We start from the raw sequence: 113147 nt of genomic DNA, 5'->3' as shown, positions 1-113147 counted from the left end.
CGCTCAACGGTGTTTCCCAGGGGATTGCGGGTGGCGCCATAAGAACCAAGGCAGATAAGTTGTCTGGGCGGGTCACAGCCCAAGCCAATGACACTGATGCGCCATAGCTTTGCCCCGCGACAATCGGTTTTTCAGCCCCCAGTTGCGCCGCGGCTTTTTGTAGAACTTCTGCTTGTTCCTCAATAGTTTCGCCGTTGGGGTTGAAGCTGTCGGAATAGCCCAGTCCGGGCCGGTCGAAGACGATCACCCGATAGCGATCGGACAAGATCGGTGCCAAAGCAAAGGTCATGTCGCGGGTATTGCCGTTCGAACCATGGATCAGGACCACATCAGGGCCTTCGCCCATCACCACGGCGTGGATGCGGATACCGTCGACGTCAACGAACTGGCCCTCGGCAGGAAATGCGATCTCGGCTTCAGCGGTCTGGTGGTAAGACCGCCATAGAGCAAAGCCCCACATCAGCACCAACACCACAAGCAAAAGGACCGCGACACGCATCAGCTTGATCCGGACCTCAGATCGGTTTTCTCGACACCGATCCGTGTGATGTCATACGGGGTGGTTTCGTAGATCTCACTGATCCAGTTGCCATAAAGCAAATGCGCATGGCTGCGCCATCGGTTTTGAGGCGCCCGGGTCGGGTCATCGTCAGGGTAATAGTTCATGGGCACGTTGATCGGCGTGCCATTGGCAACATCGCGGTCGTATTCCTGTTTCAGCGTGTCGCTGTCATATTCGAAATGATTGAATATATAGAGCGCACGATGGGCCGGGTCCTCAACCAGACAAGGCCCAACCTCGTCACTGCCCAAGAGTGTTGTCAGACCTTCCGCTGCGTCGATCTCGGCTTGTTTCATTTCGGTCCAGCGGCTTACGGGAATGACGCAATCATCAGAAAACCCACGCAGAAACGGTGAAGCAGGCACAAGGTTCTGATGTCGGAAACACCCAAAGGCCTTGGCGTCCAGAATGTGTTTTTTCACACCGTGGAAATAGTTGATCATTGCCATTCCACCCCAGCAAACACCGAAAGTGGAGTGTACGTTGGTTTGGGTCCAATCGAAAACTTCGCCCAGCTCTTGCCAATAGGTGACCGCATCAAACTCCAGATGCTCAATCGGCGCGCCGGTGATGATCAAGCCATCAAACTTCTGATCCTTGACCTCTTGGAACGGCTTGTAGAATTCGGCCATATGGGCTGCGGCTGTGTTCTTGGTCTTGTGTTCCGTCATGCGGATCAGAGACAGCTCGATCTGCAGGGGCGTGGCCCCGATCAGACGCGCGAATTGGTTCTCGGTCTGAATTTTCTTGGGCATCAGGTTCAGAAGCCCAATCCGCAAGGGGCGGATATCCTGACGGGTGGCCTGATCTTCGTCCATGACCATAACACCCTCTTGGCTGAGGACGTCAAAGGCAGGCAGGTCGGACGGGATCTTGATCGGCATGAGGGTGGCGTTCCAAAAGTATAAACAAGGCCTGATACTTAGGTCGGGTTGGCGCGAGCCTCAAGGGTGCGTTCGATCAACTCATCGAAATCGCCCGAGTCACGGACCTTGCCAATGTCATCGGCGGTAACCGTAATGCCCCAGTTGTCGGCCATCGCCTGATAGCGCGGCTGACGATGAGCCAACGCACGGGCATAGGTCCAGCGCACGAAGGCATCCGGGTCGACCTCGGACGCGGCACAGTTTTCCTGCTTGAGGTATTCCTCCCACATTTGGTCCAAAAATTCGGCCTGGTAGGACATCGGCTTAGGAGCCTTGTCGAACCGGCGGATCAGTTCTTCGGTGTGGGCGTCATCACCCTGGATCCAGATCATCAGCGTATGGCGCGACAGTTCCGACAGGATCTGATCGTTTGGATCGTCCGGGTTAACCCATTCACAGATCGACCCGCCCGTATCGCAGATAAAATTGGGATAGTGATACAGTCGTTCAGCGCGGTCGATGAAATACTCTGTATCCAACAAGGCATGGATCTCGGCCAGTCGGAATTGCTCTTGCCGGCGGCGGTACTCCGATATCTCTAGCCCGCCCAGATCGGGGTTGCCCGGTTTACCAAGATAGGCCGAAACCGGCGTCAGGTTTTCGAACGAGATATTCGAGCCGATATAGATGGAATCCGACAGCAGAAGTTCACGTAGGAACGGCACTTTCATTGCCTGTGCCTTGGCGTTGTCGGTGATGTATTCGCCCATATAGCGCGTGCCGATGCGGTAATCGATCGAATAGTGAAACCAGTCGCCCGCGTCGCGCAACACGTTCGAGACATAGGTTTTACCAAGCCCCGACATGCCAAAGAACAGCACTTTCTTTCGCGCCGCCTCGCGCCAGTCCTTTGCCGAGTTATAGATCATCTTCCGCAGCCTCTTGTTTTGACCTAGCTAAATCGGGCCGGGCGCGGCGTCAATCTTGTCGGTTGGCACGGCTGAGAAGGATCAGACCGAGGGCCAGAATGGCAAAGCCAAGATAGGCGTTGGGCGACAGCGCCTCATCGCGCAAGGTTGCGCCCAGGACAATCGCCACTGGCGGGATGATCAGGGTGACCAGCATCAGATTGCCGCTGCCCGCTTTGGCCAGCACGCGGTAATAGAGCAGATAGGCGCCCGCGGTGGCGATGATTGAGTAATACCCAATCGCAAGCAGCGCTTGCCAGGGCAACGCAAAGGTCGGTACACCATCTATAGCCAGCGTGATCGGTGCCATCATCAGGGTGGCACTAGTCAACATGCCCGCCGCAGCCACCTGAGGTGGCAGGTCGGTCAGGTGTTTTCGGGCCCACACGGCGGCGCAGGCATAAGAGACGGTGCCCGCAAGTATCGCCAGTTGGGCCAGGCTTGCTGGGTTCAGGCTGGTGAAATTCTGTATCCCTATTGCAATTGACACCCCCAGAAACCCAAGCGTGACACCCAGCAGCCGGAGCGGGGTCAGGCGTTCGTCTTTGAAAAACACCGCCGCCAGCAAAACACCAAATATCGCGGTGGCTGCGTTCAGGATCGAGGTCAGCCCGGTCTCAACATAAAGCTGACCCCAGGCCATCAGGGAAAAGGGTAGCACATTGTTCAGAAATCCCATGACCAGAAAGGCAAAGTAGTGCCGGGCGCTCAGCCTCAACGGGATACGCCGCCAGGCGATGACTGCCCAGAGGATCACACTGGCCCAAACAACACGGTGAAAGACAGATGTGACGACAGGTACCGTATCCAGCGCCACCCGGATCGACAAAAAGGATGCGCCCCAAATCGCACCCAAAAGGATGAGTTCGAACCAGGTTCTTACTGTCAGTGATTTTTGCGAAGCCATGGGCGTGTGTGTCATGGGCAGATCAGATTTGCGACCCGGATCATGTGCAAAAAACCCCGCCGGTTGGGCGGGGTTTTGTTGATGTTATGCCATCTGGTTGAGGTGCTCAGAGCGTAGCTTGAATAGTGTTGAGCACCCTTCGGCACAGGTTCAGAAGCTGAAGCCTACGCGGATCCCAAAGCTTACGGCGTCGTTGCCGCTGAAATCTGCGCGCGCAACGTCTGGTGTGCCGGTTTCTGCGAACGCGTCACCCAGATCTGTGTACCGCAAGCCACCGCTGATCCGCATGTTTTCATGGGTGTATTGCAACCCAACACCAATGCTTCTGAAGCCATTGGTCGGAGCAAGCGGCGATACCAGATCGTCGTCATCCGCTTCTTCATAGCCGAGGTTGACCGAAGCCGCCCAGTTTTCGTTGAAGCGATGCGCCAGGCCCAGGTTGAAGGTGAACGAGTTGTTGAGGTCAATCAACTCGACGCTGGGAAGCGGCCCAACGGCGGTTGTGCTCAACTGTGTCTGACTGTGGTCGGCCCACCGTACGCTGCCGAAAAGAAGCGTGTCTTGGGCAACGCCAGTCTGAAAGTCCAGATTGACCGATTGTGGTGTCTCAACCTCTTGCGTTCCGGTCAGGGTGACCGGGAACAAAGGCGAGCTTTCCGTGGTGTCGAAGTCAAAAGAGATCTTCGACTGATAGGTCAGGGCAACCCGCAGTGCGATATCGGGGATCTCATAGGCGGCACCCAGAACCCAGCCAAAACCTCCCTCGCGATCAAGGTCGATCCCGTAACCCGAGAATGGACCATAAGCCAGGCCTTGCAGCTGGATATTACCCTCAACCTGTTGGTAGCGCACGCCACCGTGCACACTCCAGTTGGGGTCAAACTTGTAGCGCAACAAGGCTGTATAGCTGTCAGATTCGGCAAACGCCTCGGTCCCGCCCAAAAGCAGCGATCCTGGCTGCGTTGGGTTGCCCGACGGCGTGGGATAGCTGATATCCGACCCAAAGGGCTGATCATAGATCAGTGCGGCCGAGAATTGGTCATTGAATTGGTACTTTACCCCCGCACCAACTTGGTTGAAGTCCTGCGCAACGTTCCCTGTGGGCGTTCCGAATGGGTTTTGGTTGGTCAGGTCGGTCCCTTCGACATCCGGGTTGGTCCTCGATACAGAAAACTCTGCATAGTTCCCTTCTTCGAAGATCAGGGTTATCGGTTGGCCGCTGCGATCCAGACCACCTGCCTGCGCTGTTGTCGCTCCGACACACACGGCGCAAGCGCTAAACAGCGCTTTCCTCATATTATTCTCCCTTACACTGTCCAATGCCGGAAAACTGCTCTTGTCTGAGGTCACCCGGCGGTGTTACCGGGCTGTTACTCCCTTATACGTTAAAGTTCCGTCAACTGGTGACCCCGCGTTACTTTGAGGTCTTGACGTTACGGACTGTTGCAGATTCGTTACGATTCTCGGACCGAACATTCAGGTAGATACCCGCAAATATCACAATGGCACCCAACAGGGTCCAGAGGTCGATCGGCTCGTGATACAAGAGCATCCCAACGATCGCGATCGTTGGAAGACGAGCGAAATCAAAAGGGATGACGACCGTTGCGGGCGCAATGGCCAGCGCATTTGTGATGCAGAAATGCGCGAGCAAACCGGCAAATCCAACCAACAAAAGGAAAGGTACGGTACTGGCATTGGGCAGGGTGATCTCACCATCAATGCCCGACGCGACAAGACCCAATATGGCCTGCATCACGGTCAGCCAGAACATAATGCAACCGATGCTGGCAAAGCGGGTCAGCGACTTGGTCGTGATTGTTGTCAGCGCAAAGAATACGGCCGACAGAGCTGCGGTGACCAGTCCAAGACTGATCGGCGCTGTACCGGGTCGCGTAACCATCAGAATTCCGGCAAATCCGATAAGTGCCGCAACAACTTTGAGAGGCGTAAGGCGCTCTTTCAGCAAAAGCGGCGACAATAGGATGACCCAAATGGGCTGCGTAAACTCCAACGCGAAGACCTGGGCCAGTGGGATGACACCAATGGCATAGAACCAAAGGTTCTGCCCGGTGAAATGCAGCACGTTGCGCAGCCCGTGTTGACCAAGCTTTTGGGTGGAAACCTGATGCCACTTTCCGGTGAACGTAAGAACCAGGCAAACAACGCAAACGCCAACAAGGCTGCGATAGAACATGATCTCGAACGTGTCGTGCGTAGCGCTCAATTCGCGCCCAGCCACCGCCATCGACGTAAACGAGGCAATCGCCCCGATCATCCAAAGCCCGGCTTTGGCGATGCTATTCATTTTGCTGAGGTCGTGGCGACCAAGTCCAGCTTGAGTTTCTCTAACAACTCAGCGCCGCTGGCAGCTGCGATTTCGTGGCGACCCCAAGGTTGGAAGTTGTTGAACAGAGGAGGAATATCGGGGCTGCTTGACAGAATAAATTCGTCCAAGCTGGTGCTGTGATCTTCGAAGAAAGATGATGCTTTGATGCGACAGTCGACGGACTTAAGTTTCTCGATCAAAGTATTATGTAGCGCGTCGCTATGAGTTGAAACGAAAACGAAATCTGCTTGTTTCTCGGGCAAGGTTGTCCGGGCATTTTCGAGTATTTCGACCTCATGCGCCTGAATATCCGAATGCAAGATGTCCAAACGATCACACCAGGATTCGTTCGTGAAAGCATCAACAGAGAATTGTTCGTTAGAGACAAAGAACTGAATGAAACTTCCGTCGAAACAAATTTGCTTAAAATTACGTGTTCCAGCCTCGATGTTCTGTTCCTCGGGTTCGACGTTCTCCACAATGGGATCAGTAGGTGTTTCATCTTCGCCCTTGACCAGTCTGTAGCCAAAAGTCTGAGCGATATTCGATGACATTCTGCTCATGATGTGTTCCTCTCAAGAATAGATTGGTAAATCATGGTGCTGCATCAAGCGGTCCTGACGTACCAATGATCCCATCTCGAGATATTTTCCAACACGCGTGTATACCCTTTGCTGCTCAACAGCTCGAATATCTCATCGCCCATTTTTGTGAAATTATGCTCGCAGGTGATGATCTGAATGTCGTGATTCGAGAAATCGAAATTGCTCAGGATTTCATATTCACTGCCTTCAGTGTCGATCGACAGATAATCAATTTGGCGCGGAGCATTATGCCGTTCAAGCAAGTCGTTCAGCGAAACGGATTTGACTTTCAGAACTTGTCCAGATTGCCGGACTTCGGCGTGCTGGTCGCTGCGGGTGAACTCGTTGACTGTCGAAAACTCTCCGTCTTCGACCATGTTGAAATCTAGCAGATCGCCTGTGGTTTTCCAAACGCAGTCAAAGTCTAACGCGGCGGTTCGGTTCTGCTTTAATGCTGCGTGCCACATTGGTGCCGGTTCAGACAGGATCCCTGTCCAGCCAAAGTTCTTTTCAAGAAGATATGTATTGCTCAGACCTAATCCGTCAGTCGCGCCAAATTCCACAAAGTAGCCGCCGGTCTTGAATTTTGTTTGAAGCAAAACAAAAATGTCTTGCTTCAACTGAGCGCGCGATGGCTGTTTGCAGCCCGAAGCTTGCAAAGCGAGATCAAGGAGTTCGGGCACTTCCTCGGAGCGTTTTTCGCTTGCCGTCAGTTCCCGTCGGGTCTGATCGAGTTCAGCTCTAAGCGCAGAAAGCTCGGTTCTAAGTGCAGTTTGTCTATCGGTGAGTTTCCCAATTTTCGTAAGGGAATCGTTCAACTCACCGCGCAACCGGCTAAGTTGTTCTCTGGCGGCATTGGTACGTTTCGACCGAATGATTTCGTGGCCAAATAGTTCGATGCCTTTTTTTATTTGATCGTTCTGCACGCCCAATACCCTCCTTATTTGGTCTCATTCCCACTCGATCGTGCCCGGAGGTTTCGAGGTGATGTCATAGGTGCATCGGTTGATGCCTTTCACCTCGTTGATGATGCGGGTTGCGGTTTCACCGAGGAACTCGTGGCTGAACGGGTAATAATCTGCGGTCATGCCGTCCACCGATGTCACGGCGCGAAGGGCGCAGGCATAGTCATAGGTGCGCCCATCGCCCATAACACCAACTGTGCGGACGGGCAGGATGGCGACAAAGGCTTGCCAGATTTCGTCGTACAGGCCGTGTTTACGGATCTGGTCGATATAGATCGCATCTGCCTCGCGCAGGATCTCCAGCTTGTCGCGGGTGATCTCGCCGGGGCAGCGGATGGCAAGGCCCGGGCCGGGGAAGGGGTGGCGGCCTATGAAGCTGTCGGGCAGGCCCAATTCGCGGCCCAACGCGCGGACCTCGTCCTTGAACAGCTCGCGCAGCGGTTCGACCAGTTTCAGACCCATCTTTTCCGGCAGGCCGCCGACATTGTGGTGCGATTTGATCGTGACCGAGGGTCCGCCCGAGAACGACACGGATTCGATCACATCGGGGTAGAGCGTGCCTTGCGCCAGAAACTCAGCGCCCTCGATCTGATCGGCGTATTTCTGGAACACGTCGATGAACAGCTTGCCGATGATTTTGCGCTTGGTCTCGGGATCGCTTTGGCCTTCAAGCTCGCCCAGAAAAAGCTCGGTCTCGTCCGCATGGATCACTTGCAGGTTCATGTGATCGCGGAACATGCCGACGACTTCAGCAGCCTCGTTCTTGCGCAAAAGCCCGTGGTCGACGAACACGCAGGTCAACTGGTCGCCAATGGCTTCGTGGATCAGCGCGGCCGCGACCGAGCTGTCGACACCGCCCGACAGAGCACAGATGACCTTTTTGTCGCCAACCTGGGTGCGGATCGCCTCGACCATCTGTTCGCGATAGGCGCCCATGGTCCAGTCGCCTGTGAACCCGGCCAGGCGCACGAAGTTTTCATAGAGCCGCGCGCCATTGGGGGTGTGGTGAACCTCGGGGTGGAACTGCACGGCGTAAAAATGCCGGTCAGTGTCGGCTGTAATGGCATAGGGCGCGTTGGGCGAGGTTCCAAAAACCTCAAACCCCGGTGCCAGCTGGCTGACATGGTCGCCATGGCTCATCCAGACCTGCTCGTCGCCGTCTGCGAACCAACCCTCCAGAATATCAAGCGGCTGGCCGGGCGTGACAAAAGCGCGCCCGAATTCTGCGGTGCCGCCACCGCCAGATATCTTGCCACCTTCGACCTTGCCACCCAGTTGCTGCATCATCACCTGTTGGCCATAGCAAATGCCCAGAATGGGCACGCCATAGTCAAAAATCTCTTGCGGTGCACGAGGCGAGCCCTCGCGCGTGACGCTGTCCGGGCCGCCCGAAAAGATGACAGCTTTGGGGGCCATTTGGCGCACAAAATCCATCGTGACATTCTGATAAGGGTGGATTTCGCAATAGACATTCAACTCGCGCAGGCGGCGTGCAATCAGTTGCGTTACCTGGCTGCCAAAGTCGATGATGAGAAGGCGGTCGTGGGTGTCCTGGGTCATGTCTGGCTATTAGGTTGCAAGACTGCGCAGTGCAAGCAGAATGAGCGGCAACTCGCTTTCTATTGGCAGATGCATCATATCGGAGGGTCATATGCCTGAAATTGAACTGAGAAAAGCCGTCCAAGGAGATGCCGCACCTATTCGCGCCTGTATCCAATCGGCCTATGCGGAGGCCCTGCGGGATTTGCCGGATTTGCCGGATGTTTCGGGTGGGGTCGAAGAGGAAATCGCCGCACATGACGTTTATGTTGCAGCGCATGGACAGGACGTCTTGGGTGTAGTCGTTTTCGAACGGGTCGATGACGCAATCATGGTGTTTAATCTGGCGGTCAGTCCGTGGGCACAAGGGCAGGGGTTGGCGAAACGGCTGCTGAAGGTGGCGAAAGATCAGGCTGTTCATGAGGGATTGACGCGTATGGTTCTGAAAACGCATGTCAAAATGACCGCCACACGGGCCATGTATCAGCATATGGGATGGGTGGAAACGGGCGCTGACGGGAACACGGTAACATTGGAAAAGGTCTTGGGCTGAGCTTTGTCACTCAGCGTCATATGTCGCTTTTTCCCCAATAGCGCCGCAATACACCGGCAGAGCGTGTAAGGTGTCCTGTACCACCACGTTCAAATCGTAGCATTCAGAAGCATAAAGGCGGGATATTCGCATGGCTGAAGCAAACACCCGACGCAGAACCAGAGGCGGCGGTGGCGCGGCACGGCGGGCCGAGCGCACTGCAGTCAAGATCGAGACTGCGAAATACATCGAACGCAATATTCCCAATTTCGAGGTTCTCAACGACGAAGCGCTTGAGATCATCGAGGCAAATGCCGAAACGGTACTGGCCGAGATCGGGGTCAATTTCGTTGATAACCCGGCCGCACTTGAACGTTGGCGCGATGTGGGGGCCGAGATTGAAGGCGAGCGTGTGCGCATTCCGCGCGGACTGGCACGTGAGTTGATCAAGACAGCGCCCAGCAGCTTTACGCAACATGCCCGAAACCCAGAGAAATCCGTTGTTGTCGGTGGCCGCAACCTGGTTCTGGCACCGGTATACGGCCCTCCCTTTGTGCGCGATGCCCAGGGTGGTCGGCGCTATGCGACGATGGAAGATTTCAACAAATTCGTGAAGCTGGCCTATATGTCCAAATGGCTGCACCATTCGGGCGGGACAGTGTGCGAACCCACCGATGTGCCGGTGAACAAGCGCCATCTGGACATGTTGCTGGCGCATATGACGCTTTCCGACAAGCCCTTCATGGGCTCGGTCACCGATCCAAGCCGTGCGCAGGATTCGGTTGAGATGTGCGAAATCCTGTTCGGCAAAGAGTTCGTACAGAACAACACGGTGATGACCTCGCTGATCAACATCAACTCGCCCATGACCTTTGACGATATCATGATGGGCGCGCTTGAGGTTTATGCCAAGAACAATCAGGCCTGCATCGTGTCGCCCTTTATCGTGGGTGGCGCAATGGCTCCGGTCTCGGTTGCGGGGACACTGACGCAGGTTCTGGCCGAGGTTTTGGCGGGTGTGGCTTATACACAGATCATTCGTCCGGGTGCGCCTGTAATCTTTGGGGCATTTGTATCTTCGATCGACATGAACTCGGGTGCGCCGACCTTCGGAACACCCGAAGCGTCGCACGTGACCTATGGCGCGGGTCAACTTGCGCGGCGTCTGGGTCTGCCGTTCCGGTCTGCTGGGTCGTTCTGTGGCTCGAAACTTCCCGATGCGCAGGCCGCCTATGAAACAGCGAATTCGCTGAATATGGGGCTGATGGCAGGTGTGAATTTCATGCTGCACGCGTGTGGCTGGCTTGAAGGCGGTCTGGTCGCCGATTTTGAGAAATTCGTCATGGATGCCGACCAGTTGGGCGTGTTGCACGGGCTGGCCAAAGGTGTGGCCTATGACGAAAATGCTCAGGCCATGGATGCGATCCGCGAGGTTGGTCCCGGCGGGCACTATCTGGGATGTGCCCACACACAGGCCAATTTCAAGGAAGCTTTCTGGAAAACCGACCTGTTGGATTACAAGCCGTTCGAGACCTGGGAAGAAGAGGGCGCGCGCGATACGCGAGCGCTGGCCTCGGCGCGGGTTGAGCATCTGCTCGCCAACTATAAGCAACCGCAGATGGACCCAGCCATTCAAACCGCGCTCGAAGCTTATGTGGCCGATAAAAAGGCCTCGATGCCCGACGCGTTCACCTGATCAGGCGTAATGCGAGGCGCGGCTGGCCTGATACAGCTGCGCTTCGCCGATCAAAGCGATCAATATGTCCAAATGCCTGACCAGCGAGTAGGCCGCATCCTCATCTTGCCGCAGGCCATTCACGTCCCGCTCCACCTCGATCAAACGCATCAGCGCGGCACCCGTTGATGGCAGGGGCCCATACCCCAGAACACGTTGCAAATGCCGTTCGCGATCATAATCCTGGGCGCCGATCTTAGCCGCGCGGGTCAAAAGACGGGGGCGGCGCAATGCTGAAATCATGGTCATCAAGTCCTGCATGGGAAGGCTCCTGTGGGTCAGAATGTCTCTGGCCATGTTGTTGCACAACCTAAGCGGGTGTTGCCTTGTCCAGCCTCGCCCCGAACGTTGGTTTCACGAGTGTTTATCTTTTTGAACCAATTCTGCTCCCTGTCGTCCGAGATTAACGAACGAGTAACGAAAGCACCTCTAGTTAGATTTGGTTAACTAAGAATCCGGCGACAGAGATTGGCATTTTGGCTTGTCGACGAGGGCAAATAAATATGGAAAACAGCATGGCTTTCACCGTTCCTGCATGGGTCCCGGAAGGGGCGCAGCGATACCTAGCACATACCGAGTCGGGGCGATCGATCAGGGATATTGCGCGAACCGAGGGGTGCCATGCCTCGACTATTCTCAGGCAAATCCGGCGTATTGAAATGCGTCGGGATGATCCCTCGGTGGATGCGGCCCTTCAGCGGTTGGCAGATACGCATTTTACCGACGAACCGGGGCAGGTGGCAGGATCACATATGTATGGCGCCGACGCGGATAATCCGCTTGCCGCCTATGATGAAGAGTTCGACCGCGAGGCTTTGCGCGTATTGCGCCGCATGTGTGAAACCGGCGCTGTACTTGCTGTTGCCGAAGATATGGACAAGGCTGTGGTCGTCCGTGACAACGGGGACGGTGGCACCACAAAAACGGCGGTTGTGGAATGCAAGATAGCACAAGCGCTGGCGCTTAAGGAATGGATAACCTGCGACAATCCCGGTCGTATTTCGCGCTATCGGATTTCGACTTCCGGCCGCGCGGCGCTCAGCCATCTGGTGGCTGAGGCGGAAAACCGTGCAAGGTCGCGAAATGAACTTGGCATGGCCGAGGCACAGGCTGATTTCCTGCCATTCAACGCCAAGTCCGCGTCTGCTCCCGGACGACCGAAAAAGCTCGCGCGCGCCCGATACAGCTCGGCTGAAAGCCCGCTGATCGCGTTGGCGCGACGGCGTGACAGGGATGGCAAACCGTTTCTGGACGACAGTCTGGTCACTGCGGGAGAGCGCTTGCGTGAAGACTTTGAGCTGGCTCAGATCGGCCCGAAAGTAGCACAGAATTGGGAGCATTTTCTGACCGCCGGGACAGGTTCGCGGAACGATGGACAGCTGTCCGGCGCTCAAGGTTCAAGCGGCGCCCGCGATCGTGTTGTTGCCGCGCTGTCAGATCTGGGGCCGGGGCTCAGCGATGTTGCGCTGCGCTGCTGCTGTTATCTGGAAGGGTTGGAATTGTCGGAAACACGCATGGGTTGGTCGGCGCGATCCGGCAAGATCGTGCTGCGCATCGCCTTGCAGCGCTTGAAACGGCATTACGAAGACCAGGCTGAGCCGGACCGATTGATTGGTTGATCTCGGGGGGCTGCTAAACGCATAGCGGCCATGCGTCGCTGGGCTGGAGGTGAGGCTTGCACTATGTTAGGCGTATGCAAGTTTGACCCGAAGTCAGGAAAACCTCTCGTGCGTGATCTGAAAATTCCCGAGCAACGCCACCCTGAAAAGGCCCATCGGCCCGACAACGATCAGCCGAAAAAGCCAAAGTGGATTCGTGTGAAAGCGCCCGGCGGCAAGGGCTATGCCGACACGCATAAGATCATGCGGGAAAACAATCTGGTCACGGTCTGCGAAGAGGCCGGGTGCCCCAATGTCGGTGAATGCTGGAGCCAGGGCCACGCCACTATGATGATCATGGGAGAGATTTGTACCCGTGGCTGCACCTTCTGCAATATCGCCACGGGTCGGCCTGATGAGTTGGACGTGTTCGAACCGGGCCGCGTGGCCCATGCGGTTGAGAAGCTGGGGCTTAATCACGTGGTGATCACCTCGGTGGATCGGGATGATCTGACGGATGGTGGCGCGGATCATTTCGCGCAGACCATTCGCGCGGTGCGCCATCGCTCGCCCAAGACCACAATCGAAATCCTGACGCCCGATTTCCTAAAATGTGACCCGTCTGTGCTTGAGATCGTGGTTGAGGCCAAGCCGGATGTGTTCAACCACAATCTGGAAACCGTCCCCGGCCTTTACCCCGAAGTTCGCCCGGGCGCGCGCTATTTCCATTCACTGCGCCTGTTGCAACGGGTGAAAGAGATGGATCGATCGATCTTTACCAAATCCGGTATCATGGTGGGTCTGGGGGAAGAGGAACAGCAAGTGCGTCAGGTCATGGATGATATGCGCGCTGCGGATATCGATTTCCTGACCATCGGCCAGTATTTGCAGCCCACGCCCAAACATCACCGCGTAGATCGCTTTGTCACGCCCGAAGAATTCGCAGCTTATGAGAAAGCGGCCTTTGGCAAAGGGTTCTTGATGGTTTCGGCCACGCCTTTGACCCGGTCTTCCTATCATGCAGGAGATGATTTTGCCCGGCTGCGCGCCGCTCGGCAGAAGAAACTGGGCCAAGTATGACGCCTGAACAGCAGGCGTGGCTGACCCAGTGTCGCCACGCCTTGCATCAAAGTCCCGAACTGTTCGGTGAGGAAGAGCGCACCGCCGCCCGCATTGTTGAGTTGTTGCAAGGCTTTGCGCCTGATCAGGTTCTGACCGGTCTGGGCGGGCATGGGGTTGCTGCGATCTACGACAGTGGTCAAGACGGACCGGTGGTTGGCATCCGTTGTGAGCTGGATGGATTGCCGATCCAGGAGATCTCAGATCAGCCCTATGTGTCGCAGGTCCCTGGCAAGGGTCACCTTTGTGGTCACGACGGACATATGGTCATGGTTCTGGGCGTCGCTCAGGCCCTTGCTGCGCGTCGCCCGACACGCGGGCGCGTGGTGTTGATCTTCCAGCCCGCCGAAGAAACCGGGCAGGGTGCCATCGCCTATCGCGCGGATTCCCGGTTCGAAGAGTTGGGCCTGGACTATGTGTTTTCGCTGCACAACCTGCCCGGGCTGGCTCTTGGCACTGTCGAGCTGTGTCAGGGCCCAGCCAATTGTGCGTCGCGCGGGATGCGGATTGTTCTGACGGGCAAAACCTCGCATGCCGCCGCTCCACAGGATGGGGTGTCTCCCGCAGGTGCTTTGGCGCGTCTGATGCCCGCTTTCGCCGGGCTTGGCCCAGCAGGGGCTTTGAATACCGATTATGCTCTGACCACAGTTACGCATTCCCGGCTTGGGGCAGCGACCTTTGGGGTTGCTCCGGGTGAGGCTGAACTTTGGGTGACTCTGCGCACTGTGACGGACGCTCGTATGGAACATTTGATCGCCGAGGCAGAGGCTTTGGTGCAGGACGTTGCACGTGACGAGGGGCTATCGGTTCAGATCAGCTATGACGATGTGTTTGAGGCTTGTGTCAACAACGCCGAGGCCGTTGCGGTGCTGGCCTCTGCCTGTGCGACACAGCAGGTTTCGTGTGCGCAAGTGTCAGAGCCTCAACGGTTTTCCGAAGATTTCGGTCAGTTTGGCAAATCCGCCAAGACGGCGATGTTCTGGTTGGGCTCCGGCACGGAACAGCCGCAATTGCACAACCCGGATTATGACTTTCCCGACGCGTTGATCCCTATCGGAACGAGTATCTTCCTGGCTGCACTGGATCAGGTACTGGGCGTCAGGGCCTGAACTTCGCGGGCTCCAGCGTGGCCCAATCCGGCCACCAGCCAAGATATTGAATACCCGCCAATACCCCGCAGGCAAGCAGCACGCCAAACACCAGTTTCACCCGACGTTCTGACGGTGGCCGGCGCGCCCATTTCGACATGCGAAGCAGATGGCGCGGGTTCATGGGGTCACTCTACGACGAACCGCACCTTGCCGATAAAGGGCAGGTTGCGGTTGCGCTGCGCGTAGTCGATCCCATAGCCCACAACAAATTCATCCGGGATTTCGAACCCGATCCAGTCTGATCGGAAATCGACCTCGCGTCGGCTGGGCTTGTCGAGCAAGGCGATGGATTTCAACCGCGCGGGCTGGCGGCTTTGCAGCAAGTTGGTGACATGGTTCAACGTGTGTCCGGTATCGACGATGTCCTCGACCACCAGCACATCACGCCCTTCAATTGCGCCCCGCAAGTCCTTGAGAATACGCACCTCTCGACTGCTTTCCATCGAGTCGCCGTAAGAGGAGGCTTCGAGGAAATCGACCTCGATGGGCAAATCCAGTTCGCGCACAAGGTCAGCGATAAAGACGAAACTGCCGCGCAACAGACCCACAACAACCAACTTGTCGGTGCCTGCGAACTCTTCGGTGATCTCGCGGCAGAGCTCCTCGATCCGCGCGGCGATGGCCTTGGCCGAGATCATCTCATCTATCACATATGCGCGCTCGCTCATCACTGCCCCCTTGATCTTTCGCGCGCAACATACGAAATCACGCGGCATTGTCACCAGTTAATGCCCGGATACCATGCCCACCCACTCGGAAACCCGCCCTCTGCCTTACACCGCTCAGCAGATGTATGATCTGGTTGCCGATGTCGCGAAATACCCCGAGTTCCTGCCTTGGTGCGCAGCCGCCCGCATTCGCCGAACCTATGCCGAAGGCGAAGGACAGGTGATGGAGGCGGATCTGGTGATCTCGTTCAAAGTGTTTCGGGAAAGGTTCGGCAGCCGGGTAACACTGTTCGACGCAGCCAAACGGATCGATACCGAATATCTGGACGGACCGTTCAAATACATGAAATCCGATTGGCAGTTTGAAGACACCGAGCAAGGGTGCAACATTTCGTTCCATGTGGATTTTGAGTTCAAGAACGCGATCTTGCAGGGCATCATTGGCGTTGTTTTCAACGAGGCCATGCATCGAATCGTGCGTGCCTTTGAACAGCGGGCAGCTGATCTCTACGGCTAAGGCTTTACCCACGGCCAGCGCACGCTAGAGTGCAGGTCATGGCCAATCTAACAAACGCACTTTCCGACTTTGCCTGCGCCCCGCTTTCGACGACCTTGCAAACGCGGATTGTGACATCGTTGTCGATGCTCGACTGGATCGCAGTCGGTTGCGCCGGTAAGGACGAGCCGGTGTCAAAGATCGTTCGGGATATGGTTCTGGCCGAGGCGGGCGCCGGGCAGGCGCATCTGTTTGGTGGCGGCACCGCACCGCTGCGTGCGACTGCGTTGGTGAATGGTACCATCTCGCACGCGTTGGACTACGACGACACCCATTTTGCTCATATCGGTCACCCCTCGGTTGCTATTATGCCCGCAGCGCTGGCTCTGGCCGAAGCAAAGGACAAACCGATTGTCGAGCTGCTCGAAGCTGCGCTGATCGGGATGGAGCTTTCCATTCGGGTTGGTCTTTGGCTGGGGCGGGCGCATTATCAGGCGGGTTTCCATCAGACCGCGACATCCGGTGCATTCGGGGCCGCAGTCGCCTGCGGGCGGTTGCTGGGGTTCGATCCCGCGCAGATTCGACAGGTTCTGGGTCTGACAGCGACACGTGCGGCGGGCCAGAAATCCCAGTTCGGCACGATGGGCAAACCCTATAACGCAGGCCTCGCCGCTGCCAACGGGCTTGAGGCCGCGCTGTTGATCGCCGCCGGGTTTCAATCGAATGATCAGGCGCTTGAGGGCACATTTGGGTTCGGGGCGACCCATCTGGGTGAGAATGACACCGACAGTGCCTTGCAGGGCTTGGGCCACGACTGGCTGTTCGAGTCGGTCAGCCACAAATTCCATGCCTGTTGCCACGGCCTGCACGCAGCGCTTGAGGCCGCGCGGGAGCTGGATATCGCTGAGCCAGAGGTGGCCGAGATCAAGGTCAAGACCCATCCGCGCTGGATGAGTGTCTGCAATCAGGTGAACCCGACCACGGGGCTGGGGGCAAAGTTTTCCTATCGTACTGTAATCGCGATGCAGGCTTTGGGCTATGATACGGCGCTGCCTGAAAGCTTTACGGATCAAATCTGTCAGAACCCGCGGCTGAAATCATTGGCTGACCGGATCACGGTTGAAGCTGATGACAGCCTGTCAGAAACTCAGGCGAAGCTTGCATTGTTGCGCCGCGATGGTGCGCGGCTGGAGGCCGAACATGACTTGCAAACGCCCCTGGCGCTGGCCGACCGGGAAGATCGGGTCAGGGCCAAAGCGGCCAAGCTGATCGGGCGAGATGAGGTTGACGAGATCTGGTCAATGCTGCGCACCGGAGGGCGCGCAGCGGATTTGGCGGCGCATCTGAACGGTTAGACCACGCGCCAATGCAGAGGAAAGCCCGGGTCAAACACCGTGACGGGCCCGTCTCCAGACTCGATCTTGGCCGGATATTCGACCGGCGCACCTTTGGACAGGGTGATGGTGTCTTCATTGACCGGCAATCTGTAAAACCCAGGCCCGTTGAGCGACACAAACCCTTCCAGCTTGTCCAGCGCATCCGCCCGGTCAAACATCTCGGCCACCAGCGACATGGTATTGGTCGCGGTGAAACAACCGGCGCAGCCGCAGGCCATTTCCTTGTTGTCATCGGTATGAGGCGCGCTGTCAGTGCCCAGAAAGAACCGCGCATCGCCCGAGGTCGCCGCCGCGACCAGGGCCAAGCGATGCTCCTCGCGCTTGGCAACAGGCAGGCAGTAATAGTGCGGTTTGATCCCGCCAACCAGGATATGGTTGCGGTTGATGATCAGGTGATGCGCCGTAATCGTCGCCCCCAGATCGGTCGCGTTGGCTTTGACATACTCCACACCGTTTGAGGTGGTAATATGCTCCATCACCACACGCAGGCCCGGGGTGGATCTGCGGATCGGGTCCAGTACGCGGTCAATGAACACCGCTTCACGGTCAAAGATGTCGATTTCTGCGTCGGTGACCTCCCCATGAACACACATGGGCAGTCCGATCTCGGCCATTTTCTCAAGCACCGGGCGCACCTTGTCGAAATCACGCACGCCCGAGGCCGAGTTTGTCGTCGCTCCCGCCGGGTACAGCTTGACCGCTTTGACCAACCCGCTGGCATGGGCCGCAGCCACATCTTCGGGATCGGTGTCCTCGGTCAGATAAAGCGTCATTAACGGCTCGAACGTCATGTCTTCGGGCAGGGCGGCCAGAATACGGTCGCGATAGGCGGCGGCCTGATCGCCTCGCACCACTGGTGGAACAAGGTTAGGCATGATGATCGCACGGGCAAAATGGCGCGTGGTTTCAGGTAGAACGGCTTGCAACATCGCGCCGTCGCGCAGGTGCAAATGCCAGTCGTCGGGACGGCGGAGTGTCAGGCTATCGGTCATGGGCCTGCGCTAGCACAGCTGCGGCAAAAGACCAACCAACCGCAGACCTGACCCGACAAAAAACTTGCCTCTGCACGCAGCCAGCGTAGCTCTGAGGCAGGCCAAGGTCTTGACGCCCGTGCAGCGGCATGACCTTTTAGCCGATGACAGGGCAGGAGGATCCATGACGCAGCCAAATTCCATCGATGCGGTCCAGCAGATGCTGGCAACGCAAGGCTATGTCTGTGGCCGCGCCCTGGCGACGGTTGTGTTCTTGTCGCTCAAACTGGGCCGCCCGCTGTTTCTGGAAGGTGAGGCCGGTGTCGGCAAGACCGAGATTGCCAAGGCTCTGGCCGCCGGTCTGAACCGCCGACTGATCCGCTTGCAATGTTACGAAGGTCTGGATGCGTCCTCGGCGGTCTATGAATGGAACTTCCCGGCACAGATGGTGGCCATTCGCACAGCCGAATCCTCGGGCGGGGCCGACCGGGCTGCTCTGCAGGACGAGCTGTTCTCAGATGACTACCTGATCGAACGTCCCTTGCTGCAAGCCATGCGCCCGGATGAAAACGGCGCGCCGGTTTTACTGATCGATGAGCTTGACCGCACTGACGAGCCGTTCGAGGCCTTCCTGCTCGAAGCGCTCAGTGATTTTCAGGTGACGATCCCCGAGCTTGGCACCGTCAAGGCGCCAGAACCTCCGATTGTGATCGTCACCTCGAACCGCACCCGCGAAGTCCATGACGCGCTGAAACGTCGTTGCCTTTACCACTGGGTCGACTACCCCGATTTCGAACGCGAAATCGCAATCCTGCACGCCCGCGCACCCGAAGCCGCTGAAAGCCTCAGCCGAGAGGTTGTGGCCTTTGTCCAGCGTTTGCGCACCGAAGACCTGTTCAAGAAACCGGGTGTGGCCGAAACCATCGACTGGGCCAAATGCCTGCTCGCCCTTGATGTCATGAACCTCAGCCCCGAGGTGATCGGCGACACGCTGGGCGCGATCCTGAAATACCAGGATGACATCCAGAAACTGCAAGGGACCGAAGCCAAACGGATATTAGACGAGGCCAAGGCAAGTCTGGAACCAGCTTGATCCGATGAGTGTCGCGCCCGTTATCCATATTGGCGGTTGGCCCGGTGTGGGCAAAATGACAATCGGACGGATACTGGCTGAGACTTTGGGTGGCCGGCTGATCCATAACCACCTGATGCTGGATGCTGCGCGCGCGATCTATGCCCGCAATACACCCGAGAGCGTCGCCATGCGCGAAGAGGTTCGACACCTCATTTTCGATCACGCTCGCCGTTTGCCCAAGGACGTGCCCATCGTTCTTACCGACGCGTTGGCGGATGAACCGGCCGCTTTGCCATTGTTCCAACCAACACTGGACCTTGCTAATGATCGCAACGCGCCTTTGTATCTTTTTGTATTGGATAGCTCCGTAGAGGAAAATCAGCGAAGATTGCGGGACCCATCCCGAAAGGGTGGTGCCAAATTGATGGATGCCAACGTTCTGGCATCTATCCGACAGACGGATACGCTGTTTGTTCCTGACGAAGCAGTGGTCTTGGACGTTTCGAAAATGGCGGCTCAAGCAGCTGCGAATGAAATCCTTACCCATCTCGGAAAAGTAGATGGCTGAACTGCTCCCTCCCGATATCCCCGACAACCCCAAGCTGGCGCAGAATATCACGCATTTTGCTCGTGCGCTGCGCAAGGCGGGGCTGCCGATCGGGCCGGGGCGTGTGATTGATGCGATCCGGGCGGTGCAAGCGGCTGGCTTCACCGAAAAACAGGATTTCTATTGGACGCTGCACGCCTGTTTCGTAAACCGCCCCGAACATCGCACTGTCTTTGCGCAGGTCTTCCGCATGTATTGGCGCGATCCGCGATATATGGAACATATGATGGCCATGATGCTGCCCGCCATCCGGGGTGTGCAGGAAGAACGCAAGGCCGATGCCGGGGAAAAGCGCGCGGCAGAAGCGCTGCTGGACGGCGTTGAACAGGACGCACCTGAACCGGTTGCTCAGGACGAGGGCGAGACCGAGATTGAGATTGACGCCACCCAAACCGCCTCATCCGAGGAGAGGTTGCGCAATCTCGACTTTGAACAGATGAGCACCGCCGAGATCGCGCAGGCCAAACGGGTTCTGGCGCAAATGTCCTTGCCGGTCAAACCGATCATGTCGCGGCGCGGGCAGGCCAGTCATCTGGGCTACCGCATCGACCGTGCCCGGACCCTGCGCGCAGCCATTCGCCAGGGCGGAGAGCTGCGCGACATTGCCCGACAGCATCCCAAACCCCGCTGGCCCAATCTGGTGGCGCTTTGTGATATCTCTGGCTCGATGAGCCAGTACAGCCGGATTATCCTGCATTTTCTGCATACGGTCTCGAATGCAAAAGGTGCGGGATGGGCCAAGGTTCATGCCTTTACCTTTGGCACCCGCCTGACCAACATCACCCGCCATCTGCATCAGCGCGATGTGGATGCGGCGCTGGCCGCTGCCGGGGCTGAAGCGCAAGATTGGGAGGGCGGGACGCGGATCGGCGATTGCCTGCATCAGTTCAATCGCGACTGGTCGCGGCGGGTCATGGGGCAGGGGGCCGTGGTGCTGCTGATCACCGACGGGTTGGAACGCGGAGACCCTGAAGGACTGGAGAAAGAGATCGAGCGCCTGCACCTGTCCTCAAAACGCCTGATCTGGCTGAACCCGCTTTTGCGGTGGGACGGGTTCGCCCCCAAGGCGCAGGGGGTGGCCGCGATGCTGCCTCATGTGGACAGTTTCCGCGCCGGACACTCGATTGCATCGCTGCAAGATCTGGCCGCCGTGATCTCTGAACCCGACGACCAGGGGCAGAAAGCCCGATTGATGGCGGCGCTGTCTGCTTAAGACAGCTGTTCCGCGTTGCACTTGCGCGCCATTTCCATGGCTTTGTAGGTGCCCGTCAGGTCAACGGTGAAGGCAAATTCCTTTTCGGGAAACACCACCATCACCTTTTGCTTGGCCAGATCTTCGGCAAATTGCGGATCGTCAGACAGCACATACCCGCCGGAATAGCCTTTGGTGATGTTGCCGCGCATTCCGGTCGCCTCGCCAACATAGATGTTGTCACCGATCAGAATCGCCACCGCCTCCTTTTCGTCGCGCTTGATATCGGTTTCCGCCTTGGTAAAGACACCCACATATCCAACACCGCGATCTTCGGTCAGACCCATCTGAACCACGTTTTCCGAATCGTCCACCGCCTCGATCAGACAGGATTTCTTGTCTTCATCGATAAAGACCTTCCAACCTTCGACCTCGCCATAGCGCAGAAAGCTGTCAGCATAGCTTGCTGTCGACATCAATAGACCCAGTGCAGCGCCGACAGTAAAAATGCGTTTCATTTTTGTCTCCTGTGTTGAAATCGCCGGGGGCTTGTCCAATGCCCACCTGAACGTATCAGCACGCTAGAACGCCCGACACATACAATCAATCGATTCTGAATATTTGCACCTTTGGGGGCTGTTTGTTGCTTGGATGAGCGCCCAGTCAGCTTTTCAATTTGCGAAAGCTGCTTATGTTGGTGCAGACGAGGAGCGGAGGCCAAGATGGACAGATTCGACAGCAGTCCTGAAACAGCGCTGAAGTGGTATCGCGACGGGACCGGGGCTGCTCTGGCCACTGTTGTCGAAACATGGGGCAGCGCCCCGCGGCGCGTCGGCTCTCAATTGGTGATTGGCGGTGATGGGCGCATCGAAGGCTCGGTCTCGGGCGGGTGTGTCGAAGGTGCTGTGATCGTCGAAGCCTTGGAAGCGATCGAGGAGGGCGATGCCCGTCTGCTGGAATTCGGAGTCAGCGACGAGGATGCCTTTGCCGTCGGGCTGGCCTGTGGAGGGACGATCCGTGTGCTGGTCGAACCTGTGGGCAAGGTTCTGCCCGAGGCGATGCTGGCCGAGTTGGTGCAGGCCCGGGCAGGGCGCGAGCCGCTGGTCTATGAGGTGAATGTCGAAACCGGACACCGCGCGCTACGCCGCAATGCGCATGCCGACCGCGTTCGGATGGATCGGTCGGGCTTTGACGAAGACGGACAGACCTTTGTGGCGGTGCACAACCCGCCGCTGCGCCTGATCGTGGTGGGCGCGGTGCATATCGCGCAGGCTCTTGTGCCGATGGCGCGGATTGCGGGGTACGATCCGGCCATCGTTGACCCGCGTGAGGCTTTTGCCTCGGACGAACGGTTCCCGGGTGAGACAATTCTCACCGACTGGCCCGATGAGGCGGTGATGAAGCTGGGTCTGGACAGTCGCACGGCCATTGTATTGCTGACCCATGATCCCAAACTGGATGATCCTGCGCTAGAAGCCGCTTTGTCGGCGGGCGTCTTCTATATCGGTGCATTGGGGTCGACCCGGACCCATGCCAAGCGGGTGGATCGGTTGATGCAGGCCGGGTTCACACAAGAGCAGATCGCACGCATTCATGGCCCTGTTGGGCTGGATATCGGCGCGGCCAGCCCTGCCGAAATTGCCGTTGCGATTCTGGCTCAGATGACCGCTGTACTGCGAGGCAAAGCGTGAAGTTCGGCCCGCTCCCGGTTGCCGAGGCACAAGGGGCGATTCTGGCGCATTCCGTGCAGGCAGGCGGTCGAAAGCTGCGCAAAGGTATCGCGCTGGATGAAGAGCATCTTGAGGCACTGTCTGCCGCAGGCATTGCCGAGGTCACCGTTGCCCGACTGGAGCCCGGCGATTGTCACGAAGACGAGGCCGCGCGGCAGCTTGCTGCCGCTCTGACGCCCGATCCGAAATCTGCCAATTTGCGCGTGACCGAGCCGTTTACGGGGCGCGTCAATCTTCTGGCCGATGGGCCGGGAGTCGCAGTTCTGGATCTTGAGGCGCTGAGCGCGGTCAATCAGATTAATCCGATGATCACCGTCGCCACTGTGCCTCAGTACCAACAGATGGGCGAAGGCGGCATGGTCGCCACGATCAAGGTAATCTCTTATGCGGTGCCTGGTGGCGATGTGATGCAAGCAGCCCGCTTTGCGCAGGACGCTATTCGCCTTGCACAACCCATCCATCACAGCGCCGGGTTGGTGGTGACCGACATACCGGGAGGGCCCGCCAATGAAAAAGGGATCGCTGCCATTCGCGGTCGGGTTGAAGCATTGGGGATGGATCTGACGGATGTGCAAGTCGTGCCCCATCGCGTTGACGCGCTGAGCACGGCGTTGAAAGGTCTGCACGGCGATGTTGCGCTGATCCTGACAGGCTCGGCCACGTCGGACCCGCAGGATGTCGCGCCCGATGCGGTGCGCGTGGCTGGTGGGCATGTGGACCGGTTCGGGATGCCCGTGGACCCCGGTAACCTCTTGTTTCTGGGCAGTTTGGGAACGCGGCCGGTGATCGGCCTGCCGGGCTGCGCGCGGTCTCCGGCGCTGAACGGGGCCGATTGGGTGCTGTCTCGGGTAGCTTGCGGGATTGAAACCACGGCAGCAGATATTGCCGGCATGGGCGTCGGTGGGCTGCTGAAAGAGATCCCGACACGCCCACAACCCCGAGCGCAGCGCCGCAAATGACGCCACGTCAGTTTTACGCTTTTGCGTAAGGGCGATGCCTGCGAAGGGTTGCTGGGTGAATTGGCTGAAAAATCAAGCAAATATTTTTGTTCTCAAACAAATTTTCCCGTGTTTAACTCGGGCCCAACGAAAACACCAAATTGGGAGGATCTCATGACACAGGTCTCAATGACCGTGAACGGTAAGTCCGTGAGCGGTGACGTCGAAGGCCGGACATTGCTGTCCAGTTTTCTACGCGATCACCTGTCTTTGACCGGAACACATGTCGGCTGCGACACAGCGCAATGCGGCGCTTGCGTGGTGCATGTGAACGGCGAAGCTGTGAAATCATGCAATATGCTGGCGCTTGAGGCGGATGGTGCCGATGTGGGCACAATCGAAGGGCAGGCCGCAGAGGACGGCACGTTGAATGTCATCCAGCAGGCGTTTCAGGATCATCACGGGCTGCAATGTGGATTCTGCACTCCGGGCATGGTGATGAGCGCTGCGGCTTTGCTGAAAGACAACCCGCGCCCGTCCGAGGCTGAGATTCGCAAGTATCTGGAAGGCAATCTGTGCCGCTGTACCGGCTATCATAACATCGTCAAGGCGATCATGGCCGCATCGGGCCAGGACGTCAGCAGCATCGCTGCGGAATGATGCCGCTGCGGGCGTGATTGAGACGCCCGTGAGAGACGTAAGGGATGCGCCGGACGCATCCGTTTATCGGAGGAGAACAAGCAATGCCCAAAGACAGTGGCATCGGAGCCAGTTCCAAGCGGCGCGAGGACGTACGCTTTCTGACCGGAGCAGGCAATTACACCGACGACATCAACGCGCATGGCCAGGCCCATGTGTATTTCCTGCGCTCGGACATCGCGCATGGACGGATCAACAGTATCGACACGTCAGCCGCTGAGGCGATGCCGGGCGTGGTCAAAGTGTTCACCGGCAAGGATTTCGAAGGCGTGGGCGGTATGCCCTGCGGTTGGGAAGTCACCGACCGGCATGGCGCGCCCATGCAGGAGCCGCCGCACCCCATTCTGGCGCAAGGCAAGGTTCGCCATGTGGGCGACCCGATTGCCGCTGTCGTGGCCGACAGTCTGGAACAGGCGCGTGACGCGGCCGAAGCGATTGAGGTCGATCTCGACGAATTGCCAGCCGTGTTGGACATGAAAGCCGCCGCGCAAGAGGGCGCGACGCTGGTGCATGACGACCTGAAAAACAACATCTGCTACGACTGGCATCTGGGCGAAGAAGACAATGACAAGATCAACGGGATCTTTGCCAATGCGGCCCATGTGACCACTCTGGATCTGGTCAATAACCGTCTTGTGGCCAACCCAATGGAGCCGCGTGTGGCGCTGGCCGAATACAGCCGCGGCACCGACGAGTACACGCTCTATACCACGTCACAGAACCCGCATGTGATCCGGCTGCTGATGTGTGCCTTCGTGCTGGGCCTGCCCGAGCACAAGGTGCGCGTTGTGGCCCCGGATGTGGGCGGTGGGTTTGGCACCAAGATCTTCCACTATGCAGAAGAGGCGTTCTGCACCTTCGCGGCCAAGGCCTGTAACCGTCCGGTCAAGTGGACATCGAGCCGGTCCGAGGCGTTCATGTCAGACGCGCAGGGCCGCGACCATGTCAGCACGATCGAACTGGCGCTGGACGCGGATAACAACTTTATCGCTCTGCGGACAAATACTTACGCCAATCTGGGTGCGTATTTGTCGACCTTCTCCAGTTCGGTTCCGACCTGGCTGCATGGCACGCTGATGGCGGGCAACTACAAGACGCCGGTCATTCAGGTGAATGTGAAGGCCATGTTTACCAACACCGTTCCGGTCGATGCCTATCGTGGGGCAGGCCGCCCCGAGGCGACCTATCAGCTGGAACGCGTGATCGACAAAGCCGCGCGTGAGTTGGGGGTCGACCCGATTGCGTTGCGCCGCCAGAACTTTGTCACTCAGTTCCCCTATGACACGCCTGTGGCGCTGACCTATGACACCGGTGACTATCACGGAACGATGGACAAGCTTGAGGCCGCTGCTGACATCGCGGGCTTTGCCGCGCGTCGGACTGAGAGCGAAGCCAAGGGCAAGCTGCGCGGTTTGGGCATCAACTGCTATATTGAGGCTTGCGGAATCGCCCCGTCGAATATCGTCGGTATGCTGGGTGCACGCGCGGGTCTTTATGATGCTGCGACCGTGCGCGTGAATGCCACCGGCTCGATCAGTGTGATGGTGGGGGCACATAGCCACGGGCAGGGGCATGAGACCGCCTTCCCGCAGGTTGTGGCGGACATGATCGGCATTGACGAGTCGATGGTCGAGATCGTGCATGGTGACACCTCGAAGATCCCGTTTGGCATGGGCACCTATGGCTCACGCAGCCTTGCGGTCTGCGGCTCTGCGATGGTGCGCGCGACCGAGAAAGTGATCGATAAGGCCAAGAAAATCGCAGCCCACCTGCTGGAAGCGTCCGAGGCGGATATCGAGTTGAAGGATGGTCAATTCAGCGTCGCAGGCACCGACAAGTCGGTGGCCTGGGGCGATGTGACCCTGACAGCTTACGTGCCGCATAACTTCCCGCTGGAGGTTGAGCCGGGGCTGGAAGAGACCGCCTTCTATGATCCTGCCAACTTTACCTATCCCGCCGGGGCCTATGCCTGCGAAGTTGAAGTTGATCCCGAAACCGGGAAGGTCAGCATCGAGGCGTTCACGGCTACGGATGACTTTGGCAATATCATCAACCCGATGATCGTGGACGGCCAGGTGCACGGCGGAATTGGCCAGGGGATCGGGCAGGCGTTGCTTGAGAACTGTGCCTATGACGAGAACGGCCAACTGCTGAGCGCGTCCTTCATGGACTATGCCATGCCGCGTGCCGATGACGTGCCGTTCTATGGTGTGGATCATTCCAGCCAGACGCCGTGTACGCACAACCCTCTGGGTGTGAAAGGCTGTGGTGAAGCTGGCGCGATTGGTTCGCCGCCCGCTGTGGTCAATGCGGTTCTGGATGCGCTGAATTCGGGCGGAAAGGCCATCGATCATATCGACATGCCGGTAAGCCCATCGCGCGTTTGGACGGCGATGAACAGCTGAGAGGTCAGGGAAGCTGGGGGCTCTGCCCCCAGACCCCCGAGGTATTTTTGAACAGAAGAAGGACGGGGCGCGCCTTGTCCTGATTTTGGAAAGGAAGACGAGATGTATAATTTCGAGTTTGAGAAGCCGTCGACCATAGCGGATGCTGTGGCGGCTTTGGGGGCGGAAGATGCGCAAGCCCTGGGGGGTGGTCAAACGCTGATCCCGACGCTGAAACAGCGACTTGCGTCCCCATCGGCACTGGTGTCGCTCAGCGGCATTGCCGAGATGATCGGTGTCTGCGTCGAGGATGACGGATCTGTGGCAATCGGTGGGGCGACTCCTCATGCTGTGGTGGCCCGAGAGGCGGCGAGCTCATATCCTGCGCTTGCGGCGTTGGCCGGGCAGATTGGCGATCCGGCTGTGCGCAATCGTGGTACAATCGGCGGGTCGGTGGCCAACAATGATCCGGCGGCTTGTTATCCAGCGGGTGTATTGGGTTCGGGCGCGACCATCGTGACCAATACGCGTGAGATCGCAGCCGATGATTTCTTTGAGGGCATGTTCAGCACTGCGCTTGAGGAAGGAGAGATCATCACGCAGGTCCGGTTCCCGGTGCCACAGGCGGCATGTTACGAGAAGTTCCTGCAGCCCGCGTCTCGCTTTGCCCTCGTTGGCGTTTATGTGGCGCGCTTTGCCGACGGTGTGCGCGTGGCGGTGACGGGTGCCAGCGAGGACGGTGTGTTCAGGTGGTCCGAGGCCGAGGCGGCGCTGAGCAAGGAGTTCCGCGCGGACGCGCTGATGGATCTGAAGATCAACCCGATGAACATGATCGGCGATCTGCATGGCAGCAAGGAATACCGCGCGCATCTGGTCAGTGTGATGACCAAACGCGCAGTATCGGCCTGTCTGTAAAGCTCGCTTTCAAGCGATTGAAAAGCCCCGAGGGAGACCTTGGGGCTTTTTCTTTTGGTTGAGACGACATTGTGCACCGATGAAAATGGAGTAGGTTTCACCTTGAAACCAGCGTACCGCGTTGGCGTTTGAACGGCTGCAAAGGACAGTACAATGAGCCATGTATTTCCACGTCATACCAAAAGCGAATTGCCAACGGCTGTTGGCGGGGACGGGTGTTACCTGTTGGACGCTCAGGGGCGTCGATATCTGGATTGTGGTGATGCGGCTGTGTCCTGTCTGGGCCACTCGAACGCGGCGGTTATTCAGGCGGTGCAGGATCAGGTGGCAAAAATTGCCTTTGCCCATACCGGGTTCATGACGTCTGAACCTGCCGAAGCCTTGGCAGATCTTTTGATCGACCATGCGCCCGCTGATCTGGACCGGGCCTATTTTGTTTCTGGCGGGTCCGAAGCGACGGAGGCTGCGATCAAGCTGGCACGGCAGTATTTTCTGGAAATCGGCCAGCCTGAGCGACGCCACGTGATCGCTCGGCGGCAGAGCTATCACGGCAACACGCTTGGGGCGTTGTCGGCGGGTGGCAATGAATGGCGCCGCGCGCAATTCGCACCGATGCTGATCGACATGACGCATATTCCCGCCTGTTACGAATATGCCGAAAAGCCAGATGGTGAGAGCAGTTATGACTATGGGCAACGGGTCGCCAACGCTTTGGAGGCCGAAATCCAGCGGCTCGGGCCCGACACGGTGATGGCGTTTATGGCTGAACCGGTGGTTGGCGCGACACTGGGCGCGGTGCCGGCGGTCGAAGGGTATTTCCAGAGAATTCGCGAAATATGTGATACTTACGGGGTACTTTTAATTCTGGATGAAGTGATGTGCGGAATGGGGCGCACGGGGCATCTCTTTGCCTGCGCGCATGATAATGTAGAGCCCGATATTCTGTGTATCGCCAAGGGATTGGGCGCGGGGTATCAGCCAATCGGCGCCATGCTGTGCAGTTCAAAGATCTATGATGCGATCCGTCAGGGCTCGGGCTTTTTCCAGCACGGGCACACCTATGTAGGTCACCCGGTGGCGACTGCAGCGGCCTTGGCCGTTGTGCAAGAGCTGACGGGGCGTGACCTGCCGGCGCGTGCAGGTGTCATGGGAGAAAAGCTGAAATCGAAATTGAATGCAGCCTTTGGTCAGCACGCGCATGTCGGCGATATTCGCGGGCGGGGGCTGTTTATCGGGGTGGAACTGGTCGAGGATCGGACCAGCAAAGAACCATTTGATCCGTCGCGCGGCATTGCGGGAAAGATCAAGAAAGCCGCGATGGCCGAGGGCTTGATCTGTTACCCGATGTCGGGCACGCGCGATGGGCGCAGTGGAGACCATATACTGTTGGCGCCGCCCTTTATCATTGAAGACGCGCAGCTTGATGAGTTGGTTGATAAGCTGGGGCGGGCTTTGGATCAGGTTCTGTAAGTCTTTGCCTTGCGCAAAACAAAAGCCCCTTCGTGTGCGAAGGGGCTTGTCGTCTGCAGATTTCAGGGGTCTTATTTCTGCGGAAGCGGGCCGATCATCATGATCATCTGACGACCTTCCATCTTGGGCATATTCTCGACCTTGCCGATTTCTTTGATATCTTCGGCTACGCGTTCCAAAAGCTCGCGCCCCAGATTTTGGTGGGCCATTTCGCGACCGCGGAAGCGCAGAGTGACTTTGACCTTGTCGCCCTTTTCCAGAAACTTGAAGACGTTCTTCATCTTGACGTCATAGTCATGAGTGTCGGTGTTGGGCCGGAACTTGACCTCTTTGACCTCGATGACTTTTTGTTTCTTGCGGGCTTCGCTTTCGCGTTTTTGCTGTTCGTATTTGAACTTGCCGAAATCCATGATCTTGCAGACGGGCGGCTTAGCGTTGGGCGAGATTTCGACCAGATCAAGGCCCGCATCTACGGCAAGTTGCATGGCTTTGGCAGGATGAACCACCCCGACATTTTCACCTTCGGCGCCAATCAGGCGAATTTCGGGGGCACGGATGCTTTCATTGACACGCGGGCCGGTCTCTCTCTGAGGCGGCGCGTTGTGAGGTCTGCGGGCTATGGGTTCATTCCTTTGATAATTGCAGAATTTCGAGCCCGGAATTTAGACCGCCCAACGCTGCGTTTCAAGCGGCATAACGAAGGCGCGGAACGAAAATCACCGGATTTTTCAGATGTTTTGGGCCAACCGGGCGGTGGCGCGCCCGGTTGAAGATCGTGATCAGCCGACAAAGGCCTTTTCGATGACAAATTCCTTGGGGTCGGAATTTGCGCCTTCGCGCAGGCCGAACTCTTCCAGGATGGCCTTGATGTCATGGTTGAAGGCCAAGCTGCCGCAAACCATTGCACGGTCGGTTTCAGGTTTGATACCGCCTTCGATGCCCAGATCGGCAAAGACCGTTCCGTCTTGCAGCAGGGTGGTGATGCGGCCCATCTTGGGGCTGTCTTCGCGTGTTGTGGTCGGGTAATAGCGGATCTTGTCCGCAAAACCTTCGCCCATCAGCTCGGCCAACAGCTCATCTTGTTTGATGCTTTCAATCAGCTCGCGACCATAATTCAACTCGGCCACGTCGCGGCAGGTATGGGTGATGATGACCTCGTCATAGTCTTCATAGGTCTGCGGCTCGCGCAGCAGCGATGCAAAGGGGGCAAAGCCTGTGCCGGTGGCAAAGAACCAGATTCGCTTGCCGGGCAGCAATGCGTCATGCACCAGTGTGCCAACCGGCTTGGGGCGCAGGATGATCTGATCACCGGGCTGGATATGTTGAAGCTTCGAGGTCAGCGGGCCGTCCTGCACCTTGATCGAATAGAACTCAAGCTCTTCGTCCCAGGACGGCGACGCAATCGAATAGGCGCGCAGCAGAGGTTTCTGGCGGCCGGTCTTGGGGTCAGGGTCGCCCATCAGGCCGATCATCACAAACTCGCCCGAGCGGAACCGCAATGAGGCGGGACGCGTGACCTTGAACGAGAACAGCTTGTCCGTCCAATGTTTGACATCGGTTACAGTTTGGGCGTCGGGAAGGACGGGGGCCTTGACGGCGGTGGCTTCGGTCACGGGTTTCATCTCTGTCATCGTTTCACAGCTGGTCGGGCGACCGGCATCTCCGTTTAAACACTGTTAGAAGGCAAGAAAAGGGGACAGATTGCCCCCGTTTCTTCACAAGCAGGCGATGTCGGATTATCCGCGCAGGCGTGCCTGGTAGTTGTTGTCTTTCCAATTGGCGCGGGCCAGCCACTGATCTTCGGGCTGACGTGTGGCCAAAGCGTTGTCGATTTCAACCTCGTCAAACCCGCTGCGGCGGGCCATGGCGTACTGGTCAGCCAGCACATGACCTTTGGCGCGTAAGCGCCCCGTATAGCCTTTCAGGCGCAAGACGCGCGCGATGGTAAAACCGCGCCCATCCGCCGACGACGGAAAATCGACCCGCACCATTTTGGCGCAGCCCAGACGTTCAACCAGCTCATCAGGGTCGGTGTCCGAGGCCACATCCAGGGCCACAACATCATTCGCGGCATCATCCAGTGTGACATAGCCGTCGGTCCAGTCATCGGGGCTGAACCCCTCATCGGTTACGATTACGTTCATGTTTTCTCTCCGGCGCGCACCATCTTGCCATCGACAAAATGAATGCCGCATTCTTCCTTGTTCTGATCGCGCCAGCGTCCGGCGCGGGGGTCTTCGCCCTCTTTGACCGGTGAGGTGCAGGGGGCACAGCCGATCGAAGGGTATCCTTTGGCCACCAGCGGGTGCCGGGGCAGGTTGTTTTCTTCCATATAGGCGCGCACATCTTCGGGCGCCCAATGGGCCAGCGGGTTCACCTTGATCCGGCCTGTACCGTCTTCGACCTCAAAGAATTCAAGCGCGGCGCGGGTGCCTGCCTGAAACCGTTTGCGTCCGGTGATCCAGCCATCAAAGCCGGACAGTGCCCGTTGCAGCGGGAAGGTTTTGCGCAGGTTGCAACACGCATCCATGTCACGCAGGCGCAGCGCGCCGTACGGATCGTCACGTTGAACGTCCTCTTCATCCGCGCGGATGATTTTGACGTTCTTCAACCCCAGACGTTCGCTGACCTCTTGCTGGTATTCCAGCGTTTCTGCAAACAGCATCTGAGTGTCGATGAACAGCACCGGGGTCATCTTGTTGACCACCGCCGCCATATGCAGCAACACCACCGACTCTGCTCCGAAACTGGAGACCAAGGCCAATTCGTCGATCGCCTCAAGCGCACCATGCATCACGTCATGGGCCGAGTGATGGCGGAACCGGGCATTCAGCGCCTCGACCTTTTCGGTCAGTTCGGCGCGGTCCTTGCCCAGCTCCGTCTGGATAAGGTCAAGCGGCATTCGCCTGCGCCTCGGGGTAGAGGGCTGCCTTGAACGGAGCCATGCCAACCCGGCGATAGGTCTGCAGGAACTCTTCCTCTGCGCTTTCGCGCTGTTCCAGATAGGTGTCGACGATCCGTTCCACCGCCGGAACGATTTCATCATAGGCAAAGCCGGGACCTGTACGATCGCCAATGGCCGCCGTTTCGGTTCCGTCGCCACCCAGGGTGATCTGGTAGTTTTCGACCCCTGCGCGATCCAGACCAAGGATGCCGATATGACCTACATGGTGGTGACCGCAGGCGTTGATGCAGCCCGAGATCTTGATTTTCAGATGGCCGATATCGTGCTCAAGCTTGAGGTCATCAAACCGTGTCGCGATTTCCTGTGCCACAGGGATCGAACGCGCTGTCGCCAGTGCGCAGTAATCCATGCCGGGGCACGCGATGATATCGCTGATCAGGCCGATATTGGCGGTGGCCAGCTCATGTTCCTTGAGCTTCGCATGGATCGCTGGCAGGTCCGATTTGTGGACATGCGGCAGGATCACGTTCTGCTCATGGCTTATACGCAGCTCGTCATAGGCGAATTTTTCGGCCAGATCAGCCATCACGCGCATCTGCTCGGCAGTTGCATCACCCGGCGTTGCACCGTGTTTCTTGATCGAGATCGTGACAATCGCGTGGTCCGCATTCTTATGCGGCGCGATATTTGTATCGACCCACGAACGGAAAACCGGATCGTTGGTATAGGCGCTTTCAAAGGATGCAACCGAGCCTTCGCGGAAATTGGGCGCCGCGAAGTGGGTCTTGATCTCTTCCAGCAGGTTCATGTCAGCGCCTTTGAATTGCGGACGTACCTGTAGGAAACGTTCATTAACCTTGGCGCGAATGGTGTCGATGCCGTTCTCATGCACGGTGATCTTGATACGCGCTTTGTATTTGTTGTCGCGCCGACCGATCTGGTTCCAGACGGAAACCGTGGCTTCCAGATAGGCCAGCAGATCGTCAAAGGCGACAAATTCGGACAGTTCCTTGCCGATCATGGGCGTACGGCCCAAACCACCACCCACGATGACACGCGCGCCCAGAACACCTTCGCGCTCAACCAGTTGCAGACCGATATCATGCGCCTTGATCACGGCACGGTCGTTTTCGCTTCCGGTGATGGCGATCTTGAATTTGCGCGGCATGAACTGGAATTCCGGGTGATCGGTCGACCACTGGCGCAGCAGTTCGGCATAGGGGCGAGGATCAGCGACCTCATCCGCGGCAGCGCCTGCGAAATGGTCGGCGGTCACGTTGCGGATGGTGTTGCCGCTGGTCTGAATAGCGTGCATGCCAACCTCGGCCAGAGCGTCCAGCATATCCGGCACGTCTTTCAGTTTGGGCCAGTTATACTGAATGTTCTGACGCGTGGTGAAATGGCCATAGCCCTTGTCCCACTTTTCGGCCAGTAGGGCCAGTTGGCGCATCTGATCACTGGAGAGCGTGCCATAGGGAATGGCAACCCGCAGCATATAAGCGTGAAGTTGCAAATACAGGCCATTCATCAGGCGCAGGGGCTTGAACTCATCTTCTGTGAGCGATCCGTCGATACGACGCTCGACCTGTGCACGGAATTGCTTGTTACGTTCTTCCAGGAAGGCTGTGTCGAACTCAGAGTAACGATACATGTCTAGCTGTCCTTCGTTGCAGCCCCAGGTCCGGGGCCTTTAAGGGGAGAAGTGGCCTGTGATCAGGACCGGGGCTGCGTTTGTGTTTCCTGCTTTCCATGGGCGTAGTTGGAAGGCCCAGTACTGCGGAAATCCTCACGGAAATGGGTAGGTTCGGGACCGTTTTCACCGGCAATGGCATCTGCCAGATAGGCACCCACGATGATATTGGCTTGGCGCTCGGCATCCAGCAGACGCAGCTGTGCATGGGCTTCATCGGTGATCAGCTCGGCCTCGGACAAAGTCCGCGACCAACGGTCATCTTCTGTCAGATAGATCACATCGCCTTCCATCAGGTCATTGGCGGTGACCACCTTGGGTGTAAACGCGCGGGCCATGTGGCGTGCTCCTTAATCTTCTGTCTGTGTCAGTCGGCGTCAGGGCAGGGATGCGCCAGGTGCCGTCTGCGGTGTTTGACTTGACCCTCAATATAGGAAATATTCCCACTTGTTTGCCATATGGTGCGGTAAATAAGAACATACGTCCTTCTGCTTACCGGTTTCGGGACGTTGGTTTTGGAATTGGGACGGAATTGGAATGTCGGTTCGAATAGATGATACAGATCGGAAAATTCTAGCGGAGCTGCAGCGCGATGCCAGCCAGTCACTGGACGAAATTGCAGCGCGGGTCGGCAGTTCCAAGACACCAGTCTGGAATCGTATCCGCAAGTTGAAGGGCGCAGGTATCATCGGGCAGCAAACCGTGCTGCTGGACGCCGAAGCGCTTGGATTTGAAGCAACTTTCTTTGTTCTGATCCGCACGTCGGAACATGAGGCCGACTGGCAACGAAAGTTCCTCAAAGCGCTGCGTGACAGGCCGGAAGTGCAGGAAGCGCACCGTCTGGCCGGGGATATCGACTATATTCTCAAGGTGCGCGTAAAGAACGCCCGTGCTTATGACGCGTTCTATCAGACGCTGATTTCAGAGGTGAGGGTACATAACGTGACTGCCTTGCTGTCGATGGAAGAGATCAAATCAACCACGATGCTGCCGTTGGAAGCATTGAAAGAGGTGTGAGGCCTGCATGGGGTTTGCCCATCGTCCTCCTGAGGTGGTCGCCCACCGAAGCGTTCCACCAGATGAAGCCAGGGATCCGAAGACTATGTCTCGACCATCAGCTCGGTAAGGCCGTGGAAATGATAGGTCGGTGCATAGCGGGGCTGTCCGTGCAGGCGCAGCTTGGGACATCGCTGGAACAGGATCGGAAGGGCGATGCGCATTTCAAGCCGGGCCAGCGGGGCGCCGACGCAGAAATGGATACCCCCGCCAAAGCTGCTGTTGGTGGTGATTGCGCGGCTCGGGTCAAATCTGTTGGGGGCGGGCCAGAGTGCTGGGTCTCGGTTGGCGGCCCCCAAAAGCAGCGCGATCTGGTCGCCGCGTTGGAACCGGTGGCCGTAAAGATCGATCTCTTCATAGGCATAGCGGGTGAACAGATGCAGCGGCGGGTCATAGCGCAGAATCTCTTCTATCGTTGCGTCGATCGCATCGTGGGTCAGCGCTTCTGGGCCAATTCCAGTTTCGAGGAGGGTTTTGACACCATTGCCGAGTGAATGAACCGTGGCCTCGTGCCCGGCGTTCAGCAGAAGAATGCAGGTTGAGATCAATTCGCCATGGGACAGTTTCTCGCCCTTGTCTTCGGCTGCGATGAGCGAGGTAATCAGATCATCGCGCGGCTGGCTGCGGCGGGTTTCGATATAACCCGTCAGGAAGGCGGTGAAGTCTTGCGTGGCGCGGGCGGCTGCGTGCTCAGTTTCTTCGGTGCGACCAGCCTGATACATGGCCACCATCGCATGGGACCAGCGCAGCAGGTCGGGGGCCCGATCCTCTGGCACGCCCAGAAGCCGACAGATCGTGATGACCGGGATCTGGGTGCAATAGGCCGAGAGCAGATCGAAGGGCGCTTCGGGGAATTGATCGATTAGCCTGTGGCAGAGGGTTTCCAGATCATCGCTCAGACCCGCAATGGCACGCGACGTGAAGGCACGCAGGACCAAAGAGCGCAGGCGGGTATGGCGTGGGGGCTCAGCTTCGAGCAGGGAATGGGCCTCGACAGTCAGCCAGGGGGTCAGGTGATCTGGTTGGGGCTGTTCCAGCTCTTTGGGTTTTTCGGTACCGAAACGCCGGTCGCGGAACACCTCTTGCACGGCATTGTGTGAGACCGCAGCGGGCATATTGTAGTCGGTCCAATAGACCAGATCGCCCAATTGCCGCGCCCGGTCGTAGAACGGGTAGGGGTTTTGGACAAAGTCAGTGTCGGTCGGGGATTGCTGGATCGTGTTCATGCGCTGCACACTTGCCACGGCGCGTGTTGAATGCAAGACCCTAAGACGTGCAACGGATTTGGATCATCCTGGGTTTTCTTGCCGTCGTCGGGCTTTTGACCGTCGGCGTCTGGACCTATGGTTACCGGCAGGCTTTGTCGCAGCTGAGCGAAAAGGCCGAAGCGGATCTTGAATTGGCCGCGGACCGGTTGAGCACTCAGATGCAGGTCTATCAGGAGCTTGCGGTGCTCATGGCCGACCATCCGAGCCTTCAGGGGCTTGAGACGCTGGAACAGGCGCGCGTGGCGCAGGCGGTGTTGCTGGATGTTGCTGACAAAACAGCCGCTGTGAATATCATGGTTCTGGATCGAGATGGGCGAGTATTGGCTGCAGCGCAGCCGGTGCGGCAGGGGCAGCTCTTCACCCATCCCGCCTTTCAGCGCGCCATGCAGGGGTCGCTGGGCAATGCGCATGGTGTTGATCCTGACAGCGGGAACCGCACCTATTCCTATGCCGCTCCTTCGTTTGGGCCAGAGGGGCAGGTGGATGGCGTTCTGATGGTCGTCGCCGACGTGCAGGATGTGGAACAGACCTGGCGCGGCAGTACCGAGGCGGTGTTTTTTGTCGATGCCGAGGGGGTTGTGTTTATCTCGAACCGGTCGGACCTGTTGTTCTGGCAGCGCATTGAGGGTCAGTCGGGGTTGGTTCCGCCAGAGGGGCGCGATACGGCTTTTGACGCACGTTTCGTCGGTGCGCATGAGCTTTGGCGCCTGAATTGGGGGCGGTACCTGCCCCAGGAAGCCTTGCACCTGACGCTGGATCTACCTGTTATCGACATGACGGCAGAAGTTCTGGTGGATGTGGCGCCTGCGCAGCGGCTGGCGGGTTTGCAGGCCTCGGCGGTGGCGGCGATCTGTCTGGCCTTCGGGGCGTTGCTGTTTCTGGCCACAGAACGCAGACGGGCCTTGGCCGAAGCAAATGCGGTGCTAGAGACACGCGTGAAAAAGCGGACCGAGGCGTTGACCGTCGCGAACACAGCATTGCGTCGCGAAGTGACCGAACGGGAAGAGGCGGAGGCGGCGCTGAAGCGGGCTCAGGACGATCTGGTTCAGGCCGGCAAGCTGAGCGCTTTGGGGCAAATGTCGGCGGGGATCAGCCATGAGCTGAACCAGCCTTTGATGGCCATTCAGCAATTTGCCGAAAACGGCACCGCCTTTCTGGAACGCGGGAAAGATGACAAGGCGGGCGAGAACCTTGGTCGCATTGCCCAGATGGCAGCGCGGATGGCACGCATCATCAAGAACCTGCGCGCATTTGCCCGCAATGAAAGCGAGCCGATGGGCAAGGTTGATCTGGTTCAGGTCATCAATACGGCGGTTGAGCTGGCTGAAGTGCGGTTGAAAGCGGAACAGGTAGAACTGGTCTGGCAGCCACCCGATCTGCCGGTCTTTGCCTGGGGTGGAGAGGTGCGTTTGGTGCAGGTTTTCGTCAACCTGATCAACAACGCCATCGATGCGATGATCCATCAGCAGGATAGGCGCATCGAGATCATGCTTCATACCAAGGATCGCCTTGAAGTGACCGTGCGCGACAACGGTCCGGGCATTGAAGAGCCCGAGAAACTGTTCGAGCCATTTTATACTACCAAGGCCGTGGGCTCATCCGAAGGTATGGGGCTGGGGCTGTCCATCTCATACGGGTTGGTGCAAAGCTTTGGTGGCAATATTCGAGGCGCCAACACCGGTGACGGCGCGGTATTCACCGTCGAGTTGGATCCGGTCAGACAGGAAAAGGTTGCATGATCCGAAAAGTGCTGGTGGTCGATGACGATGCGGCGGTGCGCGAGGCTTTGTCCCAAACGCTTGAACTGGCCGACTATGAGGCGATAGCCTGCGGATCCTTTGTGGCGGCAAAAGATCTGATCCAGCCGGATTTCGCGGGGGTGATCGTTTCTGATATCCGGATGCCGGGGCGGGATGGGTTTCACCTTTTGACCTATGCAAAAGACATGGACCCCGAGTTACCCGTGGTATTGCTGACCGGTGAGGGGGATATCCCGATGGCGGTCGAGGCGATGGGGTCGGGGGCTTTTGACTTTCTGGAAAAGCCCTGTGCGGCGGCGGATCTGCTGGCAGTGCTGGAACGCGCCTGCGCAGCGCGTCATGAAGTTCTTGAGCAACGCGCGATGAAATATGCGCTTGAGCGGGGCGATGCGGCAGCGCGAATGTTGTTTGGCCAATCCGCGCAAGCGGATGAGCTGCGCGCGCGTGTGCGCTCGGTCGCGCCGACCTTGGCGGCGGTATTGGTCATGGGGCCTGCTGGAAGCGGTATCTCGAAAGTAGCCGAGGTCATTCACCTGATGTCGCCCCGGTCGCAGGGTGCTTTTGTCAAACGTCTGGCCTCGGGGCTGACGGTCGAGACCTTTCAGCATGCCTGTCAGGATGCGGCGGGGGGCTCGCTGTTTCTGGATGAGGTTTCGGCCTTGCCGGAACCGGTGCAATACGCGGCGGCTGAACTTTTGGATCAGGAAGGGGACGTGCGGATCATAGCGGGGACGACAAATGATCTTGCCGAACTGTCGGGGCAGGGCCGGTTCTTGCCTGATCTGTTCTATCATCTGGATGTGATGCGGGTGCGGATCCCGGCCTTGTCCGAGCGCCCCGAGGATATCCCGGTGATCTTCCGCCATTATGTCGCCCAAGCCGCGGAACAGGCCGGGATTGCCGCGCCCGAGGTCTCGACCGAGCATCTTGCGGCGCTTATGGCCAGCGACTGGCCGGGCAATGCACGATCCCTGATGTCTGCAGCGATGCGGTTTGTGCTGGGTATGCCTGAAGACGTCGCGCAGGCCGCGTCATTGGGATTGAGCGAACAGATGGCGCGAGTCGAGCGGTCCCTGCTTATCGCAGCGCTGGGGCGTCACAATGGCAAAGCATCAGAGGCGGCAAAAGCGCTGAAGCTGCCGCGCAAGACTTTTTATGACAAGCTGGCGCGGTATCAGATCCGTCCAGAGGATTACCGGCGCTAGCGCTCCCGCCGGGTTGGCCTGCATTGACATGCAGTTCAACCCGTTGGGCGTGGCAGTCCGCGGTGCGGACTGCGGGTGCGCCAATGTCAGCCTAGCTGTGATTCGCTTTGGTGATTCGAGAGATGTGCGAAATCTCGCACAATCCTGAATTGCCCTGTGCGAAATTTCGCACACCCATTGGGTCGAGCGACTGAGTGAATTTTCGAATGATATGTAAGATACTGTATTTAATTGATATTATCAGATATCGTTCCGCGCGATCAAAATGTTGAGCGGTTGCGGCTGAGTCGTTTCACTACCGGACATGGCCGTGGGTTCGTTGAAACGCGGCACTTGATAGGAAGTCTGGGAGGAAAAGACAGATGAAATTCCTGACAACAGCTGCCACCGCATTGGCGTTGTCCGTAACCGCAACAGCCGGTTTTGCCGCCTGTGACGATGGTGAGATCGTGGTAAAGTTTGCCCATGTCACCAATACTGACAAACACCCCAAGGGCATCGCGGCCTCGCTGCTGGAGCAACGTGTGAATGACGAGATGAATGGCGTCATGTGCATGGAAGTGTTCCCGAACTCGACCCTCTATAACGACGACAAGGTCCTTGAGGCCATGTTGCAGGGCGATGTGCAACTGGCCGCGCCGTCGCTGTCGAAATTCGAAAAATTCACCAAACAGTTCCGCCTGTTTGACCTGCCGTTCATGTTCAAGAACATCGATGCTGTGGATGCGTTCCAGGCGTCCGATGCTGGGCAGGCGATGAAGGACAGCATGCAGCGTCGCGGCTTGCAGGGGCTGGAATTCTGGCACAATGGCATGAAGCAGATGTCAGCCAACAAACCGCTGGAAACACCCGCCGACGCAGATGGTTTGAAGTTCCGCGTGCAGTCTTCGGACGTGCTGGTGGCGCAGATGGAAGCCATCGGTGGAAGCCCGCAGAAAATGGCTTTCTCAGAGGTGTATGGTGCGTTGCAGCAGGGTGTTGTGGACGGGCAGGAAAACACCTGGTCGAATATCTATGGCAAGAAGTTCTTTGAGGTTCAGGACGGTATCACCGAGACCAACCATGGCATCATCGACTATCTGGTTGTCACCTCGGTTGACTGGCTGGACAGCCTGGAACCGGACGTGCGGGACCAGTTCCTGACAATCCTGTCCGAAGTGACGGAAACCCGGAACAAGGAAGCCTTTGCCGTGAACGAAGCCGCCAAAGCGTCGATCACCGAAGCTGGTGGCATCATCCGTCAGTTGGATCCGGAGCAGCGTCAGGCTTGGGTCGACGCGATGAAACCGGTTTGGGACAAGTTTGCCGGAGACGTGGGTCAGGACAAGATCGACGCCGCGCAAGCCATTAACGCCGGGTTCTGATCCGGTCAGGCCGCGCGTCGCGGGACTGGGGAGTTAACGACGCGTGTGCTCTGGCGGGCCGGCCAACGGCCCGCCATTCTCCCTATCATCTGAAAAACGTGGGGACAAAGATATGTCTGGTGCGAAATCCGGCCCGACCGGGCTGGTCGACCATATCGAAGAGACGCTTATTGCGGTGTTGTTGGGCCTGATGACGGTCGTGACTTTCGCCAATGTCATCGCGCGGTTCTTCTTCAACTCGAACATCTTGTGGGCGCTTGAGCTGACGGTGTTCATGTTCGGGTGGCTGGTGCTGCTTGGGGCTTCTTATGCGGTCAAGAAACACGCCCATCTTGGGGTCGACGCGATCCTGAACATGCTAGCGCCCGCGCCGCGCCGGATTCTTGCTCTGATCTCGGTAGCTTGTTGTCTGTTGTTCTCATTGCTGTTGCTGAAAGGGTCTTATGACTACTGGGCCGTGTTCGCCGATCTGCCACCCACATCCGGTCGCTGGTTCCCGACAGGGTTCAATTTCGACGCCCGCAGTCAGAGCTTTTACGAAGTCGATGATATTCCGATGGTGGCGCCTTTCAGGTTTCTGGAGGACATGATCAACTATGGCGAATACTACGAAAAACTGCCCAAAGTGGTTCCGTATTTCATCCTGCCTTTGTCAATGTTGCTGCTGGTGATCCGCTTTGCGCAGGTTGCTGTGCAAATCTGGCGGGGCGAGACTGATCGACTGGTCGCCAGCCATGAGGTCGAGGACGAGATCGAAGAAGTTCGCGCGCAGCAGGGGGAGCATAACTGATGGATGTTGTTCTGCTGTTTTCGATGGTCATTGGCCTGCTGCTGATCGGGGTTCCGATTGCGGTGGCGCTGGGGCTAAGCTCGACCCTGTTCCTGCTGATCTATTCCGACAGTTCGCTGGCCTCCGTCGCAGGCACACTGTTTGAAGCGTTTGAGGGGCATTTTACCCTGCTGGCGATCCCGTTCTTCATCCTTGCTTCGTCCTTCATGACAACGGGCGGTGTGGCGCGGCGGATCATCCGCTTTTCGATTGCCTGTGTGGGCCATCTGCCCGGCGGCCTGGCGATTGCGGGTGTGTTTGCCTGTATGCTGTTTGCCGCCCTTTCAGGCTCGTCTCCGGCAACCGTGGTGGCCATCGGCTCGATCGTCATCGCCGGGATGCGGCAGGTGGGTTATTCAAAGGAATTTGCCGCCGGTGTCATCTGTAACGCCGGGACGTTGGGCATTTTGATCCCGCCTTCCATCGTGATGGTTGTCTATGCCGCCGCTGTCGAGGTCTCGGTCGGGCGCATGTTCCTGGCCGGTGTCATCCCGGGCCTGATGGCGGGTCTGATGCTGATGGTGACGATCTATATCATGGCCAAGGTCAAAGACCTTCCGAAAGGTGATTGGAAAGGGTGGGGCGAGATCTTTGTCTCGGCCAGAGAAGCCGGTTGGGGCCTGTTCCTGATCGTGATCATCCTGGGTGGTATCTATGGTGGGATCTTCACACCGACCGAGGCGGCAGCGGTCGCGGCTGTCTATGCCTTCTTCATCGCCAGCTTTGTCTACAAGGACATGGGGCCGCTGAGCACGGCGGACGGCGAGCGTAACCTTTCGCTGCTCAAAAAACCCTATGCGTTGATCACGGCGTTTTTCCATCCAGACACCAAGCACACGCTGTTTGAGGCTGGGAAGCTGACCGTCACGCTGTTGTTCGTGATCGCCAACGCGCTGATCCTGAAGCACGTTCTGACAGATGAACAGGTACCGCAGCACATCGCCAGTGCGATGCTGTCAGCGGGGCTGGGGCCGGTGACCTTCCTGATCGTTGTGAACGTGATCTTGCTGATCGGCGGTCAGTTCATGGAACCTTCGGGGCTGTTGGTGATCGTTGCGCCGCTGGTGTTCCCGATTGCCATCGAATTGGGTATCGATCCCATCCATCTGGGCATCATCATGGTGGTGAACATGGAGATCGGGATGATCACGCCTCCCGTCGGGTTGAACCTGTTTGTCACGTCTGGTGTCGCGGGGATGCCGATGATGAGTGTGGTGAAGGCGGCGCTGCCGTTCCTGGCCGTGCTCTTCGTATTCCTGATCATGGTAACCTACATACCCTGGATCTCGACCTTCCTGCCCAATACCTTCATGGGGCCGGAAATCATCACCAACTAGACACTCTTTGCCGGGCTGGTTTCGCGGCCCGGCAAACCTTTTTTCCGGTTTTGTGAGAATACCCGTATTTCTTGAGGTATTCCGCCACCCAGCTGATCCCACCATAGGCGCGACGGCGACGGCTGCCCCAATAGCCTATCTTGTCATTGACCAATTCAACCGGTTTTGGATCACCGTTGAAGATCACGATTTTCGGGCGCCTCGGGCGGTGTTTGTACTGCCGAAATATCAGGCCGAACGGCCAATAGTGCACAAGGTGAATGATCCCCACGCACCAGTTTTTCGGGTAGCATTTTCGGTTGAACGCACGTGCTGAAATATAGTTCTGATCATTGTCGTATTTCGGCAGCGCCGTGCGGCCGTCGAACTGGTCGAAGAGGTGAAACTGTTCGGACGGGATGAACCCGACGATGGACGAGTTTCCGCGCGTCACCTTGTTCATCAACCACGGTGCACGATCCCAGATGACCGCCGGTATCATGCGCCAGACAAACCCACGAAACTTCGGCATCAGGAAAAGCCCACCCTGGTCCTGAACGAGCGTCAGCAGGGGGGCAAGATCACCGGTGATCAACAGATCCAGATCCAGAAACAGCGCAGTATCGTAGTCGGCGACAATGTCTCGGTTGAACATCAGCAACTTGGGCCATTTCCCATGGGTCCAGTCCTGACGCTCGAGTTGAGGAAAGCTTAAGGGATAGGTGAGAATACCCTGATCCAAGCCGTGGGGGTTATCGGTTATGCAAAGAAAGTCATGTTCTAACTGCAAGTGGTCTTGGACCGCCCCAAACAGCATATTGACGTAGTCCGGGCCAAAAGTGTTGCCCCATTTCATACAGATCACGCATGTTTTTGGCTTTGAACGCTTCTCGGCTTTCATCTGAATGTCCTCATCCCCATAACCGTTCCGCTGTTGGGCTGGGAAATGGTGACACAAGAAGGTCTCAACAGAATGACACGCGTCCGTATCTCTTGAACAACAGGCAAGATCGCTTACGTTCTGGGGTGAGGACGACCTCCCCAACCATGGGACAAGTATCGGGACGACCCGATAATAGATGAGGTCGTTCTATGCCCTGGATATATCTTCTTCTTGCTGGCCTGCTCGAAATCGTTTGGGCTTTTGCCATGAAACAAACAGCTGGCTTCACCCGATTGTGGCCAACGGCCATCATGGCCGTGTCAATGGCGGGCTCGTTTGGTTTGCTGGCCTTGGCGATGCGCAGCCTGCCTCTGGGTACGGCCTATGTGATCTGGACCGGCATCGGTGCAGTCGGAGCTTTTGCTGTGGGTGCTGTATTTCTGGGCGAGGCCGTCACACCAATGCGACTGATGGCGGCGGCGCTGATTGTATCCGGCATGATCGCCATGAAACTTGCTTGACGGGTGGCTTGCCACAGTTTGTTCTGCGGTCGACGCAACCTTGTTGCGAAAGGAGCTGACCCCATGATGACAGATTTGGACAAACACCTGCTGCGTATTGCGTTCGAAGAGGCGCAGGCAGGGTTTGACGAAGGCGGGTGCCCGATTGGTTCTGTCCTTGCGCGCGACGGAGAAGTGGTCTCGCAAGGCCGGAACCAAAGGGTGCAAAAAGGCGATCCAATCGCGCATGGCGAGATGGACGCGCTGCGCAAAGCAGGGCGTCAGAAAACCTATCGTGACACGGTACTCTATACGTCTCTGTCACCCTGCATGATGTGTGCAGGTACAATTGTTCAGTTTGGTATTCCACGGGTGGTAATTGGCGACACGCAGAATTTCGGCGGCAACGAAGAGTTCCTGCGTCAGCGCGGTGTCGAGGTCATACTGGCAGAGGACCCCGAATGCATCGCACTCATGCGTCGCTTCATCGCCGAGAAGCCCGAGCTTTGGGCGGAAGATATCGCAGAGTGATCGACTAGGCGTCGGCCAATGCGTCGATAATACCCGAAAAATCTGCAGCTTTCAGGCTGGCACCGCCAACCAAAGCTCCATCAACGTTGGACACACCAAAAATTTCGGCAGCGTTTCCGGGTTTGACTGAACCGCCATAGAGCAAGCGGATCGATTGGCCGATGCTTTCGCCAAACCGTTTTTCCAGCAGGGTACGCATGAAATCATGTACTTCGGCGATCTGCTCCAGAGTTGGAACCTTGCCTGTTCCGATGGCCCAAACCGGCTCGTACGCGACGACCAGGTTTTCGCCGGTGGACTGATCCGGAATGGACCCCGCCATCTGACCGCCAACCACGTCCAAGGTATTGGCCGCTTCGCGTTGTTCCAGGCTTTCGCCGACGCAGATGATGGACAGGAGGCCAGCTTCCATGGCCGTTTGGGCCTTGGCGCGTACATCCGCATCAGTCTCGCCGTGATCGACACGACGCTCGGAATGGCCAAGGATTACCGAAGATGCGCCAGCATCCATGAGCATCTCGGCACTTACATCACCGGTATGAGCGCCCGATTGCGCAGCGTGGCAATCCTGACCGCCAATAGCGACGCCCGAGGTCTTTGTTACTTCTGCGGCCCTGTGTAGCAACGTGGCGGGTGGGCAGATCAGAATGTCAATCGCCGGGTCTGGATAGCGTTGCGCCAGCTCCGAAAGGTCAGCCAGAGATGCCCCGGTACCGTTCATTTTCCAATTGCCAGCCGCCAACTTACGCCGCATCGCGGACCCTCCAGTTCGATTGCATTTCGCACCGGATAGCACCCTGCGCCCAACCTGACAATTACAGTTGTCTGCGCAGGCGTCGAATTGTCGGGATGTTTAGGACTGGGCCGAGATCGACTCGTCGAACTTGATGGACTCGCCGCAGCCGCAGGCGTCAACCACGTTGGGATTGCGAAATTTGAACCCGGCTTCCAGCAGCGAGACCTCATAGTCGATCTCGGTTCCGAACAGGAACATCTGAGCCATGGGCGCAATCATCACCCGCGCGCCGTCTTGTTCCACCACTTCGTCATGAGGGTCAGCCTCATCAACATAGTCCATGGTATATTCCATCCCCGCACAGCCGCCTTTCTTGACACCGATGCGCAGGCCAGCATGACCACCCGACGTCATCAGTCGGACAATCTGTTCTGCTGCCTTGGGCGTTATGGTCACGGCCTGCTTGCCGGGAATGCCAAACATGGAATGCTCCGTTCTCGCGTTACTTTGGTAATTTAAGGTGCCTTGATGCCTGGCTCAAGGGATGTTCGCACTCGATAGTCCAACTGTGACCAGAGGGAAGCGTCTTGCAGCTTGCCATAGATGCATTGGTGACCATAGTTTGTGCTTAAAACTGAACTCTTTCACCAAAGGCAGGTATCTATGATCTCTTTTTTATCGCTTCCTCTTCGAACGGGTATAGTGCTTGTTGCTTTGAGCATCAGCCTTGCCACCAACGCCTCGGCAGATAATGATGCGCGTCATCCCGTCAACTGCGCGACCGCACAAGGTGATCTGCGCGCGATTGCGGCAGAGAAGACGCATGCAGAAGAGAAACAGGCCGAAAGCGTGATCGCCATTACACCCGCAGGTGCGCTGCTGGGGCTGGTGACGGGAACAGAGCAAAAACGTCTGAAGATGCTGTCCGGCGACTATATCACCGAGTTGGACAAGCGCGCAGCCGAGATAAAATCGACCTGCAATATCAAATAGGGTGCCAAAAGAAAGGACCGTTCTCGGGCAAGAACGGTCCCTATTTCTGGGCCAACCGGTTGGGGACAGCGAACTGGTTTAAGGCTCATGCGCGCCATGTGTTTGGCGAAGGCATGTGTCGAAATTCTGAAAGGACTGCAACAGTTTAGAGACTGTTTTGCGACAGGAGCAAGTTTGCTGTGGATAACTTCCGGGACTACATAAAGCCCAGTTCAAGTCGCGCCTCATCTGACATCATCTCCATGCCCCAGGGCGGCTCCCATGTCAGTTCAACATCAACTTCCTTCACACCGGCAACGGGTTCAATGGCTTCGACGATCCAGCCGGGCATCTCGCCGGCCACCGGGCAGCCCGGCGCAGTGAGCGTCATGATGATTTTGACGGCGTTCTCGGCGCTGATGTCGATCGTGTAGATCAGGCCAAGGTCATAGATATTGACAGGGATCTCCGGGTCAAACACGGTCCGGCAAGCGTCCACCACGGGCTCGTACAATGGGTGTTCGATGGTCGATGGCGCAATGAGTGGGCTGCCTTCAAACTGTTCGCTGGGGTGGGTCATAAGTGCCTCGGGTCCGTTACCTGAGAGATTATATAGGGAAAGACATCCAGAGCGTCCAGAGCAGGCGTGGCGCCGAAGGACAGCGCCACGTTAGGTCAATCGTTAATGTCGTGATTAAAAGTCTTTACCTGACCATGGGGCAGGGCGAACATGCGGCGCAGACCAAGCCATGCGGCCAAAGACAGAACCGCAAAGATCAGCAGCAGCACCGGAAGAACAGGTGTCATCCCCGTGATCCACAGCAGCAGCCCGGTCAGTGCGGCGCCGATGGCAAAGCCCAGAAAGATGAACCCGGGCAGGATGACCTCGGCGATGGCCAGAACCAGCGCTCCGGCCAGCCACAGCCACCATGTCAGCCAGAAGGGATCCACCATCACTTGCCTCCTTTGAGCATGTTGAACGCATTGCCAAATGCCTCAAGCGCATTTGCGGGCACCACAATGGTTTGCGAGCCATTTCCATTGCCCAAAGCATTCAAAGCTTCGACCTGTTTCAGCGCAACCTGATATTGTGCCGCCTCAAGGCCGTTGTCCTGGATCGCCTTGGCGACCACACCGGTGGCAAAAGCTTCGGCCTCGGCCTCGATCCGGCGCGCTTTGGCGGTTTGTTCTGCGGCATACAGCTCGGCATCGGCCTGCAATTCGACCGCGCGTTTCTGGCCTTCGGCTTCTGTCACCTGCGCACGGCGGGCGCGTTCGGCGTTCAGCTGTTGCAGCATCGCGTCGCGGGTGGCCTGATCCAGGTTCACATCCAGAATCTCGGCGCGGGTCACTTCGATGCCCCAGTCATCCACAGCGGTTTCTACGCTTTCCTGAATGCGGGTGATCAGCTGCGCACGGTTCGACTGGACCTCATCCAGATCCATCTTGCCGATCTCGGCGCGCACGATACCGGCCACTGTGGTGGCAATCGCGCCGTCTACGTCGCGGATACGATACACCGTCTTTTCCGGCTCCAGAATGCGGTAGAAGACCGAGGTATCGATCTGCACCAGCACGTTATCCTTGGTGATCGCGTCCTGCGTCGCGTTGGGCAGCTGGCGTTCCAGGATCGAGATCTTGTGACGCGCAACATCCAGAAACGGTACGATAAAGTTGATGCCGGGCCCCAAGACCGAATGCAGCCGTCCAAAGCGTTCGACCACGTATTTTTCCGATTGCGGAACGATCTTTATCCCCTTGAAAATAATCGCGATGATAAAGGCCGCGGCCAGCAAATAGACAATGTTCGACGTAAGAAGTCCGATAATCTGTTCTTGGTTCATATCTGTCCTCTTTTATTGTGTACTATAGTATACATGTGGGAATTGAATCGCCCATTTTCAACTCTGGTATGGATTGAAAGGGCAGGTATTCATATCTTTGAACCTCAGCTTTTGGTGCGTAATTTTTGGGTTGTGACCGCTTTGCATCCCTTGTTGATTGCGGTAACCGGGCCTCATGAAACTGATAATCGACACCGATCCTGGCATTGATGACGCGATGGCCATCGCTTATGCGGCAGCCGCGCCCGAGCTTGAGCTGGTGGGGCTCACCACCGTGTTCGGCAACACCCATACCCATCAATCCAGCCGAAACGCGCGTTATCTTCTCCATCGTTTGGGCCTGTCGGTGCCCGTCGCACAAGGCGCGCGCGCGGCTTGGGGCAAGGCCAAGCATAACCCGTCCAGCCATGTCCACGGGCCCGAAGGGTTTGGGGATCTGGTCGAGATCCCGGATATCGGCGAAAACCATGCGACCCCGGCAGCCGAGTTTCTGGTGCAGATGGCGCAAGAGCATCGCGATGAACTGGTCATTTGTGCCGTTGGGCCCTTGACCAATATCGCTGACGCCCTGCGCCTGGACCCTGAGTTTGCGACCAATCTGGGCCGGTTGGTGATCATGGGGGGTGCGGTTTTTGTACCCGGCAATGTCTCGGCCCACGCCGAGGCCAATATCCATAATGACCCGCGGGCCGCGCAGGCGGTGTTTCAAAACCCACCCAAGACCGTCTTGGTCGGGCTGGATGCCACCATGAAGACCCTCTACCAAAGCTCGGATTTCGAAGCTTTGGCGCAGCACTCGCCGGATATGGGCGGCTTCCTCCGCGATATCTCAGAGTTCTACCTACGGTTCTACAAAGAGGTTGTGGGCGTCGATGGCTGTGGTTTGCACGATTCAACCGCGGTTATTGCTTGCAGCCACACTCATATGTTCGATTTGGTCGAAACCGGGTTGTCTGTGGTGACCGACGGGGATCGTGTCGGCGCAACTCTGCCCGATGCCTCAAATCCGCCGGTTCAAGTGTGCCGCGACGTGGACGGCCCTGCGGTGGTGGAACTGTTCACCCGGCACGTGGCGTCTTTGCCCTAGCGGGTTGCAATGCCGGGGCAGATCGGGCAAACGCTGCCCGGTTCCGTGACGCCGAGGCATTTCATGACAAACCGTTTTTCTTTTGAGCTGAAAGCCACTGATGGCAAAGCCCGCACCGGTGTGATTCAGACGCCCCGGGGTGAGGTGCGCACACCCGCCTTCATGCCGGTGGGAACCGCCGCTACGGTCAAAGCCATGCTGCCCGAAAGCGTGCGCGCCACCGGTGCGGATATCCTTTTGGGCAACACCTACCATCTGATGCTGCGCCCCACCGCGGAACGGATCGACCGGCTGGGCGGTCTGCACAAATTCATGAACTGGGACCGTCCGATCCTGACGGATTCTGGCGGTTTTCAGGTGATGTCTCTGGCCGGGCTGCGCAAGCTCACCGAGAAAGGTGTTACGTTCAAATCCCATATCGATGGGTCCAAACACGAGTTGACGCCCGAGCGTTCGATGGAGATCCAGCGTCTGCTGGGCTCTGACATTGTCATGTGTTTTGACGAATGCCCGGCGCTGCCTGCCGACCGGGACCGTCTGACCGAGTCGATGCGCCTGTCAATGCGGTGGGCGCAGCGGTCTCGTGACGCGTTTGGGGATCGACCGGGCCATGCCCTCTTTGGGATCATGCAAGGCGGTCTGGAACAGGATCTGCGCGAAGAAAGCGCCGAGGCCCTGACCTCGATCGGCTTTGACGGATACGCCGTGGGCGGTTTGGCTGTGGGCGAAGGGCAGGCGGCCATGTTTGACTGTCTGGACTATGCGCCTGATTTCTTGCCAAAAGACAAGCCGCGTTACCTGATGGGCGTTGGCAAACCCGATGACATCGTCGGCGCCGTGGCGCGCGGGATCGACATGATGGATTGCGTGCTGCCCTCACGTTCGGGGCGTACAGGGCAGGTCTTTACCCGGCGCGGTGTGGTGAACATCAAAAACGCCCGCCACGCCGATGATCCGCGTCCCTTGGACGAAGACTGCACATGCCCGGCCTGTACAAGTTACTCTCGCGCCTATCTGCACCATGTCTTCCGCTCAAACGAGATGATCGCCGGTATGTTGCTGACCTGGCACAATCTCCATTATTTCCAAGAGATTATGCAGGACATGCGCGATGCGGTCTCAGCAGGGACGTTTGAGGCTTGGCAGGCACAATTCCACGCCCAACGGGCGCAAGGCGACATCGAACCTCTCTAACCACTGCATTCTTGGAAAATTCGGTGGATATCTGTGCGGGATGCCTTGCAGTCCGCCGGGGCTTTGGCCATTCTGTTTCACGATAGACGATGACGAGGTTGAAAAGCGGTTCGAACCGCCCCACCTTTAACCATCCAAGACAGGAGACAGCCGAAGGTTGCCATACATGGGACCGGTGCTGTCTTGCCAATGATAAGGATAGAGCATGCAAGAGCCTCTGAATTCCTCATACCCCGTCCTGCCGCTGCGCGATATCGTGGTCTTCCCGCATATGATCGTGCCGCTGTTTGTGGGCCGAGACAAATCGGTCCGCGCGCTGGAAGAGGTGATGCAGGATGACAAGCAAATTCTGTTGTCGAGCCAGATTGATCCCGGTGTTGATGACCCGGAAACCGACGGTATTTACCGGTCGGGCGTTCTGGCCAATGTGCTGCAACTGCTGAAACTGCCCGATGGCACCGTCAAGGTGCTGGTCGAAGGGCAGGCGCGGGTTCAGATCACTGAGTTTCTTGAAAACGAAGATTTTTTTGAGGCCCGGGCCGAATATCTGACAGAGATCCCCGGCGACGTGACCACAACCGAGGCGCTGCTGCGCACCGTTGCGGATGAGTTCGAGCGCTATGCCAAAGTGCGCAAGAACATCCCCGAAGAAGCGTTGGCTGCAGTGGGTGAGACCACCGAGCCCGCCAAGCTGGCCGATTTGGTCTCGGGCCATTTGGGAATCGAGGTTGAGCAAAAGCAAGAACTGCTGGAAACCCTCAGTGTCAGCGAACGACTGGAAAAGGTCTATGGCCTGATGCAGGGCGAGATGTCGGTGCTGCAGGTCGAGAAAAAGATCAAAACGCGCGTCAAATCCCAGATGGAGAAGACGCAGCGTGAGTATTATCTGAATGAGCAGATGAAGGCCATTCAGAAAGAACTGGGCGATGGCGAGGATGGCAGCAACGAGGTTGCCGAGCTTGAGCAGAAGATCGCCGAGACCAAGCTGTCGAAAGAAGCGCTTGAGAAGGCCGAAGGTGAGCTGAAAAAGCTCAAGAATATGTCGCCCATGTCGGCTGAGGCCACTGTGGTGCGCAACTATCTGGATTGGATCCTGTCACTGCCGTGGGGCACGAAATCCCGTGTCAAAAAGGATCTGGGCCGCGCTCAGGAAATTCTGGACGCCGATCACTATGGGCTTGAGAAGGTCAAAGAACGGATCGTTGAATATCTTGCGGTCCAGCAGCGTTCGAAAAAGCTGAAAGGTCCGATCCTGTGCCTTGTCGGCCCTCCGGGCGTGGGGAAAACCTCGCTTGGTAAATCCGTTGCCAAGGCCACGGGGCGCGAATTTATTCGCATCTCGCTGGGCGGCGTGCGTGATGAATCCGAGATCCGGGGTCACCGCCGGACCTATATCGGCTCGATGCCAGGTAAGATCATCCAGGCGCTGAAAAAAGCGAAAACCACGAACCCGCTGATCTTGCTCGATGAGATTGACAAGATGGGTCAGGATTTCCGGGGCGACCCGGCCTCGGCCATGCTTGAGGTGTTGGACCCGGAACAGAACAACACGTTCATGGATCACTACCTCGAGGTCGAATATGACCTTTCGAACGTGATGTTCCTGACCACGTCGAACAGCTATAACATGCCCGGGCCGCTGCTTGATAGGATGGAGATCATCCCATTGGCCGGTTACACCGAGGAAGAAAAGAGCGAGATCGCCAAGCAGCACCTGATCGGCAAGCAGGTCAAGAACCACGGCCTTAAGGCCAAAGAGTTCGAACTGACCGATGAAGCGCTGCAATCCATCATCCGTACCTATACCCGCGAGGCTGGTGTGCGGAACCTCGAGCGTGAGATCGCCAAAGTGGCACGTAAATCGCTGACCAAGATCATCAAGAAAGAGGCGGAATCGGTCACCGTGACGCCCGACAATCTGGATGAGTTCCTGGGCGTGCCGAAATTCCGCTATGGTTTGGCCGAACAGGACGATCAGATTGGTGTGGTCACCGGGCTGGCCTGGACATCCGTTGGCGGTGACCTGCTGCATATCGAGGCGCTGAAACTGCCCGGTAAGGGGCGGATGAAGACCACCGGTAAGCTGGGCGATGTGATGAAGGAATCCATCGATGCCGCTTCGTCTTACGTGCGGTCGATTGCGCCCGAGATTGGTGTTAAGCCGCCGCAGTTCGACAAGATCGACATCCACGTGCACGTGCCCGATGGCGCGACGCCCAAAGATGGCCCGTCGGCCGGTCTGGCGATGGTAACCTCGATTGTGTCGGTTCTGACCGGTATTCCGGTGCGCAAAGACATCGCCATGACCGGAGAGGTATCATTGCGCGGGAACGCGATGCCAATTGGTGGTTTGAAGGAAAAACTGCTGGCCGCACTGCGCGGTGGCATCAAGACCGTGCTGATCCCGGAAGAGAATGAAAAGGATCTGGCGGATATCCCGGACAACGTGAAGGAAGGGCTGGAAATCATTGCGGTCAAACATGTTTCCGAAGTTTTGGAGCAAGCCTTGACCCGCACGCCTGAACCGATCGAATGGGACGAAGCCGCTGAAGAAGCCGCAGCGGCGGCGGCCAAAGCTGCAGAAAGCTCAGGCCCGTCAGCAACCGCGCACTAAAACCGATTTCAAGCTTACTGAGAGGGCGGGGATCAAACCCCGCCTTTTTTGTAGCGACACGCACCAGACCAATCCGGGCCTGCTGAGCTGTCAGCGCGGCGCAAAATCTGCTAAGATGGGGCCATTGTATATCTATTTTTCAGGAGATTATTATGGCGGACGCCCCTCGGACGCATGCGAAAACAGCGCGGGACTCCTACGCAAAGAAAGAAGAGCCCGGTAAGTTCATTGTTCGCTCAACACAAGAGTTTATCACTTTCGAAAACCAAGACTGCAGCTTGTTGGACTCCGTGCTTGCAGCGCAGGATCAGTTCAGGCCCCCTCTGTCACTGCCCAGCAGTCGTTTTGGTCCATTTCGGGGCCCGGATGATTTCGCAACCGTTCCGGCACCGCATCTTCGAGTCGCGTTTCTGTTGATGAGAATGACAAATACTGTAGTCAGCGGATCGGGCATTTCGGGCGCCTTCGTTCATTGGGCCGGAGAAAGCACCGTCGCCAACGAAGAAATCAACGGCCCGTTCACCTTGTCCGCCCCAGCCCCCGGGGCTGTGATCAACACGAACTCGAACAATGGGATCTATCAAGGCTTGGCCATTGATGCATGCGGATTGTCGGTTTCTTATCCCGTGCAACTCGACAGTTGGATAACTCCAACACCATTCACGAATTCAGATGAAGAGTTTGGTCGTGTCAGCTTGCAAGATAAAGACACTCTAGATTCCGCGGGCCTTTACAATTTCGGTTATTTGATCCGAGCGGAAGACGGCAGCGACGTCTCGGATTTCACTTTCAGCGGTCTTGTGTCAGTCTTTTGCAAATCCGAGCCGGATTTCGACTAAACAGCGCATCAGCCGGGTTTTGGCAGTCTGAAAAAACGGGAAGACAGAGCTTCTCCGCACCGACCAGCATTCGGTTCAAAACAGTCCTAAGAATCAGTGCATTCTCGATTTGGTTGATACTGCCAACCCGTTTTGGTTTTCCGTAAGGCATATACACGGGGTCACGCGAACCCCGTGCGCTTGGTTTCACCAATCGTATTACAAGATGAAGTCGTCTGCCGTCAGGTTGTGAAGACCTTCCAGGTAAATGATCATCTCTGGGTCTTTGTCGTTATCAGTGTCGACGTAAACAAGAGTGTGATCGTTTGCCGTCCCAGGCTGGTTCACTTTCTTATAGTAGACTTCACCTTGGTCAGATGTTCCAGCAGGCTTTTTCCCTTTGAAAATAAACTCATCGTCGCCCGCCAATATGGTGCTTGCGTCAATGGCACTTAGATCAATCTTGTCGACGCCGACCTGGAAGTCTCTGATCACATCGGCCTTTGACACACTGGCTTTGCTCTCGCTGGTTGATCGATAGACAAATTCGTCCGCGCCACTGCCGCCGATCATCAAGTCTTTGCCTTTGCCGCCGATCAGCGTGTCGTTACCCGAGCCACCTACCAATTTGTCCCGATTTCCCTGGCCGCTCAAAGTGTCATCGCCAGATCGACCCTTCAACTTGTTCTCAGCGCCGTTTCCGGTGATCTGGTCACTATTTGTGGACCCCTGGACATTTTCGATTTTCAGAATGGTGTCGGTTCCATAACCAGTGTCCTGAGCGGATTTCTTTGTCAGGTCGATTGACGCTGCAGCGTTCCCCGAGATCCTGATCCAGTCTTTGCCAGAGCCGCCGTGGATAATGTCGTTTCCGTCTCCGTTGGTGAAAATAATGTTGTCAACATCGCCTCCACCGATGACGCGATCGTTCCCGGATCCGCCGGTCAGTTGGTCTTTGCCGCTACCACCTTTCAATATGTCGTTGCCGCTTTGGCCGCGGATCGTGTCGTTCCCATCGCGCCCTTTGAGTTTATTGTTCACTTCGTTGCCGACGATAAGATCGTTGCCCTTGCCACCAATGGCGTTTTCGATGACGACCCCGTTGGCGATCGTAAAGCCACCGCGAATACCCTTCGCATAGCTGGGAACACCACCCGCATCGTTGCCAACAAGATCGGCGTCATTCAGGTTGATTTTGACTCTCTTGGTTAGGCCGGCGGCTGAAATCGTGTCATTGCCGCCTGTGTCCCATATTGCCTGCCAATAGGTTCCGGGCGCGTTTGCATCCGGTAACTGATACACGTTGTCCCCGCGTTTGTGCTGCGCGACGCCATAGATTTCCTGCAAGGCAGCAATATCCAATGCCATCGGGCCAACAACGCTTCCGTAGTTCAGAGATTTTAGCGGCAGCTTTGAGGCATAGCCCGGATTGTAGGACATGATGGTAAAGATGGCCTGATTCTGACCATCGGTGCCGAAGTCGTTAAAGGGCCGTGTCACACCTGGGAAAACAGAAGAACCGCCGCCGTTGTCATGTGGGTGGGCAAGACCGAGACCGTGTAAAATTTCGTGCGTGATGATGGCGAAACCTTCACCACCTTTCTGCACCGCAGATTTGCTCAAATAAGGTGAGTCGTAGGCAAAAACGCCTGTCATCGCACTGGAGCCAAAATTACCGAACAGCGGAGTGTCACCAGGTACCTGGTGAAAGCCAACAATACCATTTCCCCCAAGGGCATTGCTTGAGAAGAGCGAGTATGACAGGTCAACTTGATTGATCGTCCCGTTTCCAGCCAGGAATCCCTTTTCATTAAACTGTATCGGAATAATGGTTTCAATCAGGTCGAAAGCTTTGCGTATTGCGGTTTTCATATAGCCGCTGAACGCCTGTTGACCAAATGTTCCGTTGTCGAACGAATAGGTGATCACACCGTTGCTCGAAGTGGTGTTCCAGGACGTGCCCCAAATCAGACTGTCCACGTAAACGTTGCCAGTGGGATTGTTCCCCGGGGAAGAGGTCGCGATTGCCATTTCCGTCAGTTCTCTCTGTCTAATTTCATACGGATCCGAAAAAGCCGTCTTGATCCGATGTTCGTTTTCCTTGCACCAATAGTGCGTAAACTATGCGTTACAGTTATAAATCTCAGGGTAGTCACCTTAAGATTGACTGCAAGCTATTCAGATCGTCTGTCCGGTGCTGCGTTGCGCAGAAGTATCACTTTTTCAGTCGCGGCATCCGAATAGGTAAACCTTTTTAATATGTTAGATATTTTTGAATGCCAGTTGTGATCGCTGTATTTCTGGAATTGTTGTTTTTTAACTTTTTGAGCAGCCTGCAACTATAGGGTGTTCTGGAGGTCATTGTTTATCGTCATGCCGAAGGCGCCAGATCTCCGTCATTGCCTGGCACGCTGTGACTGGTCGCATGAATCTGAGGAAGCCTGGTGAAAGTTCGGCCAATCTCAAAAAACTTCAAAACGCCGCTTGACGCTGCTCGACCATAGCCATAATACACCCCAACGTTCCATCAGGAACGGGCAGTGGGCGGTTGTAGCTCAGTTGGTTAGAGTACCGGCCTGTCACGCCGGGGGTCGCGGGTTCGAGCCCCGTCAACCGCGCCATCACTGTCAGCCTTTGATCCAGGCAAACGGATCGCACAGAGACCCAAAATGCGCGGTTGTAGCTCAGTTGGTTAGAGTACCGGCCTGTCACGCCGGGGGTCGCGGGTTCGAGCCCCGTCAACCGCGCCATTTTTCTCTTGGGTCCGCACTTTCAGATATCAATTCGCTGCAAAACGCATCTGCTATGATCTTGGTGAGCGCTGCCTTGGCGAAAACTGGCATGTTCGCTTATTGTTCTAACTTTTCTGTTGGAGACTCAGCGTGGCTCAACTATCTCTTAACCACTTGATTGTTGGGGGCCCGAGATGGCTGAGCTGAAGAATATTGAGGTGCGCGGCGCGCGCGAGCATAATCTTAAAGGCATTGATGTCGATATTCCACGGGATCAGCTGGTCGTGATCACGGGTCTGTCGGGTTCGGGCAAATCCTCTTTGGCTTTTGACACGATCTATGCGGAAGGCCAACGGCGCTATGTCGAAAGCCTTTCTGCCTATGCGCGGCAGTTTCTGGATATGATGGAAAAGCCCGATGTGGATCACATCAGTGGGCTGTCTCCGGCAATCTCGATTGAGCAAAAGACCACGTCAAAAAACCCGCGTTCGACGGTCGGAACGGTCACAGAAATCTACGACTACTTGCGGCTGCTTTTTGCTCGCGCGGGCACACCCTATAGCCCCGCCACCGGCAAGCCGATTGAGGCACAACAGGTGCAGGACATGGTCGACCGGATCATGACCATGGAGGAGGGCACGCGTGGGTATTTGCTGGCCCCGATCGTCCGGGACCGGAAGGGTGAGTATAAGAAAGAGTTTCTGGAACTGCGCAAACAGGGGTTTCAGCGGGTCAAGGTGGATGGCGAATTCCATGAGCTCGACACGCCGCCAACGCTGGACAAGAAGTTCCGCCACGATATCGATGTGGTTGTCGACCGTCTGGTGGTGCGTGAGGGGATGGAGACGCGCTTGGCCGACAGTTTGCGCACTGCTCTGGATCTGGCTGATGGCATCGCCATTCTTGAAACGGCTCCAAAAGAGGGGGAGCCCGAGCGGATCACTTTCAGCGAAAACTTCGCTTGTCCGGTCAGCGGCTTTACCATCCCCGAAATCGAACCCCGGCTGTTTTCCTTCAACGCGCCGTTTGGGGCCTGCCCGGATTGTGATGGGCTGGGGGTTGAGCTGTTTTTTGACGAACGGCTTGTGGTGCCGGATCAGACGCTGAAACTCTATGACGGCGCGCTGGCGCCCTGGCGGAAGGGGAAATCCCCGTATTTCCTGCAAACCATCGAGGCGATTGCGCGTCACTATCAATTTGACAAGAGCACACCGTGGAAGGATCTGCCCGAAAAGGTCAAGCAGGTGTTCCTGCGCGGCTCGGGCGATGAGGAAATCCAGTTCCGTTATGACGAAGGCGGGCGGGTCTATCAGGTAACCCGCAGTTTCGAAGGGGTCATCCCAAATATGGAGCGGCGTTATCGCGAAACCGACAGCGCCTGGATCCGGGAAGAGTTCGAGCGCTATCAAAACAACCGCCCATGCGGCACCTGTGAAGGATACCGCCTGCGGGCCGAAGCCTTGGCCGTGAAGATTGCAGGATTGCATATCGGTCAGGTGGTGCAGATGTCGATCCGTGAGGCGTTGGCCTGGGTCGAAGATGCACCCAACCATCTGAGCGCGCAGAAAAACGAGATCGCGCGGGCGATATTGAAAGAGATCCGCGAGCGTCTGGGGTTCCTGAATAACGTTGGTTTGGAATACCTTACACTGTCACGTTCAAGCGGAACTCTGTCGGGTGGAGAAAGCCAGCGTATCCGTCTGGCCAGCCAGATCGGCTCGGGGCTGACAGGTGTTCTATACGTGCTGGATGAACCGTCCATAGGCCTTCATCAACGCGACAACGATCGCTTGCTGGGCACGCTCAAGAACCTGCGGGATCAGGGCAATACGGTGATCGTGGTCGAGCACGATGAAGAAGCCATACGCGAGGCCGATTACGTTTTTGATATCGGGCCCGGTGCCGGTGTTCATGGAGGGCAGGTGGTCAGCCACGGGACGCCTTCTGACATCACGGCAGACGCGGCTTCGATCACCGGTCAGTATCTGGCCGGAACGCGCGAAATCCCGGTTCCAACGGACCGTCGAAAGGGAAACAAGAAGAAACTGAAGGTGGTGAAGGCAACGGGCAATAATCTCAAAGAGGTGACCGTTGAGTTCCCACTGGGCAAGTTTGTTTGCGTGACCGGGGTATCAGGGGGCGGCAAGTCAACCCTGACGATTGAGACTTTGTTCAAAACGGCCTCGATGCGCCTGAACGGCGCGCGGCAGACGCCAGCGCCTTGTGAAACGATCAAAGGGTTGGAGCATCTGGACAAGGTCATTGATATCGACCAGCGACCTATCGGGCGGACTCCGCGTTCGAATCCAGCAACTTACACCGGGGCCTTCACCCCGATCCGGGACTGGTTTGCCGGTTTGCCTGAGGCCAAGGCTCGGGGCTACAAGCCCGGTCGGTTCAGCTTTAACGTCAAAGGGGGCCGGTGTGAGGCCTGTCAGGGTGATGGCGTCATCAAGATCGAGATGCACTTTCTGCCCGATGTCTATGTGACCTGCGAAACCTGCAAAGGCGCGCGGTACAATCGCGAGACGCTTGAGATCAAGTTCAAGGGCAAGTCCATCGCCGACGTGCTGGATATGACTGTGGAAGACGCGCAGGACTTCTTTAAGGCGGTTCCGTCAATCCGCGACAAGATGGACGCGCTGGCGCGTGTTGGGCTTGGCTATATCAAGGTCGGCCAGCAGGCGACGACCTTGTCGGGGGGTGAAGCGCAGCGGGTGAAACTTTCGAAAGAGTTGTCGAAACGCTCAACCGGACGCACGCTTTACATTCTGGATGAACCCACGACCGGCCTGCATTTCGAAGACGTGCGCAAGCTGTTGGAAGTGCTGCATGAATTGGTTGATCAGGGCAATACGGTCGTGGTGATCGAACACAACCTGGATGTAGTGAAAACAGCTGACCACATCATCGATATTGGCCCGGAGGGCGGCGACGGCGGCGGTGAGGTTGTTGCGACAGGCACACCTGAGCAGGTGGCTGAGGTCGAACGCAGCCATACGGGACGCTATTTGAAACCTATGCTGGGTGGCGCTCGGGTCGCGGCGGAGTGATATCCGGCCTCAGTACCGCGCGTAGCGGAACATGTGCCAGTGGCGCATCAGCGGTGGGAAGAAGATAAAGATGAAGCCAAACGCCACATAGGCGAAAATCATCATCGGGATCCACAGCAGGAACCCGATGATCCCCACAAAACCCGCGATGCGCGTTGCCGTTTGCGGCTGGAAAAAGCGATTGAGGGCGGCGTGAAACAGCCTGCCGCCATCCAACGGCATCAGCGGCAACATGTTGAACAGCGCCAGAAAAAGGTTCAGGTCGGCTGTTACAGCCAGAACCCAGCCCAGATCGGGCGATTTGACGTGCGGTTCCAGCAACGAACAGACGGCCCACAATGTCAGATTCACGATGGGGCCCATGGCCACGATCAACTCGTCTTCATAGGATGTTGTCGACCGGCGATGCTCGCAAAACCCGCCGCCGCCATAGAGAACGACGCGCTTGACCGGCACGCCCTGAATCAGACAGCCCCAGGCATGCCCCAACTCGTGCAGCAGGATCGATACGATCAGTATTGCCGCAAATCCAAGCGCATAGGGCAGGCTGTCGGGGTCGAAGTTGAACCCAACGATGATCAGAATCAGGAAAATCAGACTTTGGTTGACTTGGACCGGAACATTCCACGGTCCTTGAAACTGAAAAAGAGGTGTCTCGTTGCTCATGTACAATCCTCAAATGAATGAGGATTGTAGTCGCTTAGAATTGCGTCAAAAATTTGAAATTACACTCAAGGTTGCGAAATTGGCGTCTAACCGTTGACCAGGCGACACCTCCGCTGTGTTCCCTTTGGCTGAGTGTCAGTTCAGAATATCGACCACCGCGCCGATCAGGTTCAGCACCTTTCGTGTGTCTGGATCGACGCGATAAACGTAGTCACCCGCGCGGATGTAATAGTCATTGCGGTTGAGCCCATAGCGATAGGGATCTTTCACCCACCGATAATCGCCATTGATGTACTCTCCATTGCGGTAGAGCTTTTTGGCTTGGCCAGGCGGGACGCAGGGCACGGCTTTTTTGGCAAGCCCCGGAGGGCAATGCCCTGGCTTACCCTTGGCAAATGCAGTGACTGGCGTCAGCGACACAGCCACGACCATCGCCGTTTTTGTTAGTGCTTTGATCATTTCGCCATCCTTTTCTTTTGGCCAAAACGCCACAGCCCACGTCAGTAGATGGAGTTTTCCCCGGCCAATGTCAAAGGCGGCAGGCAAGTTGCCGCCAGATCGTCACGTGCGACCACGCTGTTCAAATCGCGGCAACATGGCGCTGAAATCCTGGCCCAGCCCGTTTTCGTGTTCGACAAACTGTTCGTAAAGCGCCATGGCGGCCTGACCCATGGGGGTATCGGCATCGGCGCTGTCTGCAGCCTGTTGGCTCAGACGTAAATCCTTGAGCATGAGCTCTGCCGCGAAGCCCGGCTGATAGCCGTTATCGGCCGGGCTTTGCGGGCCAACACCGGGGGCCGGGCAATAGGCGTTCATTGTCCAGCTATAGCCCGATGATGTGCTGACCACGTCAAACATCTTTTGCCGGTCCAGCCCCAGCTTGTCGGCCAGCGCAAAGGCCTCGCAAGTGGCGATCATGGTGACGCCCAGGATCATGTTGTTACAGATCTTGGCCGCCTGACCAGCGCCTGCTTCACCGCAATGCACCGCCTTCTGGCCCATGATCTCGAACAGGGGCGCGGCCCTGGCAAAAGCGGCCTCCGAACCGCCCGCCATAAAGGTGAGCGTGCCCGCCGCAGCCCCGCCGATACCACCAGACACTGGCGCATCAACGGCCAACAGACCGGCCTGAGTTGCCTGATCCGCCACCGCGCGGGCGCTGTCCACATCCACCGTTGAGCAATCGACAAGCGCGGCCCCGCTGGACATCGCTGGAATGATCTGATCGGCCACAGCGCGCAGGATCTGGCCATTGGGCAGCATGGTGATCACAACATCCGCGCCTGAGGCGGCCTCAGCGGCAGAGCCTGCCATCGCAACCCCTTCGACGCTGACATCGGCCATGTCAAAGCCGGTCACCGCGTGCCCCGCAGCGGCCAGATTGGCGGCCATCGGCGCGCCCATATTGCCCAATCCAATGAACCCGATTTTCATGGCTTAATCCTCCTCAAATGTCAGCCGGTCCGGCCCCAGGGGTTGTAGCATCTTTGACACCGCAACGGGGGGCACCACACCTTCCGCATGTTGCCATTTTGGGGTGCGATCCTTGTCGATGATCTGGGCCCGGATGCCTTCCAGAAAGTCGCTGTGCTGGGTGGCGCGGAAGGTGAAACGGTATTCCATCTCAAGCGCTTTGCGCATGGTCAGAGTGCTGGAGCGGAGCCGATGCAGCATCTCAACCGTCGCGGCCATCGACAGAGGTGAATTGCGCCCAAGGGCTTTTAAGGCTTTTTCCGAAAAGTCGGACGGGTTGTTCTGCAGCATATTGCGGATATCTGTCAGCGTCTCACCGTCGAAGTAATGGTCGATATCCCGTTGCATGTCTTTCAATGTGCTGTCGGGCAGGGGCTGAGCATGTTGCGCGATCGGCTCGGCACTGCCCGAGGCTTCGAGCAGTTCGATCACCTCGGGCCAGATATCCCGTGGAATATAGTGATCAGCAAACCCGGCATAAATCGCATCCGCTGGCCCCATGCGATGCCCGGTGGTGCCCAGATATTCGCCAAGCCGCCCCGGTGCCAAAGCCAGCATCAGAGATCCACCGACATCAGGGATCAACCCGATCGAACATTCCGGCATGGCGATTTGTGACGTTTCACAGACCACGCGGTGACTGCCGTGGCAGCCTATGCCAACCCCGCCGCCCATGGTGAAGCCTTGCAGAAAGCTGATCACCGGCTTGGGGTATTCAAAGATCATCGCGTTCAGGCGGTATTCGTCGCGCCAAAAGGTCTGACCATAGGAGTGATTGCCTTGGGTTGCTGCAGCATAAAGCTCGGCAATATCACCGCCCGAGCAGAACGCCTTGTCGCCTTCGGCATCCAGAATGATCAGATCGACCTCATCGTCTTCGCGCCAGTTCCGTAAGGCGGTATCGATGGCCATGCACATTTCATAGCTGAGCGCATTCAACGCCTGCGGCCGTGTCAGAGTAATGCGCCCGGCGCGGCCGGTGGTGCGAATATCAATATCGGACATAGGAACCTCAGCGAGCGGACAGCATCTGGCGTGAGACGATCAAGCGCATGATTTCATTGGTGCCTTCCAGTATCTGATGCACCCGCAGATCGCGCACAAGCTTTTCGATGCCGTAATCGGCCAGATAGCCATAGCCACCATGCAGTTGCAGGCATTGATCCACCACTTTTGACCCGGTCTCGGTCACGAATTTCTTGGCCATGGCGCAGAATTTAGTTGCATCTGGCGCGCCCTGATCCAGCTTCCACGCGGCTTGACGCAAAAAGACACGGGCGGCCTGCAATTCAATCTCCATATCGGCCAGACGAAACTGAAGCGCCTGGAATTGATCGATGGACTGGCCAAAAGCCTTGCGCTCGGACATATATTGCATTGTCATGTCCAAGCCGGCTTGCGCCGCACCCAGAGAACAGGCCGAGATATTCAACCGCCCGCCATCCAGCCCCAACATGGCGTATTTGAACCCGTCGCCTTCGGTGCCCACAAGGTTGTCGGCGGGTATTTTGCAATCATCAAACTGGACTTGCGCCGTGGGTTGGCTTTTCCAACCCATCTTCTGTTCCAGAGCACCGAAACTCAGGCCGGGGGCACCGTCTTCGACATAAACGGTCGAAATCCCTTTGGGGCCGTCCTGACCAGTGCGCACCATGCAGACATAGGCGTCGGAGTAGCCACCGCCTGAGATGAACGCCTTGGTGCCGTTCAGCACATAGCCTTCGTTGTTGCGTTCCGCCCGGGTTTTCAGCGCAGCCGCATCCGAGCCTGATCCGGGCTCGGTCAGGCAGTAGCTGAGCACCGTGTTCAAGCTGAGAATATCGGGCATGACGCGGGATTTCAGCGTATCACTGGCAAAGCTGTCCAACATCTTGGCGCACATATTGTGAATCGACAAAAACGCGGCAACCGACGGGCAGGCCATCGACAGGGCCTCGAACACCAGTGTGGCGTCCAGACGGCTGAGCCCTGAGCCGCCACTTTCCTCCGAAACATATAGACTGCCGAACCCAAGCTCTCCGACCTTCGGCCACAGGTCCTTTGGGATGGTCCCATCAGCTTCCCATTGGCGCGCATAGGGCGCGATATGATCCTGCCCAAAAGCATAAGCCATGTCGAAAATGGCTGTCTGTTCCTCGGTCAATGCGAAATCCATGGCAGGCCTTCCCGTGTCTTTAGAATTGAACGGTTGTTTATTTCCTAATCCTTACAGAAATTTTTCAGCCCCGGCAAACGGTCTGGGCGCATTTGTTGGATCACCGGGTTTGGTGTAGGCTGCAGGCATTTAGAGATCGATTTTTGAAGGAGTATCTTGATGTCCGGTTCCAAGATCGCCGTAGTCGTCATTCACGGTATGGGCAGCCAGTTCAGCGGCCAAAAGCAACCCTCTACAGCCATTACCTTTTCCCGCGATTTGCACAAACGCGTGTCGCGTGAGTTGGGCTCGAATTTTGACGACGTCGCGTGGCACGAGATCGTTTGGGCGCATGTATTGCAAAAGCGACAGGATGAGTACCTGGCCAAGATAAAACGGCGCACCGGATATGACGACGTGCGCAGTTTTGTGGTTCACAACCTTTCAGATGCGGCGTCTTATCGGAAAACCTCGGATGGAAATGACGCGATCTATGAGAATATCCACGCCGAGATTGATCGCGTGATGGAAGACGTTCGCCGCGCGGTCGGCAATAACGCCCCTGTCTTGCTGCTTGCGCATTCCTTGGGTGGCCACATCATGTCGAACTATATTTACGACCATCAAAATCATCTGAGAAAAACCGGCCAGACCCTGTTCAATTCGCCGGTCCGCAACATGCAGACAGTGGCCGGCATCATGACCTTTGGCTGCAACATCCCGATTTTCCTTTTTGCCTATCCCGAGTCACAGATTTTCCCGATTGAACCGCCTCGGTCGGCGGTGCCACCAGCCATGAGGTTCAAGACCTGGTGGTACAACTTCTATGATAAGCACGATGTTCTAGGATTCCCGCTACGCGACTGCGCGGATCGTTACGATGCTTTGGTCGCGTCCAAGCAACTGCGCGATGTACCGATCAATTCGGGCAATATCTTCACCTCGTGGAACCCGTTGTCGCATAACGGATATTGGAAAGACCCGGATTTCTATGAACCGGTAAGCCGGATGATCAAGAACATGCTGCGCGCGCTTTAAAGGTCCGCGTGGAACTCTTCGATCAAGTGGCGCACCACGGCTTGCCCGGGGTCTTCGTCGCGGGCCACTGCCTCGGCGTGAACACGGCGTTGTCGTGTGGCTGAGGTTCCGTTCTCTGCAATCTGACGCAACCGGGCAAGTTCGGTCATCGTACCGAGCGCCTCGGCGTCTTCGGCCAACATGCCCATGAGTTCCCCCATCAACTCTGCCATGGGTTTGATGGATCGGTCTCCAAAATCGATCAAGCCTTCGCCCACGCCGTAGCGCTGCGCGCGCCAGCGGTTCTCACCGATCAAGAAGCGATCATAGTAGCGCCAGCGCAGGTTTCTCTCTTTCAGTCGGCACAACATGCGGGTCAGGGCCTGCACAAGTGCGGCCAGGGACAGTGTGTGCTCTAACCGGGGCTGTACATCCATGATCCGCGTTTCAAGGGTTGGAAAACGGTGCGACGGGCGCAGATCCCACCAGATCTTGCTGGTGTCTTCGATCACACCAAGCTCGACCAGAATACCAGTGGTGCGCTCATATTCGGCCCAACTGCCAAAGATCGGTGGCAATCCAGTGCGCGGCAGGTTGTCAAACACGGTCAAACGGTACGACGACAACCCCGTGTCTTCACCACCCCAATAGGGCGAGGATGTGGACAGGGCCAGAAGATGCGGCAGAAAGTATGAAAGCTGGGGCATCAGATCAGCGCGCAGGGCAGGGTCTGCGACACCTACATGGACGTGCATCCCACAGATCAACATGCGCCGTGCAACGCCACCCAGGGCGTGTTGCAGCTCATCATAGCGCTCCTTGCGCGTGTGATGCTGGTCTTTCCAGTTCGCAAACGGGTGGCAGGACACTGCGATCGGCGCCAGATTATACTCTGCTGCGCGTTGCGACACGCAGGACCGCAACCGTTTCAGATCTTCACGCGCAGATCGGATCGTCGAATGGGGGCGGGTGCCTACTTCGATCTGGCATTGCAGGAATTCGGGGCTAACCTGTCCTTCGAAATCGGCCTGACAGGCCGCCATCAAGGCTTCGGGCGCTTCGGCAAGCTGCAGGCTGTCGCGGTCAACCAACAGGTATTCTTCTTCGATCCCAAGCGTAAAGTCTTGCTGCATCGCACCTCTCATCGTTCAAGTTCTGTCAGTGAATACGGAATCTCGCTTTTTGCCAAGGGTTTGATCCACTGTGGCTTGCGCAGGCCCGGCCAGCGAAGGTAAGGATCGGGCGCAATCAGGAACGAGGCCGCCGGTGAAACCGAGAAAATTTCCACAGATCAATGCCGCTCTGGACGAGCTAGGCGTCAAGCTGGTCGACAAGGTGACCGAGCAGGACGAGCGCGCGCGGTTGGAGGCGTTTGAGGCCGCCGGAGGCCTGACGCGCCCGGCCTATGCACTGTCTCCGGGAATGGAGGACTTCGACATCTCTTTGCTGGTCGAAGAGTATGCGCTTCACGCGGAATCTCTTGATGCGCTCAAGGATCCTGCGCGCAACCAGACGGGGTATCGGACCTCCAATGGCTATTATGACAGCCCGGATGCCGATGCACTGTATCTGATGATCCGACGGTTTCAGCCCAAGCGCGTGATCGAAGTGGGATGCGGGAATTCAACCCGTGTGACCCGGCAGGCGATCCTTGATGCTGGGCTTGAAACTCAGATCACCGCGATTGATCCGTATCCACGCGCCGATATCGCGCATGTGGTGGATCAATTCGAACAAAAACGACTGGAAGAGGTCGATCCCGCGTTGTTCAATCAGTTGGAGGCGGGCGACATTCTGTTCATAGATTCCAGCCATGTCGTGCGCATGAGCAATGACGTGGCACATCTGTTCTGCCGCATCATTCCGGCGTTAAAGCCGGGCGTGGTAATCCACGTTCATGATGTTTTTCTGCCCTATGAATATCCAAAGCGCTTTTTCTACGATTGCCCCGGTTGGGGCGAGCAGTACATGCTGCACGCTTTGCTGCAATCTGGTGCGTTTTCAATGCTTTGGCCAGGATACTATCTGCAACAAGAGCGACCGGATGCGGTGGCCGCATTGCCGTTTCTGACCGAAGGGCGGGCGCAAAGTATCTGGGTGCAAATCAAAAACTCTTAATTATTTTGTGATCCGGTAGTGAAACAGGCGCGTACCCCTTTCCATAACAAGCTGGAGAGGAGAAGACAGCCATGTTCCGCCGTACGTTTATGGGCGCCGCAGCCGCCGCAGCACTTGCATTTGCAATGCCCCTGAAGGCGCAGGCCGCCGATATCGTTGACACAGCCGTGTCTGCGGGTTCGTTCAACACACTGGTTGCTGCCGTTCAGGCCGCTGGTCTGGTTGACACGCTGAAGGGCGATGGCCCGTTCACAGTATTTGCACCGACCGACGAGGCTTTCGCCGCACTGCCCGAAGGTACGGTTGAATCGCTGCTGCTGCCTGAAAACAAGGATCAACTGGTGTCGATCCTGACATATCACGTCGTTCCGGCCAAAGTGATGTCCGCTGACATCGCAGGCAAGCGCGCCAAGGTTTTGACCGTTCAAGGTGATCGCCTGAGTGTCAACGCCCGCAACGGTGTTAAAGTGAATGACGCAAAAGTTGTTCAAGCTGATATCGAAGCCAGCAACGGTGTAATCCACGTGGTCGACACGGTTATTCTGCCCGAATAATCCTGTAGCCTCGAAAAAACAAAGCCCCGGTCCGATCGGCCGGGGCTTTTGTATTTGATGCAACCTCGTTTTACAGAAGGCGCACTTGTGTGCCGACCTGAACCAGCGGGTAGAGCTCTTCCACATGCTGGTTATACAGCCCGATACAGCCAGACGAGCTCTGACGCCCGATCTTGCGCGTGTCATGGGTGCCGTGCACAAGGTAGGCTGGCCAGGACAGGTACATGGCGCGGGTTCCCAGGGGGTTCCCGGGTTCGCCACCTTCCATCCGAATTGGCAATGTCGGGTCGCGCTCGCGCATGGATGAGGTCGGCGTCCAGCTTGGGTTTTCTGCCTTGCGCACAACTTTGGTGTACCCGCGCTTGGTCAGTTCTTCGCTCATCGGAACTGAGCTTGGATAGAGCTTGTAGCTCCCGTCAGGCCCCCAATAGTGCACAGCGCGACTGGTGATATCAGCCAGCAAGGCACCGACGCCCAACTCGTCAAAGTGATCCTGCCAGTTCTGTTGCGAGAACGAGGAAACATTTCGACGCACCGGCAATTGGGTGCTGATTGCCTCTTCGTCTTGCGGGAAAGCATCAACACTTTGGGCGCGCACAAGGGCAGGGGTGGCCAGCAACGAAGCGGCCCCCAACAGGGCCGAGCGGCGGGTCATTCGGGAATGGGACACATTTGCCTCCGGGAAAATTCTGCTCAGAACATTGTTCCCGCAGAAAATATTGCTGCTGGTCGCAAATTTCCAGTGCTGACGCTCTGAATTTGTTGTGAATAGCCCGGTGTTCGAAAAAAAACGGCCCGTCTCTGGGGCCGCTTTTCAGATACGTTATTTGTTGCGACTTCAGTCCATCGCTTTGAAGTTGAACTCGCCACCTTCTTTGATGCCGGACGGCCAACGGGCCGTTACGGTTTTGGTGCGTGTGTAGAACTTGAAGCTGTCCGGCCCGTGTTGGTTCAGGTCGCCAAACATGGATTTCTTCCAGCCCCCAAAGGTGTGATAGGCCAGCGGCACCGGGATCGGAACGTTGATGCCGACCATGCCGATATTGATCCGGCTGGCGAAATCACGCGCTGTATCACCGTCACGGGTAAAGATCGCGGTGCCGTTGCCATATTCGTGATCCATCGCAAGACCAATGGCCTCTTCGTAGGAACCGGCGCGCACGGTCGACAGGACCGGGCCAAAGATCTCTTGCTTGTAGATGTCCATATCGGGCGTGACATGGTCAAACAGGTGGGGGCCAACAAAGAACCCGTCCTCATAGCCTTGCAGGCTAAAGTCACGGTTATCGACCACAAGCTTCGCACCCTGTTCCACGCCCGAGTTGATCAGGCCCAGAATGCGTTCCTTGGCGGCTCCGGTCACGACCGGGCCCATATCCACGTCATCGCCTGCGGTATAGGGGCCGACCTTCAGCTTTTCGATGCGCGGCACCAGTTTTTCGATCAACGCGTCGGCTGTGGATTCGCCCACCGGAACGGCCACGGAAACCGCCATGCAGCGTTCGCCCGCCGCGCCGAAACCAGCGCCAACCAGAGCATCCGCCGCCTGATCCATGTCGGCGTCCGGCATCACGATCATGTGGTTCTTGGCACCGCCAAAGCACTGGGCTCGTTTCCCATTCGCGGTGGCACGGCTGTAGATATACTGCGCGATGGGGGTCGAGCCCACAAAGCTGACACCTTGGATGATCTCGCTGTCCAGGATCGTATCGACGGCCTCTTTGTCGCCGTTCACAACCTGGAACACACCTGCGGGCAAGCCGGCTTCGACAAAAAGTTCGGCCAGCATCAAAGGCACGGACGGGTCACGCTCGGAGGGTTTGAGAACCACCGCGTTGCCGCAGGCCAGGGCCGGGCCCACATGCCAGAGCGGCATCATCGCCGGGAAGTTGAAGGGCATGATCGAACCAACAACGCCCAAGGGCTGACGCATGGAATACATGTCGATGCCGGGGCCCGCGCTGTCGGTATATTCGCCCTTCAGCATCTGAGGGGCGCCGATGCAGTATTCGATCACTTCCAGACCGCGTTGCAGGTCGCCTTTGGCGTCTGGGATGGTCTTGCCATGTTCGCGGCTCAGAACTTCGGCCAGCTTGTCCATGTCGCGGTTCATCAGCGCAACCATTTGCATCATGACGCGCGCGCGTTTCTGGGGGTTGGTCGCGCCCCATGCTGGCTGGGCCGCAGCAGCGGCCTCGATGGCTGCTGTGGTCTCGGAAGCGCTGGCCATCGGGCAGCGATATTGGACCTCACCGGTTGCCGGGTTGAAAACATCGTCGAAACGGCCGGAAGTGCCCACCGCCATTTCACCGTTCAGAAAATGAGTCAGATCATTCATCGCAATCTCCTCCGGATGCATTTGCGCGCAGAATAGGCTTGCAGAAATGTCCTGAACAGAAGCAATATCCCAAAAGAGCTTTGCAAAAATGCAAAAGAGGTTTCATGACCCCCAATTGGGACGACATGCGCATCCTGCTGGCTGTGGCGCGCGAAGAAAGCCTGTCTGCGGCGGGGCGCGTGCTCAAGATCGACCCGGCCACTGTTGGACGCAGGATCGCGCGACTTGAGGCAGCGGTGAACGCGGTTCTGTTTACCAAGTCGCAGCAAGGCTATCTGTTGACCGAAGCCGGGCAACGATTGATGGAGCATGGCTTGCAAGCCGAAGAGGCGATGCGGGCTGCAATGGGCATGGTTTCCGCCCCTACGCAATCGCTGAGGGGACAAATCCGCATCGGCGCACCTGATGGGGCGGCAAACTATCTTTTGCCACAGGTCTGCGCGCGGATCAGCGATGCCAATCCCGATCTGGATATTCAGATCCTGGCGTTACCTCGCATCATCAATCTGTCGCGGCGCGAGGCTGACATGGCCGTGACGGTCAGCGCCCCGACGGCGGGAAAACTGTTGGTGCAGAAGATCACCGACTACCGTTTGCACCTTGTGGCCACGCAAGACTATCTGGCTGGCCACGCGCAGATCCAATCGATTACCGACCTGAAGGGCCATCGCATGATCGGGTACATTCCCGACATGATCTTTGACCGCGAGTTGGATTACCTGAACGATATGGGCATTGACCGTGTTGCACTTGCATCAAATTCCGTCTCGGTTCAGCTGCGTCAGGTCTCGCAGGGGATGGGCGTTTGTGTGGCCCATGACTTTACATTGCCGTTCCATCCAGACCTGCGAAAAATCCTGACGGATCAGATCAGTTTGACCCGTGGGTTCTATCTGGTCCGGCATCAGGGGGATCAACGAAACGAGTTACTGAACCGCTTTGCGCAAACCCTCATCCGCGGAATACGCGATGAGGTTGCACAACTGGAGGCCCAAGGTTCAACTTGACACATTCCCGCATTCCGGCAACGTTTTGGAAAACAGCAGGTTATACCCGGAGGTTTTAGCACATGCTTGTTCAGGCCATTCTCAAGTCCAAGGCTGCCGAGGGCGTTGTGACGGTGAAACCCGATATCACGGTATCCGAAGCGGCCGAAATTCTGGCCGAAAAAAGGATCGGGACCGTTGTCGTTTCGGAAGATCAAGGCCAAACCGCTATCGGAATCCTGTCTGAAAGAGACATCGTAAGGGAATTGGCTTCAAGCGGCAGCGGATGCCTTGATAAGCCGGTCAGCGCTTATATGACCAAGGATCTGATCACAGCGACACAACAGGATAAGGTCGAAGCGATCTTGTCGCGTATGACCGAAGGACGGTTCCGCCACATGCCCGTGGTTGAAGAGGGCAAACTGATTGGCATCGTGACACTTGGTGATGTCGTTAAGGCCCAGCTGTCCGAACTGGCGATGGAGAAAGATGCGCTGGAAGGCATGATCATGGGGCATTGAGCGCTGCGCGCGGTTTAGGCCTCTTGCACCCGCACTCAACATATGTTTGCTTGCGCTGAAATTTTGTTGCGCAGGAGAGCCCGATGCGGGTTGGATTATATCCCGGAACCTTTGATCCAATCACACTGGGTCATATCGACATTATCCGCCGCGCGGCTGCTTTGGTGGACAAGCTGGTGATCGGTGTGGCGATCAACCGCGATAAGGGCCCTTTGTTCTCGCTGGAAGAACGCGTCGCGATGATCGAAGCGGAATGTGCCCATCTGACGGAGCAGACGGGCACAGAGATCGTAGCCCATCCGTTCGAAAACTTGCTGATCGACTGCGCACGCGACGTTGGTGCGCAGATCATCGTGCGTGGTCTGCGGGCTGTGGCTGATTTTGAATATGAGTTTCAGATGGTCGGGATGAACCGCGCGCTGGACGATTCAATTGAGACGGTGTTCCTGATGGCAGAAGCCCGCCACCAGGCGATTGCGTCGAAACTGGTCAAGGAAATCGCGCGGCTTGAAGGGGACGTGTCGAAATTCGTCACGCCCCGCGTCAGTACCGCGCTGAAAGAACGTTTAGCTTAACGCGCCCATCGCGGCGGCTGTGTCCAGCATCCGGTTCGAGAAGCCCCATTCATTGTCGTACCATGCCAGCACGCGCACCAGCGTGCCATCGGTGACCTTGGTTTCGGCCAGCGACACGGTCGAGCTGTGGGAATCGTGGTTGAAGTCGATCGATACCAGCGGGCGGCTTTCGGCGGCCAGAACACCAGGGATCTTGGCGGCAGCATCGATGAACAGCTGATTGACCTCTTCATCGGTGGTCGGGCGCGACACTTCGGCCACCAGATCAACTACCGAAACGTTCGGAGTGGGAACGCGGATCGCCTGACCGGTCAGTTTGCCCTGGAGCTGTGGCAGCACCAGACCAACAGCAGCAGCAGCGCCGGTGGTGGTCGGGATCATCGACAGCGCTGCGGCGCGTGACAAGTAGGGGTCTTTGCCCACGGTGTCATGGACCGGCTGGCTGGCTGTGTAGGCGTGCACAGTGGTCATGTTGCCGTGTTTGATGCCCAATCCGGCGTCCAGAGCTGCGGCGACAGGTGACAGACAGTTGGTGGTGCAAGACGCGTTGGAAACCACCAGATCATCCGCGGTAAGTTGGTCGTCATTGACGCCAAACACAACGGTTTTCACTCCGCCTTCCCCTTTAGCCGGGGCCGAGATCAAAACTTTCTTTGCACCGTTCTTGAAATGACGCTCCGCCGCCTCGCGGGTACGGAACACACCGGTGCATTCCAGCACGACATCGATATCCGACCAGGGCAGGTCCTCGGGGTTGCGCTCGCTGCTCAGACGGATGGGGCCGCGACCCACGTCAAGACCTGCATCGCTCAGGCTGACGGGGTTGGGATAACGGCCGTGGACGCTGTCGAATTCGAACAGATGCGCGTTCATTTCGGGCTTGCCCAGGTCATTGATCGCTACGATTTCGACATCGGTTCGGCCGCTTTCCATCACCGCACGCAGTACGCCGCGTCCGATCCGTCCAAAACCATTGATTGCAAGCTTGAGGGTCATTGATTGCTCCACCAGATTGGGTGTTCAGATTGGTTAGCGCTAACAAAGCCAGATGGGCTCAAATGTCAAGGAAAACCTGTGTCATCGCCAGAACGCGAGCCAGTCCAGGAAATCGTAGAGTTTCTTGCCGAGAAAAAGCAGATGTTCGGTTCCGAACAATGCGACATCCACGATCAGAGCGCCGAGAATAAACACCCCAAGCCAGATAGCGATTTGATTGGTCATGGTTGTCCCGAACGAAAAATGCCCGCCCAGATAACCTGAGCGGGCGCTACGCTACAAGAGAAGTCCGAAGTCTCAGTTAAGGCGACCCATAGCCACGGCGACATCGGCCATGCGCACCGAGAAACCCCATTCATTGTCGTACCACGCGAGAACGCGAACCATACGGTCATCGACCACGCGGGTCTGATCCGGTGCAAAGATCGAGCTTTCTTCGGTGTGGTTGAAATCGGTCGACACAAGCGGCGCAGGCTCATATCCCAGAACACGCTGCATCGGGCCTTTTGCAGCCTCTTCAACAATGGCGTTGATCTCGGCCGCTGACGTGTCGCGGGCGGCGCGGAAGGTCAGATCCACCGCCGAAACGTTCGGGGTCGGCACACGGATGGCGGACCCGTCAAGGCGGCCTTTGAGGTTCGGCAGCACTTCGCCCAGGGCCTTTGCGGCGCCGGTTGAGGTCGGGATCATCGACATTGCCGCAGCCCGCGCGCGGTAGAGGTCGCTGTGGCGGCGGTCCAATGTAGGTTGGTCGCCAGTATAGGCGTGGATCGTGGTCATGATGCCATGTTCGATGCCCACGCCTTCGTCCAGGACCTTGGCAAGCGGAGCAAGGCAATTGGTGGTGCAGGACCCGTTCGAGATCATGTTGTCATTGGCCGTCAGCGTATTGTGGTTCACGCCAAAGACGATGGTCTTGTCAACATTTGTGCCGGGGGCCGACAGCAAAACCTTACCGGCGCCACGCTCGAGATGCGTTTTGGCTTTCAACCCGTCATTGAACTTGCCAGTGCATTCCAGAACAACGTCGCAGCCGTCCCAGTCCAGTTCGTTCATGTCATAGGTCGAAAACATCCGCATCGGGCCGCGCCCCAGATCCATGGTGTTGCCATCGACCCGAATCTCGCGCGGGAAACGTCCATGGATGCTGTCGTATTTCAAAAGATGCGCCGAGGTTTCCAGCGGACCGGTCGCGTTGATCTTGACAACTTCGATGTCATTGCGCCCCGAGGCGGCAATATGCGACAGGGTACAACGGCCGATGCGGCCAAAACCATTTATACCGACCTTGATGGTCATGGGACGACTCCAGATACGCTTGCTTTGGTCGGCATATAGCCACGAAACCAATTTCTCAAAAGGGTAAAAACGACATATTTGCAATGTGTTAGCGCAAAACCTGAACGGTTGCGCTAACGCTTGCGCTAGCTGTTGGATCAGATAGGGTCCGTGGTGCGGCGATTGTTGTGAAAGGAAGAACGATGAGTGGTCTGTTGGCCCTGCTGGATGATGTGGCCGGAATAGCCAAGGTTGCGGCTTCTTCGGTAGACGACGTGGTGGCAGCGGCCGGCAAAGCCGGGGCCAAAACCGCCGGCGTGATCATTGATGATGCGGCGGTCACGCCGAAATACGTTCAGGGTTTTGCCCCCGCGCGAGAGCTGCCGATCATCTGGCGTATCGCGCGGGGATCAATATTCAACAAGATCATTCTGCTTCTGCCCGTCGCCTTGCTGCTGGCCAACTTTGCGCCATGGCTGATCACACCGCTCTTGATGATCGGGGGGTCGTATCTGTGTTTTGAAGGGGCCGAAAAGATCTTTCACGTGCTTTTTCCCCATGGAAGCCATGTAATCGATGAAGACTTGAAGAACCGCGATCCGGGTCATCTGGAAGAACAGAAAGTGCGTGGAGCGATCAAAACCGATTTCATCCTGTCGGCCGAGATCATGACCATCGCACTGGCCGCGATTGAGGCTCCTAACGTCTGGATGCAGGCGGCTACGCTGGCCGTTGTCGGGATCGGTGTGACCGTGGCGGTATACGGCTCGGTCGCGCTGATCGTGAAGATGGATGATGTCGGTCTTTATCTGGCGCAGAACGCGCTAACATCTGTTGGGCGCAGTCTGGGCCGGGGTCTGGTGCGGGCGATGCCGGGTGTGATGAAAACCCTGTCGATCGTGGGCACGGCGGCGATGCTGTGGGTCGGCGGGTCGATTGTCATCCACGGTATGGAGGTTCTGGGATTTGGCTGGCTGGGCCATCATATCCACGATTGGGCCTATGCGCTGGGGCATTCGGTGTCCGAGCAGTGGACAAGTGCCGTTGAATGGATTTCGAAAGCCACAATGGACGGTGTGTTTGGTTTGGCCTGGGGAATGGTGCTGATCCCCTTGGCGACCAAGGTGATCATGCCGATGTTCGGAAAATCCGGCGCCCATTGATCCAAATGAAAAAGGCGGCCACGGGCCGCCTTTTGCTTGTTCAACTGGGTCTGTTTTACAGCCCCAGCAACTCCTTGACCTTGGCAACTGTCGCTTCGGCTGTAATGCCGAAATGCTTGTACAGCTCGCCCGCAGGGGCAGAGGCGCCAAAGCTGGACATGCCGATGAAACCGGCCTTGGCCTCGCGACCGCGTTCGCCAAGCAACCAGCGATCCCAGCCGCCCTCGCGCACGGCGGCTTCGATGCCGACCCGAACCGGGCCGCCCGGAAGCACGCGTTTGCGGTAGGCTTCGTCCTGTTGGGCAAAAAGCTCCATGCAGGGCATCGAGACCACGCGGGTGCCGATGCCGTCGGCCTCGAGCAAGGCTTTGGCCTCCATGGCCAGCGACACCTCGGACCCGGTGGCGATCAGGATGGCCTGACGTTTGCCTTCAGCTTCGGCCAGAACATAGGCGCCCTGTGCGGTGAGGTTCTTGGTCTTGTGATCCTTGCGCACCGTGGGCACGCCCTGGCGGGTCAATGACAGCACAGAGGGGCTGCCTTTGAAGGTCAGCGCCAGTTCCCACGCCTCGGCGGTTTCAACGGTATCAGCAGGGCGGAACACATAGGTATTGGGCGTCGCGCGTGAAATGGCCAGATGTTCGACCGGCTGGTGGGTCGGTCCGTCTTCGCCCAGACCGATTGAATCATGCGTCATCACAAAGACCGTCGGCACTTTCATCAGCGCCGCCAGACGCATGGACGGGCGGGCATAGTCGGTGAAGGCCATGAACGTTCCGCCATAGGGGCGGATACCACCATGCAGCGCCATGCCGTTCATCGCGGCGGCCATGCCGTGTTCGCGGATACCGTAGTGGATATAACGTCCTTTGCGGTTTTCCGGCAGGAACACGCCCATATCCGCAGATTTGGTGTTGTTCGACCCGGTCAGATCCGCCGAGCCGCCGATGGTTTCCGGCATGATCGGGTTGACCACGTTCAGAACTTTCTCGGACGAGGCACGCGTGGCCAGCTTTGGTTGCTCTTCCGCCATCTGTTTTTTGAAGGCGCGGATGGCACCGGCCAGTTTTTTGGGTGCCTCGAAGGCATAGGCCCGGTTGAACTCTGCCTGTTTGCGTTCAGAAACTTGGGCAAAGCGTTCTTCCCAGGCAGCACGTTCCGCAGCACCCCGAGCCCCAATGGCTTCCCAGGCGGATTTGACTGCCGACGGAATCTCGAACGGACCGTGCGGCCAGCCATAGCTTTCCTTGGCAGCCTTCAGCTGGTCCTGATCGGTCAAAGCGCCGTGACCTTTCGACGTATCCTGCGCCGCATGGCCCAACGCGATATGGCTTTCGCAAGCGATCATTGTTGGCTTGTTCGACGATTTGGCCTTGGTGATGGCTTCATCGATGGCTTGCGGGTCGTGGCCGTCGATCTCGATCACCTGCCAGCCTGACGCGGCGAACCGTTTCACCTGATCCGTGCGATCGGCAATATCGACGGTGCCGTCGATCGTGATATTGTTGTTGTCCCAGAACACGATGAGCTTGCTCAACTCGTGCCGTCCGGCCAATGTGATTGCCTCTTGGCTAACGCCTTCCATAAGGCAGCCGTCGCCAGCGATCACGTATGTATAGTGATCGACGATCTTTTTACCGTATTGCGCACGCTGGATTTCTTCGGCCATGGCGAAACCTACGGCGTTCGAGATGCCCTGACCCAGCGGACCGGTGGTGGTTTCTACACCATTGATCAGAAAGTTCTCGGGGTGGCCTGCGGTTTTGGCACCCAACTGGCGGAAATTCTTGATCTCATCCAGCGAGACATCTGCGTGACCTGTCAGATACAGCAGCGAATAGACCAACATCGAGCCGTGGCCTGCCGACAGAATGAACCGGTCGCGGTCGGGCCAGTTTGGCGCGCTTGCATCGAATTTCAGGTGCTTTTCGAACAGTACAGTCGCGACATCGGCCATGCCCATCGGCATGCCGGAATGGCCGGAATTGGCGGCGGCGACGGCATCAAGGGTCAGGGTGCGGATGGCCGCAGCCTTGTCCCAGTGTTCGGGGTTGGCTTTGCGCAGCGCAGTCAGGTCCACGGGCGTTGTTCCTTTGGATTACGGATGAGTTACGGGCGGTTGCGCCGCTGAATACCACTCACTTGCCAAAGTGCAAGCAGAACCGGGGCGATATCTCGCCGCTTGGTTCAAGAACTCGCCCCAAGCCCTTGAAAGCAAACAGTGGGTATTTTCCAATACATTCCGTTAGACTAGGCACAGATGATGGCATGGCGTGATTCGTAGACGTCACCACGCATACGAACCTTGACAAAGAGGTGACAGGGGCATGAGCCAAATCGAAGAATTACAGCGGCGCATTATCGTTGCTATGCATCGGATCGGAACAGGGGTCGACGCCTTGGCAGAAGCGACCTTGGAGAGCAGCGGTTCAGATGAGGGTTTGCGCGCGACGCTTGACCAGGAACGTCAGCTTACCGCCGAGTTGCATGAACGGATCAAAACTCTGGAAACGCGCCACCAAAGCGAGATTGACAACCTGCGGACCGAGTTGGAGCGGGCAGAGGGTGAGCCAGAGAAAGACCCCGAGATGGATGTGCTGCGTAAGCAGCTGGCCGAAGCGAAGACAACGCTGGCTTCGGTTGAAGCGGCGCGCGCGGAATTGGCTGAGGCCAAGGCTGCTTTGGACAACACCGAAGAAGTTGATGGGCTGAAGGCGGAAATCGCGCAGCTAAAAGCAGAGCTGGCCGATAGCGAACGCATAGAAGAGCTGAGCGCCGAGCTTGAGATGCTGCGGGCCGAGCGCAGCAGCCATGGCGCCGCGATGAGCCGGTTGGACGACGATTTGCAGCGGATGCGCAAAGCCAATGAACAACTTAGGGCATCGATGGATGAATTGCGCGCGGCCGCACAGAACGGTTTGCCGGACGCTGCGCTTTTGAACCGAGCCACCGCTGCCGAGCTTGAAGCCACACGTGCGGCGCAAGCGACCGATGCTGCCGAAGCTCATGCGGTTCTGGCACGTTTGGAACCGCTTTTATCGCGCGCACAACTGACCGAGGGAGAGGTGGAGTAATGCCCGAAGTGACCATTTATATCGGTGGCCGCGGCTTTCATGTCTCGTGCCAGGAAGGTGAAGAGGCGTTCTTGCAATCCGCAGCCAAGATGCTGGACGATGAAGCGCAGGTATTATCGGATCAGATTGGCCGGATGCCGGAATCGCGGATGTTGCTCATGGCGGGGCTGATGCTTGCCGATAAAATGGCCGAATCCGATGAGCGGTTGAAAACACTTGAATCCAAACTGGCCGAAACCGAGGCCGAATTGAACCGCCATCGTCTCGCCCCTCCGCCTGAACCGGAACGTATCGAGGTTGCGGTTGTGCCGCCATCGGTCACCGATACGCTGGCGGAAATGGCTGCACGGGCTGAAGCTCTGGCTGCGGTAATCGAGGAGAAATCCACGAAATGACCTGCTTGCCCAAACTGGCTCTGGCTGCCGCGCTGTCGCTTGGCGCGTCGGCAGCACTGGCCGAGATCGACATTCTTTCCGTCGCCTTCAATTGCGAAAACAATACGCGCATTCCGGTCACCTATTTCAACGCATCCGATGGGTCCGGGGCGGCGGCATTGGTTTTGAACGGAGAGCTGATCGCAATGCGTCAGGTTCCCAGCGGGTCGGGCATCCAGTATGAATCGGTGGATGCCAATGGGCTCTTTACGCTGCGGTCCAAAGGGTGGGACGCAACGATCACCCATCAACCCGCAGGCAGCACAGCCCCCGAAACCCTGTTGTTCAGGGACTGTTCCAGCCGCTAGGCGTTGGCTTCGCGGATTTTGTCCGCGGCGTCTTTGTCGTAGGTGACACCATTGTCATCAAACAGAGTGTCCAACTCGCCCGACAAGGTCATCTCGGTGATAATATCGCACCCACCGACAAACTCGCCTTTGACGTAAAGCTGCGGCACGGTCGGCCAGTCGGAATAATCCTTGATGCCCTGACGCACGGCCTCATCCGCCAGCACGTTCACGTCAGCATAGTCAACACCCATATAGTTCAGCACGCCGGCCACACGGGACGAAAACCCACATTGCGGCATCTCTTTGGTGCCTTTCATATACAGAACGACGTCATTGGCTTTGACGGTTTCGTCGATCTGGGTTTTTACATCGGTCATTTCGCGTTTCCTTTGCTCTTCGGCATCATCGCTTTGGCGTAGTCTTGGGGATCTTTGGGAACGCGGTACTGAGTGAAGTGCCCGCCCCCGGATCCGCCCGAGTCGTAGTTTGCATGGATCGTTCTAAAGCCAGTTCCAGGAAGAGATCCCCGCTTAGGTTTGGGTTCGTTTTTGGCTCGGCTCCGTCCCAACAGAACGGTCATCGCAATAACCACCGCTATACCGATGACAACGCCCAGCCCCAGGTCCATTTTTACTCCGGTACTTTGGTGGTCAGCGCCAGCGCGTGCAATTCTCCATCTGGGCCATCCATCTTGCCTTTCAAGGCCGCATAGACCGCGCGCTGTTGTTGGACGCGGTTTTTGCCCCGAAAGCTCTCGTCCACGACCATGGCGGACATGTGCACGCCATCGCTGCCGCCAACCTGAATTTCCGCGTTGGGAAAGCTCTCGCGCAGCAGGGTTTCAATCTCGTGGGCGCTCATCGGCATGTAGGTCACTCCTGAAGGTCTTTCCCAAGATGTAGAGCGCCGGGCGGGGGCGTGCAAGATGTGACGCGGGCGCAGCGCGGGAAAACCCGCGCCTGTGATAAGCGCGGGATTTTCCGTATTTGAAACGAGAAGAAGGGGTGGGCGTGCTTATGCCACCGCAGAGGCGAAGCTGGTGCGGAAGATATCGGTCAGCTCGGCCAGAGGGGCCTCGGCGCTGCCAATCTTGACGCTGTCGCCGGTGAACCGGCCAACCGATACCAAAGGCACGCCCGCCTGACCGGCGGCGATCATCAGCGCCTCGGCCTGATCAAAGTTGCAAGCGACCAGATAGCGTGCCTGATCTTCGCCAAAGAGGAACTCGGTTGGCGCTTCATCAAGGCAGACGCCGACGGCTGCGGCTTCGGCCAGTTCGAACGCGGCCAGTGCCAGACCACCATCACCCAGATCAGTGCAGGCTTTGATCATCTCGCGATTGGCGCGGATGAAATCTCCGTTGCGCTTTTCTGCGGCCAAATCAACCTGCGGCGCGTCGCCGTCTTCGCGGTTGAAGACCTCGGCCAGCAGGGCGGATTGGCCCAGATGGCCGGTGGTGTCGCCGATCACCAGCGCCACGTGACCCTCGCGCACTTCATTGCCGATGATCTCATCGGTGTGGGTCAGCAGGCCGACCGCGCCTATGGTGGGGGTGGGCAGGATCGCTTGACCATCGGTTTCGTTATAGAGCGAGACATTGCCCGACACGATGGGCATGTCCAGCGCACCAACGGCAGCACCGATGCCCTGAATGGCGCCGACGAACTGGCCCATGATCTCGGGCTTTTCGGGGTTGCCGAAATTCAGGTTGTCAGTGGTGGCCAAGGGCGTTGCACCCACGGCGGTGAGGTTGCGATAGGCTTCGGCCACCGCCTGTTTGCCGCCTTCCACCGGGTTGGCTCGCACATAGCGCGGTGTCACATCGCTGGTGAAAGCCAGAACCTTGTCGGTGCCGTGCACGCGCACCATGCCAGCGCCCAGGCCGGGCGTGCGCGCTGAATCGGCCATGACCATGGTGTCGTACTGTTCATAGACCCATTGCTTGCCGGCATAATTGGGCGAAGACAGAAGCGCGCGCAAACCGTCGATCGGGTCGATCTGCGGGACGTCATCGAGCGGCGCAGCCTGCGGTGTCGGCTCCCACGGACGATCATATTCGGGTGCGGTTGAGGAGAGTTTGGACAGAACCAGATCGGCTTTGACCTCGCCATTGTGCATGATCAGGAAGCGGTCTTCGGCGATTGTTTCGCCGACGATGGCGAAATCCAGATCCCATTTTTCGAAGACCGCGCGCGCCTCAGCCTCAAGCTCGGGCTTGAGAACCATCAACATGCGTTCCTGGGATTCTGACAGCATCATCTCATAGGCGGTCATGTTCTCTTCGCGCTGGGGCACGTTTTCCAGATCCAGACGTACACCCAGACCACCTTTGTCACCCATTTCAACGGCAGAACAGGTCAAGCCCGCAGCACCCATATCCTGAATCGAGATCACAGCACCGGTCTGCATAAGTTCAAGCGTGGCCTCCATCAGGCGCTTTTCGGTGAAAGGATCGCCAACTTGAACCGTGGGGCGTTTTTCTTCGATCGTGTCATCGAATTCGGCCGAGGCCATGGTTGCGCCGCCCACACCATCACGACCGGTCTTCGCACCAAGATAGACAACGGGCATCCCGATCCCTGAGGCAGCGGAGTAGAAGATCTTGTCACTGTCTGCGAGGCCTGCGGCGAACGCATTTACAAGGCAATTGCCGTTATAGGCCGGGTGAAACCGGACCTCTCCACCCACGCAAGGTACGCCGAAGCAGTTGCCATAACCGCCGATGCCTTCCACCACGCCGTTCACCAACTGACGGGTCTTGTGGTGCCCGGGTTCGCCAAAGGACAGCGCGTTCATCGAGGCGATGGGGCGCGCGCCCATGGTGAAGACGTCACGCAGAATGCCACCCACACCCGTGGCCGCACCTTGATAGGGTTCGATGTACGAGGGGTGGTTATGGCTTTCCATCTTGAAGACAACGGCCTGACCGTCACCAATATCAACAACGCCTGCATTCTCCCCCGGGCCACAGATCACCTGCGGGCCCGATGTGGGCAGGGTGCGCAACCATTTCTTGGAGGATTTGTACGAGCAGTGCTCATTCCACATGGCCGAAAAGATGCCCAGTTCGGTGAAGCTTGGTTCACGCCCGATGATCTCGAGGATCATGTCGTATTCCTCGGGCTTGAGCCCATGTGCAGCAATCAGATCGGGTGTGATGGCGGGCTCTTGCATCGTCTGTCCTGTGTTCAAATGGGCCGAGTTTGCGGGCCTTTTAGGGCAAGGCGCGGGCTGTGGAAAGAGCCAAACCCGCGCAGGTTGGTAGCGGCAAAGAAAAACGGAACCGACGATGGGGCCGGTTCCGTCTATTCTGTGGTGGCGTCTTGCGAGCGCCACCGGCTGCGACACGGTGGTTAAGCCGGATTCTGCGCCTTGTTTGCAGCGTCGGCCGCCGCAGCGCCTACTGCCGCCTTTTGTTCTTCCGTCAGCGCCTCGGCCTCGTCCAGACCTGGGATCGCAACGCGTACCTCGCGGCGCGCAAAATCGATACCGTTTTCGTTGAACGCTGCCTTGACCCGGTTGAAGATCTCTTTGCGCAGGGTGAACTGCTTGCCGGGCTTGGCCATGAACTTACCGCGGATGATCATGCCAACATCGTCAAAGTCAAAGACGCCCTGAGATTTGAACGGTTGCAGGAACCCATCTTTGTGGGTTTCATCCGCCATCATCTCGGCGCCGATCTTCTTAAAGATTTTTTTGACCTTATTGGGGTCGGTATCGAAAGGAACGGTGAACTTGAGTTTCATGATCACCCAGTCGCGGCTGAAATTAGTCAGCTTCTGGATCTCACCATAAGGGATCGTGTGCACCGGGCCGCGGTGGTGACGCAGTTGCATCGACCGGATCGAGATCTTTTCGACCGTACCCGCAGTGCCACCCACATCGACATATTCGCCCACGCGAAACGCGTCATCGATCAGGAAGAAGATACCGCCCACGATATCCGAGACCAGTTTCTGTGCACCAAAACCGATGGCCAGACCCAGGATACCGGCACCGGCCAGCAGCGGGGTGATGTCCAGACCCAGAGCCCCAAGCGCGAGCAGAGCGAAGATCACTGCAATCGCCACCTGCGCGGTCACGCGAAGCAGCGGAAGGACCGTGGCCAGACGCGACCCGCCCGAACCACCGCCTTCACCGGCTTCTTCGTCCGGGCTCTGTTCTGCCGCAGTCTGCTCCTTGGCCAAGCGACGGTTGATCCAAAGCGAGACAAGTTCGTTCAGGATGTAGCCAATGGCCGCAATGATGAAGAACTGGATCAAACGGCTGCCTTCTTCAGCGCCACCACCTGCGATTTCCTGAAGGTTCAGGTTCCAGGCTTTGGCGATCATCAGGATCACCAGAATCCCCGCGATAACGCGGCCAATCCGGATATAGCTGCGTTTGGTCGAGCGGTAAGCGCGTTCCGCCACTGGGCCGTCACCCATCATGGGTGGCTGCAGGTGGCGCACAAGACCCCGGATCAGTGTATCCAGCGCCGGTGCGATCAGCAGCCAGAACATGGTGGTGAAATGAGCACCCGACAGGAGTATTGCGCGAATAACCGGGTCACGCTGTGCTGCCAGAAACTCGACCAACAGCCAGATCACTGCCGACACTGCAATGGCGAAATAGGGATAATACCGAGCTACTTCCTCGTCGAACTTGGTGTGGTCAGGGTCTGTGCCCAGCATCATCTGGGTCAGACCATCCCGCGCGGTCCAGGCAATCAGACCGATATAGATGTGAATGCCCGCGTTCAGCCAGAACCCGATGCGTGTTTCCCCACCGGTGATGCCGTTCAAACGATTGAAGTGCAGCAGGAACAGAGTGAAGCCGATCAGGATCAGCAGGCCGATCAGGTTGCGATGCAGGTATTTCGCCCAATGGTCGTCGATATTCACCAAACGGTATTCGGGCTTGTTCGGGGCCAACACAAAGCGCGACGCTGCTGCACCCAAACGCGGAATCCAGATAAGATAGAACACAAACGGAGCAGCATAGACGATCTGCTCGGGTGTCAGAAGGCCACGTCCAACCGCGCGTATGACCACGTAGAACACGACCAGACCAGCGATCTCGTGACAAAACCGGACAAACAGATACCTGACGGCACCCCACAGATCGTTCTCTGAAGCGACATCTGATTTCGCGTGCCACTTGCGAGTAAAAAGCCCAAACAGCTTTTCCGCGATGAACCCTACAATCAGAACACTGGCCACTAACCCTAGCAACAAAAGTGCGCCATTGCTGCCAAACGTGCCGACGAAGTTGCTAACGGCCTCGGCCTGCGCACTGAAGATGTTGGGAATAGTGACAAAGACATGTGTCCAGGAGGCGACCATCTCGGCCCAGATCTCATTGATCTCGGTGATGGGATCTTCGCGATCTTCAGCTTCCGCCGCGTTTTTCTCGGCTACCGCATCCAAGCGCTCTAAAAGGATCGAGCGTACCTGATCATCCGACATGCGCGCGACAAGATCATCGACCTGTTCGGGTGTCAGGTCCTCGGGGATGGTCACTGTTGTCGGGGCAGAGCTTGATGATGTTGATGGCACTTGGGCCTGCAATGGTCCGACCAGCAGCACCAATGAAATTAGTGCCGCCAAAAGGCGAAGGGTGTGGCGCATTGAGTTGTCCTCGATCACAATAAATTTGATTGTTTTTTCGGGATCATAGGCATGTGAACTGAAATTTCCCAGCAGTTTCACAGCCCTGGGCGCATGCAAAACCAAAAAACCAAAAAAAAGGCCGAGCACTAAGCTCGGCCGTAGTCCAACAGGGAGGTATGAAGATGATGAGCGTTTCAGCATCACCGCCTTCGATTGCTCATTTAGGGATCACTTGGTGAACGATCAAGGTTTTTAACTGGTTAATAAAACATGCCCGCTATGTCGTGAGTGCATAGCTAGATTTTTCCCAACTGCCTCAGGTGTTTGCGATGCGCGATAATTTCATCCTGCACAAAATCCCTGAAGGCTTCGATGCGTTTGGAATGGCGCAGTTCCTCGGGGTAGGCGAGATAGACCGGCACGTCGGTGCTGTCGATATCGGGCAGAACCGGCACAAGATCGGGGAAATCCTCGGTTACATAGTCAGGCAGAACGCCAATGCCCAGATCGTGCAGAACACCCTGCAGAACACCAAAATAGTTGTTTACTGTCAGCAACGACCCGGGGTTATAGGTCATTAGGTGGCGCACCAAAGTGGCGCTGGCCCCGACCTGCGGGGCAGAGGGCGTTTGACAGATCAGACGGTGTTTCGAGATGTCCTCGAGGCTTTCCAAAGGCTCGGGATGCGCATCAAGATAGCTGCGGGTGGCATAAAGCAACATCTGAACGGTCATCAGGCGTTTGCGCACCAGATCGGCCTGGCTGGGTTCTTTCATACGGATGGCAACGTCAGCCTCACGCATGGGCAGATCCAGCACCCGTTCTTCCAGCATCAGGTCGATATTCAGGTCGGGATATTGCTCGTAAAGCTTGGGCAGGCGCGGGGCCAACCACAGGGTACCGAAGCCAAAGGTAGTGGTGACGCGCAGAACGCCAAAGACCTCGTCTTCGCTGTCACGGATGCGCGCGGCGGCTGTGTCCAACCGCTTGGACATGGCCGTGGTTGCATCAAACAAAAGCTCGCCCTGTTCGGTGAGAATCAGACCCCGTGCATGACGGTGAAACAGGGTCACATCCAGCGATTCTTCCAGCGCTCGGATCTGACGACTCACGGCGGATTGAGACAAATTGAGCTTGTCACCCGCATGCGTGAGGCTGCCCGCATCCGCGACCGCGTGAAATATTCTAAGCTTGTCCCAATCCATCTTTGCAACTTTCGTTATTCTTTGGCCGACCTATATGAAACAGGTAACAAATTCCACACGCAAACCCGGAATCGGAAACGTGCGAGCGGAAATTCCCTATACAGGTCAGAATATATGACCTAAAATAGATGAACAATGTGGCAGTATTTTCCGACGAGGGGAGACGTCTGAATGAGTCAGCCAAAAGTATCGCTGAATGACCGGTTCGATCTAAGCAAAAGTCCGATTCTTTTAAACGGCACACAAGCGCTTGTACGTCTGATGCTGATGCAGAAAGAGCGGGACCGCGCAGCAGGGCTGAACACCGCCGGACTGGTCACCGGATACCGAGGTTCACCCTTGGGCGCGGTTGATCAGCAGATGAACCGGGCGCAGAGGCAACTGCTGGAAAACGACGTCACCTTTCAATACGGGTTGAATGAAGATCTGGCCGCCACGGCACTGTGGGGCAGTCAACAGGCCGGTTTGCGCGGCGACGGCAAATACGATGGCGTCTTTGGGCTTTGGTATGGCAAAGGCCCCGGCGTTGACCGATCAGGTGACGTAATGCGCCACGCCAACATGGCAGGAACGGCCGCTTTGGGCGGTGTCCTGATGGCGATGGGCGATGACCATACGGGCGAAAGCTCGACCGTGTTGCATCAGTCGGAATGGTCGATGGTCGACATGTATATGCCGGTGGTCAGCCCCGCCGGTGTACAAGAGATCCTGGATTATGGCATTTACGGCTTTGCACTCAGCCGCTTTGCCGGTGTCTGGGTTGGGCTCAAGACAATGAAAGACACGATCGAGGTCACCTCGGTCGTCGATGGCAGACCAGACAGGGCCTCAGTGGTGATCCCTGAATTTGATATGCCCGAAGGAGGCTTGAACATTCGCCTGGGCGATACGCCCCACCTGCAAGAAGCGCGGATGATCGACTACAAGCGCTTTGCGGCGGAAACCTTTTCGCACGCAAACCGGATGGACAAACGCGTCTGGGGCAAAGCGGGGGCCAAGATCGGGCTGGTGGCTGCGGGCAAGAACTGGCTGGACCTGACGCATGCCTTGTCTTTGCTCAACATTGATGAGGCCGAGGCCGAGCGCCTGGGGATCACAACCTATAAAATCGGCCAGACGTTCCCGTTAGATATGAAAGGGTTTCACGATTGGGCCGAAGGTCTGGACCTGATCGTTATCATCGAAGAAAAGCGCAAGCTGATCGAAGTGCAGGTCAAAGAGGCTATCTTTGACGACCGGCGCGGGCGGCGCGTTTACGGCTGGTACAAAGGCGGGGCCGGGGCGCTGCACCGGGAAGAACTGTTCCCGACGCGCGGCGCGCTTGATCCGATCATGATCGCCGAAAAACTGGGTGATATCCTGATCGAAGAAGGCCGCGAAACGGACGGTATCCGTGCAGGTCTCAGCAAGCTGACCGAGGCGCGTCGCGCCGATAATGCTCAGAACATTGCTGAACGTGTGCCCTATTTCTGCTCGGGCTGCCCCCATAACAGCTCGACCAAACTGCCCGATGGCAGCCGGGCCTATGCCGGAATCGGATGCCATTACATGGTGCAGTGGATGGATCGCGAGACGACGGGGTTCACCCAGATGGGCGGTGAAGGAGCGAACTGGATCGGTGAAGCGCCGTTTTCCACCACAGAGCATGTGTTCCAGAACCTGGGCGACGGCACCTATAACCATTCGGGCGTTCAGGCGATCCGGGCGGCTTTGGCCAATGACACCAACATCACCTTCAAGATCCTTTTCAACGACGCGGTTGCCATGACGGGCGGGCAGGGCAACGAAGGGGGTCTGACTGCGGAACGGATCGTGGACGAAGTGCGCGCCATGGGCGTCAAAACCGTGGCGCTGGTTTATGACGAAAAGGAAGATGTGAACCTCAAGGCTTTGCCCTCGGATGTCGAGACGCATGAACGGGCCGAACTAATGCAGGTTCAGGAAAAGTTCCGTGCCATTGAGGGGGTTTCGGTCATCGTCTACGTGCAGACTTGCGCTGCAGAGAAACGCCGGCGGCGAAAGCGGGGCACCTTCCCGGTCCCAGACAAGCGTGTGTTCATCAACACCGACATTTGCGAAGGCTGCGGCGATTGCGGGGTGCAGTCGAACTGCGTGTCCATCGTGCCGAAAGAGACCGAGCTTGGGCGCAAACGGGCCATTGACCAATCCAGTTGCAACAAGGATTTCTCTTGCCTCAAAGGGTTTTGCCCGTCTTTTGTAACGTTGGAAGGCGCGACAATCCGCAAAGAGGCAACCACTGAAATTGATCTGCCCGATCTGCCCGAGCCCGAACTGCCAGTCATCAAGGGAACCCATAACATCGTAATTACCGGTGTCGGCGGTACCGGCGTTGTCACCATCGGTGCGCTTCTGGCACAAGCCGCGCAGATCGATGGTAAAGGCGCTGGAATGATGGAAATGGCGGGGCTGGCGCAAAAAGGCGGCGCGGTTCACATCCATTGCCGCCTGGCAGAGCACCCCGAGGACATAAGCGCCATCCGGGTGGCAACAGGCGAGGCGCATACGCTGATCGGGGGCGATCTGGTTGTGTCAGCCGGGGCCAAGACCTTGGGGCTAACCCGTCAGGGCCAGACCGGCGCGGTCGTTAACAGCCATGAGATCGTGACCGGAGATTTCACCCGCAATACCGAATTTCAGATCCCAAGCGACCGGTTGGAGCTGGCGCTCAAGGCGCGTCTGAAGGATGATGTGGATCTCTTTGATGCCTCGGACCTGGCTCGCGCGGTTATGGGGGATTCGATCTATTCCAACATGATGGTGTTTGGCGCGGCTTGGCAGCGTGGTCTGATTCCGCTGTCCTGGGACGCAATCGAACAGGCCATTGACCTGAACGGCACAGCGGTCGAGCGCAACAAACGCGCCTTTGCCGTTGGCCGCTGGGCTGTCTTGCATCCCGAAGAGGTCGCAAAGATCCTTGCACCGAACGTAACATCCCTGCCCAAGACGCTGGATCAATTGATCGCATTCCGTGCCGATCACCTGACACAGTATCAAAGCGCCCGATTGGCCAGGAAATACACCAAACTGGTCAATTCAATCGAAGATGAGGCTGTCAAAGAGGCTGTCGCCAAAGGTTATCACAAGCTGCTGTCTTACAAGGACGAATACGAGGTCGCGCGTCTTTTGCTGGGCAGCCGCGAAAAGGCGCGGGCCGAGTTTGATGGCGATTTCAAAATGACCTTCCACTTGGCACCGCCGGTTCTGTCCAAGGCCGGTTCTGACGGGCGTCCTGTCAAAAAGGCATTTGGTGAAGGGTATCTGAGGCTGTTCAAGCTGCTGGCGCGTTTGAAATCCCTGCGCGGCACGCCGCTGGACCCGTTTGGCCGTACTGCCGAGCGCCGGATGGAACGGGCGCTGATCAAACAGTACGAAAAGGACATGAAGGAGGTTCTGCCCAAACTGACTTCTGAAACACGCGACGCGATTGAGGCATTGGCAAAGCTGCCCCTTGAGATCCGCGGGTTTGGCCCGGTCCTTGCGGCCAATGAGGCCAAAGCAGCAAAGCGAAGGGAAGAGTTATTGGCGCTGATCCGGTCGGGCGGTCCTGAGTTAAAGACTGCGGCAGAGTGAAGCTTCACGCCCTTGTCACGTTACTTGGGCAAATCTGTCACATAAAATAACAAGCAGGCCGCAAACCGGAGACCACAATGCGCTCGCGTCATGTTGTTCGTGACATTTCCTATGCCTATTCCGCCGAAACCAAGGGTGGGCGGATGGTGATCAAACTGATCGAGAACACCACAGGACGTTTGCGTCTGATCAAACGCGCGGATGGATATGATCGGGAAGTCGCGTCTGGCCGGGACTTCTGGCAGGTGATGGTCGACCGCTATGGGCTGAGTTTGGACATCGTTGGTGGCGCGCTGTCAAGCATTCCCAAGGACGGCCCGCTGATCCTGATCGCAAACCATCCCTATGGCATTCTCGACGGGTTGATGATGGGACATATCTTGTCCCAAACGCGCGGGGATTTTCGAATCCTCGCCAATCGGGTCTTTCGCAAGGCCGAAGATCTGAATCGCATCATCCTTCCGATCTCGTTTGACGAAACGAAAGAGGCGATGAAGCTGAACCTCGAGACACGTAAAACCGCGCTGAACTACCTGGGTGCGGGGGGGGCCATTGGGATTTTTCCGGGTGGCACGGTCAGCACTGGGTTAAAGCCGTTCTCGCACCCCATGGACCCCGGATGGCGCGGGTTCACCGCGCGGATGGTGGCCAAATCTGACGCGACCGTTGTGCCTGTTTTCTTTGACGGCCACACCTCGCGCCTGTTCCAGATCGCCAGCCATCTGCACAGCACTTTGCGGATGGGGTTGTTGATCAAAGAGTTCAAAAAGCGCGTCGATACTCCGGTCAAGGTGGTGATCGGTGAGCCAATTGGTCGTGATGTTTTGGACCCATTGGGCAAAGACACGCGCAAGATGATGGATTTCCTGCGCAAAGCCACGTATGAGCTGTCTCCGACGCCATTGAAGTCGTATGACTATGGCTATGAATTCGAGGAACGGCATCGCGCCTGAGTTAAGACATGGCAGTAGGTATCTTTGATTCCGGTTTGGGCGGACTGACCGTTCTGAACGCCGCGCAGCAACGGCTGCCCGACGTGGATTTCCTGTATTACGCCGACAGTTCGCACGCGCCTTATGGTGTGCGCGACGCGGAAGATATCTATCAACTGACGCGCCGCGCGGTTTATGACCTGTGGGAGCGCGGGTGCAATCTGGTCATTCTGGCCTGCAACACTGCCAGCGCAGCGGCGTTGCGGCGGATGCAGGAAGAAGGCGTGCCCGAAGGCAAGCGCGTGCTCGGGGTTTTTGTGCCTTTGATCGAGGCTTTGACCGAACGCCAATGGGGCGACAACTCGCCCCCGCGCGAGGTCAAGGTACAGCATGTGGCCTTGTTTGCCACCCCGGCCACGGTTTCCAGCCGTGCTTTTCAACGCGAATTGGCGTTCCGGGCCATTGGTGTCGATGTCGAAGCACAGGCCTGCGGGGGCGTGGTCGATGCCATCGAAGACGGTGACATGATCCTTGCCGAAGCCCTGGTGCGCAGTCATGTGGACGCGCTGAAACGCAAAATGCCGTCGCCTCAGGCGGCCATTCTGGGCTGTACGCATTATCCGCTGATGGCTGAGGCGTTCCAGAAGGCATTGGGACCGGATGTTCAGGTGTACAGTCAGGGAACGCTGGTGGCGGATAGTCTGGGCGACTATTTGCAGCGTCATCCCAACATGTTGGGCGACGCTCCGGGCGGGTTTCTGACGACGGGCAAGCCCGATGTGGTCAGCGACCGCGCCACGCAGTTCCTCCGACGACAAATCAAGTTTGAAGCCGCCTGACCTGTATCAAGGACGGCGCAACTCCTGACCCTTAGACCAATGACCGTCGCATCGGCGGTCGTGACATGTGACATCAAGATGAAAGAGGTCTGACATGACCCACAAAATCGCAATTCTGGGCGCTTCGGGATATACCGGCGCCGAACTGGTGCGGCTGATTGCCGAGCACCCGAACATGGACATCGTTGCCTTGGCTGCCGAGCGTAAGGCAGGGCTTTCGATGGCACAGGTCTTTCCGCATCTGCGCCAGTTGGACCTGCCGGATTTGTGCAAAATCTCGGAAATCGACTTTTCGCAGATCGATCTGTGTTTCTGCGCGCTGCCCCATAAAACCAGCCAGGACGTGATCCGCGCGCTGCCAAAAGACCTCAAGATCGTTGATTTGTCTGCCGATTTCCGGCTCGAGGACGCCGAGGCCTATGAAAAGTGGTACGGCAACCCGCACAGCGCGCTTGAGCAGCAGTCAGAGGCTGTTTACGGCCTGACCGAGTTCTATCGGGATCAGATCCGCACCGCCCGGCTTGTAGCTGGCACAGGCTGCAACGCGGCAACGGGTCAGTTCGTTTTGCGGCCTCTGGTGTCGGCTGGCGTCATCGATCTGGATGACATCATTCTGGACCTCAAATGCGCCGTTTCGGGCGCTGGTCGGTCGTTGAAGGAAAACCTGCTGCATGCGGAACTGAGCGAGGGCTATCACGCCTATGCGGTCGGCGGTACACACCGGCATCTGGGCGAGTTCGATCAGGAGTTCTCCAAGATCGCAGGACGCCCGGTTCATGTGCAGTTCACCCCGCATTTGCTGCCCGCAAACCGGGGGATTTTGGCCACGACTTACGTGAAGGGTGACCCGCAAAGTGTTTATGAAACGCTGAAATCCGCCTATGAGGCTGAGCCGTTCATTCAAGTTCTACCATTCGGCGAAACACCCTCGACCCATCACGTGAGAGGCTCGAACTTCTGCCATATCGGTGTTGTCGCGGACCGGGTCGAGCGGCGGGCCATTGTGGTGGGTGCCTTGGATAACCTGACAAAAGGTAGCAGCGGCCAAGCCTTGCAGAACGCAAACCTGATGTTAGGTGAGGTCGAAACCACCGGTCTGATGATGGCCCCGTTATTCCCATGAGGATGACATGAAAACGCTCAAGAAACGTCGTCGCGTCCAAGTCGTATTGCTGGCCACAGCCGCGCTGGTGTTGGCGACCGTGTTGATTGGTTATGCAATGCGCGACGGGATCAATTTCTTTCGCTCACCCAGTCAGGTCATCGCCGAACCGCCGCAACCCAGCGAGGTGTTTCGGATAGGTGGACTGGTCGAAGAAGGCTCGATCGTGCGCGGTCAGGGTGAAACCGTGCGCTTTGTGGTGACCGATGGCGGTGAGAGCGTGCCGGTGTCTTTCACTGGCGTTCTGCCGGATCTGTTTTCTGAAAATCAGGGCATGGTCGGAACGGGCAGCTACATCAATGGCGTCTTCGAAGCCACTGAAATTCTGGCCAAACATGATGAGACCTACATGCCGAAAGAGGTCGTGGACGCGTTGAAGGAACAGGGCGTCTACAAAGAAGCGACCGACGGGTAATACCCGGTTGATTTTGAAAAGGGCGTTGCGGATCGCGGTTCGCAGCGCCCTTTTGTCTTACAGCCTGTTAATGCGCTTCGCCCAGTCTGCCCGCATCGCAAATGGCGGAGGCATCATGCAGACAGTTCGACGAATTGCGCAAGACATAGTGCATCGCGAAGGCGGGTTCGTGGACGACCCTGACGATCCGGGTGGCGCAACGAAATATGGCGTGACGATCCATACAATGCGACGGCTTGGATTGGATTTGAACGGGGACAGCGCAGTGTCGCGCGATGACGTTCAGATGCTGAGCCGCGCGCAGGCGGTGGATATATTCATACGCCATTTTTTCGAAAAGCCCAGATTGGCCTTGGTGCCTGAACACCTGCAACCTTCGGCGTTCGACATGTATGTGAACGCAGGTGGGCAGGCCGTTCGCTTGTTGCAAAGCCTGCTGCGCCAGATGGGGTTCAATGTGGTCGTTGATGGCGTCATGGGGCCGCAGACCGGACGGGCGGCCAAGCAGGCGGCCAATCCTGATCCTTTGGCGCTGCGCGATGCCTATGGGGTGGCGCGGCGGAATTATTACTTCCGATTGGCAGACCGCCGGGCGGGCCTTCGGAAATTCGCGCGCACCCGTGCCGGGGACAAAGGGGGCTGGATTAAGCGGGCCGAGGAGTTCCTGTCGCCCACTTATCATCTGAGCCGGGTAGAGTTTCAGAAAAGGGTGGCAGCATGGGATTGATTTCGACCATTTTGGGGTTTCTGTTTGGGAATGAGCGTAACGTGATCCGCGAAACGACTGAAATCTTTCGAGAAAACGCAGAAGAAAGTGCCAAGCGCGGTGTCACCTTGCGCGGGCAAGCCATGGATCAATTCGGGGTCGAGTTCCAAATCCCTCAGAAAGGCGCGTTTGACCGGTTCATGGATGGGCTCAACCGTCTGCCACGGCCGGCGCTGGCGCTTGGGACCCTGGCGCTGTTTGCCGCCGCCATGATCGACCCGATCTGGTTTGCCGCGCGGATGCAGGGCATTGCGCTTGTGCCCGAACCACTATGGTGGCTTCTGGGCGTTGTTGTCTCGTTCTATTTCGGGGCGCGGCATCAGGCCAAGGTGCAGGACCTGCAACGTGAGATCAGCGCCACGATGATGCGTGTGCCCACCGTGCTGTCGAACCTGCAACGGCTGGAGCAGATGCGCAGCAACACCCCCGGCGCGGCAGATCCGGGGTCGGATGCGGAACTGATGCAGCATGTATCTGACCCGGATGAAAACAAGGCGCTAGAGGACTGGCGGCGTCTAAGAACGCCCTGAACCGCGACACTTTGTGCGCGACGTCTGGATTGAAAGTGAATGGCGCGCCGGGGGCGTTCGCCCTATAACAACGGGCATGATTACCGAGCTTGGCCATTTCGCACTGATCCTCGCCTTTCTTGTCGCCATCGTGCAAAGCGTGGTGCCTCTGATCGGGGCATCAAAACGTTGGGCTGGTTGGATGGCCTTCGCCGAGCCTGCGGCGATTGCGCAGTTTCTGCTGACCGGCTTTTCCTTTGCCGCGCTGGTCTGGGCCTTTACCACCTCGGATTTTTCACTGCGTATCGTGGTGGAAAACAGCCATTCGGCCAAGCCGATGCTCTACAAGATCAGCGGAACCTGGGGCAATCACGAAGGATCGATGCTGCTTTGGGTGCTGATTGTGGCCCTGTTCGGGGCCATGGCCGCAATGTTTGGCAGCGGTTTGCCCCCAACCCTGAAAGCGCGTGTTTTGGCGGTGCAGGCGGCGATTGGCGTGGCTTTCTTTGCCTTCATCCTTTTCACCTCGAACCCGTTCGACCGTCTGGCGGTGGCACCTTTTGACGGGCGGGATCTGAACCCCTTGCTGCAAGACCCCGGTTTGGCCTTTCACCCGCCGTTCCTCTATCTGGGGTATGTGGGGCTGAGCATGGCCTTCAGCTTTGCGGTCGCCGCCCTGATCGAAGGGCGCGTGGATGCCGCCTGGGGCCGTTGGGTGCGCCCCTGGACACTAGCCGCCTGGATATTCCTGACCATTGGTATCGCGCTGGGATCGTGGTGGGCCTATTACGAGCTGGGCTGGGGTGGGTTCTGGTTCTGGGACCCGGTAGAGAATGCCTCATTCATGCCATGGCTGTTGGCGGCTGCGCTGTTGCATTCGGCGATTGTGGTGGAAAAGCGTGAGGCGTTGAAAAGCTGGACCATCCTGCTGGCCATCATTGCTTTCGGGTTTTCCCTGATCGGGACATTCATCGTGCGGTCGGGCCTTTTGACCTCGGTCCATGCCTTTGCCAATGACCCGGAACGTGGCGTCTTTATTCTGATGATCCTGGTCTTTTTCATGGGCGGCGCGCTGACCTTGTTTGCTGCCCGCGCTCAGGCGATGGAGGCCAAGGGCGTGTTCGGAATCGTCAGCCGTGAAAGCGCGTTGGTTCTAAACAACATCCTTTTGGCGGTCAGCTGTTTTGTGGTGTTTTTTGGCACCATGTGGCCGATGGTGGCCGAGATGGCCTTTGACCGGAAACTGTCGGTTGGCCCGCCGTTTTTCGATGCGGCCTTTACACCGTTCATGATTGCGTTGGGGCTTGCCCTGCCGATTGGATCGGCACTGCCTTGGAAACGCGGCAAACTAGGGCGCGCCGCGTGGTCGATGCGGTATGCGTTTGTGCTGGCTGTCGCGCTGGCTCTGGTGGTCTGGGTGATGCAGACGGGGCGCAGCGCGCTGGGGCCGATTGGCCTGTTTCTGGGCGCGTGGATCACCTTTGGCGCGGCCGTCGATCTTTGGAGCCGTACAGGCCGTACTGGCAACCTCGCGCGCCTTTTCCGGCTGCCGGGGGCCGATTGGGGCAAGGCCGTCGCGCATGCCGGATTGGGCATCACCATGTTTGCAGTGGCCGGTCTGACCGCGTGGGAGGTCGAAGACATCCGCGTGGCCCAGCCCGGCGAACCGTTTGAGGTCGGTGACTTTACCCTGACATTGCAGGATGTGCGCCGCGTGCAGGGGCCGAACTATTTTTCGACCACCGCAGACATCCTGGTTCAAAAGCAGGGAAGCCACGTGGCGTTGTTGCACCCGGAAAAACGCGATTACCCGGTGGCGCAGATGCCCACGACCGAAGCCGCCATCGACTATCGCCTGATGCGTGATGTCTATGTGGTGATCGGGGATCAGCAGGCCAATGGCGGATGGGTGGTGCGCACCTATATCAAGCCATTGGCCAACTGGATCTGGGGCGGGTGTATCCTGATGGCTCTGGGCGGGTTGCTCAGTCTGTCGGACCGCCGGTTCCGCGTTGCAGCGGGCGCACGCAAAACACCGAAAGCCGGAGTGCCCGCGGAATGAAGCACCTGGTTCTGATCTTTTTGCTGGTCGCAGCCCCTGTTTGGGCGGTGCAACCTGATGAGGTTCTGGAGGATCCGGCCCTCGAACAGCGAGCGCGCGATATTAGCACCGGCCTGCGGTGTCTGGTTTGCCGGAATGAAAGCATCGATGAAAGCAACGCAGACCTAGCCCGCGACCTGCGCCTGCTGGTACGCGAACGGCTTGTGGCCGGTGATAGCGATGAAGAGGCTGTGGATTTCATCGTTGACCGCTATGGCGAATATGTGTTGCTGAAACCGACCGTGACCGGTGCCAACCTGCTGTTGTGGCTTGCCGGACCCATCATGGCGCTGATTGCTTTGGCTGTCGGCTGGAGCTTTTTGCGTCGACGCGCGGCCCTTGAAGCCGCAGCGCCTGCAGACAGCCTGAGCGCCGAAGAACAAGCGCGGCTCAAGGAAATTCTAGAAGACTGACGCGCCGTTCTGCTTTTCCTTCCTGCGGAATTGCGTCAGGGTCCGCAAAAGATTTCGCGCTGGTGAGGAAGCTTATGGAATATCAAGACGTTCTTTTGGACATTACCGACGGTCTGGCCGTTCTGACTCTGAACCGGCCAGACAAGATGAACGCATTGACCACCAATATGCGCGCCGAGATCACTCATGCGATGAAACATGCCGCACGCCATGCGCGCGCCATCGTGCTGACAGGGGCGGGCGGTGCCTTCTGCTCGGGTCAGGATCTGGGCGACGCCTCCAGCACGGGTCGGATCGATCTGGAACGGGCGCTGCGCGATGAATATGAGCCGATGCTGCAGTCGATCTATGATTGCCCGGTGCCCACTATCGCAGCCGTAAACGGTGCCGCAGCTGGGGCAGGGGCCAATCTTGCGCTGTGCGCGGATGTGGTGATTGCGACCGAGAGCGCCTATTTCCTGCAGGCTTTCGCACGGATCGGGCTGTTGCCTGATGCGGGCGGCACCTGGTTCATGCCGCGCCTTATGGGCTTTGCCAAAGCCATGGGGGCTGCTTTATTCGCCGAAAAGATCAGCGCCAGACAAGCGGATGATTGGGGCCTGATCTGGGAAGCGGTGTCAGATGACACATTCGATCAGCACTGGCGCAAGCGCGCCAGCTATCTGGCCAATGGTCCTACAGCGGGTTTCGGAGCAATCAAAAAGGCGTTGCGCGGATCATATGACAAGTCGTTGGCCGAACAGCTGACCATCGAGGCCAGCTTGCAAGGCGAGTGCGGGCGCACACGGGACTTTTCCGAAGGTGTGGTGGCTTTCCTGGAAAAACGCCCTCCGAATTTCGAAGGGCGGTGAAACCTCAAGCGCGACGACGGCGGCGGGTGCGCCGTTCAGGCGCTGCGTCGTCTCCGGTACCGTCCGAGGCTGATGTGAACGGACCCAGCGCGGAGGTGATCTCGGTCAGACTTGGGCGCTCACCACGTGGTGTTTCGTCCAACGCGGCGCGCATCTTGCGCAGGTGGTCGGGCATGGTACCGCAGCACCCGCCAATGATCTTCGCCCCTGCATCCCGCGCCATGGCCGCGTATTGGCCCATCAACTCGGGTGTACCGTCATAATGGATATGGCCGTCCACATATTTCGGAATGCCCGCGTTACCTTTTGAGATCAGCGGGCGTTCAGTGCCTTGTGCCGCAAAGCCCAAAACAGTGCGCAAAATGTCGGACGCGCCGGTGCCGCAATTCGCGCCAAACGCGATGGGTGGATTTGGAAGGGTCTCGACCAGCTGCGCCAGATCCGCCGAGGTAACGCCCATCATGGTACGGCCCGCTGTATCAAAGCTCATGGTGCCACACCAGGGCATGTTGGCCAGGGCAAAGGCCTCGGCCGCAGCGCGGAATTCTTCGGGCGCGCTGATGGTCTCAAGCCACAGCACATCCGCACCACCGTCTTTCAGCGCTTCGGCCTGCTCATGGAACATCTCAACTGCATCTGCATGAGACAGCGCTCCCACTGGCTCCATAATCTCACCCGTCGGCCCGACAGAACCCGCAACGATGATGGGGCGACCAGCTGCATCTGCCACCTCACGGCCAAGCTCGGCCCCGATGCGGTTCAACTCGGCCACACGATTCTGGGCGTCATGCAGTTTCAGACGCGCAGAAGTGCCGCCAAAGGTATTGGTCAGAAACAGATCGCTGCCCGCATCGACCGAGCCTTGATAGAGCGCCTTGATCTTTTCCGGGGCCTCTACATTCCACAATTCCGGTGCATCCCCGGATTGCAGACCCATATTGAACAGATTTGTTCCGGTGGCACCGTCCGCCAGGATGATGTCGGATGTTTCAAGAAAGGCACTCAGCGCGTTTGTCATCTTGCGATGTCCTGACAGGGGCTAAAATAAAGAGACGCCCCGTGTCTCACGACAGGGGCGTCAAATCAAATTCATAAAACTCATGATGATCATGAGTTTTGCGTCAGGTTCATCCAGCTTCGCTCAGGACCTGGGCTTTAGCCTGAGGTAAAAGTTCGGCCATCTTGGCGCGGATTTCATCTGCTGACGACAGATGTCCAAGATCACCGGCAACCTTGCGCACAACGTCTTCGTGGCCTGCCTCTTCAAAATCTGCGATCACCACAGATTTTGCATATTCTTCAGCGCTGTCGCCGGATTTTCCCATTTTTTCGGCCGCCCAAAGGCCCAGAAGCTTGTTGCAGCGGGCCTGCGCCTTGAACTGCATCTCTTCATCATGGGCGAATTTGGCTTCAAACGCATTTTCGCGGTCGTCAAACGTGGACATGGAATAGGGACCTCTTGGGTTACATCTTCGTTACTGACGATATGAGCATACGACAGCGCCAGTGCAAGGTATTTGCGCTGTGTCAAAAGGGCCCGAGGTGGTGAACTTGCGGGTTCGCAAGGGTTGCACTATGAGAGCGCCAAGGCAAAGGGACTCATTCCCATGCTCTGTTTCGGAAAGGTCGCTCATGGCGCGTCGCAAAAAGATCTATGAAGGCAAGGCTAAGATTCTGTATGAAGGCCCCGAACCGGGCACCATCGTTCAGTATTTCAAAGACGATGCCACCGCATTCAACGCGGAAAAGAAAGATGTGATCGACGGCAAGGGCGTTTTGAACAACCGTCTGAGCGAGTTTTTCATGTCAGGTCTGACGCAGATCGGCGTTCCGAACCACTTTATCCGCCGCCTGAACATGCGTGAGCAGTTGGTACGCAATTGCGAGATCGTGCCGCTTGAGGTGATCGTGCGCAACTATGCCGCCGGGTCGATGTCGAAACGTCTGGGGATTGCCGAGGGCACGCAATTGCCGCGCCCGATCGTTGAATATTGTTATAAGGATGACGCCTTGGGCGATCCTTTGGTCACCGAAGAACATATCGCGGCTTTTGGCTGGGCCAGCCAGCAGGACATGGATGACATCCTCAGCCTTGCGCTACGCGTGAATGACTTCATGAGCGGTGTCATGCTGGCCGTCGGCATCCGTCTGGTGGATTTCAAGATCGAGATCGGGCGCGTGTTCGAAGGCGACTATCAACGCCTGATCGTCGCCGATGAGATCAGCCCCGACAGCTGCCGGCTGTGGGATATCGAGACGGGCCAGAAGCTGGACAAGGACGTGTTCCGCCGCGATCTGGGCAGCCTGACAGATGCATATTCCGAAGTGGCGCGCCGACTGGGCGTCTTGCCGCAAAGCAATGTGACCAAGCCGACTCTGATAAACTGATCCAAGCTTTGTCGCTCAACAGGTAACACGCCTCCGGTTTCGGGGGCCTTTTGCATTTGGGGTGCGGGTAAATTCACCATTTGGGCGGCTGCGACAAAGCCGCCTTTGGTCAAAGCCCGCAAAGGGTTGTCGAAAAGGGTCAGGCGCGCTATCCCCCGCGCAACGGAACGGACCGGTCCCATGGTCCAAAGGTGGAGTTTTCGAAAATGAAGGCACGGGTGCATGTGATGCTCAAGAACGGGGTGCTGGACCCGCAGGGCGAGGCGGTTCGTCACGCGTTGGGCGCCATGGGGTTCGACAAAGTCGAAGGCGTGCGTCAGGGCAAGGTGATCGATCTGGATCTGGCCGATGGCGCGACCGAGGCCGATGTGACCGAGATGTGCGAAAAGCTCTTGGCCAATACGGTTATCGAACGCTACGAGATCGAGCTGGGCTAAGCCCATGCGCGCCGCGCGTCTGATCGGATATCGCCAACCGCTTGAGGTGATGCAGGTCCCTGATCCCGAGCCTGCCGCCGATGGTGTTGTCCTGCGGCTTTTGGCCTGTGGTGTGTGCCGCTCTGACTGGCATGCCTGGTCCGGCGCGGATCCCGATGTGATCTTGCCGATGACTCCGGGCCACGAATATTGCGGCGAGGTCGTCGCCGTTGGGCCAGACGTCAAACGCTGGCGCACTGGGGACCGGGTGATCGCGCCCTTTGTTCTGGCCTGCGGCCGATGCCCGGACTGTGCGCAGGGCCATCAGACGATCTGCGCCGATCAGGTGGTGCCTGGCTTTACCTGCGACGGTGCTTTTGCGGAATATGTGGCGGTGGCCCATGCTGATGCGAACCTGTCCCAATTGCCCGAAACAATAGCGCCCGAGATCGGAGCCGCACTGGGGTGCCGTGTCACCACAGCCTGGCAGGCATTGGTGGGGCGCGCCAAGGTTCAGGGTGGGGAATGGATCGCTGTCTTTGGCGGCGGTGGTGTTGGTGTCTCGACCCTGTTGCTGGGCAAGGCGTTGGGTGCGCGAGTCATCGTTGTGGATATTGATGATGACAAACTGGCCTATGCCACATCGCTCGGCGCAGACGCAGTGGTGAATGCTACCAATACCGATGCACCGCAAGCTGTCAAAGACCTGACCAGTGGTGGTGCGCATGTGGCGATTGAGGCTTTGGGCATCGAAACGACCACGGTTGCGGCGATGCGGTCGCTGCGCAAGCTGGGCCGTATGGTGCAGATCGGTATGCCAGCGGGCGATCATGCAGTCATGTCCTTGCCGATGGATGCGCTCTATTCCGGACAACTCACCCTTCAGGGCACGCGCGGTATGCCCAGCTGGCGCTACCCTTCGCTTCTGTCGCTGCTCGAAAGCGGTGCAGTCGACTTGAGCCCGTTGGTTACCCGCCAAATTACACTGAACCAGGTAAGCGCCGAGCTTGCCGCCTTTGACGCCCCGACGCCTCCGGGTGTGGCGGTCGTCACCGACTTTAGCTCTTAGGAGACATCACCATGCGTGCAGCCGTTATCGTTTTCCCCGGATCCAACTGTGACAGGGATCTTGCCGTTGCCTTCGAGCAGGCGGGGTTTCAGGTAGATATGGTCTGGCACAAGGATGCCTCTTTGCCAGATGGTGTGGATATCGTTGGCGTTCCCGGTGGGTTTTCCTATGGCGACTACCTGCGCTGCGGCGCAATTGCGGCGCAATCGCCGATCTGCAAGTCTCTGGTCGAGCATACGCAGCGAGGCGGCTATGCGATCGGGATCTGCAACGGATTTCAGGTTTTGACAGAAACCGGTATCTTGCCTGGCGCACTGTTGCGCAATGCAGGTCTGAAATACATCTGCCGCACCGTTGGCTTGAAGGTCGAGACCAGCGACAGCGCCTTTACCCAAGGCTATAACGCGGGCGATGTGATCGCCATTCCGATTGCGCATCATGATGGAAACTACTTTGCTGATGACGAAACCCTGGCTGAGCTAAAAGGTGAGGATCGTGTTGCGTTCTCCTATACCGAGAATCCCAATGGCTCGCGCGGGGACATCGCTGGGATCCTGTCGCCGAACCGGCGTGTTCTGGGTATGATGCCGCATCCCGAGCGGGCGGCTGATGAAGGCCATGGCGGAACAGACGGGACGGCGCTGTTTCGCGCATTGTCAGGCGTTCTTGCGCCCGCGTGACTTGAGGTCGGGGCCTCGGGCGCGTAGCGTCGCGATATGAGTTCAGATACTGGGTCGGCGTCGACAGGGTTCTTCAGAGGTTTTCGTTCAACCACCTTGGGGTGGCGACTGCGCTTGGCCATTGTCCTGCTGCTGTTGACTGCCGTTGTCACCGTCTGGGTCACCAACAGCCTGCTGACCAACCGGTTTACGGAGTCCACGCGCAACCGGGCCGAACTGCGACTGGCCTTGTATTCCGGCAACCTGATCAGCGAATTGCGACGCAATGCTATCGTGCCGCAATTGCTGGCACGTGACCCGACACTGATATCCGCGCTGCAATCCAGCGACTATACCCTGTCGAGCCAGCGCCTGATCTCGTTTGTGGAAGAGATCGGTGCAGCGTCTTTGGTTTTGCTCGACCGAGATGGGCTGACACGTGCAGCAACCGATCGAAACCGTTTGGGTGAGGCGCATCGCAATTCCCCCTATTTCATCGATGCCATTCGGTCGAATGCGACGATCTTTTCGGTCATCGCCCGCGAATCCGGCGGCTACAGCTTTGTGTATTCGCGGCGGATCGAAGCCAATTCCGAGATCCTTGGCGTCATTGTTGTCGAGGTCGATCTGCAAAAGTTCGAACGCGCCTGGTCGGGGATTTCCGATGCGGTCATGGTCACCGACAGCACCGGGACCATTATTCTTTCAACCGAACCCAAATGGCGTGGCTTGGTCGAGCAAGACGCGCTGTTGCGTCAGCCCCCTCAGGGCGCTATTCAGCGCGCCATCCGCGCAACTACGGATTGGACGGCAGTGCCAGTTGACGCCTATTTCCAGGGCGAGGCGGTCATGCGCATGGAAACACGCATCCCGTTCCGGGGGTGGCAGATGACCTCTTACACCACCTATTCCTCGGTGCGCGAACGGGTGAACAGCGTTCTGGCGCTTGAGATTATGGGCTTTGCGATTCTTCTGGCACTGGCCTTCTATGCGCTCAGCCGTAGGGCGACCTTGCGCATGGCATTGTTCCAGCGCGAGTCGGCGGAGCTTCGCGCATTGAATACAAGGCTACAGCGAGAAATTGCTGAGCGCGAACGGGTGGAAAAGACGCTGGAAGTGGCCGAGCAGACGCTTGCGCAAAGCTCGAAACTGGCGGCCTTGGGCGAAATGTCGGCGGCGGTCAGCCACGAGCTGAATCAACCTCTGGCAGCAATGAAAACCTATCTGGCCGGGGCACGGTTGCTGCTGCGGCGTGATCGCCCCGAAGAGGCTTTGGCCAGCTTTGGTCGCATCGATGGGCTGATCGAGCGGATGGGAGCGATCACGCGGCAGCTGAAATCCTATGCTCGCAAAGGGGCTGACGCGTTTTCGCCAGTAAATCTTGGGGATGCGCTGGCCTCATCTCTGTCGATGATGGAACCTCAGCTGCGGCAGCGACATGTCAAGATCACGCAGATCATCCCCGAAGACCCCGTGGTGGTCATGGGCGACCGGATGCGGATCGAACAGGTGATGGTGAACCTCTTGCGCAACGCGCTGGATGCCACCAAATCAGTGGCGGAACCTGATGTCGAGATCATATTGGCGGCAGGCGATACAGCGGTCTTGACGGTGCGTGACAACGGGCACGGCATCGAGGATATCGAAAACCTGTTCGAGCCGTTTTACACCACCAAACGTCCCGGTGACGGGGTGGGGCTGGGGCTTGCCATCTCGTCCGGGATCGTGAACGACCATGGGGGACGACTGACGGCGCGCAATGGCCAGAAAGGCGGCGCTGTGTTTGAGATGCAATTGCCCATATTGGGAACAGACGGCCTTGAGGCCGCCGAATAAGAGGAAGACCTATGGCACAGGCCATGAAGATCGCCATTGTGGATGATGAACAGGACATGCGCCAGTCGATCAGCCAATGGCTGGCATTGTCGGGCTATGACACCGAAACCTTCGCCAGCGCAGAAGACGCGTTGAAGGTGTTGGGGCCGGATTACCCGGGCATCGTGATCTCGGACATCAAGATGCCGGGCATGGACGGTATCCAGATGCTGAAAAAGCTAATGGGTGCAGACAGCACCTTGCCCGTGATCATGATCACGGGGCATGGCGATGTGCCCATGGCGGTTGAGGCGATGCGCGTGGGCGCGTTTGACTTTCTTGAAAAGCCCTTCAACCCGGACCGCATGTCGGAACTGGCCAAACGCGCCAGCAATGCCCGCCGTCTGACACTGGACAACCGCGCATTGCGGCGCGAGCTGTCGGGTGGGGCGCAGATCATGAACAAGCTGATCGGTGCCAGCCCGGTGATGGAACGACTGCGCGAAGACATTCTGGATCTGGGCCAGGCCGATGGTCATGTGCTGATCGATGGCGAAACCGGCACCGGTAAAACGCTCGTGGCCCATGCGCTGCACGCGGTTGGCAGTCGGGCTGGTAAGAAATTTGTTCTGGTCTCTTGCGCGGCGCTGGAAGAGGAAGCGCTTTCGAAGCGTCTGTTTGGCCCGATGCTGCCGGAAGACAGCCAGTTGCCCGCCATCGAAGAGGCGCGCGGTGGCACTTTGGTTTTGGAAGATATCGAAGCGCTAAGCGACACGCTGCAAGCCCGTTTGCTGAATGTTATGAACGAGCAAGGAACACCGGCGGAAACCCGGATCGTTGCGATCTCGAATCTACAGGAAGCGGGCAAAACGTCAGAAGACGTGTTGCGCCCGGACTTGTTCTATCGGCTTGCCGCGCTGCGGATCACTATGCCGCCGCTGCGGCAACGGGGTGAGGATATCCTGACGCTCTTTGCCCGTCTCAGCGAACAGTTTGCTGAAGAATATGGCTGCGATGCACCACAGGTGAGCGCCCAGGAGGCCGCGCAACTGTTGCAGGCGCCCTGGCCGGGCAATGTACGCCAGTTGATCAACATCGCCGAACGTGCCGTTTTGCAGTCGCGGCGCGGCTCGGGCACGATCGCGTCATTGCTGATGTCGGATCACGAAGAAATGCAGCCGGTGATGACCACCGAAGGCAAGCCGCTGAAGGAATATGTCGAAGCGTTCGAGCGGATGCTGATCGACAACACGATGCGGCGACATAAGGGGTCGATTGCGTCGGTCATGGAAGAGCTATGTCTGCCGCGCCGGACTTTGAATGAGAAAATGGCCAAATACGGGCTGCAAAGGTCGGACTATTTGTAAGGGAGGGGGCCAGCCCCCTCTTGAGCCCGCGGCTCAATTCACCCCCGAGGTATTTTTCAACAGAAGAAGAGGATTACTGAGTTCGGGACCGGCCGAATGCAGTTTGCCCATTGTCTTTTCCACAGGACTGCTTTTATGGTGTCCTGACGGGCCGGGCGTTTTTTGGTGCCCAAAAGTCCCGAATCAAAGAGTTTCGCTGTTTTGCTGAAGGTGACCTGAAGGGTCGAACAGCAAGGCAGACCGATTGTGTCCCGCATGGGACAACAGAGCACCTGAGCCCGAACCCCTTCGGGCGAAAGGAATAAATGGGCAAGCTGCAGCACTCTGCGCTTGTCGGAGAAGAACCGCGATGACGCGCGCGCAACGATTGAGAGAACGGGCAGGGGGCCATAGCGCCAGACCTTGCCGCGCGCCGTCCGATATCGCCACTACAAGACATCATGCCAAATGTGCCTGTCCACCCGGACGGGTCAGGACAACGCGTTTGGCGCGGTGCATCAAGGACACATGGCTAAGAAAATGCTTATCGATGCCACCCACGCGGAGGAAACCCGCGTCGTGGTGGTCGACGGAAACAAGGTCGAGGAGTTCGATTTTGAATCCGAAAACAAACGTCAGCTTGCTGGCAATATCTATCTAGCAAAAGTCACGCGGGTCGAACCCTCGCTTCAGGCGGCTTTTGTCGATTATGGCGGGAACCGGCACGGTTTCCTGGCGTTTTCCGAGATCCATCCGGATTACTACCAGATCCCCGTCGCGGATCGCGAAGCTCTGATGGAAGAAGAGCGCGCCTATGCCGAGGCGATGAAGGCGCGGGATGAAGCCGAAGAGGCAAAGCCCAAGAAGCGGCGGTCGCGCTCACGCACAAAAGCGGCAGACGTCAAATCGGACGATCCGGTCGAAACACTGGACGTTTCGTCTGAACCCAGCGGAATGGAAACCATCGACCTGGACGATGGGGATCAGGCGGAAATGCCGGTACCCGAAGGGACGTCTCCGATGGAGGTTGTTGCCGAAACACCGGTTGAGGAACCGCAGGACGAGCCTGCTGCAGAGGACATCTCAGAGGCTGCTGCCGAGGTGGAAGAGGCCGCAGAGGAAACTAGCGCAGCAGAGTCCGTCGAAGCGGAAGAAGGCGCAGAGGATGCGGCGTCGGAGGCTGTGGCCGAAGACACGGACAACACGGATGACCCCGTGGGCTCCGAAGATGGGGCAGACGACACCTCTGAGGATGAAGATCAGGGCGAGAAAAGCGCGGATGCGGCGTCAAAAGACGAGACCATTGAATCGGTCGCCGATGAAGATGACAGCGAAGATATTCGCCCACCGCGCAAACCGCGCCCGCGCCGGTACAAAATCCAGGAAGTGATCAAAGTCCGCCAGGTTCTGCTGGTGCAGGTAGTCAAGGAAGAACGCGGCAACAAAGGAGCTGCGCTGACCACATACCTGTCGCTGGCAGGGCGCTATTGCGTGTTGATGCCCAACACCGCGCGTGGCGGTGGTATCAGCCGCAAGATCACCAACGCGGCCGACCGCAAGAAACTGAAAGAAATCGCCTCGGACATTGATGTGCCGACCGGGGCCGGGCTGATTATTCGCACAGCTGGGGCCAAGCGCACGAAATCCGAGATCAAGCGCGACTATGAATATCTGCAGCGCCTGTGGGAGCAGATCCGGGAACTGACGCTGGAATCGATTGCGCCGGCCAAGATCTATGAAGAAGGCGATCTGATCAAACGCTCGATCCGCGATTTGTATAATCGCGATATTGACGAGGTTCTGGTTGAAGGCGAGGGCGGATACCGCATCGCCAAGGACTTTATGAAGATGATCATGCCGTCTCACGCCAAGAACGTGAAACGGTACGAAGATGCGCTGCCGCTTTTTGCGCGCTATCAGGTGGAAAGCTATCTGGCGGGGATGTTCAACCCGACGGTGCAGCTGAAATCCGGCGGCTATATCGTGATCGGGGTGACCGAGGCTTTGGTGGCCATTGACGTGAACTCGGGTCGGGCGACCAAAGAGGGCTCGATCGAGGAAACCGCGCTCAAGACCAACCTTGAAGCCGCCGAAGAAGTGGCGCGTCAGCTGCGTCTGCGCGACCTGGCCGGTCTGATCGTCATCGACTTTATCGATATGGACGAGCGCAAAAACAACTCGGCTGTTGAGAAGCGGCTGAAGGACAAGCTGAAGACCGACCGCGCGCGCATTCAGGTGGGCCGGATTTCGGGCTTTGGCCTGCTGGAGATGAGCCGCCAGCGCTTGCGCCCTGGGATGCTTGAGGCCACAACGCAGCCATGCCCGGCCTGTCACGGCACAGGCTTGATCCGCTCGGATGACAGTATGGCCTTGTCGATCCTGCGCCAGATCGAGGAAGAGGGAACGCGTCGCCGGTCACGCGAGGTTCTGGTGCGGTGCCCTGTGGGGATCGCCAATTTCCTGATGAACCAGAAGCGCGAGCATATTGCGCAGATCGAAGCCCGCTATGGCCTGTCGGTCCGTGTGGAAGGTGATGTGCATCTGGTCAGCCCGGATTTTTCGATGGAGAAGTTCAAGACCGCGAGCCGGATTGTGCCGGAAGCAACCGCACCGGTTATCTCGGCGGATGCCTCATTGATGGATGCGATTGACACCTCGGACGAAGAAGAGGCCGTTGAAGACAGCGTCCAGTCCGACGAGGAACAGAAACCCAAGCGCAAACGTCGCCGTCGTCGTCGCAAGAAAGGTGGCGGCAATGGCGAAAACGGCGAGGCACAGGATTCAAGTGCCGAGAGTGAAGCGTCAGACGACGCTGACGCTGCCGAAACCGCATCGGAAGAGCCAGCATCGTCGGATCAGGACGAAAAGCCTGCAAAACCCAAGCGCAAACGTGCACCGCGCCGCCGCAAGAAGGACGATGACGCTGAGGTCGCGCAACCCGCTGAAGTAAACTCTGACGAGTCGAGCGCCCAGGCGGATGTTGCGGCGGCGGAAGAATCGGGCGAAGCCGCACCTGCCGAAGAGGTGGCGCAGGAAGAAACGTCTGAGCCCGTTGTTGAACCGACAGCAGAGGCTGAACCAAAGGAAAGCCCTGCAGAAGAGCCTCCTGAGGCCGCTGTGGTCGAAGAAACCCAAGAGGTCACGGCCACAGAGGCAGAGCCTGAAGCTCCGGCAGAAGAAGCGCCAGAGCCGGTTTTGGAAACTGTGACGCCAGAGCCCGAGCCTGAACCCGCCCCGGCCAAGCCAAAACGCAAGGGCTGGTGGTCACTATAACAAACAAAAGGCGGGCATCATGACCCGCCTTTTTTCTTGTCCGGATTCAATCTAGCCAGATTTCTGGATCAGATAGACTTGGTGATCACCATCGCTGTCTTGTGACAGCAGCACATGGCCCGACTCGGTGCAAAAATGGGGAACATCAATAATCGCAGCCGGATCATCAGCAAGCACCCGCAGCACAGCGCCTGCAGGCAAGGATTTAAGGCGTTTGCGGGCTTTTAGAACAGGCAGCGGGCACAGCAACCCCAGCGCGTCCAGCGTCTCGATCTTTTGCGTCATGTCTTTCGGGATAGGACGAACTTGTAACACTGTCTAGATTTCAACCACGAGGTTGTGACCGTTTGGCCTCGTGACGACGCGCATTTGATACCATATGTGGGGACCATGTTCGGAATTGATATCATAGATGCGGGGCTTCTGCCCGCCATGTTCATCGCCATGCTGGGCGGGCTGATCAGTTTTCTGTCCCCCTGCGTGTTGCCGATCGTGCCGCCCTATCTTGCGTATATGAGCGGTGTGTCGATCAACGAGATGAAAGATGAGGCGCAAGCGCGCCGCAAGGCCACCCTGTCGGCGCTGTTCTTCGTTCTGGGCTTGTCGACCGTGTTTCTGGTGCTCGGCTTTACCGCGTCGGCCTTTGGGGCTTTTGTGCTGCAAAATCAGGTACTTTTTGCCAAGATTTCGGGTGCGGTGGTGATTGTCTTTGGTCTTCATTTCCTGAACATCATCCGCATTCCACTGCTGGATCGTGAGGCACGGATGGAGACAGGCGAATCCAGTGGTTCGATCTTTGGCGCCTATATTCTGGGTCTGGCCTTTGCGTTTGGCTGGACGCCCTGTATCGGCCCGCAACTGGGCGCGATCCTGTCGCTGGCAGCGTCCGAGGCTTCGGTGGCGCGCGGAACCCTTTTGCTGGGTGTCTATGCGGCGGGCCTTGGCATTCCTTTCCTGCTGGCTGCCATGTTCCTGAACCGGTCGATGGCCGTGATGAACAAGATCAAACCGCATATGGCTTTGATCGAAAAGATCATGGGCGGGTTGCTGTTGTTCGTGGGCATCATGCTGATCACTGGTCTGTTTACCGAGTTCAGCTTCTGGCTGCTGGAAACATTCCCGGTTCTGGCAACCTTCGGTTAAACCCATCGCTCTAACATCGCAGGACCGGTCAGGTGGGTCTTACCCTGACCGTCCCGCTGCGCTAACCTGCGCGGCAGATGAGCAGGGGCATGAGCAGTCAAAGCACCGAAACTACAGTGCGCAAACGCCGGGTGTTCTACATCCCCGGTTATGACCCGATTCCGCCACGTCGCTATCGTGAGCTTTATCGCAAGGAAAGCGCCGCGCAGGCCCGGGTTTCGGGCTATGAGATCGCATTGAGCCCCAAGAACGGTGATGGCCCCTATGGTTGGCACGTGTTCTCGCGCCAGGACGGGTTTGAAACCGAAACAGACATCGAGGTTCTGGTCTGGTCCGACATCGTGCAGCAGAGCATGGCGCAGTCCATTCCCGGCACCTATCTGCAATTGCTCAGGACGGCGTGGATTTACCTTTCGACCGGCACGCTGGGACGGTTGATGCGGCTACGCAAAGGGCCGGTCATTGCGGCGCTTTATCCGGTCGGGATGCTGCTGGGGCAATTGGCGCTGGCTGTGGGTATCGCTTGGGCCTCGGCTGCGCCGCTTTGGGGCTGGATAGGCTGGCTGGCTCTCTTGCCTGCGTTCGGGTTGGCCTATGGTCTGCTCTATGCCTTTCGCCGTTTCGACAACAGGTTTTTCGCCTATTACTTGATGCATGACTACGCTCATTCCTCAGCCCTGAAAGGTGCGGTCCCTGCCAATCTGGCCGCACGGCTGGACATGTTTTCGCAGATGATCCGGGACGCGCTGGATGGTGACACAGATGAGGTGCTGGTGGTTGGCCACAGCTCGGGCGCGCATCTGGGGGTTTTGGTTCTGGCTTCGATGCTGAGACAGCGCCAGACACAGCGCCCTGTGTCCTTCCTCAGCTTAGGGCAAGTGGTCCCCATGGTCTCGTTCCTGCCCAACGCAGACCAATTGCGCCGCGACCTCCAATTTCTAAGCACGCGTGAAGACCTGACCTGGGTCGATGTCTCAGCCCCAGGCGACGGCTGCGCCTTTGCGCTTTGTGATCCCGTAGCGGTGAGTGGCGTGGCCGGGCCGGGCAAGCGCTGGCCGCTTGTCCTGTCAGCGGCCTTTACACAGACGCTGTCACCCGAGCGCTGGCGACAGCTGCGCCACCGCTTTTTCCGCCTGCATTTCCAGTATCTCTGCGCCTTCGACCAACCCGGAGACTACGATTATTTCCGCATCACCGCCGGGCCCCTGACGCTCGCGCAGCGGTTCAGCGGCCGTAAGCCGTCAAAATCGCGGATCGAAACACCGGTTTCCAAATACAGTTCGGTCGGCCCATGACGCCACCCAAGCCTCAGCCCCGCGCCGACAAAGTATCGCTGCGGCGGTACCTGAAACTATTCCGGCAGGATCTGCTCTCGGCCCAGCCACAGCGATTGTACCGTGCCTGGATGGCCGAATTTCGAACGCCGTTTTTCCGGTCATACCTGATCAATCAGCCTGATCTGATCCAAACGGTTTTGAAAGACCGGCCTGATGATTTCCCCAAGTCCAACCGTATCAGCGAAGGGTTACGCCCGCTGTTGGGTCAATCGGTGTTCCTGACCAACGGCGAGGTCTGGAAAGCCCAGCGGCGCATTATCGATCCGGCGTTTGAGGGCGGACGGCTAAAAGATACCTTTCCCGCAATGCGCGCAGCGGCGCAGGCTTGTGCGGACCGTTTGCAATCGCGGGTTAGAAACCCCGTCGAGTTCGAAGAAATCACCAGCCACGCAGCCGCAGACGTGATTTTCCGCACCCTGTTTTCGGTCCCGATTGAACATGAGATCGCCGCGGAGGTGTTCCAGAATTTCCGCGCTTATCAGCGCGAACAACCGCTTTTGAACCTGGCCGCCTTTGTCCCGTTGCCGCGCTGGATGCCTCGGTTCCATTCCCGCCGCACCCGCCGCACCGCGCAGGATATCCGCGCCCTGATCACGCGAATGACACAAGAACGGGCTGCACAGATTGCAAACGGCACCGCGCCTGATGATCTGGCGACCAAGATCATGACCACACCGGACCCCAGCACCGGGCGCTGTTTTGACACCGATGAGATGGTGGATCAGGTGGCGATCTTCTTTCTGGCCGGTCACGAGACCAGCGCATCCGCTTTGGCCTGGGCGTTGTATCTGTTGGCGCTGTTCCCCGAGTGGCAAGACCGGATCGCCACAGAAGCGCACGCGCTGGGTCAACCGGATTTTTCTACGATCTCAAAGCTGCGCAGCGCGCGGGATGTGTTTCGCGAAACCTTGCGGCTTTATCCGCCGGTCCCGATGATGGTGCGCGAAACATCGTGCCCTGCGCAGTTCAGAAATCGCGACCTGCCAACAGGCGCGCAAGTGGTTCTGAGCCCCTGGCATCTGCATCGTCATGAGCGTTTATGGGACAACCCGGACGGGTTTGACCCCAGCAGGTGGAGCACGGAGAACGGCAAGCGCTGTCAGCGGGATGCCTATATTCCGTTCTCTGCCGGGCCGCGCGTCTGCCCGGGTGCGGGCTTTGCGATGGTAGAAGGCCCGCTGATCTTGTCGATGATCCTGCGGCGCTTCAGGTTGGAAACAATCCCCGGCAAAACACCGGTTCCCGTCGCACATCTGACGGTCAGGTCCAAAGATGGCATCTGGTTGCGCTTGGTTGAGCGCTAACATCCTACCATCCGTCTCCGCGCTGCTGTATGCGAGGGGGTAAACCGGAATCAGTATTGAACAGGAAAGAGTTATGTCCAACGCAGAACAGCGCGCGCAGATGTCTGAAGGTGCAGGATTTATCGCAGCATTGGATCAAAGCGGCGGCTCGACCCCCAAGGCGCTGGCGCTTTATGGCGTGGAAGCGTCTGACTATGGTTCAGACGCCGAGATGTTTGACGAAATCCAGAAGATGCGCGCCCGGATCATTCTGGCGGATGACTTCACCAAAGACAAAGTCATCGGTGCCATCCTGTTCGAACGGACTTTGGATGAAGAGATCGAGGGTCGCAAAGTGGCTGACTACCTGTGGTCGGTCAAAGGCATCGTGCCGTTCCTCAAGATCGACAAAGGGCTGGAAGAGCAGGCAAACGGTGTTCAATTGATGAAACCGATCCCCGGTCTGGCCGAGACACTGGCCAAGGCAGGTGGCGTATTCGGGACCAAGGAACGCTCGGTCATCCACGAGGCAAACGCAGAAGGGATCGCCGCCATTGTCGCACAGCAATTTGACGTAGCCCGTGAGGTTGTCAGCGCCGGAATGGTTCCGATCATCGAGCCGGAGGTGAATATTCACTCCGCGACCAAAGCCGAAGCAGAAGACATCCTGAA

General features: G+C 57.6%; 109 protein-coding genes and 2 tRNA genes (2 of these 111 only partly in view). 63 read left to right on the top strand and 48 right to left on the bottom strand.

Features of this window, described 5'->3' with window-relative positions; genetic code table 11:
• The 9 genes from GOV38_RS03350 to guaA form a co-directional block, all read right to left on the bottom strand.
• Positions 1 to 499 carry the 5' portion of an alpha/beta fold hydrolase gene (locus tag GOV38_RS03350; protein ID WP_171207614.1) on the bottom strand. 449 nt of this gene lie to the left of the window's left edge, so the window shows 499 of its 948 coding nt (coding positions 1-499); its start codon is at positions 497 to 499; its stop codon lies off the left edge, out of view.
• Positions 499 to 1446 (bottom strand): homoserine O-succinyltransferase, encoded by a 948-nt coding sequence (metA, locus tag GOV38_RS03345; protein WP_171098667.1) that lies wholly within the window; start codon positions 1444 to 1446, stop codon positions 499 to 501. Before metA ends, GOV38_RS03350 begins: the two co-directional genes overlap by 1 nt.
• A 38-nt stretch (positions 1447 to 1484) precedes the next feature.
• Positions 1485 to 2357 carry an ATPase gene (locus GOV38_RS03340; protein ID WP_171207613.1) on the bottom strand — a complete coding sequence of 291 codons (873 nt, stop codon included), beginning with the start codon at positions 2355 to 2357 and terminating at the stop codon, positions 1485 to 1487.
• Between the two features lie 49 nt (positions 2358 to 2406).
• Positions 2407 to 3318: a DMT family transporter gene (locus GOV38_RS03335; RefSeq protein WP_254430434.1), complete on the bottom strand. Its 912-nt coding sequence runs from the start codon at positions 3316 to 3318 to the stop codon at positions 2407 to 2409.
• Between the two features lie 135 nt (positions 3319 to 3453).
• Positions 3454 to 4599 (bottom strand): OmpP1/FadL family transporter, encoded by a 1146-nt coding sequence (locus GOV38_RS03330; RefSeq protein WP_171129193.1) that lies wholly within the window; start codon positions 4597 to 4599, stop codon positions 3454 to 3456.
• A 118-nt stretch (positions 4600 to 4717) separates the two neighbouring features.
• Complete coding sequence (locus tag GOV38_RS03325) at positions 4718 to 5611, bottom strand: DMT family transporter (protein ID WP_171207612.1); 894 nt, start codon at positions 5609 to 5611, stop codon at positions 4718 to 4720.
• Entirely contained in the window at positions 5608 to 6195 is a 588-nt protein-coding gene (locus GOV38_RS03320) for a hypothetical protein (RefSeq protein WP_171207611.1), read from the bottom strand. The genes GOV38_RS03325 and GOV38_RS03320 overlap by 4 nt, the downstream gene beginning before the upstream one ends.
• A gap of 44 nt (positions 6196 to 6239) precedes the next feature.
• Complete coding sequence (locus GOV38_RS22515) at positions 6240 to 7142, bottom strand: FkbM family methyltransferase (RefSeq protein WP_171207610.1); 903 nt, start codon at positions 7140 to 7142, stop codon at positions 6240 to 6242.
• 24 nt (positions 7143 to 7166) lie between these two features.
• Positions 7167 to 8741: a glutamine-hydrolyzing GMP synthase gene (gene guaA / locus GOV38_RS03310; RefSeq protein WP_171098673.1), complete on the bottom strand. Its 1575-nt coding sequence runs from the start codon at positions 8739 to 8741 to the stop codon at positions 7167 to 7169.
• 91 nt (positions 8742 to 8832) lie between these two features.
• Between guaA and GOV38_RS03305 the strand changes: the two genes are divergently transcribed.
• Both GOV38_RS03305 and GOV38_RS03300 read left to right on the top strand, forming a co-directional pair.
• A complete protein-coding gene (locus GOV38_RS03305; RefSeq protein WP_171207609.1) occupies positions 8833 to 9273 on the top strand; it encodes a GNAT family N-acetyltransferase in 441 nt (146 codons plus the stop codon).
• Between the two features lie 130 nt (positions 9274 to 9403).
• Complete coding sequence (locus tag GOV38_RS03300; RefSeq protein WP_171207608.1) at positions 9404 to 10948, top strand: trimethylamine methyltransferase family protein; 1545 nt, start codon at positions 9404 to 9406, stop codon at positions 10946 to 10948.
• On the opposite strand, the gene GOV38_RS03295 is transcribed toward GOV38_RS03300, so the two are convergent.
• On the bottom strand, positions 10949 to 11248 hold the full coding sequence (locus GOV38_RS03295) for a DUF6477 family protein (RefSeq protein WP_171207607.1): 300 nt from the start codon (positions 11246 to 11248) through the stop codon (positions 10949 to 10951). It abuts the gene before it with no gap.
• Between the two features lie 242 nt (positions 11249 to 11490).
• On the opposite strand from GOV38_RS03295, the gene GOV38_RS03290 reads away from it, so the two are divergent.
• The 3 genes from GOV38_RS03290 to GOV38_RS03280 all read left to right on the top strand — a co-directional run bounded on the left by GOV38_RS03290 (position 11491) and on the right by GOV38_RS03280 (position 14813).
• Positions 11491 to 12606 carry a DUF6456 domain-containing protein gene (locus tag GOV38_RS03290; protein ID WP_171212967.1) on the top strand — a complete coding sequence of 372 codons (1116 nt, stop codon included), beginning with the start codon at positions 11491 to 11493 and terminating at the stop codon, positions 12604 to 12606.
• Positions 12607 to 12714: 108 nt separating this feature from the next.
• Positions 12715 to 13665, top strand: coding sequence for a lipoyl synthase (lipA, locus tag GOV38_RS03285; protein WP_171207605.1), 951 nt, complete (start codon positions 12715 to 12717; stop codon positions 13663 to 13665).
• Positions 13662 to 14813, top strand: a complete 1152-nt coding sequence (locus tag GOV38_RS03280; protein ID WP_171207604.1) for an amidohydrolase — start codon at positions 13662 to 13664, stop codon at positions 14811 to 14813. The genes lipA and GOV38_RS03280 overlap by 4 nt, the downstream gene beginning before the upstream one ends.
• Here the strand turns inward: GOV38_RS03280 and GOV38_RS03275 are convergent.
• Together GOV38_RS03275 and hpt are read right to left on the bottom strand one after the other, a co-directional pair.
• Entirely contained in the window at positions 14803 to 14976 is a 174-nt protein-coding gene (locus tag GOV38_RS03275) for a hypothetical protein (RefSeq protein WP_171098683.1), read from the bottom strand. The two genes, GOV38_RS03280 and GOV38_RS03275, sit on opposite strands and share 11 nt — an antisense overlap.
• A 4-nt stretch (positions 14977 to 14980) precedes the next feature.
• Entirely contained in the window at positions 14981 to 15523 is a 543-nt protein-coding gene (gene hpt / locus GOV38_RS03270; RefSeq protein ID WP_171207603.1) for a hypoxanthine phosphoribosyltransferase, read from the bottom strand.
• 73 nt (positions 15524 to 15596) lie between these two features.
• Between hpt and GOV38_RS03265 the strand changes: the two genes are divergently transcribed.
• Together GOV38_RS03265 and GOV38_RS03260 are read left to right on the top strand one after the other, a co-directional pair.
• Positions 15597 to 16040, top strand: a complete 444-nt coding sequence (locus tag GOV38_RS03265) for a type II toxin-antitoxin system RatA family toxin (RefSeq protein WP_171207602.1) — start codon at positions 15597 to 15599, stop codon at positions 16038 to 16040.
• Between the two features lie 38 nt (positions 16041 to 16078).
• Positions 16079 to 17374, top strand: a complete 1296-nt coding sequence (locus tag GOV38_RS03260) for an MmgE/PrpD family protein (RefSeq protein ID WP_171207601.1) — start codon at positions 16079 to 16081, stop codon at positions 17372 to 17374.
• Here the strand turns inward: GOV38_RS03260 and pyrC are convergent.
• Positions 17371 to 18408: a dihydroorotase gene (gene pyrC, locus GOV38_RS03255; protein ID WP_171207600.1), complete on the bottom strand. Its 1038-nt coding sequence runs from the start codon at positions 18406 to 18408 to the stop codon at positions 17371 to 17373. The two genes, GOV38_RS03260 and pyrC, sit on opposite strands and share 4 nt — an antisense overlap.
• A 163-nt stretch (positions 18409 to 18571) precedes the next feature.
• Here pyrC and GOV38_RS03250 point away from each other — a divergent pair, with 163 nt between their 5' ends.
• Genes GOV38_RS03250 through GOV38_RS03240 form a run of 3 tightly spaced genes read left to right on the top strand, consistent with a single transcriptional unit; the run spans position 18572 to position 21282 of the window.
• Positions 18572 to 19480, top strand: coding sequence for a MoxR family ATPase (locus GOV38_RS03250; RefSeq protein WP_171207599.1), 909 nt, complete (start codon positions 18572 to 18574; stop codon positions 19478 to 19480).
• A 4-nt stretch (positions 19481 to 19484) separates the two neighbouring features.
• A complete protein-coding gene (locus tag GOV38_RS03245; protein ID WP_171129226.1) occupies positions 19485 to 20030 on the top strand; it encodes a nucleoside kinase in 546 nt (181 codons plus the stop codon).
• Positions 20023 to 21282: a VWA domain-containing protein gene (locus tag GOV38_RS03240; RefSeq protein ID WP_171129228.1), complete on the top strand. Its 1260-nt coding sequence runs from the start codon at positions 20023 to 20025 to the stop codon at positions 21280 to 21282. Before GOV38_RS03245 ends, GOV38_RS03240 begins: the two co-directional genes overlap by 8 nt.
• Here GOV38_RS03240 and GOV38_RS03235 read toward each other — a convergent pair.
• Positions 21279 to 21779 (bottom strand): hypothetical protein, encoded by a 501-nt coding sequence (locus GOV38_RS03235; protein ID WP_171098699.1) that lies wholly within the window; start codon positions 21777 to 21779, stop codon positions 21279 to 21281. The genes GOV38_RS03240 and GOV38_RS03235 overlap by 4 nt on opposite strands.
• A 204-nt stretch (positions 21780 to 21983) precedes the next feature.
• Here GOV38_RS03235 and GOV38_RS03230 point away from each other — a divergent pair, with 204 nt between their 5' ends.
• The 6 genes from GOV38_RS03230 (at position 21984) to GOV38_RS03205 (ending at position 29397) form a co-directional block, all read left to right on the top strand.
• A complete protein-coding gene (locus tag GOV38_RS03230) occupies positions 21984 to 22952 on the top strand; it encodes an XdhC family protein (RefSeq protein WP_171207598.1) in 969 nt (322 codons plus the stop codon).
• A complete protein-coding gene (locus tag GOV38_RS03225) occupies positions 22949 to 23950 on the top strand; it encodes a molybdopterin-binding protein (protein ID WP_171207597.1) in 1002 nt (333 codons plus the stop codon). The genes GOV38_RS03230 and GOV38_RS03225 overlap by 4 nt, the downstream gene beginning before the upstream one ends.
• 153 nt (positions 23951 to 24103) lie before the next feature.
• Positions 24104 to 24589, top strand: coding sequence for a (2Fe-2S)-binding protein (locus GOV38_RS03220; RefSeq protein WP_171098704.1), 486 nt, complete (start codon positions 24104 to 24106; stop codon positions 24587 to 24589).
• Positions 24590 to 24672: 83 nt separating this feature from the next.
• Positions 24673 to 27033 carry a xanthine dehydrogenase family protein molybdopterin-binding subunit gene (locus GOV38_RS03215; RefSeq protein WP_171207596.1) on the top strand — a complete coding sequence of 787 codons (2361 nt, stop codon included), beginning with the start codon at positions 24673 to 24675 and terminating at the stop codon, positions 27031 to 27033.
• Between the two features lie 102 nt (positions 27034 to 27135).
• Complete coding sequence (locus GOV38_RS03210) at positions 27136 to 27927, top strand: xanthine dehydrogenase family protein subunit M (RefSeq protein WP_171129239.1); 792 nt, start codon at positions 27136 to 27138, stop codon at positions 27925 to 27927.
• Positions 27928 to 28080: 153 nt separating this feature from the next.
• Positions 28081 to 29397 (top strand): aspartate aminotransferase family protein, encoded by a 1317-nt coding sequence (locus GOV38_RS03205; RefSeq protein WP_171207595.1) that lies wholly within the window; start codon positions 28081 to 28083, stop codon positions 29395 to 29397.
• 71 nt (positions 29398 to 29468) lie between these two features.
• Here GOV38_RS03205 and infC read toward each other — a convergent pair whose 3' ends face one another.
• The 6 genes from infC to GOV38_RS03175 all read right to left on the bottom strand — a co-directional run bounded on the left by infC (position 29469) and on the right by GOV38_RS03175 (position 34330).
• The gene (gene infC / locus GOV38_RS03200; RefSeq protein WP_171207932.1) at positions 29469 to 30017 is read right to left on the bottom strand and encodes a translation initiation factor IF-3; all 549 of its coding nucleotides are present in this window, start codon (positions 30015 to 30017) and stop codon (positions 29469 to 29471) included.
• Positions 30018 to 30176: 159 nt separating this feature from the next.
• The gene (locus GOV38_RS03195; RefSeq protein WP_171098712.1) at positions 30177 to 31028 is read right to left on the bottom strand and encodes a ferredoxin--NADP reductase; all 852 of its coding nucleotides are present in this window, start codon (positions 31026 to 31028) and stop codon (positions 30177 to 30179) included.
• Positions 31029 to 31133: 105 nt separating this feature from the next.
• Positions 31134 to 31541, bottom strand: a complete 408-nt coding sequence (locus tag GOV38_RS03190) for a DUF934 domain-containing protein (RefSeq protein WP_171098713.1) — start codon at positions 31539 to 31541, stop codon at positions 31134 to 31136.
• Positions 31538 to 32299: a phosphoadenylyl-sulfate reductase gene (locus GOV38_RS03185; RefSeq protein WP_171129247.1), complete on the bottom strand. Its 762-nt coding sequence runs from the start codon at positions 32297 to 32299 to the stop codon at positions 31538 to 31540. The genes GOV38_RS03190 and GOV38_RS03185 overlap by 4 nt, the downstream gene beginning before the upstream one ends.
• Entirely contained in the window at positions 32289 to 33953 is a 1665-nt protein-coding gene (locus GOV38_RS03180; protein ID WP_171207594.1) for a nitrite/sulfite reductase, read from the bottom strand. Before GOV38_RS03180 ends, GOV38_RS03185 begins: the two co-directional genes overlap by 11 nt.
• 62 nt (positions 33954 to 34015) lie before the next feature.
• The gene (locus GOV38_RS03175) at positions 34016 to 34330 is read right to left on the bottom strand and encodes a DUF2849 domain-containing protein (protein WP_171207593.1); all 315 of its coding nucleotides are present in this window, start codon (positions 34328 to 34330) and stop codon (positions 34016 to 34018) included.
• 199 nt (positions 34331 to 34529) lie between these two features.
• On the opposite strand from GOV38_RS03175, the gene GOV38_RS03170 reads away from it, so the two are divergent.
• Positions 34530 to 35009, top strand: coding sequence for an Lrp/AsnC family transcriptional regulator (locus GOV38_RS03170; RefSeq protein ID WP_171098720.1), 480 nt, complete (start codon positions 34530 to 34532; stop codon positions 35007 to 35009).
• Positions 35010 to 35092: 83 nt separating this feature from the next.
• Here GOV38_RS03170 and GOV38_RS03165 read toward each other — a convergent pair whose 3' ends face one another.
• Positions 35093 to 36274: a cytochrome P450 gene (locus tag GOV38_RS03165; protein WP_171207592.1), complete on the bottom strand. Its 1182-nt coding sequence runs from the start codon at positions 36272 to 36274 to the stop codon at positions 35093 to 35095.
• A gap of 47 nt (positions 36275 to 36321) precedes the next feature.
• Between GOV38_RS03165 and GOV38_RS03160 the strand changes: the two genes are divergently transcribed.
• The 5 genes from GOV38_RS03160 to GOV38_RS03140 all read left to right on the top strand — a co-directional run bounded on the left by GOV38_RS03160 (position 36322) and on the right by GOV38_RS03140 (position 42811).
• Positions 36322 to 38055: an ATP-binding protein gene (locus GOV38_RS03160; RefSeq protein WP_171207591.1), complete on the top strand. Its 1734-nt coding sequence runs from the start codon at positions 36322 to 36324 to the stop codon at positions 38053 to 38055.
• Positions 38052 to 39281 carry a sigma-54 dependent transcriptional regulator gene (locus tag GOV38_RS03155; protein ID WP_171207590.1) on the top strand — a complete coding sequence of 410 codons (1230 nt, stop codon included), beginning with the start codon at positions 38052 to 38054 and terminating at the stop codon, positions 39279 to 39281. The genes GOV38_RS03160 and GOV38_RS03155 overlap by 4 nt, the downstream gene beginning before the upstream one ends.
• 362 nt (positions 39282 to 39643) lie before the next feature.
• Positions 39644 to 40645, top strand: coding sequence for a DctP family TRAP transporter solute-binding subunit (locus tag GOV38_RS03150; protein WP_171098727.1), 1002 nt, complete (start codon positions 39644 to 39646; stop codon positions 40643 to 40645).
• Positions 40646 to 40757: 112 nt separating this feature from the next.
• A complete protein-coding gene (locus GOV38_RS03145; protein ID WP_171129262.1) occupies positions 40758 to 41435 on the top strand; it encodes a TRAP transporter small permease in 678 nt (225 codons plus the stop codon).
• Complete coding sequence (locus tag GOV38_RS03140) at positions 41435 to 42811, top strand: TRAP transporter large permease (protein WP_171207589.1); 1377 nt, start codon at positions 41435 to 41437, stop codon at positions 42809 to 42811. The genes GOV38_RS03145 and GOV38_RS03140 overlap by 1 nt, the downstream gene beginning before the upstream one ends.
• Here the strand turns inward: GOV38_RS03140 and GOV38_RS03135 are convergent.
• Entirely contained in the window at positions 42801 to 43691 is an 891-nt protein-coding gene (locus GOV38_RS03135; protein ID WP_171207588.1) for a hypothetical protein, read from the bottom strand. The two genes, GOV38_RS03140 and GOV38_RS03135, sit on opposite strands and share 11 nt — an antisense overlap.
• A 191-nt stretch (positions 43692 to 43882) precedes the next feature.
• Here GOV38_RS03135 and GOV38_RS03130 point away from each other — a divergent pair, with 191 nt between their 5' ends.
• Positions 43883 to 44194: a multidrug efflux SMR transporter gene (locus GOV38_RS03130; protein ID WP_171207587.1), complete on the top strand. Its 312-nt coding sequence runs from the start codon at positions 43883 to 43885 to the stop codon at positions 44192 to 44194.
• Positions 44195 to 44257: 63 nt separating this feature from the next.
• Positions 44258 to 44704, top strand: a complete 447-nt coding sequence (locus tag GOV38_RS03125; protein ID WP_254430433.1) for a nucleoside deaminase — start codon at positions 44258 to 44260, stop codon at positions 44702 to 44704.
• Positions 44705 to 44708: 4 nt separating this feature from the next.
• On the opposite strand, the gene tpiA is transcribed toward GOV38_RS03125, so the two are convergent.
• Positions 44709 to 45458: a triose-phosphate isomerase gene (tpiA, locus tag GOV38_RS03120; RefSeq protein WP_171207586.1), complete on the bottom strand. Its 750-nt coding sequence runs from the start codon at positions 45456 to 45458 to the stop codon at positions 44709 to 44711.
• A 99-nt stretch (positions 45459 to 45557) separates the two neighbouring features.
• A complete protein-coding gene (locus tag GOV38_RS03115; RefSeq protein WP_171129270.1) occupies positions 45558 to 45923 on the bottom strand; it encodes an iron-sulfur cluster assembly accessory protein in 366 nt (121 codons plus the stop codon).
• 231 nt (positions 45924 to 46154) lie between these two features.
• On the opposite strand from GOV38_RS03115, the gene GOV38_RS03110 reads away from it, so the two are divergent.
• The gene (locus GOV38_RS03110) at positions 46155 to 46433 is read left to right on the top strand and encodes a hypothetical protein (RefSeq protein WP_254430432.1); all 279 of its coding nucleotides are present in this window, start codon (positions 46155 to 46157) and stop codon (positions 46431 to 46433) included.
• A 196-nt stretch (positions 46434 to 46629) separates the two neighbouring features.
• Here GOV38_RS03110 and GOV38_RS03105 read toward each other — a convergent pair whose 3' ends face one another.
• The 3 genes from GOV38_RS03105 to GOV38_RS03095 form a co-directional block, all read right to left on the bottom strand.
• A complete protein-coding gene (locus GOV38_RS03105) occupies positions 46630 to 46992 on the bottom strand; it encodes an SUF system Fe-S cluster assembly protein (RefSeq protein ID WP_171098742.1) in 363 nt (120 codons plus the stop codon).
• A 95-nt stretch (positions 46993 to 47087) separates the two neighbouring features.
• Positions 47088 to 47366 (bottom strand): NfeD family protein, encoded by a 279-nt coding sequence (locus tag GOV38_RS03100; RefSeq protein ID WP_171098743.1) that lies wholly within the window; start codon positions 47364 to 47366, stop codon positions 47088 to 47090.
• Positions 47366 to 48256, bottom strand: a complete 891-nt coding sequence (locus tag GOV38_RS03095; protein WP_171098745.1) for an SPFH domain-containing protein — start codon at positions 48254 to 48256, stop codon at positions 47366 to 47368. Before GOV38_RS03095 ends, GOV38_RS03100 begins: the two co-directional genes overlap by 1 nt.
• Before the next feature lie 175 nt (positions 48257 to 48431).
• Between GOV38_RS03095 and GOV38_RS03090 the strand changes: the two genes are divergently transcribed.
• The 4 genes from GOV38_RS03090 (at position 48432) to GOV38_RS03075 (ending at position 53990) form a co-directional block, all read left to right on the top strand.
• On the top strand, positions 48432 to 49343 hold the full coding sequence (locus tag GOV38_RS03090; protein WP_171207584.1) for a nucleoside hydrolase: 912 nt from the start codon (positions 48432 to 48434) through the stop codon (positions 49341 to 49343).
• Between the two features lie 63 nt (positions 49344 to 49406).
• Entirely contained in the window at positions 49407 to 50537 is a 1131-nt protein-coding gene (gene tgt, locus GOV38_RS03085) for a tRNA guanosine(34) transglycosylase Tgt (RefSeq protein ID WP_171207583.1), read from the top strand.
• A gap of 205 nt (positions 50538 to 50742) precedes the next feature.
• On the top strand, positions 50743 to 53151 hold the full coding sequence (gene lon / locus GOV38_RS03080; RefSeq protein WP_171207582.1) for an endopeptidase La: 2409 nt from the start codon (positions 50743 to 50745) through the stop codon (positions 53149 to 53151).
• A 422-nt stretch (positions 53152 to 53573) separates the two neighbouring features.
• Positions 53574 to 53990, top strand: coding sequence for a hypothetical protein (locus tag GOV38_RS03075; protein WP_171207581.1), 417 nt, complete (start codon positions 53574 to 53576; stop codon positions 53988 to 53990).
• A 198-nt stretch (positions 53991 to 54188) separates the two neighbouring features.
• Here the strand turns inward: GOV38_RS03075 and GOV38_RS03070 are convergent, their stop codons facing one another.
• Positions 54189 to 56000, bottom strand: coding sequence for a M10 family metallopeptidase (locus GOV38_RS03070; RefSeq protein ID WP_171207580.1), 1812 nt, complete (start codon positions 55998 to 56000; stop codon positions 54189 to 54191).
• A gap of 513 nt (positions 56001 to 56513) precedes the next feature.
• On the opposite strand from GOV38_RS03070, the gene GOV38_RS03065 reads away from it, so the two are divergent.
• The 3 genes from GOV38_RS03065 to uvrA all read left to right on the top strand — a co-directional run bounded on the left by GOV38_RS03065 (position 56514) and on the right by uvrA (position 59754).
• Positions 56514 to 56590, top strand: a tRNA-Asp gene (locus GOV38_RS03065).
• 52 nt (positions 56591 to 56642) lie between these two features.
• A tRNA-Asp gene (locus GOV38_RS03060) sits at positions 56643 to 56719 on the top strand.
• 176 nt (positions 56720 to 56895) lie between these two features.
• A complete protein-coding gene (uvrA, locus tag GOV38_RS03055) occupies positions 56896 to 59754 on the top strand; it encodes an excinuclease ABC subunit UvrA (protein ID WP_171207579.1) in 2859 nt (952 codons plus the stop codon).
• A 9-nt stretch (positions 59755 to 59763) separates the two neighbouring features.
• Here uvrA and GOV38_RS03050 read toward each other — a convergent pair whose 3' ends face one another.
• The 5 genes from GOV38_RS03050 to GOV38_RS03030 all read right to left on the bottom strand — a co-directional run bounded on the left by GOV38_RS03050 (position 59764) and on the right by GOV38_RS03030 (position 64048).
• Positions 59764 to 60420 carry a site-2 protease family protein gene (locus GOV38_RS03050; RefSeq protein ID WP_171129288.1) on the bottom strand — a complete coding sequence of 219 codons (657 nt, stop codon included), beginning with the start codon at positions 60418 to 60420 and terminating at the stop codon, positions 59764 to 59766.
• Between the two features lie 135 nt (positions 60421 to 60555).
• Positions 60556 to 60879, bottom strand: coding sequence for a hypothetical protein (locus GOV38_RS03045; protein ID WP_254430431.1), 324 nt, complete (start codon positions 60877 to 60879; stop codon positions 60556 to 60558).
• A gap of 102 nt (positions 60880 to 60981) precedes the next feature.
• The gene (gene mmsB / locus GOV38_RS03040; protein ID WP_171207578.1) at positions 60982 to 61854 is read right to left on the bottom strand and encodes a 3-hydroxyisobutyrate dehydrogenase; all 873 of its coding nucleotides are present in this window, start codon (positions 61852 to 61854) and stop codon (positions 60982 to 60984) included.
• Positions 61855 to 61857: 3 nt separating this feature from the next.
• Positions 61858 to 62898 (bottom strand): enoyl-CoA hydratase/isomerase family protein, encoded by a 1041-nt coding sequence (locus tag GOV38_RS03035; RefSeq protein WP_171207577.1) that lies wholly within the window; start codon positions 62896 to 62898, stop codon positions 61858 to 61860.
• A 7-nt stretch (positions 62899 to 62905) separates the two neighbouring features.
• Complete coding sequence (locus GOV38_RS03030) at positions 62906 to 64048, bottom strand: acyl-CoA dehydrogenase family protein (RefSeq protein ID WP_171207576.1); 1143 nt, start codon at positions 64046 to 64048, stop codon at positions 62906 to 62908.
• A gap of 159 nt (positions 64049 to 64207) precedes the next feature.
• On the opposite strand from GOV38_RS03030, the gene GOV38_RS03025 reads away from it, so the two are divergent.
• The gene (locus tag GOV38_RS03025) at positions 64208 to 65065 is read left to right on the top strand and encodes a hypothetical protein (RefSeq protein WP_171207575.1); all 858 of its coding nucleotides are present in this window, start codon (positions 64208 to 64210) and stop codon (positions 65063 to 65065) included.
• Here GOV38_RS03025 and GOV38_RS03020 read toward each other — a convergent pair.
• The gene (locus tag GOV38_RS03020; protein WP_171207574.1) at positions 65062 to 66177 is read right to left on the bottom strand and encodes a carboxylate-amine ligase; all 1116 of its coding nucleotides are present in this window, start codon (positions 66175 to 66177) and stop codon (positions 65062 to 65064) included. The genes GOV38_RS03025 and GOV38_RS03020 overlap by 4 nt on opposite strands.
• Positions 66178 to 66310: 133 nt before the next feature.
• On the opposite strand from GOV38_RS03020, the gene GOV38_RS03015 reads away from it, so the two are divergent.
• Positions 66311 to 67162: a class I SAM-dependent methyltransferase gene (locus tag GOV38_RS03015; RefSeq protein ID WP_171207573.1), complete on the top strand. Its 852-nt coding sequence runs from the start codon at positions 66311 to 66313 to the stop codon at positions 67160 to 67162.
• Positions 67163 to 67233: 71 nt separating this feature from the next.
• Positions 67234 to 67716, top strand: a complete 483-nt coding sequence (locus tag GOV38_RS03010; RefSeq protein WP_171098774.1) for a fasciclin domain-containing protein — start codon at positions 67234 to 67236, stop codon at positions 67714 to 67716.
• Between the two features lie 70 nt (positions 67717 to 67786).
• Here the strand turns inward: GOV38_RS03010 and GOV38_RS03005 are convergent, their stop codons facing one another.
• Together GOV38_RS03005 and GOV38_RS03000 are read right to left on the bottom strand one after the other, a co-directional pair.
• A complete protein-coding gene (locus GOV38_RS03005) occupies positions 67787 to 68371 on the bottom strand; it encodes a L,D-transpeptidase (protein ID WP_171207929.1) in 585 nt (194 codons plus the stop codon).
• A gap of 183 nt (positions 68372 to 68554) precedes the next feature.
• The gene (locus GOV38_RS03000) at positions 68555 to 70054 is read right to left on the bottom strand and encodes a CoA-acylating methylmalonate-semialdehyde dehydrogenase (protein WP_171207572.1); all 1500 of its coding nucleotides are present in this window, start codon (positions 70052 to 70054) and stop codon (positions 68555 to 68557) included.
• 104 nt (positions 70055 to 70158) lie between these two features.
• On the opposite strand from GOV38_RS03000, the gene GOV38_RS02995 reads away from it, so the two are divergent.
• The 3 genes from GOV38_RS02995 (at position 70159) to coaD (ending at position 72136) form a co-directional block, all read left to right on the top strand.
• Positions 70159 to 71061, top strand: a complete 903-nt coding sequence (locus GOV38_RS02995) for a LysR family transcriptional regulator (protein WP_171207571.1) — start codon at positions 70159 to 70161, stop codon at positions 71059 to 71061.
• A gap of 62 nt (positions 71062 to 71123) precedes the next feature.
• On the top strand, positions 71124 to 71561 hold the full coding sequence (locus tag GOV38_RS02990) for a CBS domain-containing protein (RefSeq protein WP_171207570.1): 438 nt from the start codon (positions 71124 to 71126) through the stop codon (positions 71559 to 71561).
• 83 nt (positions 71562 to 71644) lie between these two features.
• Positions 71645 to 72136 (top strand): pantetheine-phosphate adenylyltransferase, encoded by a 492-nt coding sequence (gene coaD / locus GOV38_RS02985; protein WP_171207569.1) that lies wholly within the window; start codon positions 71645 to 71647, stop codon positions 72134 to 72136.
• Here the strand turns inward: coaD and gap (GOV38_RS02980) are convergent.
• The 3 genes from gap (GOV38_RS02980) to gap (GOV38_RS02970) form a co-directional block, all read right to left on the bottom strand.
• Positions 72128 to 73132 (bottom strand): type I glyceraldehyde-3-phosphate dehydrogenase, encoded by a 1005-nt coding sequence (gene gap / locus GOV38_RS02980; RefSeq protein ID WP_171212966.1) that lies wholly within the window; start codon positions 73130 to 73132, stop codon positions 72128 to 72130. The genes coaD and gap (GOV38_RS02980) overlap by 9 nt on opposite strands.
• 81 nt (positions 73133 to 73213) lie before the next feature.
• Positions 73214 to 73357 carry a hypothetical protein gene (locus GOV38_RS02975; protein WP_171098784.1) on the bottom strand — a complete coding sequence of 48 codons (144 nt, stop codon included), beginning with the start codon at positions 73355 to 73357 and terminating at the stop codon, positions 73214 to 73216.
• Between the two features lie 72 nt (positions 73358 to 73429).
• Positions 73430 to 74431, bottom strand: a complete 1002-nt coding sequence (gene gap, locus GOV38_RS02970; protein ID WP_171098786.1) for a type I glyceraldehyde-3-phosphate dehydrogenase — start codon at positions 74429 to 74431, stop codon at positions 73430 to 73432.
• 182 nt (positions 74432 to 74613) lie between these two features.
• On the opposite strand from gap (GOV38_RS02970), the gene GOV38_RS02965 reads away from it, so the two are divergent.
• Positions 74614 to 75573 carry a DUF808 domain-containing protein gene (locus GOV38_RS02965; protein WP_171207567.1) on the top strand — a complete coding sequence of 320 codons (960 nt, stop codon included), beginning with the start codon at positions 74614 to 74616 and terminating at the stop codon, positions 75571 to 75573.
• Between the two features lie 55 nt (positions 75574 to 75628).
• Here GOV38_RS02965 and tkt read toward each other — a convergent pair whose 3' ends face one another.
• A complete protein-coding gene (gene tkt / locus GOV38_RS02960) occupies positions 75629 to 77653 on the bottom strand; it encodes a transketolase (protein ID WP_171207566.1) in 2025 nt (674 codons plus the stop codon).
• A 247-nt stretch (positions 77654 to 77900) separates the two neighbouring features.
• Between tkt and GOV38_RS02955 the strand changes: the two genes are divergently transcribed.
• The 3 genes from GOV38_RS02955 to GOV38_RS02945 are packed head-to-tail and all read left to right on the top strand — an operon-like array spanning position 77901 to position 79389.
• The gene (locus tag GOV38_RS02955) at positions 77901 to 78647 is read left to right on the top strand and encodes a hypothetical protein (RefSeq protein WP_171207565.1); all 747 of its coding nucleotides are present in this window, start codon (positions 77901 to 77903) and stop codon (positions 78645 to 78647) included.
• The gene (locus GOV38_RS02950) at positions 78647 to 79042 is read left to right on the top strand and encodes a cell division protein ZapA (protein ID WP_171098793.1); all 396 of its coding nucleotides are present in this window, start codon (positions 78647 to 78649) and stop codon (positions 79040 to 79042) included. Before GOV38_RS02955 ends, GOV38_RS02950 begins: the two co-directional genes overlap by 1 nt.
• Positions 79039 to 79389, top strand: coding sequence for an MliC family protein (locus tag GOV38_RS02945; RefSeq protein ID WP_171207564.1), 351 nt, complete (start codon positions 79039 to 79041; stop codon positions 79387 to 79389). The genes GOV38_RS02950 and GOV38_RS02945 overlap by 4 nt, the downstream gene beginning before the upstream one ends.
• On the opposite strand, the gene grxD is transcribed toward GOV38_RS02945, so the two are convergent.
• From grxD to GOV38_RS02920, 5 genes are all read right to left on the bottom strand, one after another.
• Complete coding sequence (gene grxD, locus GOV38_RS02940) at positions 79386 to 79748, bottom strand: Grx4 family monothiol glutaredoxin (RefSeq protein ID WP_171098797.1); 363 nt, start codon at positions 79746 to 79748, stop codon at positions 79386 to 79388. The two genes, GOV38_RS02945 and grxD, sit on opposite strands and share 4 nt — an antisense overlap.
• A 253-nt stretch (positions 79749 to 80001) precedes the next feature.
• The gene (locus GOV38_RS02935) at positions 80002 to 80238 is read right to left on the bottom strand and encodes a BolA/IbaG family iron-sulfur metabolism protein (protein ID WP_039530494.1); all 237 of its coding nucleotides are present in this window, start codon (positions 80236 to 80238) and stop codon (positions 80002 to 80004) included.
• 147 nt (positions 80239 to 80385) lie between these two features.
• Positions 80386 to 82545, bottom strand: coding sequence for a phosphoribosylformylglycinamidine synthase subunit PurL (gene purL, locus GOV38_RS02930; RefSeq protein WP_171207563.1), 2160 nt, complete (start codon positions 82543 to 82545; stop codon positions 80386 to 80388).
• Between the two features lie 179 nt (positions 82546 to 82724).
• Positions 82725 to 84980 carry a mechanosensitive ion channel family protein gene (locus GOV38_RS02925; protein WP_171207562.1) on the bottom strand — a complete coding sequence of 752 codons (2256 nt, stop codon included), beginning with the start codon at positions 84978 to 84980 and terminating at the stop codon, positions 82725 to 82727.
• A gap of 278 nt (positions 84981 to 85258) precedes the next feature.
• Positions 85259 to 86167 carry a LysR family transcriptional regulator gene (locus GOV38_RS02920; RefSeq protein ID WP_171098807.1) on the bottom strand — a complete coding sequence of 303 codons (909 nt, stop codon included), beginning with the start codon at positions 86165 to 86167 and terminating at the stop codon, positions 85259 to 85261.
• Between the two features lie 171 nt (positions 86168 to 86338).
• Here GOV38_RS02920 and GOV38_RS02915 point away from each other — a divergent pair, with 171 nt between their 5' ends.
• The 10 genes from GOV38_RS02915 (at position 86339) to GOV38_RS02870 (ending at position 97746) form a co-directional block, all read left to right on the top strand.
• The gene (locus tag GOV38_RS02915) at positions 86339 to 89758 is read left to right on the top strand and encodes an indolepyruvate ferredoxin oxidoreductase family protein (RefSeq protein WP_171207561.1); all 3420 of its coding nucleotides are present in this window, start codon (positions 86339 to 86341) and stop codon (positions 89756 to 89758) included.
• Between the two features lie 77 nt (positions 89759 to 89835).
• Positions 89836 to 90711 carry a lysophospholipid acyltransferase family protein gene (locus GOV38_RS02910; protein ID WP_171207560.1) on the top strand — a complete coding sequence of 292 codons (876 nt, stop codon included), beginning with the start codon at positions 89836 to 89838 and terminating at the stop codon, positions 90709 to 90711.
• Positions 90712 to 90719: 8 nt separating this feature from the next.
• On the top strand, positions 90720 to 91529 hold the full coding sequence (locus GOV38_RS02905; RefSeq protein ID WP_171207559.1) for a glutamate racemase: 810 nt from the start codon (positions 90720 to 90722) through the stop codon (positions 91527 to 91529).
• Between the two features lie 94 nt (positions 91530 to 91623).
• Positions 91624 to 92652, top strand: a complete 1029-nt coding sequence (gene argC / locus GOV38_RS02900; RefSeq protein WP_171207558.1) for an N-acetyl-gamma-glutamyl-phosphate reductase — start codon at positions 91624 to 91626, stop codon at positions 92650 to 92652.
• A gap of 7 nt (positions 92653 to 92659) precedes the next feature.
• Positions 92660 to 93106, top strand: a complete 447-nt coding sequence (gene ccmE / locus GOV38_RS02895; protein WP_171129332.1) for a cytochrome c maturation protein CcmE — start codon at positions 92660 to 92662, stop codon at positions 93104 to 93106.
• Positions 93107 to 93221: 115 nt separating this feature from the next.
• Complete coding sequence (locus GOV38_RS02890) at positions 93222 to 93833, top strand: holin-associated N-acetylmuramidase (RefSeq protein WP_171207557.1); 612 nt, start codon at positions 93222 to 93224, stop codon at positions 93831 to 93833.
• The gene (locus GOV38_RS02885) at positions 93824 to 94402 is read left to right on the top strand and encodes a holin family protein (RefSeq protein WP_171207556.1); all 579 of its coding nucleotides are present in this window, start codon (positions 93824 to 93826) and stop codon (positions 94400 to 94402) included. Before GOV38_RS02890 ends, GOV38_RS02885 begins: the two co-directional genes overlap by 10 nt.
• A 76-nt stretch (positions 94403 to 94478) precedes the next feature.
• Positions 94479 to 96443, top strand: coding sequence for a heme lyase CcmF/NrfE family subunit (locus tag GOV38_RS02880; RefSeq protein ID WP_171207555.1), 1965 nt, complete (start codon positions 94479 to 94481; stop codon positions 96441 to 96443).
• A complete protein-coding gene (locus GOV38_RS02875) occupies positions 96440 to 96895 on the top strand; it encodes a cytochrome c-type biogenesis protein (RefSeq protein ID WP_171207554.1) in 456 nt (151 codons plus the stop codon). Before GOV38_RS02880 ends, GOV38_RS02875 begins: the two co-directional genes overlap by 4 nt.
• Positions 96896 to 96969: 74 nt before the next feature.
• Complete coding sequence (locus GOV38_RS02870) at positions 96970 to 97746, top strand: enoyl-CoA hydratase-related protein (protein ID WP_171098825.1); 777 nt, start codon at positions 96970 to 96972, stop codon at positions 97744 to 97746.
• A gap of 4 nt (positions 97747 to 97750) precedes the next feature.
• Here the strand turns inward: GOV38_RS02870 and bmt are convergent, their stop codons facing one another.
• Together bmt and GOV38_RS02860 are read right to left on the bottom strand one after the other, a co-directional pair.
• Positions 97751 to 98764, bottom strand: a complete 1014-nt coding sequence (gene bmt, locus GOV38_RS02865) for a betaine--homocysteine S-methyltransferase (protein ID WP_171207553.1) — start codon at positions 98762 to 98764, stop codon at positions 97751 to 97753.
• A 109-nt stretch (positions 98765 to 98873) separates the two neighbouring features.
• Positions 98874 to 99191: a DUF1476 domain-containing protein gene (locus GOV38_RS02860; protein WP_171129337.1), complete on the bottom strand. Its 318-nt coding sequence runs from the start codon at positions 99189 to 99191 to the stop codon at positions 98874 to 98876.
• Between the two features lie 187 nt (positions 99192 to 99378).
• On the opposite strand from GOV38_RS02860, the gene purC reads away from it, so the two are divergent.
• The 7 genes from purC (at position 99379) to GOV38_RS02825 (ending at position 108712) form a co-directional block, all read left to right on the top strand.
• A complete protein-coding gene (purC, locus tag GOV38_RS02855) occupies positions 99379 to 100134 on the top strand; it encodes a phosphoribosylaminoimidazolesuccinocarboxamide synthase (protein WP_171098829.1) in 756 nt (251 codons plus the stop codon).
• A 206-nt stretch (positions 100135 to 100340) separates the two neighbouring features.
• Complete coding sequence (purS, locus tag GOV38_RS02850; RefSeq protein WP_171099270.1) at positions 100341 to 100571, top strand: phosphoribosylformylglycinamidine synthase subunit PurS; 231 nt, start codon at positions 100341 to 100343, stop codon at positions 100569 to 100571.
• Between the two features lie 4 nt (positions 100572 to 100575).
• On the top strand, positions 100576 to 101619 hold the full coding sequence (locus GOV38_RS02845; RefSeq protein WP_171207552.1) for a zinc-dependent alcohol dehydrogenase family protein: 1044 nt from the start codon (positions 100576 to 100578) through the stop codon (positions 101617 to 101619).
• 11 nt (positions 101620 to 101630) lie between these two features.
• Complete coding sequence (purQ, locus tag GOV38_RS02840) at positions 101631 to 102299, top strand: phosphoribosylformylglycinamidine synthase subunit PurQ (protein WP_171207551.1); 669 nt, start codon at positions 101631 to 101633, stop codon at positions 102297 to 102299.
• A gap of 36 nt (positions 102300 to 102335) precedes the next feature.
• On the top strand, positions 102336 to 104114 hold the full coding sequence (locus tag GOV38_RS02835; RefSeq protein ID WP_171098835.1) for an ATP-binding protein: 1779 nt from the start codon (positions 102336 to 102338) through the stop codon (positions 104112 to 104114).
• An 11-nt stretch (positions 104115 to 104125) separates the two neighbouring features.
• Positions 104126 to 105460, top strand: a complete 1335-nt coding sequence (locus GOV38_RS02830; protein WP_171098838.1) for a sigma-54 dependent transcriptional regulator — start codon at positions 104126 to 104128, stop codon at positions 105458 to 105460.
• Between the two features lie 507 nt (positions 105461 to 105967).
• On the top strand, positions 105968 to 108712 hold the full coding sequence (locus GOV38_RS02825) for a ribonuclease E/G (protein ID WP_171207550.1): 2745 nt from the start codon (positions 105968 to 105970) through the stop codon (positions 108710 to 108712).
• 51 nt (positions 108713 to 108763) lie between these two features.
• Here GOV38_RS02825 and GOV38_RS02820 read toward each other — a convergent pair whose 3' ends face one another.
• Positions 108764 to 108997 (bottom strand): sulfurtransferase TusA family protein, encoded by a 234-nt coding sequence (locus GOV38_RS02820; protein WP_171130476.1) that lies wholly within the window; start codon positions 108995 to 108997, stop codon positions 108764 to 108766.
• A 105-nt stretch (positions 108998 to 109102) separates the two neighbouring features.
• Between GOV38_RS02820 and GOV38_RS02815 the strand changes: the two genes are divergently transcribed.
• The 4 genes from GOV38_RS02815 to GOV38_RS02800 form a co-directional block, all read left to right on the top strand.
• Entirely contained in the window at positions 109103 to 109855 is a 753-nt protein-coding gene (locus GOV38_RS02815) for a cytochrome c biogenesis CcdA family protein (protein ID WP_171207549.1), read from the top strand.
• An 89-nt stretch (positions 109856 to 109944) separates the two neighbouring features.
• The gene (locus GOV38_RS02810) at positions 109945 to 111150 is read left to right on the top strand and encodes a hypothetical protein (protein ID WP_171207548.1); all 1206 of its coding nucleotides are present in this window, start codon (positions 109945 to 109947) and stop codon (positions 111148 to 111150) included.
• Positions 111147 to 112496, top strand: a complete 1350-nt coding sequence (locus tag GOV38_RS02805) for a cytochrome P450 (protein ID WP_171207547.1) — start codon at positions 111147 to 111149, stop codon at positions 112494 to 112496. Before GOV38_RS02810 ends, GOV38_RS02805 begins: the two co-directional genes overlap by 4 nt.
• Positions 112497 to 112569: 73 nt before the next feature.
• Positions 112570 to 113147: the 5' portion of a fructose bisphosphate aldolase gene (locus tag GOV38_RS02800; protein WP_171207546.1), read on the top strand. The gene runs 304 nt beyond the window's last position; 578 of the gene's 882 nt are visible here — the first part of the coding sequence; the start codon lies at positions 112570 to 112572; the stop codon falls past the right edge of the window.

The sequence above is a fragment of the Ruegeria sp. HKCCA5839 genome (genome assembly GCF_013035585.1).
Classification (GTDB): Bacteria; Pseudomonadota; Alphaproteobacteria; order Rhodobacterales; family Rhodobacteraceae; genus Ruegeria.
Note: the sequence above shows the minus strand (reverse complement) of the source record. Positions and strands in the feature narration are given on the sequence as shown.

Coding starts and splice junctions, on each gene's coding strand:
- metA (WP_171098667.1), bottom strand. CDS start 1,446: ATGCCGATCAAGATCCCGTCCGACCTGCCTGCCTTTGACGTCCTCAGC.
- GOV38_RS03340 (WP_171207613.1), bottom strand. CDS start 2,357: ATGATCTATAACTCGGCAAAGGACTGGCGCGAGGCGGCGCGAAAGAAA.
- GOV38_RS03335 (WP_254430434.1), bottom strand. CDS start 3,318: ATGACACACACGCCCATGGCTTCGCAAAAATCACTGACAGTAAGAACC.
- GOV38_RS03330 (WP_171129193.1), bottom strand. CDS start 4,599: ATGAGGAAAGCGCTGTTTAGCGCTTGCGCCGTGTGTGTCGGAGCGACA.
- GOV38_RS03325 (WP_171207612.1), bottom strand. CDS start 5,611: ATGAATAGCATCGCCAAAGCCGGGCTTTGGATGATCGGGGCGATTGCC.
- GOV38_RS03320 (WP_171207611.1), bottom strand. CDS start 6,195: ATGAGCAGAATGTCATCGAATATCGCTCAGACTTTTGGCTACAGACTG.
- guaA (WP_171098673.1), bottom strand. CDS start 8,741: ATGACCCAGGACACCCACGACCGCCTTCTCATCATCGACTTTGGCAGC.
- GOV38_RS03305 (WP_171207609.1), top strand. CDS start 8,833: ATGCCTGAAATTGAACTGAGAAAAGCCGTCCAAGGAGATGCCGCACCT.
- GOV38_RS03300 (WP_171207608.1), top strand. CDS start 9,404: ATGGCTGAAGCAAACACCCGACGCAGAACCAGAGGCGGCGGTGGCGCG.
- GOV38_RS03295 (WP_171207607.1), bottom strand. CDS start 11,248: ATGCAGGACTTGATGACCATGATTTCAGCATTGCGCCGCCCCCGTCTT.
- GOV38_RS03290 (WP_171212967.1), top strand. CDS start 11,491: ATGGAAAACAGCATGGCTTTCACCGTTCCTGCATGGGTCCCGGAAGGG.
- GOV38_RS03280 (WP_171207604.1), top strand. CDS start 13,662: ATGACGCCTGAACAGCAGGCGTGGCTGACCCAGTGTCGCCACGCCTTG.
- GOV38_RS03275 (WP_171098683.1), bottom strand. CDS start 14,976: ATGAACCCGCGCCATCTGCTTCGCATGTCGAAATGGGCGCGCCGGCCA.
- hpt (WP_171207603.1), bottom strand. CDS start 15,523: ATGAGCGAGCGCGCATATGTGATAGATGAGATGATCTCGGCCAAGGCC.
- GOV38_RS03265 (WP_171207602.1), top strand. CDS start 15,597: ATGCCCACCCACTCGGAAACCCGCCCTCTGCCTTACACCGCTCAGCAG.
- GOV38_RS03260 (WP_171207601.1), top strand. CDS start 16,079: ATGGCCAATCTAACAAACGCACTTTCCGACTTTGCCTGCGCCCCGCTT.
- pyrC (WP_171207600.1), bottom strand. CDS start 18,408: ATGACCGATAGCCTGACACTCCGCCGTCCCGACGACTGGCATTTGCAC.
- GOV38_RS03250 (WP_171207599.1), top strand. CDS start 18,572: ATGACGCAGCCAAATTCCATCGATGCGGTCCAGCAGATGCTGGCAACG.
- GOV38_RS03245 (WP_171129226.1), top strand. CDS start 19,485: ATGAGTGTCGCGCCCGTTATCCATATTGGCGGTTGGCCCGGTGTGGGC.
- GOV38_RS03240 (WP_171129228.1), top strand. CDS start 20,023: ATGGCTGAACTGCTCCCTCCCGATATCCCCGACAACCCCAAGCTGGCG.
- GOV38_RS03235 (WP_171098699.1), bottom strand. CDS start 21,779: ATGAAACGCATTTTTACTGTCGGCGCTGCACTGGGTCTATTGATGTCG.
- GOV38_RS03230 (WP_171207598.1), top strand. CDS start 21,984: ATGGACAGATTCGACAGCAGTCCTGAAACAGCGCTGAAGTGGTATCGC.
- GOV38_RS03220 (WP_171098704.1), top strand. CDS start 24,104: ATGACACAGGTCTCAATGACCGTGAACGGTAAGTCCGTGAGCGGTGAC.
- GOV38_RS03215 (WP_171207596.1), top strand. CDS start 24,673: ATGCCCAAAGACAGTGGCATCGGAGCCAGTTCCAAGCGGCGCGAGGAC.
- GOV38_RS03210 (WP_171129239.1), top strand. CDS start 27,136: ATGTATAATTTCGAGTTTGAGAAGCCGTCGACCATAGCGGATGCTGTG.
- GOV38_RS03205 (WP_171207595.1), top strand. CDS start 28,081: ATGAGCCATGTATTTCCACGTCATACCAAAAGCGAATTGCCAACGGCT.
- GOV38_RS03195 (WP_171098712.1), bottom strand. CDS start 31,028: ATGACAGAGATGAAACCCGTGACCGAAGCCACCGCCGTCAAGGCCCCC.
- GOV38_RS03190 (WP_171098713.1), bottom strand. CDS start 31,541: ATGAACGTAATCGTAACCGATGAGGGGTTCAGCCCCGATGACTGGACC.
- GOV38_RS03185 (WP_171129247.1), bottom strand. CDS start 32,299: ATGCCGCTTGACCTTATCCAGACGGAGCTGGGCAAGGACCGCGCCGAA.
- GOV38_RS03180 (WP_171207594.1), bottom strand. CDS start 33,953: ATGTATCGTTACTCTGAGTTCGACACAGCCTTCCTGGAAGAACGTAAC.
- GOV38_RS03175 (WP_171207593.1), bottom strand. CDS start 34,330: ATGGCCCGCGCGTTTACACCCAAGGTGGTCACCGCCAATGACCTGATG.
- GOV38_RS03170 (WP_171098720.1), top strand. CDS start 34,530: ATGTCGGTTCGAATAGATGATACAGATCGGAAAATTCTAGCGGAGCTG.
- GOV38_RS03165 (WP_171207592.1), bottom strand. CDS start 36,274: ATGAACACGATCCAGCAATCCCCGACCGACACTGACTTTGTCCAAAAC.
- GOV38_RS03155 (WP_171207590.1), top strand. CDS start 38,052: ATGATCCGAAAAGTGCTGGTGGTCGATGACGATGCGGCGGTGCGCGAG.
- GOV38_RS03150 (WP_171098727.1), top strand. CDS start 39,644: ATGAAATTCCTGACAACAGCTGCCACCGCATTGGCGTTGTCCGTAACC.
- GOV38_RS03145 (WP_171129262.1), top strand. CDS start 40,758: ATGTCTGGTGCGAAATCCGGCCCGACCGGGCTGGTCGACCATATCGAA.
- GOV38_RS03140 (WP_171207589.1), top strand. CDS start 41,435: ATGGATGTTGTTCTGCTGTTTTCGATGGTCATTGGCCTGCTGCTGATC.
- GOV38_RS03135 (WP_171207588.1), bottom strand. CDS start 43,691: ATGAAAGCCGAGAAGCGTTCAAAGCCAAAAACATGCGTGATCTGTATG.
- GOV38_RS03130 (WP_171207587.1), top strand. CDS start 43,883: ATGCCCTGGATATATCTTCTTCTTGCTGGCCTGCTCGAAATCGTTTGG.
- GOV38_RS03125 (WP_254430433.1), top strand. CDS start 44,258: ATGATGACAGATTTGGACAAACACCTGCTGCGTATTGCGTTCGAAGAG.
- tpiA (WP_171207586.1), bottom strand. CDS start 45,458: ATGCGGCGTAAGTTGGCGGCTGGCAATTGGAAAATGAACGGTACCGGG.
- GOV38_RS03115 (WP_171129270.1), bottom strand. CDS start 45,923: ATGTTTGGCATTCCCGGCAAGCAGGCCGTGACCATAACGCCCAAGGCA.
- GOV38_RS03105 (WP_171098742.1), bottom strand. CDS start 46,992: ATGACCCACCCCAGCGAACAGTTTGAAGGCAGCCCACTCATTGCGCCA.
- GOV38_RS03100 (WP_171098743.1), bottom strand. CDS start 47,366: ATGGTGGATCCCTTCTGGCTGACATGGTGGCTGTGGCTGGCCGGAGCG.
- GOV38_RS03095 (WP_171098745.1), bottom strand. CDS start 48,256: ATGAACCAAGAACAGATTATCGGACTTCTTACGTCGAACATTGTCTAT.
- GOV38_RS03090 (WP_171207584.1), top strand. CDS start 48,432: ATGAAACTGATAATCGACACCGATCCTGGCATTGATGACGCGATGGCC.
- tgt (WP_171207583.1), top strand. CDS start 49,407: ATGACAAACCGTTTTTCTTTTGAGCTGAAAGCCACTGATGGCAAAGCC.
- lon (WP_171207582.1), top strand. CDS start 50,743: ATGCAAGAGCCTCTGAATTCCTCATACCCCGTCCTGCCGCTGCGCGAT.
- GOV38_RS03075 (WP_171207581.1), top strand. CDS start 53,574: ATGACAAATACTGTAGTCAGCGGATCGGGCATTTCGGGCGCCTTCGTT.
- GOV38_RS03070 (WP_171207580.1), bottom strand. CDS start 56,000: ATGGCAATCGCGACCTCTTCCCCGGGGAACAATCCCACTGGCAACGTT.
- uvrA (WP_171207579.1), top strand. CDS start 56,896: ATGGCTGAGCTGAAGAATATTGAGGTGCGCGGCGCGCGCGAGCATAAT.
- GOV38_RS03050 (WP_171129288.1), bottom strand. CDS start 60,420: ATGAGCAACGAGACACCTCTTTTTCAGTTTCAAGGACCGTGGAATGTT.
- GOV38_RS03045 (WP_254430431.1), bottom strand. CDS start 60,879: ATGATCAAAGCACTAACAAAAACGGCGATGGTCGTGGCTGTGTCGCTG.
- mmsB (WP_171207578.1), bottom strand. CDS start 61,854: ATGAAAATCGGGTTCATTGGATTGGGCAATATGGGCGCGCCGATGGCC.
- GOV38_RS03035 (WP_171207577.1), bottom strand. CDS start 62,898: ATGTCCGATATTGATATTCGCACCACCGGCCGCGCCGGGCGCATTACT.
- GOV38_RS03030 (WP_171207576.1), bottom strand. CDS start 64,048: ATGGATTTCGCATTGACCGAGGAACAGACAGCCATTTTCGACATGGCT.
- GOV38_RS03025 (WP_171207575.1), top strand. CDS start 64,208: ATGTCCGGTTCCAAGATCGCCGTAGTCGTCATTCACGGTATGGGCAGC.
- GOV38_RS03020 (WP_171207574.1), bottom strand. CDS start 66,177: ATGCAGCAAGACTTTACGCTTGGGATCGAAGAAGAATACCTGTTGGTT.
- GOV38_RS03010 (WP_171098774.1), top strand. CDS start 67,234: ATGTTCCGCCGTACGTTTATGGGCGCCGCAGCCGCCGCAGCACTTGCA.
- GOV38_RS03005 (WP_171207929.1), bottom strand. CDS start 68,371: ATGACCCGCCGCTCGGCCCTGTTGGGGGCCGCTTCGTTGCTGGCCACC.
- GOV38_RS03000 (WP_171207572.1), bottom strand. CDS start 70,054: ATGAATGATCTGACTCATTTTCTGAACGGTGAAATGGCGGTGGGCACT.
- GOV38_RS02995 (WP_171207571.1), top strand. CDS start 70,159: ATGACCCCCAATTGGGACGACATGCGCATCCTGCTGGCTGTGGCGCGC.
- GOV38_RS02990 (WP_171207570.1), top strand. CDS start 71,124: ATGCTTGTTCAGGCCATTCTCAAGTCCAAGGCTGCCGAGGGCGTTGTG.
- coaD (WP_171207569.1), top strand. CDS start 71,645: ATGCGGGTTGGATTATATCCCGGAACCTTTGATCCAATCACACTGGGT.
- gap (WP_171212966.1), bottom strand. CDS start 73,132: ATGACCCTCAAGCTTGCAATCAATGGTTTTGGACGGATCGGACGCGGC.
- GOV38_RS02975 (WP_171098784.1), bottom strand. CDS start 73,357: ATGACCAATCAAATCGCTATCTGGCTTGGGGTGTTTATTCTCGGCGCT.
- gap (WP_171098786.1), bottom strand. CDS start 74,431: ATGACCATCAAGGTCGGTATAAATGGTTTTGGCCGCATCGGCCGTTGT.
- GOV38_RS02965 (WP_171207567.1), top strand. CDS start 74,614: ATGAGTGGTCTGTTGGCCCTGCTGGATGATGTGGCCGGAATAGCCAAG.
- GOV38_RS02955 (WP_171207565.1), top strand. CDS start 77,901: ATGAGCCAAATCGAAGAATTACAGCGGCGCATTATCGTTGCTATGCAT.
- GOV38_RS02950 (WP_171098793.1), top strand. CDS start 78,647: ATGCCCGAAGTGACCATTTATATCGGTGGCCGCGGCTTTCATGTCTCG.
- GOV38_RS02945 (WP_171207564.1), top strand. CDS start 79,039: ATGACCTGCTTGCCCAAACTGGCTCTGGCTGCCGCGCTGTCGCTTGGC.
- grxD (WP_171098797.1), bottom strand. CDS start 79,748: ATGACCGATGTAAAAACCCAGATCGACGAAACCGTCAAAGCCAATGAC.
- GOV38_RS02935 (WP_039530494.1), bottom strand. CDS start 80,238: ATGCCGATGAGCGCCCACGAGATTGAAACCCTGCTGCGCGAGAGCTTT.
- purL (WP_171207563.1), bottom strand. CDS start 82,545: ATGCAAGAGCCCGCCATCACACCCGATCTGATTGCTGCACATGGGCTC.
- GOV38_RS02925 (WP_171207562.1), bottom strand. CDS start 84,980: ATGCGCCACACCCTTCGCCTTTTGGCGGCACTAATTTCATTGGTGCTG.
- GOV38_RS02920 (WP_171098807.1), bottom strand. CDS start 86,167: ATGGATTGGGACAAGCTTAGAATATTTCACGCGGTCGCGGATGCGGGC.
- GOV38_RS02915 (WP_171207561.1), top strand. CDS start 86,339: ATGAGTCAGCCAAAAGTATCGCTGAATGACCGGTTCGATCTAAGCAAA.
- GOV38_RS02910 (WP_171207560.1), top strand. CDS start 89,836: ATGCGCTCGCGTCATGTTGTTCGTGACATTTCCTATGCCTATTCCGCC.
- GOV38_RS02905 (WP_171207559.1), top strand. CDS start 90,720: ATGGCAGTAGGTATCTTTGATTCCGGTTTGGGCGGACTGACCGTTCTG.
- argC (WP_171207558.1), top strand. CDS start 91,624: ATGACCCACAAAATCGCAATTCTGGGCGCTTCGGGATATACCGGCGCC.
- ccmE (WP_171129332.1), top strand. CDS start 92,660: ATGAAAACGCTCAAGAAACGTCGTCGCGTCCAAGTCGTATTGCTGGCC.
- GOV38_RS02890 (WP_171207557.1), top strand. CDS start 93,222: ATGCAGACAGTTCGACGAATTGCGCAAGACATAGTGCATCGCGAAGGC.
- GOV38_RS02885 (WP_171207556.1), top strand. CDS start 93,824: ATGGGATTGATTTCGACCATTTTGGGGTTTCTGTTTGGGAATGAGCGT.
- GOV38_RS02880 (WP_171207555.1), top strand. CDS start 94,479: ATGATTACCGAGCTTGGCCATTTCGCACTGATCCTCGCCTTTCTTGTC.
- GOV38_RS02875 (WP_171207554.1), top strand. CDS start 96,440: ATGAAGCACCTGGTTCTGATCTTTTTGCTGGTCGCAGCCCCTGTTTGG.
- GOV38_RS02870 (WP_171098825.1), top strand. CDS start 96,970: ATGGAATATCAAGACGTTCTTTTGGACATTACCGACGGTCTGGCCGTT.
- bmt (WP_171207553.1), bottom strand. CDS start 98,764: ATGACAAACGCGCTGAGTGCCTTTCTTGAAACATCCGACATCATCCTG.
- GOV38_RS02860 (WP_171129337.1), bottom strand. CDS start 99,191: ATGTCCACGTTTGACGACCGCGAAAATGCGTTTGAAGCCAAATTCGCC.
- purC (WP_171098829.1), top strand. CDS start 99,379: ATGGCGCGTCGCAAAAAGATCTATGAAGGCAAGGCTAAGATTCTGTAT.
- purS (WP_171099270.1), top strand. CDS start 100,341: ATGAAGGCACGGGTGCATGTGATGCTCAAGAACGGGGTGCTGGACCCG.
- GOV38_RS02845 (WP_171207552.1), top strand. CDS start 100,576: ATGCGCGCCGCGCGTCTGATCGGATATCGCCAACCGCTTGAGGTGATG.
- purQ (WP_171207551.1), top strand. CDS start 101,631: ATGCGTGCAGCCGTTATCGTTTTCCCCGGATCCAACTGTGACAGGGAT.
- GOV38_RS02835 (WP_171098835.1), top strand. CDS start 102,336: ATGAGTTCAGATACTGGGTCGGCGTCGACAGGGTTCTTCAGAGGTTTT.
- GOV38_RS02830 (WP_171098838.1), top strand. CDS start 104,126: ATGGCACAGGCCATGAAGATCGCCATTGTGGATGATGAACAGGACATG.
- GOV38_RS02825 (WP_171207550.1), top strand. CDS start 105,968: ATGGCTAAGAAAATGCTTATCGATGCCACCCACGCGGAGGAAACCCGC.
- GOV38_RS02820 (WP_171130476.1), bottom strand. CDS start 108,997: ATGACGCAAAAGATCGAGACGCTGGACGCGCTGGGGTTGCTGTGCCCG.
- GOV38_RS02815 (WP_171207549.1), top strand. CDS start 109,103: ATGTTCGGAATTGATATCATAGATGCGGGGCTTCTGCCCGCCATGTTC.
- GOV38_RS02810 (WP_171207548.1), top strand. CDS start 109,945: ATGAGCAGTCAAAGCACCGAAACTACAGTGCGCAAACGCCGGGTGTTC.
- GOV38_RS02805 (WP_171207547.1), top strand. CDS start 111,147: ATGACGCCACCCAAGCCTCAGCCCCGCGCCGACAAAGTATCGCTGCGG.